Genomic DNA, 111849 nt, shown 5'->3' on the forward strand with positions numbered 1-111849 from the left:
GCTGCGTGGGGGGCGCGGAGTCCGCACGACTCAAGAGTCCATGCGAGTATGGGGGGGGGGTGGGGGGCTCAGCTGCGGGGCGTTGCGCGCGCGCCCCCCCCGCCCCCCCCCCTCCCGCCCCCCCCCGGGTCCGTCAAGGCTCGGCCTCGCGCTGATCGACGACACCGTGGTCGCCCTGTGGACGGCGAGCCGAAGTTGTCGTACCCCGGCCCTAATCTCACCCCACCCACTGAACGGGGTGGGGGTTCGGTAACGGCGCCGACGACATCTCGGGGGATTTCACGGATGTCCTGCCGGTCGCGGGGCGGCCATGATGCCCTCGTGAGCAACGTCAGCTGGGCGCAATTCGCGCGGCTCGCGGGTGCGCCGGTCACGGTGACGCTGCGCGGGCGGGTGTCCTCCGCCGATGACCCGGCCGAGCGGGTCGTCTTCGCGCCGCCCGATCGGTGGCGGGTCACCGACGACGACGATCACCTGCGCTACCTCGCCAACGACGAGGGTCACTACACCTATCCGCCGGGCTCCGGCCAGGCCTGCTTCCAGCCCCGCCAGGACGGCGCCTGGCACTCGGGCGGCACCGTCTGCTCGGCGCTGATCCACCCCCGGGACCTCGACGCGGACGACGACGACTTCACCCGGCCGCTGGGGGCGGTCGAGGAGGTCGCGTTCCTCGGCCGGGAGGCGTGGCGGGTGCTGCTCGCCCCGCCGGCGCGCAAGCCGCGGCCGGTGTGGGAGATCCTCGACGTCGCCAGCGGGGTGACGCTGGCCTATCAGGCGCCGGACGGCGGCGTGCTGGTGGCGTTCACGGCGCTGCAGACCGGGGTCGAGCTGCCGGACGGGACGTTCGCGTCATGAGGGCGGTGGTCTACGACCGGTACGGGCCGCCCGACGTGCTGCGGCTCGAGGAGGTGCCGCGGCCCACGCCGGGGGCCGGGCAGGTGCTCGTGCGCGTGGCGGCGACGTCGATCAACCTCAGCGACTGGGAGACGTTGCGCGGCACCCCGGCGTACTCCCGGATCGGCGGCCTGCGCACCCCGGCGCGGCCGACGCTCGGCTCCGACATCGCCGGCTGGGTGGCCGAGGCCGGGCCGGGCGTCACGAGATTCCGGCCGGGCGACGAGGTCTACGGCGACAACCTGCAGATCAAGGGCGGATTCGCCGAGTACGCGGTGACGCCCGCCTCGGTGCTGGCCCGGAAGCCGCCTTCGTTGTCGTTCGCCGAGGCGTCGACGATCCCGCAGGCGGGCGTGATCGCGTGGCAGGGCACGGCCGGCGCCGCGGCCGGGCGGCGAGTGCTGATCAACGGCGCCGGGGGCGGGTCGGGCTCGTTCGCGATCCCCCTGGCGAAGCGGCTCGGCGCGCACGTGACCGGCGTCGACAACGCGTCCAAGCTGGACTTCATGCGCAAGCTCGGCGCCGACGAGGTGATCGACTACCGGGCGGCCGACTTCACCCGCACCGGGCCCTACGACCTCATCCTCGACCTGGTCGCGCACCGGTCGGTCTTCGCCTACCACCGGGCGCTGGCGCCGGGCGGCCGCTACCGCTGCGTGGGCGGCTCGGTGCCGACCCTGCTGCGCCTGCTGACCGCGGGCACGGCCGTCGGCCTGGCCACCGGCCGGCGCATCGGCGTGCTCGCGGTGCGCCCCGGCCCGGCGCACTTCATCCCGGTGGCCGACCTCTGCGTCGCCGGCGACCTGGCCATCCACATCGACCGCACCTTCCCCCTGGAGGAGACTGCGCGGGCGCTGGCGGTCGTGGGCGAGGGGCGCGCGCTCGGCAAAATCGTGGTGACCGTGGCCGGGCCGGAGTGAGATCGTGGGCGGATGGCGGCTCCGCGTGACCCGGGGGCGAAGCGTGACCGGGGGAGAAGAAGGCCCTGAGCTATGCCCGCGATCGCCGGAACGACTACGGCGAGAACGACAAGAGCTCCCGCAAGAACATCCGCCGCAACAAGCGCCTGCCGGTCCGCGCCGACCGCCGCCGCGCGCACCAGCTGCTCGCCGCTCGGGGGCCCGAGGCCGACGTGCCGCCGGCCCGGACGCGGTGGCAGAAGTGGCCGGACGCCCCGCTGGCCGACGTCGTGGCCCGCAAGCTCCGGCGCCGGGCCCGGGAGGGCATGCTCGACCCGGCCGAGGCCGAGGCCCGCATCGAGCGCATCCTCAGCCGCAGGCGGTAGTCCCGCCGATGCCGATGCCGATGCCGATGCCGAAGTCCGCTGCCGCCGCTCGCCGCCCAGCGCCGCCGCTCGCCGCCCAGCGCCGCCGCTCGCCGCCCAGCGCCGCAGTCCGCTGCCGCCGCTCGCCGGCCGAAGTCCACTGCCGCAGCTCGTCAGCCGCGCAGCTCGTCAGCCGCACCTCGCGGGGCGCAGCTCGCCGGGCGCAGCTTGCCGGGCGGCCGCGGCTGGGGTCGGGCGGCCACAGCTGGAGCCCGCTTCCGGAGGCTGCCGGCCGCGGGCGGAAGCCCCGCCGGCCGCAAGCGGCAGCCCCACCCGGGGGCTGAGGTCGGGCAGGGCTTCCGCGGTCAGGCGGCCTCGCGGCCGTTGTTGCGCATGTCGTCATCCTGGCCATTCACCCGGCCGCGGGACAGGCACGCGGCAGGCAACCCACCGGCAATCGACCGGCAGACGATGCGCGTATCGGTAAGCAGAGCTGAGCAGAGCAGAGCTAAAGGGCAGCCGCAGGCGATGAGCCCCGCCCGGGGGCTGATGTCGGACGAGGCTCACCGCGGTCAGGACAACCAGATGAAGTCGAACTTCTCCCACGGGCCGATCGCGGTGCCGCGCGCTCGCAGGTAGCCGTTGAGGTCCGGGTCCTTCTCGCCGACCTCGGCGCTCAGCCAGCGGTCGGCCTCGACGCTGCGGATGGCGTAGCACTCGAGGCTGCACCCCGACGCGCGTACGGTGTAGAACTCCTCCCAGATGTCGATGATCGTGCCGTCCGGCCGCGCCCGGACGTAGTCGCCGTCCGCGCGCTCCGTTGTCCACCAGCCGTTGTTGCCGTCCAGCGTCGAGTCGAAGGCCTCGGACGAGCCGCTGCGCCCGCCACCGATGATCTGGCAGAGGTAGAACCTCTCCCACGGTCCGATGACCCGGGCGCGGGCCCGCAGCAGGCCGTCGATCTTGCCGGGGTAGTTGACCTCGGTGGACACGTACAGGCCGTTCGCGACCGAGCGGAGAGCCACCTCGTGGCAGTTGTTGGCGGTGTACGCGGCGGCCGGCGACGGGAACACGGTCAGGCCGGCCGCGACCGTGATGACGGACATCACGGTCGCGAGGAGGGTGCGTGATCTGCGCATGGCCGCCATCTTCGGCAGCGAACCGGGATTGGGCCAGGCTGTTGCGGTTTCCAGCAGCCGTCCTCGACGCGGAATTCGGTTACGTCCGGTTACTGGCCCAGGAGGTCGGGGAACCCTATAGTTCAGCCTCGTGCCCCCGGATCATGTGATCATCGAGGCTGACGAACCCCCCGCATCACGAACGGGGGTTCTCGTGTCCGCGCCCGGCAGCGCACGGCCGCGCGCCTGGTCCACGCAGGTTCGCGCGCGGGTGGGCGTGCGGTTCCGGCGGGAGGCGTTCGGCGGGCTGGCCTACGTTCCCGAGCTCGACCGGTTCACGGCGCTCGACCACCGGGCGGCCGATCTGCTCGAGGGCAATCGCGCGCCCGTCGATCACGAAGAGTGGTTGCTCGCCTCCGAGCTGACGGCGGCCGGGATCCTCGACGGGCCGCCGCCGGGGGACTGCCGGCCGCGGGCGGGGCGGTCGCTCATCGGTGACCTCGGCGACCTGCCGGCGATCGGCGATCCCCTGGTGGTCAACACGTTCGCGACGGCGCTCTGCCCGCTGCGGTGCCGGTACTGCCACGCCGACGATCTCATGCAGCCGTTCCGGGCGGGGGAGTCCGAGGACGACCTCGAGCGGGTGGCCACGACGGCGGCGGCGATTCCGGCCATGGTCGCGGTCATCACCGGCGGCGACCCGATCGTGAGCCCGGAGCGCAGCGCCCGGCTGATCGAGCGGCTCGCGCCGGGCAAGGCGATCGTCGTGGACACGTCCGGGGCGGGCGACATCACGCCGCTGATTCCGCTGCTCAAGGGCGTGCAGGGGCACCTGCGGGTCTCGCTCGACAGCGCCGGGCCTCAGCTGCACGACCGGCTGCGGCCGATCTCGCCGCGCCTGCTGCCGCGGGGGACCAGCTCGCACGCGGCGGCCTGGGCGACGATCCAGCGGGCGGTGGAGGCCGACGTCGCGGTCACCGTGCAGACCGTCGTCTCGCGGGCCAACGAGGACGACGAAGCTCTGGTCGCCCTGGCCGAGAAGCTGACCCGCGCGGGCGTACGCAATTGGGTCCTTCATGTCGCGGTGGCCGCCGGGAAAGCCGCCGAGCCGCGCAACCGTGGTCTGCTCCCGAGCGAAAGCGTCGCCGGGGTGCTGGAGCGGGTCGTCGAGCGCGTCGGCGACGAGCTGCGCGTGCGGGTGACGGCGACGTACGCCAACCCGAACGCGGTGCTGCTGGTGGGCAGCCGCGGCGACGTCTACGTCGAGACGGGACCGGCCGGGAAGGTGCGGATCGCGGAGGCCACGGGCGACCGTGACGCGTTGCTGCGGCTCTTCCGCGACCACGTCGACCTGCGGGCGCACGCCAACCGCTACCTGGGCGGGACGGCCCCGTTCAGGACCAGCGACGCCGAGAGGTGACGGCGGGCCGTGGCGTAGAGCAGCGAATGCACCTGCGGCACGGCCGAGCGGTGCAGGGCGTCGGCGGGGGAGATGCCGCCGAGCGCGGGGTCGGCGGTGCGGAACCAGGCGAGCGTGGCCGCCTCCCCGATCGCGGGCGTGAGCAGCACGGCGATCCGGCGGGCGGTCTCGAGCCGGCCGCGGGCGAGCCGGGCGGCCTCGCCGGGAGTGGAGATCCAGGCGTCCATCTCCGGCGTGTGGGCGGCGCCTCCGACGTACGCGGTGAAGGCCCGGCCCAGCAGTGAAGTGCACTCGAACGTGAGCTGACCCATCTCGTCGGCCCACTTCTCGGCGTCGGCCGTCAAGTACCCCATGCCCGCAAGGCTACGTCACTCCTGCTCGCCGAGGAACCATGCGGACATCCGCCGGGCCAGCAGGTCGGCCAGCGCGGGCGAGGTCTGCAGCTCGCCGAGCACGTCCTGCCAGGCGTCGAACGTCTTGTCGCCGAGCCGGGCGCCGCCGCCGGTGCGCAGGTACTCGGGTAGTAAAAAGGCATGCCGGACAAGCCACGGCATATACCGATTCTCCCGGCGCCAGTTCTCCTGGCCGACCGCCCGCTCGACGTACGCGCGCAGGTCGGTGTGATGCTCCCAGCGGATCAGTCCCGAATCCTGGCTGAGGTTGACGATCCGCGGGTGGTAGAGGTGCCGGGTCGGCTCCCCGGTGACGGCGTGCCGGTGCCGCCACAGCGGGCGCTCGTCCTCGCCGGCCAGGGTCATCACCTCGTTCGCCTCCCAGCCGAGCAGCAGGTCGTTGAAGAGCGACCAGACCGCCGGCGCGGTGAGCAGCCGCTGCGCGCCCTTGGTCTTGAGGCTTTCCAGGATCAGCGCCGCCGACTCCTCGTCGGGCTCGATGTCCGGCACGATCTTCGCGGCCCGCAGCGTCTCGTAGGCGCTGGGCTTGCGCTGCCCGTAGTACTCCTGCAGGACCGCCCACGGCCGGGTCGGGCGGGAGCGCAGCCGCGGCGGGCGCTGCTCCTGCTCCTCGATCCAGCTGCGCAGCGACACCACGTCCGGCGCCTGGGCCTCGGGGATGCGGGCGAACCACTCGTTGACCCGCTCCTCGAAGTCGGCCCGCACGGTCGGCGGCTGGTCGCCGATGTCGTCGAGGGCGAGCACGACCCGGACGCCGTGGGCCGAGAGCGCGGCGGCGGCCAGCGCCTGGACCATGTGGATGATCGAGGGCGGCCGGAGGCGTACGGGCCAGAACAGCAACGCCGGCGCCGGGTGCGCGGGCCGCTCGAGCCGCCAGTCGAAGCGCTCGCCGAGCTGCCGCAGCAGGTCGCTGGCGCCGTCGGCGGGCGTGCGCAGCGGCACCGAGCCGAGCCCCCGGGCCATGTCGAGCTGCTCGAACAGCCGGGGGACGGGCACCCGGGGCAGCGTCGGCGGCGCGTCCCCGGCCGGGATCAGCGCGAACCGCACGGCCAGCTTCTGCAGCAGCACGTCGCCGTCGACGCCGCTGTGCACGACCACGTTGGAGCCGCCGCCGATCCGGGCGGCCAGCCCGCGGATGCGGGAGTCGTGGTCGGCGTCCTCGCGAACGCCCCAGAGCACGTGCGCGTTCTCGGCGACGGCGGCCTGGAGCACGGACGTGATGATCGGGTCGCCGCCGCGGTAGCCGAGCACGCAGATGGTGGTGCCGGCGAGCAGCTCGGTGAGCCGGTCGGCGGCGTCCCGGGGCAGGCGCGGGTCGCGCAGGTCGGGCAGGGGAGCGGTGCGCTGCTCACGGGCCAGCGGGCGCCAGTAGCCGAGCAGGTGCAGCACGTCGAGCTCGCCGGGCCGGCGCGACAGGGTCAGCGACGGGTGCGTGAACGGGGTGATCGGGTTGGCGATCAGGCCGGCCCGGCCCAGCGCCACCTCGATGCCGGGCTCGGGCGTGGCGGCCAGGATGCGGTGGTCGAGCTGGTCGGGGAAGGCGGCCGCGATCCGGCCGAGGGCCAGCAGCCCGGGGTCGACCCGCCACGAGCCGGCGGCCAGCTCCAGGATGCGGGCCGAGTCGTAGTCGAGCGGCCGGGCCGGGATCGGGTCGGGCAGCCGCTCGTCCTCGGCCGGGTGGTAGCGCTCGAGCACCATCCGCTGCACGACGACGTCGAACTCCTCGGGGCCGAGCCAGTCGTCGAACGCCTTGCGGTAGCCGGCGTAGCGCGTGGCCGGGTCGGTGGCGGCGACCCGCCGCAGCTCGCGCCGGAGGTCGTCGTTCTGCCGGAGCTGGGCGTACTCGCCGGCGACCCGGACGAGTGACCCCGGCCAGCCGCCGTCGGAGTCGACCAGATCCGGTCCGATCAGGAAGATCAGCCGGCGGTCCTCTTCGCGCAGTTCCCGGGTGAGCCGGACCAGAAGATCGTCCTTGTCGGCGAACCGCGCCACGACACCTCCTCACCGGCGAGAGCGACCATTGTCACTCATAGCCCAATGTGCGCTCGGAGACGGGGCCCTCCGCCACGAGTCGACCTTCGGACAGTTCGGCCTCGAGCTGGCGCGGGCCCCAGCCGTAGTAGCCGACGAAAACCCGCAGCCGGACGTCGCTGAGCCGGGCCGGCCGCGGGTCGGCGTTGAGGTCGAGCAGCCCGACCCGGCCGGCCAGCGGGCTGAACGCGGGCAGCGCACCCGGCCCGTTGTGGACCACGGCCACCCCGAAGGCCCGGTACGGGTCGAGCGGCCCGCCGGTGTAGAGGACCGGCGGATCGGTGACGACCTCGGCCCACTCGCCGAGCACCGGGCGCACCGGGCGGGTGGTGCGGTCGTCGATGCGCACGGCCACCGCGCCCTGGTCGGGCCGGTGGTCGAGCACCAGCAGCCGGGCCGCGGCCGAGCCGAGCGAGCCGTCCGGGCAGCTCAGCACCTGCCCGACGAGCAGGTGCCCGGGCTGGCGGGCGGCGTTGCGCACCAGGTGCAGCCCGGGGTTGTGGTCGCGCAGCTCGGGCAGCGGGCGGCCCTTGGCGTGCAGGGCGTCGCGCACGGTGCGCCAGATGGTCGCGAGGTCGAGCAGCTCGGGACCGCCGGGCAGGCCCGCCTTCAGGGTGCGGATCAGCTCGCCGGTGAACGCCGTGTGCTCCTCGTCGGCCGGCGCGTAGGCCGTGCTGTTGCGGGCGGACGCGACCAGCACCGAGGCGCGGTCGATCTCGACGACGGGCTCGGCCCCCATCCGCTCGAGCGCCCGCCCCGCGTAGCAGCTGTCGAGGATGACGACGCGGTGCCGGGCGCGGCTGGTCAGGATCCGCTCGCGCAACCACTCGTACGGGAAGGAGGTCGAATTGAGCATCGGACGCTGGGTGATGCGCACCGACAGATGCAGGGCGCCGCTGTCGGCCACCACCCCGTGGCCCGCGTAGTAGACGAGGAAGAGCCCGCCCGGTCCGACCTGGTCGGCCGCCTCGACCAGGGCGAGCTCCATCTCGTTCGGCAGGCTGGGGTTGGCCAGCACCCGGCACCGCTCCGGCGGCAGTCCCCAGTAGAGGTCGTCGCAGAGCAGGTCACGCAGATCGGTGAGGTTGCGCTCGACCGTGGGCAGCGCGTCGAGGTGCTCGTAGTCGGCGGCCCCGATCAGGACCGCGATCGACTCCTGCGGATCCGCGAGGTGGGGCTCATCGACCATGCCGCCAGCGTAGGGCAGCGACGCCCATCAGTGTCGCCGGCCGAACTCGTGGCCGAGCACGTACCGGGCCACCCCGTTGCCGATCTTCACCCCCTGCTCGTCCGCGGTCCGGAAGTGCACGCCGCCCCAGATGCGCGCCTCGACCACCTCGTCGAGCGCGGCCGAGAAGCTGTCGAAGTGCCGGACCGTCCCCGAGTCGGCGCTGTAGGCGCTGAACGCCAGGTCGTCCCGGCCGAAGTAGGCCCGCAGGGCGGCCATCACCGTCGCGGTCGAGCAGGTGTGACCGGAGGTGTAGTCCGGGAACGGCGGCGTCACCAGCAGCGGCATCCAGGCGGGGTCGCCGGTCGTCGCCGGGTTGCCGTCGTTGTCCGCCTCCTGCACCGCGGTCACCGGCCGCCAGAAGCTCCAGAACTTCTTCTCGTTGAAGCAGGCGATCAGCGAGTCGGCGTTGGCCACGTCGGCCATCGCGAACATCCGGGCCGTCTGCAGCGTGCTCAGGTGCTGCGTCCCGGCCAGCTGCCGCTTGATCTCCCACTCGGTGAGCCGCCGGTCGTGCCACCACCTGGCCGCCTCGGTCTGGTCCGGGGTGCGAACCGTGCTGGTCGCTCCGCCGATCGCCTTCACCTCGTTGACGTCCCGCGCGTACTGCCGGCTGGTCAGGGCGGGCGGGCCGGCGGTGCGGAACATGTCGTTGCGCGGGATCACGAACGGGCGCATGCCGCCGACCCAGGCGCCGTCGGAGGCGTTGGTGGGTGGGGTGGGCCGCCAGACGCCGGGCGTCGTGCCGGTCGTCCAGGTGGCGTCGCCGAACGCGCCGTCGTTCACCCGCGCGGCGATCATCGCGTCGGCCGTCCGCGCGCCGACCTCGATGCCGCCGGTCTTGCCGCGGCCGTCCGGGACGGCGGCGAGCGAGGTCGCGTACATCGCGTCGAGCGACGCCGACTGCTCGGGGAACAGCGAGGTCAGGACCCGGTAGGCGGCGGTGGCGACGGCGGCGTCGGTGCTGTCGCCGCGGTGGGTCCTGGGCGCGATCAGGTACGGCTGGTAGGGCGTCCCGGCGATGGCGTTGACCGCGTCGTAGACCGCGCCCTGCACCATGGCGAAGCTGCGCGGCGCCACGTACGGGCCCTGGCGTGCGACCTCGTAGATGGCGGTCTGCGCGTTGGTGTTCCAGACGACGACCGGATTCGTTGTCTCGTGCGTGACGGGCGCCACGGGCGTGGCGGCCAGTACGACGGCAAGGAGCAGTTTCATCGATGTCCCCCGTTCGATGTGTCGACGGACATCGAAACTGCCGGATCGGGCCGAGGGCAAGCGGCTCTATCCGATTTGGACAAACGGGCTTCTAGTGCGGTTGCGCCATTGCGGTCGCGGTCTGGCTCCCGTACGCGGAGAAGAACTTGTCCCGGAACTGCGACATCTGCCAGACGGGGGTGTCCGCGCCCGGCTTGAGGCCGTCGGCCCAGTTCCAGCCGGAGAGCCGGTCGAGCACCTCGGGGTCGTGCGCGATGATCGTGATCGGGATGTCGTGGCTGGGGCCGTTGTAGCCGCTCACCAGGGGCATCGGCTGGTGGTCGCCGAACATGATGACGACCAGGTCCTTGTCGCCGTACTTCTGCGCCCAGGAGATCAGCGTGTCGACCGAGTAGGCGATCGACTTCGCGTACTGGACCTTGGTGCGCTCGGCCGACTTCCACAGCGTCGACCGCGGCTCGAAGCCCTGCGTCATCCCGTTGTAGACGCTGCCGTCGCCGACCTCGTCCCAGTCGAGCATGCGCGGGATCGGGGTCCACGGCTCGTGGCTGGACGTCATGGTGATCTCGGCCATCAGCGGGCCGGTCTTCTTCGCGTACACGTTGTCCTGGAAGCTCTTGAACGTGTACTGGTCCGGCATGCGCGACCAGCCGAAGCGCGGGCCCTGATAGCCCATGTTCCGCGAGTCCCAGACCTGGTCGTACTTGTAGAACGACGCCTCCGGCCAGGCCACCGTGTTGCCCGGTTCCATGCCGACCGTACGCCAGCCCGCGTCGTGGAACGCGCTGGTGATCGTGACCCGGTTGCTGGCGGTCAGCTGCCGGTACCGCTGGGTGCTGTCGATCCAGAGGCCGGACTGCAACGTGGCGTGGGCGAGCCAGCTGCCGCCGCTGAACGTCGACGAGGTGAGCCACCCGCTCCGCGCCCCGAAGCCGGCCGCCTCGAGCTTCTTGGTGTCGACGGCAAGCTGTGGGTCGACGATCGAGCTCATGGCCGGCTCGGTCAGCGACGACCGGCCGTAGCTCTCCACCACCCCGATCACCACGTCCTTGCCGCGCAGGCCGGTGAGCATGTCCTGCGGCGGGACCTTCCGGTACGGGTCGGCGGCCGCCTGGGCCGCGAACTGCCGCTGGTCGCGCAGCGCCGCCGGCACCTGCTTGACCGTGCTCTTGAGCAGGTCGGCCGCGGTGTCGGAGGCGACCGGGGCGCTCGGGAACCAGGTCAGGCCGCTGATCGCGAGCGCGACCCAGGCGGCGGTGAGGCCGACCACCGAGCGGCGGGCCGGCCCGGGGTACCGGAGGGTGAGCTTGGTGAGCCGCAGCACGGCGAGGGTGCAGACGGCGAGCACGATCGCCGACAGCGCGACCGCGCCGACCACCGCGGCGATCGCCTTGCCCCGCCCGTCGGTCTCGGTGAGCGCGTTGAAGCCGTCGTGGAACAGCGGCCAGTCGAGGACCGGGTTGAACCGCCGGGCGAGCACGATCCGGAAGCCCATGTTGACGATCTTGAGCACGACCACGACGCCGAGACCGAGGCCGAACAGCGCCGCCACCGGCCGCCGCCACCGCTTCGGCAGCGCCAGCAGGACCGCCGCCCCGATGATGACCTCGATCGGCAGCCGGAGGAACGCCGACTCGGTCGTGGTGCCCTTCGGCGGCCGGGCGACCGCGTCCGGCACGATCAGCGCGAGGTAGACCAGCACGGCCGCGACGGACGTCAGCACCCACCCGGCGACGCGTCGCCAACGGGGAGTAGCCGGTCGGCTTTCGAGCGTCAAGATCTGAATCCTTCGGAACGGCGAACATGGGCGGCCGGACGCCACCCACCTTCAGTCCATACGAGGAAACTTCCCCGAACGGTTCACCCCCGACGGTGTGACGATCGCGAGATTCGGGTGGATCTCGTCCAAAACGCCCAGCGGGTGCCCTTCGTCAGTGGTTTCCGAGCCGGTCGAGGACCCGGGCCGTCCCGGGTGGGGTGAGGTGGCGCCAGGGGCGGCCCGACGCCAGGCGCTCGCGGACCTGTGTCCCGGAGGTCAGCTTCTCGGACCGCTCCCAGAGGACGTGCACCCGGTATCCGGCCGCGCGCAGCAGGCTCACCCGTTCCCGACCCCAGTCGTCGTAGACGGTGGTCGCCACCTGGTCGCAGGGCCCGAGGCTGTCCCGCAGCAGCGCCGGGGACCGCAGGTCGCAGGGCCGGACCTCGAGGGGCAGGGCGAGCCGCCCGAGGCTGCCGGTGATCATCAGCGTCCGCTCGGCGAACGAGTACGGGTTGGCGCCCGGACCGTCGCGGTGCGGCGCCCGGGCCGAGGAGAAGGCCCGTTCCGGGAACGGGTTGGTGACCCCGACCACGAGCTCGTCGGCCATCTCGGCGGCCGCGAGCAGATAGTCGAAGTGTCCCCAGTGAAAGGGCTGGAACCGGCCGATCGTGGCGACGCGCATCAGCCGGCGGCCACGGCGGTCACGTGCAGCCAGGCGATCTTCCGGCCTCCCCGCGACTCGTCGATCGTCCGCGTGCTCGCGACCGCGAAACCGTGCCGGTTCAGCAGCCCGGTCAGGCTGCCCGGCGAGAACAGCTGGTAGAACCGGTCGCCGAGCCCTTCCTTCGTGTCGATCAACGAGACACCGTCCCCGCTCTTGGTCGATACGTACAGCACGCCGCCAGGGCACAGCACCCGCCGGAACTCCGCCACGGCCTGATCGGCGCCGAGCCCGTAGGGCAGGACCGGCAGGTGGTGCAGGACGGCGTGGCAGCGCAGGCAGTGGATCGAGCCGTCGGCGACCTTCGACAGGTCACGCATGTCGGCGTCGACCACGGGCACCGGCAGGCGACGCAGGATCTCCAGGAAACCGGCGGCGTTCTCCACCCCGGTGGCCTGGACATCCGGCTCGGCGCCGAGCCGGATGAGGTCACGGCCGTGCCCGGCGCCCACGTCGAGGAGCCGCCACGGCTCGCCCGCGGGCACGTCGAGCATCCCGGCCCGGATCCTCTCCCGGACGAAATCCAGCAGCTCGGCATCGAAGTCGGGCTGGCCGGTGGACTTCCCCGACCGCGCGCCGGCGTAGACGAGTGCCTTCCCGGAGTAGTCCTCGCTCGTCCACCGGACCAGCTCGTCGACGGCGGCCGCCAGCTCCCGCTCGCCGACCGCCGCGTCGTTCCGCTGGGCCCGGACGATGATCTCGATGGCCTCCCGCGCGCTCATCGGCCGCCTTCCCGGGCCTCGGCCAGCGTCGCCGCGCCGACCGCGGCGCACAGGTCGACGTCGGTGCGAGCGGGGCGGCACGGGATCCCGCGGCGTTCGACCGCCGCCGGCAGCAGCGCGCCGAACGGCGCGGGCTCCATGTTCTTGCCGGTGAGGGTGAGCCTCAGGCCCGGCCAGAACGCGCGCAGGAAGCCGGCCGCCTCGACCAGGCCCTGTGCCGCGAGGTCGATGGTCCCGATCGCGGCCGGATGCCCGGCGGCGGCGGCCGCGCAGAGGTCCGGGAACGTTTCGCCGCCACCGCCCAGCGCCCGGTACGTCCGCACCATGTGGCCCGCGCCGACCAGGCCGCGCAGCGTGCCCCGCATCCCCGTTCCGGGGTGGACGAACGGCACCGGCCCCGCCACCGAGGTCACGAACCGGGCGAGGTTCATCGGGAGGGCGACCACCCCGGCCGGGCTCGCCACTCCCGCCGCCATCGACGTGCCCAGCTTCAGCGCGAGCACCGGGCCCTCGCCGGGGACCGCCTCCGCCGCCGCGGTCGCCTCTGCCGCCGCGGTCGCCTCGCCGTCTGTCCAGAGGCTGGTGGCCGGCACCGGAAAGGCCGGGCCGGGCACCGCCCGCGACGCCTTGAAGGCGACGCCCAGCGTGTGCACGCCGTCCAGCAGCCCGTCGAGCAGGGTCGCGAGCGGGGGATCGTCGCCGGGCTCGATGGCGACGGTCCGGCTCGCGGCGAGCCGGCCCCCGTCCAGGACGACGGTCCGGGCGTACGAGCCGCCGACGTTGACGCCCGCGACCCGCCCGCCTCGCCACGCCGTGGGCAGCGGGTGGACCGGCAGCGCGGCCGGCGCGGGCGCGGCATCGTGGAGCCCGCCGCCGGCCGCCGACTGCCGGAGATGCCAGGACGCCCACTCCCGCACCTGCCGGACGTCGTCGCGCGACGACCCGCCGGCGCGGATCCGGACCGGCGCCGGCCCGAAGACGGCGGTCAGGTTCACGATCCCCCGGACCGCCTCGGCGACGCCGCCGGCGACCCGGACGCCGCCGAATGCGGTCGTGAGCTCCCACATCCGCTACCCCTTCGTCTCCGGGTGGCTCCAGAGATATTCGAAGGACGCCTCGATCACCCGATATCCGTGCGATCCCGCCCGGTAGACGATCATCGGGAGCCGGACCGGGACGTCGGGGGAAAGAATGTTCGGCGAGATGAAGGCGATCTTCGGGAAGATGACCGCCGTGCAGTACGGCGCCGGCATGAACTGGCGAATCGCGACGAGATTGCCGACGCTCGCGTTGAGCCGTCCGACCTCGGCGATGACGTTGTCGATGTCGCGTTCGCCCTGCGATTGCGCTCCGGGCGCGAGATTGGCCTGCTCGACGGCGATGCGATCGCGAATTGCCGGGCCGTCGGTGCGCTGCACCAGGGCCCGCACGGTCACCCGCCCGTGCGCCTCCTCGAGCATCTTCCTGATGTCCTCGTGAAACGGGCCGAGGGGATGGAAGAAGACCCGCAGTGACGGGCCCATCATCCGGACCTCGCCCGCGGTCGTCTGGCGGAATGTCTCGGATTGATGCGTCTGCGCATTCTCGCGACGGGGGACGTACTCCCGATCCGGGTAGATGCGGTCGATGCCGGCGTCGGCCAGCTCCCCGAAGATCCGCCAGACCGCGTCGCCGACCCAGCGCTCCCGGATGCGGTCATAGGCGAAGGACACCAGGATCGGGAAGACGATCGCCGACCCGAGCGTCTGCAGGATCACCGCGGTGGCGATCAGGGCCGGCTGCTTGGTCTGGAGGCCGAGCGCGACACCGGCGGCGAGGGTCACCATCCCGCATGCCAGGGCGAGGTACAGGACACGGTTCAACGGCGAGCGGAAGTTCATGTAGCTCCTTTTCCACACCGGACTCTTCCCGGAACCCCCCGCTCCAGTTCGCCGATCACGGTTCCGATCGGCAGCAGTTGTTCGGCCTGTGCCGCGGTGGCGGCCAGCAGCAGCCCGCCCGACGTCTGCGGATCGGCCATGAGAAGTCGCGTGGACATCGGCGTGCCGCCCCAGTCGACCTCGTCGTCCAGGGAGAAGAGCGTCGTCTCGGCGTTGCCCGGCACCAGGGCGTGCTCCTCGACCAGCCGCCGCGCGTCCGCGATGACCGGCACCGCCGCCACGTCGAGGCGCGCGGCGCACCCCGAGGCCTTGGCCAGCGCCTGCAGGTGCCCGATGAGCCCGTATCCGGTGACATCGGTCGCGGCCCGCACGCCGGCCCGCACCGCCCGCTCGGAAGCCACCCGGTTGGAGGCGGTCATCACCGCCTCGGCCGCCGCGAGGTCCGCGAATCCCGCTTTCGCCGCCGTCACCACGACCCCGGTCCCGATCGGTTTGGTGAGCACGAGCCGCTGCCCCGGCTCGCCGTTGCGCAGGAGCATGACCTCTCCGGCGGATGCGGTCCCGGTCACCGAAAGGCCGAACAGCGGGGTGGGGATCTGAATGGTGTGGCCACCGGTCAGCGTGATGCCCGCGTCGTCGAGCGCGTCCCGGGTTCCGGAGAGCACCGCGTGAATCGTCTGGTCGTCGAGCGCGGCCGGCCAGCCGAGGATGCTCATGGCCGACGTGGGGGTCGCGCCCTTGGCATAGAGGTCCGACAAGGCGTTGAGGCTGGCGATCTTTCCCCACAGGTACGGGTCCGATGTCACCGGCGTCCCGAAATCGAGCGACGTCACCAGACAGGTGCCGTCCGGCAGCATCTGGATCGTCGCGTCCTCGCGAAGGAAAGAGCCCGGCGCGGCCATGCCGTCGAGGGTGGCCAGCAGCCATTCCATGCGCGGAAGCGACACCTTGCACCCGCAGCCGGCCGCCGGCGACATCGACAGGATGTCCCGCCGCTCCGGGCCGTGGTCAGGCATGATCGGATGCTCTCACTGTTCCCGGCCGACCGAAAGCGCCCAGCCGGCTGGTCAGAACGGGAACGCGCGCGGCGTGTCGCGCATGGTGATCCACTGGAGCTCGGTGAAGTCCTCGCTCGCGAACTGCAGGCCGAAGCGGCCCCACCCGGAGTCCTTGAGGCCGCCGAACGGCATGTGCGGCTCGTCGTTGACCGTCTGGTCGTTGAGATGCACGATGCCCACCTCCAGGCGGCGGGCCAGGTCGAGGCCGCCGAGGATGTCGGCCGAGATGATGCCGGCGGTCAGGCCGAAGCGGGACGCGTTGGCCCGGGCCAGCGCCTCGCCCGCGCCGTCCACCACGTCCAGCAGCGCCACCGGCCCGAACGTCTCCTCGAACGCGATCTCGGCCTCGGCCGGCACGCCGGTCAGCACCGTGGGCGGGTAGCACGGCGGCGCGGCGACGCCGCCGGTGAGCAGCCGCGCGCCCATCGCGACCGCCTCGGACACCCGGCGCTCGACCAGGCTCAGCGCCCACTCGTTGATCAGCGGGCCGACGACCGTCGCCGGGTCGCGGGGGTCGCCCACCGGCAGCCGCGCGACCTTGGCGACGAAGCGGTCGATGAACACGGGAGCGACCGCGCGGTCGACGATGATCCGGCGTACGCACATGCAGATCTCGCCCTGATGGACGAACGCGCCGTAGGTGGCCGCGTCCACCGCGAGGGAGATGTCGGCGTCGGCCAGCACGATCAGCGGGTTGTGGCCGCTGAGCTGGAGCACGGGACGCTTGAGGTGGCGGGCCGCGAGCTCGGCCAGCCGGCGGCCGGTCACCGTCGAGCCGGTGAAGCTGATCCGGCGTACCAGCGGATGGGTGACCAGCTCCTCGGCGATCATGCCGGCGTCCCCGGGGGCGTGACACACCACGTTGACCGCGCCCGCCGGCAGGCCGGCCGCGGCGAAGACCTCGGCCCACAGCGTGCCGCCGGTGATCGGCGACTCCTCGCTGGGCTTGAGCACGACGGTGTTGCCGAGCGCGAGCGGGCCGACGATCGCCCGGCCGGCCAGGGTGAGCGCGGCGTTCCAGGGGGCGATCGCGGCGACCACGCCGACCGGGCGGCGCACGGCCAGGGCCCGCGAGCCGGGCAGGTCGGTGGGCAGGATCTGGCCGGTCGGGGCGTGCGCGAGCCCGGCGGCCTGGCGCAGCAGGGCGAGGCTGAAGTCGAATTGCACGTTGGCGAAGTACGACCCGCAGCCGGTCTCGCGGGCCAGCAGGTCGATCACCTCGGCCCGGCGCCGGTCGAGCTCGTCGGCGGCCCGGATGAAGATCAGCTGCCGTTCCGTCGGGGGCATCGCCGACCAGGCCGGGAACGCGGCGTGCGCGGCCTCGATGGCGAGCCGGGTGTCCTCGCCGTCGCCGGAGGCCACCTCGGCCAGGACGTCGCGGCTCCACGGATCGAGGTTGGGATGACGGCGTCCGCTGATCGAGGCGACGCGCCGGCCGCCGATGTGGTGCAGCACCGTCCCGATCATGTGCCGATGCTAGACGGCCGCAGCGTGTACCCGACGGGTAGCAGCCGGAACGGCAGGCGGTCGTCGGCCAGGCTCCACAGGCCGCGGGGCAGGAACAGGGCGAACGCGATGGCCACCGCGCCGAGCCCGATCAGGTACCAGGCGCCGTACTGCGCGAACCGGTCCTGGAGCAGGAAGAACAGCACCGCGCCGAGGATCGGGCCCTCGTACGTGCCGATCCCGCCGACCAGCACCATGAACAGCATGTACGCGGACCACTGCACCCCGAAGATCGACTGCGGCTGGATGAACAACGTGTTGGCCAGGGTGAGCGCGCCCGCCGCCCCGCAGCCGAAGCCGGCCAGCACGAACAGCATGAACTTCAGCGGCATGATCCGTACGCCGAGGGACGCCGCCGCCTGCTCGTCGTCGCGGATCGCCCGGATCGCGGCCCCGCTGCGCCGCCGCAGCAGCAGGAAGACCAGCACCAGGAGCAGAAGCGTGAAGGTCAAGGTCAACCAATAGGTGTACGCGCGGCGCCAGTCCGGCGGAAGAGTGTTCAGCCCCCGCAGCGAGACGCCGGTGCCGCCGCCGAGGTCGCCGTCCAGCGCCACGAGCAGGGCCAGCGCCTCGGCCACCACCCAGGTGCCGACCGCGAACTGGCCGCCGCGCAGCCGCAGCAGCAGCGGCGCCAGGGCGACGGCGAGCACGGCCGAGGCGAGGGCGGCGAGGACGACGGCCAGGTACGGGTGCACCTCGTGCCGGGTGAGGAAGATGGTCCCGTACGCGCCGAAGCCGATGAACGCCTGCTGACCCACCGAGACCAGCCCGCCGTAGCCGGCCAGCACGTTCCACATCACCGCCATCATCAGCAGCGTGAAGAGGGTGGTGAGCTGCTGGACCACGTCGGTGCGGAAGCCGAACGGGACCGCGAAGAGCGCCGCCGAGAAGACGATCAGGACGGCGGAGGAGATCGTCGTGCCCCGGACGGACCGGGTCACCGTCCACTGCTCACTCATGTCAACCGCCGGGCGAACGGGCCGGCCAGCACGACGAGGAACACCAGGTGGCCGGCGAGGATCGAGTACTGCGGGTCGATGGTGGCGCCGAGGGTCTGCGCGACGCCGAGGATCATGCCGCCCCAGAGCGTGCCCCACAGCGACCCGAGGCCGCCGATCACCACCGCCTCGAAGGCGAAGATCAGCTGGGTGGGGCCGCTGGACGCGTCGAAGGTGGAGCGCACCGCGAGGAACACCCCGGCCAGGGTCGCGGTCGCGACGGCGATGGCGGTCGCCCGCGCGTACACCGCGGAGGCCGGCACCCCGACCAGCGTGGCCGTGTCCGCGTCCTGCGCCGTCGCGCGCATCTCCCGCCCGAACGCCGTGCGGCGCAGCATGAGGTGCAGCGCGCCGAGCACCAGCACCGCGGTCGCCAGGATCAGGATGCCCAGGTACGAGACGGACAGCCGATCGGTGATCCGCCAGCTGCTCGTGGCGATGTCGCCGGCCGCGCCGCCGAGCGAGCGCACGTCCGGGTTGTAGGCCTGCAGCAGCGCGTTCTGGATGACGATGGCCAGGCCGAACGTGGTGAGCAGCGGGGTGAGCGGGCCGCCGCGCAGGCTGCGGGCCAGCACCGTGCGGTGCAGCAGGTAGCCGACGCCCAGCATGATCGGCAGCGCCGGGACGAGCGCCCAGAACGGGCCGATGCCGGTCTCCGTGCTCAAGGTCCAGACCAGGAACGCGCCGAGCACCGCGATGTCGCCGTGGGCCAGGTTGATGATCCGCATGACGCCGAACATCAGCGACAGGCCGCAGGCGAACAGCGCGTACAGGCCACCGAGCAGGACACCCTGGACGACCGCGTTGACGACGGTCATGCCCGGGCCCCGAAGTACTCGCGGACGACGGCGTCGCGGGTCAGGTCGCCGGCGTTCGCGTCGAGGACGACGCGGCCCTCGAGCAGGCAGATCACCCGGCCGGCGGTGGCCAGGGCACGACCCAGGTCCTGCTCGACGAGCAGCACCGTCGTGCCCGCCTCGCGCAGGACGGCCAGGCAGGCGTACACCTCGTCGACGGCCTTGGGGGAAAGGCCGAGCGAGACCTCGTCGATCAGCAGGAGCCGCGGGTTGGTCATCAGCGCCCGCGCGATGGCCGTCGCCTGCTGCTGGCCGCCGGAGAGCCGGCTCGCCGGGCGTTTCAGCAGCGGCCGCAGCGCCGGGAACGCGTCGAGGACGGCCGGCAGGTTCCAGCGTCCGGGCCGGGCGCGACGGCCGGCCACGAGCAGGTTCTCCTCGACGGTGAGCTCCGGGAAGAGGCGACGACCCTCCGGCACGTACGCGATCCCGCGCCGCACCCGCTGATGAGCGGGCACGCCGGCCAGATCGTTCCCCTCGTAGTGGATCGTCCCGGCGGCCGGCGGATGCGCCCCCGCGATCGTCCGCAGCAGCGTGGTCTTGCCGGCGCCGTTCGCCCCGATCAGGGCGACCACCTCGCCGTCCGTGATCTCGAACGTCACCCCGCGCACCGCGTGCAGCAAGCCGTGCCGGGCATCGAGTGCGTCCACCTTCAGCATCAGCCGGCCCGCCCCAGATAGGCGTCGATGACCACCGCGTCGCCCAGCACCGCGCCGGGCTCGCCGTCGGCGATGACCCGGCCGGTGTCCATGCAGACCAGCCGGTCGACCACCTGGACCAGGACGTGCACGATGTGCTCGATCCAGACGATCGCGGTGCCGTTCTCCTTGACCTGCCGCACCGCCTTGACCAGCTCGGCCGCCTCGGCGTCGGTGAGGCCGGCGCCGATCTCGTCGAGCAGCACCACGGTGGGGCCGGTGGCCAGGCAGCGGGCCAGCTCCAGGCGCTTGCGGTGCAGCAGGCCGAGGCTCTCGGCGCGGCGGTTGGCCAGCTCGGCGAGGCCGCACTCGTCGAGCACCCCGGCCGCCCGCCGGTACAGGTCGTGGCCGGCGAGCCCGGCACCGTAGCTCGCGGCGACCACGACGTTCTCGAGGACCGTCATCCCGCCGAACGGGCGGGGGACCTGGAAGGCGCGGCCCACGCCCATCCGGCAGCGCTGGTCGGGGCGGGTCCGGGTGACGTCGCGGCCGGCCAGGCTCACCGTGCCGGCCGTCGGGCGCACCGCCCCGGCCAGCACGTTGAGCAGCGTCGTCTTGCCGGCGCCGTTCGGGCCGACGATGCCGACCGCCTCGCCCTCGGCCACCGCGAAGTCGACGCCGGCCAGCGCCACCAGGTCGCCGTAGCGCATCGCCAGGCGGCGGCCCTCGAGCACCGCGGTCACGCCGTGTATTCCTGGAGCTTGGCGGCGGTCGGCACGTTGGGGTCGGAGGAGTTCTCGACCAGCACGAAGTCGACCTTGTACTTCGGGTCGGTCGACTTGATCCACTGGCCGCCCAGGATCGGGGTCGCCACCACGTTGGCGTTCGGGCCCGTGCCCCACGCGAGGGTGCCGATCGGGGTGTTCACCTTGAGCGCGCCGATGGCCTTGGCGACGCCCGGTTTGTCCTTGGGGTTGCCCGCTTTGAGAGCTGCCGCGGCCACGTCGAACAGGGCGAGGCTGGGGCCGAGCTGCTGGTTCCACTGTTTACCGGTGGCCTCGTAACCGGCGCCGAGGTCCTTGCTGGTCAGCCCGGTCAAATCCGATTTATACGGAAAGGTGGGCGTCCAGTAGGCGCCGCCCGCGATGCCGACGCCGATCGGGCCCAGCGCCTCGACCTGGGACGGGAACAGGCCGGTCTTCGCCACCTGGCAGATCTTCGGGTGGTAGCCCTGCTGGGCGGCCTGCCGCCAGAACGTCGCGAAGTCGGGCGGGATCGGGAAGGTATTGAAGATCTCGCAGTTCTCGGCCTTGAACCGGGCGATCTGCGCCGAGAAGTCGTTGGTGCCGTCGGTGTAGGCGCCGGGGTCGACGATGGTGTAGCCGGACTGCTTGAGCAGCGGGCCCAGCGCGGCCCGGATCGCGTTGCCGTCCGAGTCGTTCGGCCACATCACGCCGACCTTCTTGTTGGTCGGCACCTGTGGCCACTCGTGCGTGTACATGTTGTGGAACTGCTCGACGCCGAAGCAGAAGTGGTACGTGAACTTGTAGGCGCTCTTGTCCGCGGGCTTGGCGCCGCGGCCGAAGTACCAGGCCTCCCACGGCACCACGGTGGACACGCAGGGCACGCCGGCCGCCTCGCACGCGTCCGACACCGGGTTGACCGTCTCGGGCGTGCTGGTGGTGAGCATCAGGTCGACGGCGTCGCCGTTGATCAGGTCGTTGGCGACCTGGGCCGAGCGCTGCGGGTTGGACTGGCTGTCCCGGTCGAGGATCTGCACGGCGTACTTCGTCCCGCCGATCTCGAGGCCGCCGGCGAGGGCCTTGCGGGCGAGTTCCAGCACGTACGCGTCGGGCTCGCCGAACCCGGCGGCCGGGCCCGTGCGCGGGCTGACGAAACCGATCTTGAGTGTGGCATTGTTTCCGCTTTTTTCGCCGTTTTTGCTCCCGAGGCCGCCGCAGGCCGAGAGCAGCGGGGCGGTGGCGGCGATCGTGAGAAGGGCGCGTCGCGTGGTTCCCGTCTTACTGACGTCCATGGATGGCCTCCCGGCGAGGGACTGGTGCCGAGGAAGGTAGGAGTGCGCCAGGTCACACGTCAATCGATTGTTCGAATATCTGGAACACCGGCCGATAGAGTGCAACGGCATGACGGCACCGTCGTTCTCGCAGTCCCTGGAGCGCGGGCTGCGCATCCTGACCGAGTTCGCCGACCGCGGACCGGTTCTCGGCATCGCCGACCTCTCCCGCGCCGTCGGCCTCAACCGCAGCACCACCCACCGCTACGTGGCGACGCTGACCAGCCTCGGCTTCCTCCAGCAGGACCCGGAGACGAAGAAGTACTCGCTCGGCCCGCGCGCCGCCGACCTCGGCTTCGCCGCGATCAGCTCGATGGAGATCACCGGGGTCGCGGCCGGGCACCTGCAGGCGCTCTCCGACGAGACCGGGTGCGCGGCCAGCATGGCGGTCCTCGACGGCGCCGACATCGTGTACGTGGAACGGCGCCGCTCGCGCCGGGCGGTGGGCCTCGCCGTCGACCTCAACCTGCACGTCGGCTCGCGGCTGCCGGCGTACTGCACGTCGATGGGCAAGGTGCTGCTCGCCCACCGCGACCCGGCCGGGCTGCGGCCGCTGCTCGACCGGATGGACCTGGCCCGGCGCGGCCCGCGGACGATCACCGTGCGCGAGCAGCTGGTGGCGGCCCTGGCCAAGGTGCGCGAGGCCGGGATAGCGGTCAACGACGAGGAGCTCGCGCCCGGCCTGCGGTCGATCGCGGCGCCGATCCGGGACCGCTCCGGGCACGTGGTGGCGGCCATCAACGTCGCCGTGCACCTGACGACCTGGACGGCGTCGGTCGAGTCGGTGATCAACCGGCTGGGCGGGCCGCTGCTCCGTACTGCCGCGGACATTTCGCACCAGCTGGGTTACCGTTCGAATATCTGAAACACCGCGTTGTCTCGCGCCCGTTTCGGGCCTAGATTCGGCGAACCCCTCGCCTGTCTGGAGGCCCCCGATGGCTCTGCTCGACTCGTCCCGCTGGAACGACCAGATCTTCGAGGGCGGCTCGTGGCGCCCCGGCGGCGGCGCCACCACCGACGTGATCGAGCCGGCCACCGGCGAGGCGCTCGGCCAGGTCACCATGGCCACCCCCGACGACGTCGCGCGGGCGGCCAAGGTCGCCGCCGACGCCCAGCGCGAGTGGGCGGCGCTGCCCCACCCGGCCCGGTCCGCGGTGCTGCGCAAGGCGGCCCAGCTGTGGGCCGAGCACGCCGAGGAGATCACCTGGTGGAACGTGCGCGAGGTCGGCGCCATCCCCGGCATGGCCGGCTTCGCCGTGCACGTGGCCGAGCAGGAGTGCTGGGAGGCGGCGTCACTGCCCAGCCGCCCGTACGGCCAGCTGGTCCCGTCGGAGGAGCCGCGGCTGTCGATGACCCGGCGCTACCCGGTCGGCGTGGTCAGCGTGATCAGCCCGTTCAACGTGCCGATCATCCTCGGCATCCGCTCGGTCGCGCCCGCGCTCGCCCTCGGCAACGCCGTGCTGCTCAAGCCCGACCCGCGCACGGCGGTCACCGGCGGCCTGGTCCTCGCCCGCGTCTTCCAGGAGGCGGGCCTGCCCGACGGCCTGCTCCAGGTGCTGATCGGTGGCGCCGACGTCGGCGAGGCGATGATCACCGACCCGCAGGTCGGCGTGGTCTCGTTCACCGGCTCGACCGAGGCCGGCCGCCGCGTCGGCGCGCTGGCCGGCAGCCACCTCAAGCGCGCGCACCTGGAGCTGGGCGGCAACTCGGCGATGCTGGTGCTGGACGACGCCGACGTGGACGCCGCGGTCAACCTGGCCGCCTGGGGCAGCTGGTTCCACCAGGGCCAGATCTGCATGACGACGGGCCGGCACCTGGTGCACGAGCGCGTCTACGACGACTTCGTCGAGCGCCTGGCCGACAAGGCGGCCAAGCTGCCGGTCGGCGACCCGGCCCGCGAGCAGGTGGCGCTCGGCCCGGTCATCGACGCCGGCCAGCGCGACAAGATCCACGACCTGGTCACGTCCTCGGTCGGCGACGGTGTGCGGCTGGCCGCCGGCGGCACGTTCGACCGCCTCTTCTACCAGCCCACGGTGCTGGCCGGCGTCACCACGTCGACGCCCGCCTTCGCGCGCGAGATCTTCGGCCCGGTGGCCCCGGTGGCCCGCTTCGGCAGTCTCGAGGAGGCGATCGCCCTGGCCACCGCCACCGAGTACGGCCTGTCCCTGGGCATCGTCACCCGCGACGCCATGCGCGGCGTCGAGCTGGCCGACAAGATCCCGACCGGCATCGTCCACATCAACGACCAGACGGTCAACGACGAGGCCAACGCCCCCTTCGGCGGCACCGGCGCCTCCGGCACCGGTTCCCGCTTCGGCGGCGCCCAGGCCAACATCGACGCCTTCACCGACACCCGCTGGGTGACCGTCCGCAGCAAGCCGGCCGCGTTCCCGTTCTGAGCGCCCACCCGTACCTTCAGGCCGGCGCGGGCACGCCCTCGAGGACGATCACCGGAAACTCCCGGTCGGTGTTCCGTTCGTAGGCCGAGGCGCCGTCGGCGACCAGGCGGTAGAGGCGGTCGCGCTCGGCGCCGGCCGTCACCACCGCCCGGGCCCGGTAGGAACCGTCGCCGAGCTCGACCGTCACGGCCGGGTCGGCGCGCAGGTTGTGGAACCAGGCCGGGTGGGCGGGAGCGCCCGCCTTGGAGCCGATCACGAAGACGCGGCCGCGGTCGTCGACCCCGAAGCCGAGCGGCACGGTCGTGCGCCGGCCGGTGCGCGCCCCGGTCGTGGTCAGCAGCAGGACCGGGAACGGCGGTGGGGTGACCCGGCCGTGATTGGCCCGGAACTCGCTGATGACGCCCCGGTTGTAGGTCCGGAACTCCTCGTCGGACGGCACGGCAGGCATGGCTCTCCCCGGTTTCTCGACGAACTCCCGGTCGTACCGACCCGCGGCGCGCGCGAAAGGAATCGGTCCTCGCGGTGCGTGGCCGTACGCTGACGGCATGGATCCCGGCGAACCGGCCACCGTCACCCTGGTCTCCGTCGAGAACCTGCAGGGGTACGTGCCGGACCGGTACCTCGGTCTCGTGCAGGCCCTGGCGGCGTCGGCCGCCGAGGCGACCAAGGCCCTCGAGGAACGTGCGCTCACCCGCGCGCGCCGGGCCGCCGCCGAGGCCGTGCGCCACCGCTCGCCGGTCACCGGCATCTATGTGGTGCTCGGCCTGCGCCTCTCGGCCGGCATCAACGCCAGCGGCCAGCCGGTGTGGGTGGCGTACGGGACGCTCGTCCGCGGCCACCGCGGCGGCTAGCCGGCCACACCTTCTGCGCGACCGGGCAGCATCGCTTGACTTGACGGCAGTCAATTTTTAAGACTGTTGCGCATTAACCCTCTCCCCGGAGGAATCCCCCATGCGCAAGTCCCGATTTCTCATCGCGGCGGCCGCCGTCGTGGTGGCCCTGAGCGCCGGTCTCACCGTCGCCTCCCGCAGTGACACGGCCGAGGCGGCCGTCGTCTGGAACGAAGACTTCAACGGCGCGGCCGGCGCCGGCGTCGACACGTCGAAGTGGAACTTCGACACCGGCGGCAGCGGCTTCGGCAACCAGGAGCTGCAGTACTACACCAGCGGCACGAGCAACGTCGCGATGGACGGCCAGGGTCACCTGGTCATCACCGCCCGCAAGGGCAGCGGCGGCCACAACGACTGCTGGAACGGCACCTGCCAGTTCACCTCGGGCCGGATCCAGACCGCCGGCAAGTTCACCCAGCAGTACGGCCACATCGAGGCCCGCATCCAGGTCCCCAACGGTTCCGGCCTCTGGCCCGCGTTCTGGATGCTCGGCGGCGGCAACTGGCCGGCCGACGGCGAGATCGACATCATGGAGGTCGTCGGCCGGGACCCCAACCGGCTGTACGGCACGCTGCACGGCCCCGGCTACTCCGGCGGCAACGCGTTCGGCGGCCAGCTGCTCGCCGGCTCGCCCTGGTACCAGGCCTTCCACAACTACGCCGTGGACTGGTCCTCGAACCTGATCGTCTGGACCGTGGACGGCCAGGAGTACTTCCGCGCCACCCCGGCCTCGCTGCAGGCGGCCAAGGGCAACGTGAGCTGGGTCTACACCCACCCGTTCTTCGTCATCCTCAACCTCGCCGTCGGCGGCAACTTCGGCCAGGGCAACCCGGCCGGCCTGCCGGCCGAGAGCAAGATGCTGATCGACTACGTGCACGTCAGCACGTCGACGACCACGCCGCCGCCGAGCGGCGGCAACGCGCTCAAGTCCAGCCTCAGCGGCCGCTGCATCGACATCCCCGGCGCCAACCCGGTCGACGGGGCCCGGCTGCAGACCTACGACTGCAACGGCACGGCCGCCCAGCAGTGGACCGCCGGCGGCGACGGCACGCTGCGCGCCCTCGGCAAGTGCATGGACCCGGCCGGCGGCGCGCTCGCCAACGGCACGCCGATCCAGCTCGTCACCTGCAACGGCAACCCGGTGCAGCGCTTCACCCTGTCGGCCGCGGGCGACCTGGTGAACGTCTCCGCGAACCGCTGCGTCGACGTGAAGGACCGCAACACCGCCAACGGCGCCCAGCTCCAGCTGTGGGACTGCACCGGCGGCTCGAACCAGAAGTGGACGCGGGCCTGATCGGTTCTGATCGACCGGAACGCCGGCCGCCCGCTGGGCTGCCGGCGTTCCGTGTGCCCGGCTACGATCGACGCCGGCCAGTCGATCGATGGGAGGCCCGGTGAAGCTTCTGCTCACGTCCGGCGGCGTCACGAACCCGAGCATCCAGGCGGCGCTCGTGCGGCTTCTCGGCAAGCCGATCGCCGAGTGCCACGCCCTCTGCGTGCCGACCGCGCAGTGGGGTCACCCGGCGTGCGGTCCGGCCTCGGTGCGGGGCTTCGTCGCCGCCGGGCCCGGATTCGAGCACCTGTCCGGCCTGGGCTGGGCGTCGCTCGGTGTCCTCGAGCTCACCGCGCTGCCCTCGATCGGGGCGGAGCGCTGGGTGCCGTGGGTCCGCGAGGCGGACGTGCTGCTGGTCGACGGCGGCGACACGACGTACCTCTGCCACTGGATGCGGGAGTCGGGGCTGGCCGACCTGCTGCCCTCGCTGCCCGGCGCGGTCTGGGTGGGCGTCAGCGCCGGCAGCATGGTGATGACGCCGCGGGTCGGGGAGTACTTCGTCGAGTGGCCGTCGGCGCCGGACGACCGCGCGCTCGGCGTCGTCGACTTCGCGATCTTCCCGCACCTGAACGCGTTCCCCGGCAACGGTCCGGACGACGCCGAGCGGTGGGCCGCCGGGATCGGCGTCCCGGCCTACGCCATCGACGAACAGACGGCGATCGTGGTCGCCGACGGAGCGGTCGAGGTGGTCTCCGAGGGGCAGTGGACGAAGTTCGCCTAGAGCGTCAGTCGAGGCCGCGCCAGGTGTCGCGGAGCACCTGACGGGAGATGATGTCGGCCTGGCGGGTCGGCTCGGGGACCCGGAAGTTGGCGCTCAGGGCGACCGCCAGCTCGGTCGCGTCGGCCAGGCCGATGCGGTGGCCGACCGACACGTACACGGGATTGACCTCGGTCTGGGTGCGGACGCTGCGGCCCAGGATCTCGCCGTTCTCGTGGAACGGCGCCCAGTCGCCGCGGCGGGGGCCGGGCGGGGCGTAGGTGCCGATGAACTCGGTCTTGGCGACGCCGAACGCCGGCACGTCCAGCAGCACGCCCAGGTGGCAGGCGAGCCCGAAGCGGCGGGGATGCGCCACCCCGTAGCCGTCGCACACCACCAGCTCGGGACGGTTCTTCAGCTTGCCGACGGCCTCCAGCAGCAGGGGCAGCTCGCGGAAGGCGAGCAGGCCCGGCACGTACGGGAAGGTGATCGAACCCTCCGCGACCGCGACCTCCCGCACCCAGAGGTCGTCCACCGAGATCGTGACCGCGGCGGCCACCGCGCGCCGGCTGCCGACCGCGTAGGAGATGTCCAGGCCGGTGACCGTGGCCGGCCGGGGGATCGGCGACGCGGGCAGCACCAGGCGCTTGCGCAGCTCGTCCTGGATCCGTTCGCCGTGCGCGGCGTCGGCCGGTGTCTCGAACGGCACGGCCGTCCAGCTGAAGCTCATTGCTCGTTTACCTCGGAGCGGCGGAACCGAAAAGTGCGAGCATCCCACCACAGGGCGCAAAACTTCCGGCCGACGGGGCCCTCCCGGCGAGAATCTCACGGCCCGATGTCGGATTCCGGCTACCGTGCCCGGTGCGGGGCGCCGCCCGCGTAGCGTCCGGGGCGATGGACTGGGACAAGGTGGAGCAGCACCTCGACACGTCCACCGGCACCGCCGCCGAGGGCACCTGCCGGTGGCAGGTGACGCTGCGGCCGGGGCCGGAGGGCGCCATCCTCCGGGAGGTACGGGCGGGGGACGAGCCGTGGGACCCGGCCGAGGAGACCATCTGGCCGGCCTGGTCGCCCAGCTTCGGGCAGGACGCGGGCGCGGGCGCGCCGCTGGCGGGCGCGCACGACTACTGGAGCGCCGCCGGCGACCGGCTGCGCGACTCGGCGAAGTGGCTGTCCGCCGTCATCGGCGCGTCGCTGGGCGTGCTGGTCGGCACGTCGCCGCTGGCCGACCTCGGGCAGCACCGGCCCCCGGGCATCGCCCTGGCCGCGGGCGCGGCCGGCATCGTGCTGCTCGGCACCACGCTGTTCCTGGTGCTGATGGTGATCCGGCCGACCTCGGTCTCGCTCGCCGACCTGCAGAAGGCCGACGGCAACAGCGCGCTCGGCCGGTGGCGGGAGATCGTCGAGAGGCAGCAGGACCTCTACCTGCCGACGGCGATCACCACGCTGACCGCGCTGCGCCAGTCGATGATCGTCGAGGAGGTCACGCTGGCCGCGCTGGCGAGCGTGCCCAACCCCGACGCCCGGTCGGTGCGGGCGGCACGGCTCAAGGAGCTGCGGGACGCGGCGGCCCGGGTGGCGACCATCGGGGAGTTCTACCGGGTACGCCGCCGCAGCACCCTGGCGACGACGGTGGGCCTGGCCTGCGGGCTGCTCGGCACGATCCTGATCGTCGCCGTGTTCGCGTGGCCCCGCGCCTGAGAAGCACTCACGATCCGCGATACCTTGTCCGTCGTGGAGATCGTGACGCGGGGGGACCGGCCGGACCTGCACGAGATGGCGTCGGCCGTCTTCCGGGAGCGCTGGCCGGAGTTCATCTTCCACGACGACGTGCCCAAGAAGTACCTGAGCCGCGTCGAGGAGCACTTCGGACGCTACGACATCATGGTCCTCGACGACGGCGCCGTGGTGGCCGGCGGCTGGGGCGTGCCGCTCGCCTGGGACGGCGAGGTCGCCGATCTGCCGTCCGGCTACGACGAGGCGCTGGTCCGCGCCGTCGAGGGCCGCGAGGCGGGCGTCGCGCCGACCACGCTGAGCTTCATGGCCGCCGCCGTCGGCTCCGGGCACGACAAGCGCGGCCTGGCGACCGTGGTGCTCGGGGAGCTGACCCGCCGCGCCGCCGAGGACGGCCTCGGCCACGTGATCGCGCCGCTGCGGCCGACCTGGAAGCACCGCTACCCGATCGTCGGCATGGACGAGTACGCCGGCTGGACCCGCGACGACGGCCTCTCGATCGACCCGTGGATCCGCACCCACCAGCGGATGGGCGCCCGGGTGCTGACGACCGCCGCCCGCTCGATGGTGATCGAGGGCTCGGTCGCCGAGTGGGAGACCTGGACCGGCCTGGTCTTCCCGGCCACCCGCGACTACGTGGTGCCGGACGCCCTCAACCTCGTGCACATCGACCGCGAGCGCGACCGCGGCGTCTACGTCGAGGAGAACCTCTGGGTGCAGCACCGGTAGGACCGGCCCGGCCCTAGACGTGGCCGAAGCGCGCGAGCTCGTTGCGGCCGGCGTTGAGGTCGAGGGCCAGCGAGCCCGCCGAGAGCCCGACGAAGAGCAGGCCGGCGACCTCGAGGCAGACGACCACCGGGTAGTGCACCGGGATGGTCAGTGCCAGCGCCCGGGTCTCCAGGTCCCAGACGCGGACGGTCCGGTCCTGGCTGCCGGAGGCGAGCATGAGCCGGTCGCCGACCGTCACCGGGCACAGGGTGGTCACCCGGTCGACGTGCCCGGCCAGCACCGCCGAGGCGTCGGCGGCCCGGTCCCACAGCCGGATCGTCTGGTCCTCGCCGCCGGTGACCAGCAGCGGTTCCGGGCCGGCCGGCACGGTCGTCATCGCCAGCACGCCGCCCTGGTGCCCGCGCAGGAGCCGGGCCTGCCGGCCGCCCGCGGTCCACAGCCCCACCGCGCCGTCGTCGCCGGCGGTGGCCAGGATCGGCGCGCCGCCGCCCCCGATCGGGCGCATCAGGCGCATGGCGCGCAGGTGGTCGTACAGCTCGTCGGCGATCCGGAACCCGCCCATGCGCCGTGACGTGCTCTTCCCGGTGTCGGTCCGGAAGGTGTAGAGCTTCGTCGTGCTGTTGGCGGCGGCCGCGATCGCCGTGCGGCCGTCGGCGTCCGGATAGGAGCAGAGGGCCCGCACTGGCGGATCCATCCGGATGTGGTGGGTGAGCTTGCGGCCGTGCACCGGATCCCAAGTCTGGATCAGCCCGTAGCCGGCCACCGACACCAGCGCGTCGCCGCCGCCCGGCGCGCTCGCCGTGCACAGCCCGGTCACGGTCTCGTTGAGGGCCTTGACCGACGCCGTCTCGGCGCCGGTCTCGACGTCGACGATCCGGATCGATCGCCGGTCGTCGGCCATCGCGACCAGGTCCCGGCGGCGGACCCGGACCGGGCAGGCGGCGGTGACCCCGCCGCGCCCGCCACGTTCCACCTCCGCCGTCGTCAGGTCCCACAGCCGGGCCGTCCGGTCCTGGCTGACCGTCGCCAGGTACTCCCGGCCGTCGATCGTGACCGGGCAGAGGGCGTTGACCGCGGCGGTGTGCGCACTGAGCAGAATGCTGTTGCGGCCCTCGAAGTCCCAGATCCGCACGGAGCCGTTCGCCGCGCCGGCCGCGAGCAGCGTGCCGCCGTCCCCGTCGATCGTGGTCATCGCCCGGACGGTGTCCACGTGCCGGCCGAGCCGGTTCAGGTCGCGGTCCCGGGTCAGGGCGTCCTGGGGGCGGCCCAGCGGCCAGCCGAGCACCTCGTGGCTGTTCGCGGCGGCCACCAGCCGGCGGCCGCCGACCGTGATCGGGCAGGCGGCGCGGACCATGTCGAAGTGGTTGTCGTAGTTGCGGAGCAGGACGCTGGTCTCCGGGTTCCACACCCGGGCGGCGTGGTCGTCGCCGCCGGTGATCAGCAGGTCGTGGCCGCCGCTGCGGACCACCGACAGGGTGCGGACCGGGCCGGCGTGCGCCTGGAACGCCCGGGGCCGGGGATCGCTGAGCCGCCAGAGGCGGACCATGCCGTCGTCGCTGCCGGCCGCCACGCAGACGTGGCCGCCGACCGACAGCGCGCAGAGGGCGCGGACCGCCGAGACGGGTCCGGCCAGCGTGCCGACGTGGCTGCCGTCGGCCGGGTCGACGAACCAGATCCGCCCCAGGCGGCCGGCCGCGGCGATCAGGTCGCGCTCGCCGTCCGGGACCGCGCACACGGCCAGGAAGCGGTCCGGCTCCAGCGCCAGCTTCCGGTGGGTGGCGTTGGCCGGGTTCCACAGGCGCACGAACGGGAAGTCGCCGACGGTGGCCAGCTGCGGCCGGTGCTCGACGGTGATCGGGCAGACCGAGCGGATCGCGCCCGGATAGCCCTCGAGCGCGCCGTAGTCCGACCGGCGGGTCACGTCGGCCCAGCGGATGCGGTAGGGCAGGCCGCGCCGGGCGGCGAACGTGGTCGGCAGCGACTCGATCTCCGCGGTGACGCCGAACAGCGCCGCCCGCTCGGCCGGCCGGGCCACCACGGCGCGCGGCGTGAGGCGGAGCATGCGGGCGCGTGCCACCCCTTCGGGCGTCGTGGCCTGCCCGGCCAGCGCGGTGAGCCGGGGCAGGTCGGCGTGCAGGAGGAACCCGTCGTCGAGCAGCAGCGCGTCGACCATGCCGGCGCGCACCGCGTACGCGGGAAGCGCCCGCAGCAGATAGTCGTCCGCCCCGGCCCAGCCCCCGTCGCCCTCGCGGCCGTGGCCGATGAACGCGGCCGCCAGCGCCCGCTCGTCGCTGCGACCCCGCCGCAGCGCGTCGTTGAGCGCCTGGTGGAACAGGCGGTAGCGGGGGACGCCGGCGTCGTTGCTGGACTCGACCAGGAAGTTCGCGGCCGACGAGCCGGCGAACGCGGTCAGCGCCTCCCGCGGGACGTGCACGTCGAGCGCCTCGAGCGCCACCTGCCAGAGGTCGATCGAGAAACCCGGGGCCTGGGCGTACGCGAGGGCGGTCAGCACCGTGGTGGCCGGCACCCCGCCGATCTCCGGCAGCCGGCGCAGGTACTCGGCCAGCGCCTGGTCGACGGTGGCGGTGAAGGACAGGGCATCGGGGTCGACGGCCTCGGCGTCGTACATGCCGTGCGAGCGGGCGATCAGGCCGGCGATGAGGAAGTTCGGCTCGGCGAGCTCGGCTATCCGGCCGGCCACCGGGCCGGCGACGGCCGGGTCCGCGTACGGGTTGCCGGGCCGCTCGTCGCCGAGCAGCGCGAGGGTCGCCTGGGCGTAGTCGGTGAGGTCGCGCAGGGTGAAGTACTCCTGCCGGTCGAGGTCGACGACCGCCGCGTTCCCGAACGCCCGCAGCAGGTCGCCGCCGTCGTCGGTGCGGCGGCTGCCGACCACCACCTGGGCGCCGTAGCGGGCGCACTGCCGGACCATCGGCACCAGCAGCGACTTCACCACGACCCGGGCCTGGGCCGGGCTGACCGCCTCGTCGAGGGCGTCGACCACCAGGTTGAACCGGTGCCGCTCGCGGTCGTGGGACATCCGGTCGAGCAGCGCCGGCACCAGGTCGCCGACGGTCCGCGGGATCCGCACCGAGGCGGCCCGGGCGACCTCGACGGCCACGTCGAGGGCGGTCTTGCCCTTGGCGTGCACGGCGCAGGCGATCGACCCGAGCGGCGTGCGCACATTGTGGTCGTCGGCGGGCAGTTCCCCGGCCACCTCCCGGTCGGCGGTGGTCACGATCCGGCCGAGCACCGCCGACTTGCCGACCCCGGGCGAGCCGGTCACCACCAGGACGCGGGGATCGGGCCGGTCGCGGGTCAGCCAGCCGACGATCGTCGCCAGCGCCCGGCCGCGGCCGCGGAAGCGGTAGCCGCTCTCCGTGTTGATCGACACGCCGCGCGCCCGGGGCTGCCAGTGCCGCGCCGCCTCGACGTCCTCGCGCAGCGACCAGCCCCAGGCCGCGAGCGCCGTCTCGCCCGCCGCCGCGACCGTCCACGCGGTCAGCTCGCTCAGCTTCTCGTCGGGCAGCGCCCGCTCGATCCGGTGCAGCGTGATCGCCTGGGCGTCGCCCGGGTTGTTGCCGCCGGTGCGGGCCGTGCCGACCAGCGCGACGATCGCGCCGTAGTCGGCCGACCAGACGCCGGCGCCGCTGAAGCCGGGGGTCACCGGATAGCGGGACAGTCGCTCGAGCCCGACACTGCCGTAGGAGAGCGGGCCACCGACCCGGCCGTGCGCCTCCGAGCCGAGCGGCGAGTCCCGCGGGAACCCGAACGACCACCAATGGTTGCCTTTCAGCGCGCGCGGTTCGGGGGAGCGCAGCGGCGCCGGGTGGGCCTCGGCCGGCGCCGGCTCGGCGAGCTCGAGCATCGCGAGGTCCTCGCCGGGGTGGCCGCGCACCTCGGTCACCGCGCGGCGGGCCTCCCGGGGGCCGCCCGACTTGGGAAAGGCCACGGTCAGCGGCCGTTTCCCGTCGACCACGTGCCAGCAGGTGAGGACCCGCCGCCGGTCGACCAGAACGCCGGCGCCGATCGGCGCGTCGGGCTGGCCCGCGGCGTACAGTGCCACGGTCCAGGGATCGTGGTCCGGCCCGGCGTGCGGCATGTCAGCCATCGGCGGCTACCATGCGTCGATACTTCCAGTACGCAATGCAACCGTCTATGCGACGTGAGTGACGATTTTCATCGAGGGCCACACGCGAGCTCGAAGGTGGCCGTGTGATCATGCTCCGAACCAATCGGCCGAAGCGGTGGAGGAACCGGTGGGCATGACGTCGCTGGTGTCCGCGATGCGGACTCAGGTGCTGGGGCTCGTCGCGCGGCGTTTCGCCGGCGGGATCGGGCCGTACGCCGGGCTGTCCATGTTGCCCGACAAGATCTTGTGGCCGCTGCACCGGGACGGGCTCGACCCGGTCCCGCAGATGGCGCAGTGGCGCACCGAGCGGCCGGTCAGCCGGCTGTCGGTCCCGTTCGGCATCCGCGCGTGGCTGATCACCGGCTACGAGCCGGTCCGGGCCGTGCTGGGCAGCGTCGACGGCTACAGCAACGACTTCGGCAAGTTCGCCGACCGGGTCGGCATCGGCATCGGCCAGGACCCGGGCGGCCTCGGGTTCGCCGACCCGCCGGTGCACACCCGGCTGCGCAAGGTGCTGACGCCCGAGTTCACCATGCGGCGGCTCGCCCGTCTCCAGCCGCGGATCGAGGCGATCGTGGCCGGCCGGCTGGACGCGATGGCCGCCCTGCCGGGCCGCACGGCCGACCTCTGGCACGAGTTCGCGCTGCCGATCCCGGCGCTGACCATCTGCGAGCTGCTCGGCGTCCCGTACGCGGACCGCGAGTACTTCCAGAAGCTGAGCACCGCCCGGTTCGACCTGGCCGAGGGCACCGGCGCCTCGCTGGACGCGGTGGGGGAGTCGCTCGCCTACCTCGGCGGCCTGATCGAGCAGCAGCGCCGGGAGCCGGGGGAGGGCCTGCTCGGCTCGCTGATCCGCGCGCACGGCGACGAGATCGACGACAAGGAGCTGGCCGGGCTGGCCGACGGCGTGCTCACCGGCGGCCTCGAGACCTCGGCCAGCATGCTCGCGCTGGGCGCGCTCGTGCTGATGACCAACCCGGAGATGGCCGCGCGCATGCGCGAGGGCGTCGGCGTCGACGCGATGGTCGAGGAGCTGCTGCGCTATCTGACGGTGGTCCAGGTGGCGTTCCCCCGGGTGGCGATCCGGGACGTACGCGTCGGGGACGCCGACATCCGGGCCGGCGACGTGGTGATCTGCTCGCTGAGCGGCGCCGACCGGGACGACCTGATCGGTCCCGGCCCGCACCTCATCGACCCGACCCGGGCGCCGAGCCGCTCGCACATGGCGTTCGGCTTCGGCATCCACCGGTGCATCGGCGCCGAGCTGGCCCGGATGGAGCTGCGGATCGCGTACCCGGCCCTGGTTCGCCGTTTCCCGGCGATGGCGCCGGCCGTCCCGCCCGCCGAGCTGAAGTTCCGCAAGGCCTCGATCGTCTTCGGCCTCGACGAGCTGCCGGTGACGCTTTCAGCAAACTCTTAGGAGCACGCTGCGAGGCTCGGCCGCCATGAGCGACCCCACCCTGACCTACCCCGAGGCGATCGTGATCGGCCTCCTGCAGGGCGTCACCGAGCTGTTCCCGGTGTCGAGCCTCGGCCACAGCGTCCTGCTGCCGGCCCTGATCGGCGGCCGCTGGGCGCGCGACCTGAGCCTGACCGCCGACAAGTCGCCCTATCTGGCGTTCGTGGTGGCCGTGCACGTGGCGACGGCGGTGGCCCTGGCCTGGCATTTCCGAGCCGATTGGGTACGCGTGATCCGCGGCCTGATCTCGTCGGTGCGCACCCGCTCGATCACGACGGCCGACCAGCGGCTCGGCTGGTTGTTGGTGGCGGCGACCATCCCGGTCGGCCTGGCCGGGCTCGCGCTGGAACACGCGATCCGCACGGCGCTGGGCCGGCCCGTGCCCGCGGCCATCTTCCTGATCGTCAACGGGGTGATGCTGGCGGCCGTCGAGCGGGTGCGCGCCCGGCGCCGCGCGGCCGCGACGATCGCGCCGTCCTGGGCCCGCGTTGCCACTGATCCCGACCGCCGGACTGGCGTCGGGAGCTCTGCTTACCCATACGCGCCGGCGGGGCCGGATCGCTCTGCTCACCCAGACGCGCCGGCGGGGGCAGATCGCTCTGCTCACCCAGACGCGCCGGCGGGGGCCGACCGCTCTGCTTACCCATACGCGCCGGCGGGGGCGGATCGCTCTGCTTACCCATACGCGCCGGCGGGGGCGGATCGCTCTGCTCACCCAGACGCGCCGGCTGGGCCGTACCGCTCTGCTTACCCATACGCGCCGGCGGCGGCCGACCCTGACGCGCGGCTGGCGCGGCAGAGCTGGGCGCAGGCGCTGCTGATCGGCGCGGCCCAGATCCTCGCGCTGTTCCCGGGCATCAGCCGCTCGGGCGCCACGATCGGGGCCGGGCTGCTGCGCGGGCTGAACCACGAGGATTCGGCCCGGTTCGCGTTCCTGCTGGCCACGCCCGTGATCGCGGCGGCCGGGGTGCTGAAGCTGCCCGAGCTGGCGGCGCCCTCGGCCCGGGGGGTGCTCGGCCCGGTGCTGGTCGGCAGCGTGGTCGCGGGCGTCGCGGCGTACGTCTCGGTGAAGTTCTTGACCAGGTATTTCGAGACCCGGACCCTGAACCCGTTCGCCGTCTATTGCGTGGTGGCCGGGCTGTTCTCGCTGGCCTGGCTCTCGTTCTGAAACGGGACGAGCCGCCCGGCATGATCGCCGGGCGGCTCGTTCTCAGGTCATCGGACCTGGACGTTGAACAGCGGGCTCGCCGCCAGCGTCCGGAACGTGGCGAGGCTGCGGGCCGAGCTGTTGATGCTGATGTCGCGGTCGCCGAACGCGTCCTTCTTCGTGTCGAAGTAGACGATCGCCTTGATCGCGGGGCGCTTGGCCAGCTCCGGCAGCACGCTGTTGAACTGGGCCGACTTGTCGACGACCTTGCCCACCCGGTGGTAGGCGCCCCACTCGGCCACCATGATCGGCTTGCCCTTGTGGTTGCGGACGGCCCAGTCGTAGAAGCCGGCGCCGTTGGGCGCGCGACGGTCGAGGAGGTCGCCGAACATGCCGTGGTGGTAGTAGCCCTGCTCGGCGCTCACGTACGAGTCGAGGCCGACCCAGTCGACGACGTCGTCACCCGGGTAGAGGTCCTTCCACCAGGACTGCGCCATCCACTTCTCGTTGCCCATGTAGGCCACGACGCTCACCGCGTTGGTGACGCCCTTGGCCCGCAGCCGCTCGATGACGTGGCGGAACGAGTTGTGGAAGTCCTTGGCGGTCATGCCCGAGCCCGCGTTCGGGCGGACGTCGTCCTCGGGCTCGTGGTTGAGCACCAGGAAGAACTTCTGGTTGTAGGTCGCCTTGAGCCGGGCCGCGAACGCGTCGATCCGCTTGTCGAGCTTGCCGGCGGCCACGTTCGCCCAGGTCGAGCCGTACTCGACGCGCCAGTTCAGCAGCAGCACCCGCGGGTGCGCCGGGTCCTGCGTCATCTTGATCTCGGCGGCGGTCGGGAACTTCTCGTCACCCTTGTGGTACGTGTGGAAGATCGTCGAGGTGCGTCCGCTGAGCTTCTCCCAGGTCCGCAGCTCCTGGTCGCGCGGCGCCTTGGTGAAGCCGCCGGCGGCGGCGCCCCACAGCACGTTGCAGCTCGGCACCAGCTTCGCGTCGGTCACACAGCCGGTCTTCGGCGCGACGGTCGACGGCGTAGCGGCCTGGGCGGCGCTTGCGGCCCCACCGAGGACGGCGCCGAAACCGGCGAGCACGGCGGCCAGCGAGTGCACGGACTTGCGAAACATTCAATCTCCCCCGCGTTGTCCGGCCGTTGTCGGCCGGGCATGGGAAAGAGATTCCAGGGCGTGCGGTGCGCGCCAAGTGCCCGCGGGGGTGCCGATGAGTTGCTCTGCCGGCCCGCTCCCGAGGGGTCGACCGTGGTGATCGGCGGGCGGGGGTCGTGCTTGAGACTTCCTACGACGCCAGCCAGTCGCGGACGCCGAGCAGCGCGCCGGGGCCGGAGTCCTCGGTCACCTGGCCGGCCAGGCCGTCGATCGTGACCGCCCGCAGCGCCGCGCGCCACGCCTGGTCGGCGGCGGTCATCGCGCGGTTGATCGGGCACGGCCGCAGGCAGGCCTCGGGCGGGGTGGCCAGCGGTCCCCGCTGCCGGATCTCGGTGCAGACAAAAGCGGCAGACGGGCCGTCGACGGCCTCGACCACGTCGAGCACGGTGATCTCGGACGGCGGCCGGGACAGCACGTAACCGCCGGCGTGGCCCTGCACCGAGTGGATCAGGCCGGCCCGGGAGAGGGCCTGGAGCTGCTTCGCCAGGTACGACCCCGAGACGTCGTGGAGCTCGGCCAGCCGGGCGGCGGGCACCGGGCTCTCGGCGGCGGTGAGCACCACGGCGCAGTGCAGGGCCCACTCGACCCCGCCGGACATCTTCATGGTCACACCCTACTTGACTCGGACAGTCCTTGTCCGAGTAGAGTTCCGGACAAGAGATATCCGAGTTAGGAGCGGGGAAACATGAAGGTCGTCGTCATCGGGGGTACGGGGCTCGTCGGCACCAAGCTGCGCAAGCTGCTCACCGAGGCCGGTCACGAGGCGGTCGCGGCGTCGCCGAGCACGGGCGTCAACGCGGTCACCGGCGAAGGGCTGGCCGGCGCGCTGGCCGGGGCCGACGTGGTGGTCGACGTGACCAACGCGCCGGTCTGGGGCGACGACGAGGTGCTGCACTTCTTCACCACCTCGACGGCCAATCTGCTGGCCGCCGAGAAGGAGGCGGGCGTCGGCCACCACGTCGCGGTCACCATCGTCGGGGCGGACGGGCTGCCGGACAGCGGCTACCTGCGGGCCAAGGTCGCCCAGGAGTCGCTGATCAAGGACGGCGGCGTGCCGTACACGATCGTGCGGGCCACGCAGTTCTACGAGTTCCTCGAGATGATCGCGAACTTCGCGACCGTCGACGGCGTCGTGCACGGCGCGACGGCCCAGTTCCAGCCGATCGCCGCCGCCGACGTCGCCGCGATCCTGGCCGACGTGGTCGCGGGCGCGCCGCTCAACGGCACGATCGAGATCGCCGGGCCGGAGTCGGGGACGATGGCGTCGTTCCTGCGCCGGTTCCTCGACGCCACCTACGACCAGCGCAAGGTGGTCGACGACCCCGAGGCCGGCTACTTCGGCACCAAGCTGACCGAGAAGTCCCTGGTCCCGCGGGACGACAAGGCCCGCCTCGGCGCGATGACCTTCCCCGAGTGGCTCAGCCGCCCCGAGGGCGCCCTCTAGAGGCCGAAGACGTGGCCCAGACCGGTCACCTCGATGGCCTTGCGGACCGGCGGGGACGGCTCGGCCAGGGTCAGCGTCACGCCCTTGGCGGCGGCGCTGTTGCGGGCACTGACCAGGGCGCCCAGCCCGTACGAGTCGATGAAGGCCAGCTCGCTCACGTCGACCCGCAGGTAGCGGCACCCGGGCACGGCGGCCGCCGCGGCGAGGCTGTCCCGGACGTCGTCGGAACGGTCCAGGTCGAGCTCGCCGGCGAGGGCGGCAACCACCAGGCCGTCGGGATCGGCCGGTTCGTACCGGATGGTGGGGTCGTTCGGCATTCGCCAGATGCTACCCGCCCTCGGTCGATCAAGCGCGCGGGAGCATCGCCAGCGCCTGATGCACCGACCGGACGGCGCTGGCGCCCTCGCCGACCGCGGCCGCGACCCGCTTCATCGACTCCGAGCGCACGTCGCCGGCCGCGAACACCCCCGGGATGCTGGTCTCGAACGGCAGCGGCGCTCGTCCCGTACCGGCCCATCGCTCGCCCAGCTGCACATCGGTGAGCAGGAAGCCCTTGGCGTCGACCGCGATGCCCGGCAGCCAGTCGGTGGCCGGGGTCGCGCCGATGAAGCAGAACAGGCCGAAACAGCCGCACGGAACGGCGTCCCCCGACAGGGTGATCTCGTCCAGGCGGTGCGTCCCGTGCAGCGCGGTGACCTCGGTCGCCGTCCGCACCTCGATGCGCGGCTCGGCGAGGATCCGGTCCACGAGATAGCTCGACATCTTGCTGTACAGGTCGTCACCCCGTACCGCCAAAGTCACCTGGCCGGCCCGCCGGGCCAGATAGATCGCCGCCTGCCCGGCCGAGTTCGCCCCGCCCACGACGGTGACCGGCAGTCCCGCCACCGCCTGCGCCTCGAGGTCGGTCGCCGCGTAGTAGATGCCCGACCCCACGAAGTCGGCCCACCGATCGAGCGGCAGGTTGCGGTAGGCGGCGCCGGTCGCGATCAGCACCGTACGGGTGGCGATCTCGGTGCCGTCGACCAGCGTCACCACATGCCCGTCGGTTGCCGATCGCAGCGATCGGACCCCGCACGGGCTGCCGATGTGCGCGCCGAACTTCAGTGCCTGCACCGCCGCGCGCCCGGTCAGCGCCGCGCCGCTGAGCCCGAACGGGAAGCCCATGTAGTTCTCGATGCGCGACGACGCGGCCGCCTGCCCGCCGATCGCCACCGCGTCCAGCAGCTGCGTCTCCAGACCCTCCGACGCGCCGTAGACCGCCGCGGCCAGGCCGGCCGGTCCGGCGCCGACAATCGTCAGATCGGCGACCCCCTTGGGCGTACGGCGATAAGTCAGCCCCAGGTGCTGACTCAGGATGCCCGTGTTAACCGACCGCAGGGTGCCGCGCGGGGTGACGACGGCGGGCAGATCGGCGCCGGTGAGGCCCTCGTCCGCCATCGTGGCCCGGCCCTCGGCCGAGTCCGGCTCCAGCCACAGGTGCGGCACGGCCTGCCGGGACAGGAACGTCTCCAGCGCCATCCCCGCGCCGCTCGCGCCGTCGCCGATCACCTCGAGATTGCGGCCGGACCGCTCGGCCAGCAGCAGCCGCCGGGCCAGAAAGGCACGCAGCAGCAGGTCGCTCAGCTCGGTGTCACGGGCCATGAGCAGCCGGAACGCCTCCGGCCCGATCCGGTGCACGGCGCCGTCGGCGGCAACCCGCGCCGACAGGATGCGGGTCTGCCCGGTGAGCAGGTTCATCTCCCCGACGAACTGCCCCGCGTGCGCGGTGAGGAACAACTCCTCGGGCGCGGTCGCGGTCGGCGTCCGGACCACCTCGATGGCGCCGGCCTCGATCAGAATGAGGTCGCAGTCCTCGTCGCCGACGTCGAAGAGGATGTCGCCGGCCTTGACCTCGTGCCGCGTGCCGTAGTCGGCGGCCCGGCCGAACCGGTCCGCCTCGAGGATCGGAAAGGCGGAGGCGGTCAGCTCGTCGTCGGTCTCACCCAGCTCGGGGAAGTTGGTCACCACGGGGGAAGCTTGGCAGAGCCCGTGCACGAAGCTCAACGCGCATCCGGTATGGTTTTCCTCAACGCGGACGTAGCGCAGCTGGTAGCGCATCACCTTGCCAAGGTGAGGGTCGCGGGTTCGAATCCCGTCGTCCGCTCTCTGTTTCTCTCTCCCGCCCGGCCTCTTGTGCCGGGCATTTTCGTGTCTTCGCGTCGGTGTCGTTTTCGTGCCGCCTTTCGTGCCGCCTTTCGTGCCGCCTTTCGTGCCGTCGCGGCGGGACCAGTCGTCCGGGGGTTGCGCACCTGATCTGGGGGCGGGGTGGTCCGGGTGCCGGGCGATTGTGGTTGGTGAACGCCCGTCGGACACGTCGCGGCCGGGCGTCGGCTGCTGTGGTCCGGGGTTGGCCGTTTGATGTGCGGATGGCGGTCGTAGCCGTCCCTACCCGGCCATCGGGCGACGGATCTGGTGGTGCCGGCGGGTCTGCGCTCGCGGCTGGAGTTGGGGACGCGGCGGCCGTGCTTACCGGCGGATGTCGCCCTCGGCTAGCACAGTTGGCGTGGTGGTGGGTCGTTGTCCACAACGGCTGGTTATCCACACTCTCAACGGCCGTCCACGCAGGTTGTCGCCCGTTTCCGCCACAATGATCGGCGGGGGAACCCCCAGTGGAGGGCGGGGTCTGCCGTGACGCCATGATCGGTGGCTTCTGGCCTGATGCGGTCCTTTGCGGGGTCGATAGTGGGCCCGGGGTGGGACTGCCATGACACGGTCTATGCCTGACGGCGCTTGGCGGGCCGGCCGCGGTGGTGATTTGGGGCAATTATCCGTTCGGCGGTCGGTCCTCCTCGTAAGCAGTGAAGAGTTTGTGCGCGCTACGAGCAGAAACTCTTCATTCCTTAGTGCGGTGGGGCTTGGCTCGCCGGGGTGGCGCGGTTGTGCCTGCGTGGACTTGCGGGGCGGGCGGGGCTGGGCTGGGCGGGGCGGTCCCGTGGTGCTCGGTGGTGTCTGACGCTCAAGCGGTCATCTGACGGTGGGTTGTTGGGCTGGTCTGGGCCGCCAAGGCACGGGTGACGCGGCTACGCGGCGGGTTTGAGGCTGAAGGGTGCCCGGCCACGGGACGGCGCGGCCAGGCTCGTGCGCTGGGCCCGTCGGCTCGGCGTTGCGCCTGCGTGGCCCGTGGACCTGTAGCTCTGCTCACCGATACGCGCCCGCCGGGTCCGCGCCGCGCCCGACGTCCCCGCGCGACGCCAGAAGCAGCGGACGCCCGGCTATCGGCGCGCGAGAGGCATTCAGCCTAGCCTCCTAGGATGCCAGAAGCGGGTGTGTCGCACGTGACGGCGACGATCGAGAGCGCGACCCCCATAGCGGGGGCGCCCGGGCTCAGGCGGGAACGGTCGAGTCGCGGATGACCAGCTTTGCCGGGTGCGGGTGCACTCCCGGCGACGGGTTGCCCTCGATGGCCTTCAGCAGGAACTCGGCCGCCGTGCGGCCCAGGCCCTCCAGGTCCATGTCGATGCTCGTCAGCGGCGGCCGGCTGGCCAGCGCGATCACGTCCCAGTTGTCGAAGCCGGCCAGGGCCACGTCCTGGGGGACACGGCGGCCGGACTCGCGCAACGCGTCGGCCGCGCCGCGGGCGATCTGGTCGCTGCCGCAGATCAGGGCGTCCACGTCCACGGACTGGGCGAGCAGCAGACCTACCGCCTGGCGGCCCCACGCCTCGCTCCACTCGCCGTACAGCGGGGGGACCACCAACGCCGTGGCCAGGCGGTCGGCGGCGGCGGTGGCGCGGACGCGGGCGGAATGGTGGTGCTCGGGGCCGGTGATCACGGCCATCCGGCGGCGGCCGACCGTGAGCAGGTGGTCCGCGGCGAGGCGGGCGCCGCCGGTCTCGTCGGGGACCACCGAGCAGTCCTCGGGAGACGACGAGGCCAGGAAGGCGTAGACCACGGGCACGCCGGCGGTGGCGGCCAGCGGCGGGCGGGTGCCGGCGCGGCGGCCGGTGACGATGATCCCGTCCACGCGGCGGCCCAGCAGCGTACGCAGATGGTGTTGTTCTCGTATCGGGTCGTCGCGGGCGTCGCACAGCAGGACCGACATCTCGCCCGCGCCGAGGGTGTCCTCGGCGCCGATCAGCAACGGGATGCTGAAGCGGCCGATGGTGTCGGTGGTGATCATGCCGACCGTGTACGTGCGGCCGGCGTGCAGGCTGCGGGCGGCCGGGTTGGGGTGGAAGTCGAGTTGCTCGGCGGCCTGGCGGACGCGGGACACCGTGTCGGCGCGCAGGGAGCCGCGGCCGTTGAGCGCCTTGGAGGCCGTGCCGACCGAGACGCCCGCGAGCGCGGCGACGTCGCGGATGGTGGCGATGCGCGGCCGGTGCATCCCTGCAACGTACCGTGCGATCAAGGGCGTGGGGGGGGGGGGGGGGGGGGGGGGGGGGGAGAGAGGGGGGAGGGGGGGGGGGAGGGGGGGGAGGGGGGGGGGGTGGGCCCCCCCCCCCCCCCCCCCCCCACGACGTCAGGTCAGCTGGATGTAGTCGAGTTCGGCGTAGCCGGTGCCGCCGGCGAACGACGGCGCGCCCTTTGCCAGACGAATCACGTTATATCCGGCGCGGAGCGTCACGCTGACGGCCACGGTCGACCCGAAGACGCCCCATCCGGCCGTCGGCGGGTAACTGACCGTGCTCCAGGCGCCGCCGTTGTAGGCCAGCCCCTGGGTCGAGGTCGCCCCGGTGCCGTTGGCATAGCCGACGGTCATCGTGTACGCGCGGGCGGCCGGCACGTTGACGACGAAGTCCACGTAGGAGTCCGTCCGGGCGTCCCCGGTGTTGTCGATCCGCCCGACGTAGCCGCCGTTCGACGCGCTCGACGCCGAGAGCCGCGAGGCCCGGAAGACCGACGCGTTCTCAGCCTCGTAGCGCTGCTGGTACGCCGGCACCCCGCTGGCCGGCTGGACGACCAGGTGGTACGCGCGCCCGGCGTCCATGTTCGGGACGGTCACCGTGATCGCGCCGCCGCTCACCGCGTACGTCGAGGTCGAGATCGCCGTGGGCGCGGTGACCGCGGTGAACCGCCCCGAGTTGGCCGCCGATTCGAGCGTCACCGAGACCGAGCCGCCGAGCGCCGAGAGCCCGGTGACGCGCACGTAGTTCGTGCCGGACTCGTTGCCGACGACGGCGTTGACGATCTTGCGGGTGCCGTCGTAGGCCGCGAAGCCGTCGAGCCCGGTCTGCGTGGCCGGCGCCGTCTGGACCATGGTGCCGGCCATGTCGCCGTACCACTTGTAGGGCCACCAGGTGCCGGTCGGCTGGCTGTTGTTGACGACCAGCCCGTTCATGGTGCCGTACTCGTACCAGAACGCCCGTTGCGCCGACTGCACGCCGGCCCGTTCGAGCTTCGCGATGTAGCTGGTCACCGACCCGGGCACGTCCACTTCGGACGTCGTCGCGTACTCGTTGATCACGATGGGCCGGGCGCTGATGCCGAGCGAGCTCTCGAGCGCCCGGTACGCGGCGACGTGGGCCGCGATCCCGGACGGTCCCGACAGCTCGTGCCAGACCGTGATGTCCGGCAGCGCGTTGCCGGCCTTGGCGTTGGACAGGAACGAGCTCATCAGGCTCTGGTTCCAGCTCGAGAACCCGGGTCCGGCGATCGGGGTCACCGCGTCGAGGGTCTTGATCCGCTGGTACGTGCGGACCCAGCCCGCGTTCCAGGAGCCGGCGGCCGCGGTGTTCCACGTCCAGTCCGGCTCGTTCCAGATCTCCCAGGCCTGGATGTTGCTGACCGAGGTGGCGTTCAGCCGCGCCCGGACCATGGTGTCGACCTTGCCCAGCCAGTCGTCCCAGCTCACCCACTTGTACGGGAAGTCGGGGTAGATGTCGGGCATCCGGATGATCTCGGCGCCGCCGACCCGGTCGGCCTGCGGCGCCACCTTGAGCGCGTCGCCGCCGGGCGGCTGCCCGTTCGGCTTCTGCCCGACCCCGGGTGCGGGCTGGGTGAGGGTGTTCATCCTGATCGGGAGCAGGGTCGCGTCGGCCGGCCGGCTGTTCTCGGCGAGCCCGTAGAGCCCGCCCGACGCGACGTGGGTGACGGGCCGGATCGCCGTCCCGGCGTTGACGGTGAGGGTGGTGCCTGCCGCCTGTGCCGGGCTGGGGAGCGCACCGACGGAGATGAGCAGGGCGGTCAGGGTCGCAGCGGACGCGGCTCTTCGCTGATGCTTCACGGGCACCTCGGGGGATGTGGAGGGGAAGCGGTCATTCCTCCCGCGCGGCGAGCGGCACCCAGACCCGCATCGGGCCGGGCTCCCGGTTCGCCCACAGGAAGTAGGGGATGGCCGGGACGGTCGCGGTGACCGTGCCCGGGGTCTCCGGCGCGAGCGGCCGGTAGAGCTGGGCGGCCTCGGCGGGGCGGGCCCGCAGCGTGGCCAGGAGGGTGACCGGCGCGAACCCGTCACCGACGGCCAGCGGGGCGGCCGCGTCGAGCTCGAGGTCCTCGAAGGCGACGCCGTTCAGCGAGACCGGCAGGTCGGCGTGCTCGAGGCAGTAGACGACCGGGCCGCGGGCCAGGGCCGCGCTGCCGCGGACGGCGTCGACCCGGGGGTGGGCGGCGACCAGGCGGGGCGGCATGGCGAGCACCAGCGACACGACGTCGCCGGCGTGCCAGGTGCGGGTCACGCGCAGGTAGCCCTCCTGCACGCCGGCGCGGACCAGCGAGCCGTTCACCGACAGGCGGGCGTCGCGGCACCACGACGGGACGCGCAGCGCGAGCGTCCACGGCCCGTCCCCGGCGGCGCGCACGGTGATGTCGATGCTCTCGTCCCACGGGTAGGAGGTGCGGACGTCGAGCTCGTACGAGCCGGAGACGACAGTGCCGGCGGCGTACAGGTGGAACTGGATGCCGTTCGGCGCCGAGGTCGCCAGGTAGCCGTGCAGCGATGCCATCAGGCGGGCCAGGTTCGGCGGGCAGCAGGCGCACGAGTACCAGGTCAGCCGCTGCGACGGGGTGTCCTCGTGGGAGCCGTCGTGGCCGGTGCGCAGCTGCAGCGGGTTGGAGTAGAAGAACGACCGGCCGTCGAGCGCGGTCGAGCCGGCGATGCCGTTGTAGAGCAGCCGTTCCATCTCGTCGGCGTAGCGGGCGTCGCCGGTGGCCAGCAGCAGCCGCCACGCGAGCTGGAAGCTGCCGATCGCGGCGCAGGTCTCGGCGTACGCGCGGTCGGGCGGCAGCTCGTACGGGTCGCCGAAGCCCTCGTCCTTGTGCCGTGAGCCCTGCCCGCCGGTCAGGTAGGTCTTGCTGGCCAGGGCCGACTCCCACAGCCGTTCGGCCGCCGCGAGCAGGGCGGGGTCCCGCGTCTCGACGGCCACGTCGACGGCGCCGGCGAGCAGATACATCTGCCGTACGGCGTGCCCGGTCGCCTCGTCCGCGTCCAGCAGCGGCTTGTGGTCCTGCCAGTAGCGCGGCCCGAACCGGCCCGGACCGAGCAGGCCGTGGCCGCGGCGGTCGAGGAAGTGCTTGGCCAGCGCGAGGTACGGCTCGTGGCCGGTGAGCCGGTAGAGCTCGACGAGCGCGGTCTCCACCTCGGGATGGCCGTCGATCAGGTCCTCGCCGCCCGGCCCGAACCGGCGTACGAGCAGATCGGCGAACTTGCGGGCCACGCCCAGCAACTGCGGCGAGTCGCCGGTGCGGGCGGCGGCGACGGCGGCCTGGATGAGGTGCCCGGCGCTGTACATCTCGTGGCTGAAGCCGAGGTCCGACCACTGCTCGTCGCGGTGGTCGCCCTGGTAGTACGAGTTCAGGTACCCGTCCGCGTCCTGCGCCTTCTCCAGCAGCGAGACCGTGTCGGCGAAGAAGTCGGCGTACCGCCCGGACCAGGCCGCGGCCTCCAGCGTCTTGTAGACGTCGGTGTCGGCGAACCACATGCCGGCGAACGAGGCGTCCGCGTCGCCGGTCACCCGGCGCAGGTTGGCGAGATTGCCGTACGCGGTGAGCTGGTCGATGCAGTGCGGCAGGGTGGCCGTGGCATTGCGTTCCTGCCAGCCGCCGAGCAGCCCGTCCGGGTCGAGCCGGACGGCGTTCAGCGGCAGCGGGCGCAGGGCGGCTAGCGCCGACGGGGTGGGCGCGGCGGGGCCGTTCATGTGGATCCTCAATCTTTCACGGCGCCGGCGGTGACGCCGGCGGCCACGTAGCGCTGAGCCAGGATGAGCAGCAGCGTCGCGGGGATGGAGGCGATGACGGCGGTAGCCATGATCGCGTTCCATTGCTGGTTGTTGTTGCCGATGTAGTGGTAGATGCCGAGGGTGATGGGCTGTCGCGTGCCGCCGCCGTCGAGCGTGGTGGCGAAGACGAAGTCGGACCAGGCCCAGAGGAACGCGAACAGCGAGACGGTGACGACCGCGTTGCGGCTGACCGGCAGCACCACCGACCAGAACGTCCGGAACGAGCCGGCGCCGTCGATCTTGGCCGCGGCGGTCAGCTCCGACGGGATGCCCGACATGAACGCCGTGAAGATCAGGACGCCGAACGGGACCGCGATCGTGGAGTCGGCGAGGACCAGGCCGGCGGCGCTGTTGAGCACGCCCAGGCGCAGGTAGATGGCGTAGAAGCCCATCGCCATGATGATGCCGGGGATCATCTGGGCCATGAGCAGCACGAACGACAGCGCGCCGCCGCCGCGGGGGCGCAGCTTCGCCAGCGAGTAGCCGGCCGGGGCCGCCAGCGCCACGGTGAGCGCCACCGTCCCGAGCCCGATCAGCAGGCTGGTACCGAGGTACGGAAGCTGTTGATCGAGCACCGCCCGATAGCCTTCGAGGGTGCCGTGCCAGGGGAACAGATAGGGCGGATCGTGGCGCATGTCGGTGTCCTTGGTGAAGGACACGTTGATCATCCAGTAAACGGGGAAGAGCATGATCGCGACGAGGATGATCCCGACGCCCGTTTTAAGGCGGCTTTTCATGACATCGATCTCCGCTGCGTCCGGATGTAGAGAAGCCCGAAGATCAGCGCCATCACGATGAGCAGGTTGCCGACCGCGGCGCCCGGCCCGAACTGGGGCAGCAGGTTGCCGAAGCTGAGCTTGTAGGACCAGGTCGCGAACGTCGTCGAGGCGTCGGTCGGCCCGCCCCTCGTCATGATCCAGATGATGTCGAAGACCTTGAGCGTGTAGACCAGCCCGAGCAGCAGCGTGATCGCCGAGACCGGCCGCAGCAGCGGGAACGTGACCCGCCAGAACCGCTGCCAGCCGGTGGCGCCGTCGAGCGCGGCCGCCTCGTAGATGTCGGCCGGGATGGCCTGCAGTCCGCTGTAGAGCACGACCAGGTTGAACGGGATGCCGATCCAGACGTTCGCGATGATCACGCTGGTCAGCGCCCACTGCGGCGAGGTCAGCCAGTTGACCGGATCGACGTGCAGGACGCCGAGGAACGCGTTGACCACGCCCGAGTCGCTGTTGAGCATCCAGGACCAGGTCGACGAACTGACGATCAACGGCAGCAGCCACGGTACGAGGAACAGCGCGCGCAACGTCGCCGACAGTTTGAAGTTCTGGGCGAAGAAGACCGCGAGCGCCATGCCGATGGTGAACTGGAACAGCAGCGAGACGCCGGTGAACACCACCGTGTGCAGCAGGGCCGGCCAGAACGTCGGGTTGTCGATGACGGTCCGGTAGTTGTCGAGCCCGCTGAACGGCGCGTTGCCCTGCACGAACGACCGGACCGTGTAGTGGCGCAGGCTCAGGTCGAGGTTGCGGTAGAGCGGGTAGGCGTAGAACGCGACCAGGTAGATCACGACCGGGGCGAGGAAGCCCCACGCCGCCCACTGCCCCGAGCGTTTGCGGGCGGGCCGCCCCGGGGTGGCCGTGGTGGCCACCCCGGAGCGGCTCAGCACGTCGGTCACTTGACGGCCGAGGCGGCCGTCGACTGGGCCGCGGTCATCGCTTCCTGGGGCTGCTTGCTGCCGGAGAGCGCGGCCTGGAACGCCGTCCACATCGGCTCCGAGATCTTCGGGTACTTGGTGCCGAGGTTGTCGCTGGTGCGGCCCTTCGCGGCGCCGACCGCCTCGACCCAGACCTTCAGCTCCGGGTTCGCCGCGACCTGCTTCTCCTGGACCGCCTTGGTCGCCGCCACGTACGACAGGGTGGTGTCGGTCGTCAGGGCGTTGTCGGGGTTCGTCAGACACCCGATGATTTTCTCGCTGGTCGCGTACCGCTTGGTGTCGTTCTGCACGGGAGCGGTCACGAACTCGCCACCGGTGGGCGCCGGGGCCGTGCCGCCCGCCTGCGACGGGATCGGGATGATCCCGTACTCGAAACCGGTCTTCTTGGCGTTGGCCAGCTGCCAGGTGCCGTTCTCGCTGAACGCGAAGTCGCCGGTCGCGAACTCCTGCCAGCTGGTGGTCTGCGTGTTGTTGAGGACGGAGTTGGGTGCGAGGCCCTTCTTGACCCAGTCGGTCCAGAGGGTGACGGCCGCGACGCCCTGCGCCGAGTCGAGCTGGGTGAGGTTCGCGCCGGCGCCCCAGAACCAGGGCAGGAACTGGAACGAGCCCTCCTCGGTGCCGATCGCCGAGAACGTGATGCCCTTCTTGCCGGCCGCCTTCACCTTCTCGAGCGCGGCGGTCAGCGACGCCCAGTCCTTGACCGTGGCCGGGTCGACCTTGGCCGCGTCCAGCACCTTCTTGTTGTAGTAGAGCGCGAGCGTGTTCGCGCCGATCGGGATGCCGTAGGTCTTGCCGTCGAGCTGCCCGGCGGCGAGCAGGTTCGGCTCGACCGCCGACGTGTCGATCTTCGTGTCGTCGGTGGTGGTCAGCACGCCGGCCTCGGCCAGCGTCGAGACGACCGGGTTGTCGACGATCAGCACGTCGGGGGAGTTGCCCTGCTGGGCGGCGAGCAGGGCCTTGTTGGTGAGGTCGGTGGTGTCGAACCCGGTGCGCTTGACGGTGACGCCGGCGTCGGTGCCGCACTTGGTCAGCAGCTTCACCCAGTCGGACGAGTCGTCGAACTGCGGGTACGGATCCCAGATGTTGTACGTGCCGCCGCCGCTGCCGCCGCTCGCGGTGTCATCCGACTTGTCGTTGGAACACGCGGCGGTGACGCCGACCGCGAGCGTCAGGGCGGCGATGGCGCTCAGGCCGCGCCATTTCCGGCCGGAGAAGGTCATATCCGATACCCCTTGGTTTCCGAGGAGGAAGAAACAGAAGGAAAACGATTGCCCTGACGCTAGGGAGCCTCTTGCAGGGCTGTCAAGGGGACGTTACGGTTTGGTTGCCGAGGCCGGGAAACTGGGCCAGGAAACGGGGGAGGAAACACTGGGAACCATCGATCGCGCCGCCACCATCAGCGAGGTGGCGGCCCTTGCCGGAGTCTCGCCGGGCACCGCCTCCAAGGCCCTCAACGGCCGGGGAGCGTTGCGCCCGGAGACGCGCCGCCGGGTCCAGGAGGCCGCCTCGCAGCTGGGTTTCGTGGCCAACGCGGCGGCCCGCAGCCTGCAGGCCGGCCGCACCTACACGGTCGGGATGATCACGACCGACAGCATCGGCCGGTTCAGCATCCCGCTGCTGATCGGCGCCGAGGACGCGCTCGGCGCCGGGCAGGTGTCGGTCTTCCTCTGCGACGCCCGCGACGACCCGATCCGCGAGCAGTACTACCTGCGCACGCTGCTCGGCCGCCAGGTGGACGGCATCATCGTCACCGGCCGGCGCACCCAGGCCCGGCCGCCGATCGGCCGGTCCCTGCCGGTGCCGGTCGTCTACGCGTTCATCAGCTCGACCGATCCCGCCGACTGCTCGGTGGTCCCCGACGAGGCCGACGGCGCCCGCCGCGCGATCGAGCACCTGCTGGCGATCGGCCGGCGCCGGATCGCCCACGTGACCGGCCCCGAGCACCACCATTCGGCGACCATCCGCGCCGACGCCGCGATGCAGGCCCTTTCCGCGGCCGGCCTCGAGCCGGCGGCGCCGGTCCTGTTCGGCGAGTGGTCGGAGGCGTGGGGCCGCCAGGCCGCCGGCATCCTGCTCTCCACCGGCGCGTCGGTCGACGCCGTCTTCTGCGGCAGCGACCAGATAGCGCGCGGCCTGGCCGAGGCGTTGCAGGAGTCCGGCCGGCGCGTCCCCGGCGACGTCGCCCTGGTCGGCTTCGACAACTGGGACGTCATGGTCGACGGCTGCCGCCCCCCGCTGACCAGCATCGACATGGACCTCGAGGGCATCGGCCGCACCGCCGCCGAGCTGCTGCTGGCCGCCATCAACGGCGAGCCCGAGCACGGCCGGCGGGCGCTGCCCGGGCGGCTGGTGCCCCGCGCCTCGACGGCGGTGCACCCGAGCTAAGGTCTACTTGAACGCGTTCAAGTAGCCGGGGGAGCTCATGACCGTCATCGTCAACCTCGCCGTCACGGTGGGCATGCTCCTGGTGGTGCCGCTCGGCCTCCGCCTCACCGGTCCGCCGCGGTTCCCCGCGCGCTGGTGGCTGGTGCCGGCGATCCCGGCGGCAACCGCGTTGTGGCTTCCACGCGGTCCTCTCACGCTTCTTTTCACGATCCCGTACGCGTTGCCGGCCGCACTCCTGGCCTGGCAGGCGCTCACCGAGCTCCGCCGCCCCACCGCGGTCGGCGTAGCCGTAGCCACGGCGCGGGCGACCCCGTTCGTCGCCGCCACCGCGCTGGTCGCCGAGCGTTCCGGCCACCACCTGCTCGGCTTCCGCTTCGGCGTGCTGGCCCTGACCGTCGCCCACTTCCACTTCGCCGGCTTCGCGGCCGCCCTGATCGCCGCCCTGGCCGCCCGAGCCACCGGATCGCGGGTGGCCGCCCTGACCGTCCCCACCGGCACGGCGCTGGTCTTCGCCGGCTACTTCACGAGCGACTACGTAGAGCTGGCCGGCGCCCTGGTGCTGACCGCCGGCATGTGGCAGGTGGCGTGGCTGACCTGGCGGCACGTGGCGCCCGGGGTCCGCGACCGCACCACCCGGGCCTTGCTGCTGGTCTCGACCGCCACCCTGACCGCCACCATGCTGCTGGCGCTGAGCTGGGCCCTCGGCGAGGCGACCGGCCTGCCCCACCCGTCGCTGACGTGGATGGCCGCCACCCACGGCTTGGCCAACGCCTTGTGTTTCGCCCTGTGCGGCATCCTGGCCTGGCGCCGCCTCGACACCGCCGGCCCCGCCCACTCCGCGCCGCCGGTCGGTCCCGGTCGCGTGTCCCGCCCGCTTCACGCTCCGGGCTGATCCCGCTCGCGTGGGCGCATCGCCCTCGGCCCCGCTCATGGCGAACGACGTGGTCGCGGCCGGGACGGCGCCGGAGAGGCGCAGCAACGCGCGGGCGTGCGATCGCGGGCCGCCGGGCGGACGTGCCGCCACCTCAGCCACATGCCGGGGTCAGGGCCGGCTCTACGTCGTCGCTGGTGAACAACCGGCGAGGACCGGGGGCGTGGCGGTGGGGACGCTCAGGGCGGCGACCTGCGATCCGGTGACCCGAGCGACCGGGCCGGCGATCAGAGCGGCGGCGACGTCGAAGTGCGGAAGCCCAGCAGGTGGTGGACGGCGAAGGGGCGCGCGCCTGCAACGCCAGGGTGCGGCCGGCAACGCGTACGGAATCGTGGAAAGAAGGGTGAGAGGACCGCGCGGAAAGCCATCGTAGGGTGGCTATGTGTTCTCCCCGGAGGAGCTTCGGCTGCGCGGCGCGCTGGTGGACGAGCTGGCCTCGCTGCCGGCCATGGGCGATCCGCGGCAACGGCAGTTCCTGGTCGAGGTGACCGGCCACGGGCATCTGGCGACGCGGGTCGACTGGCATGGCAGCGCGGTGGTGTTCGCCGTGCGGTTTCTGCGGCTGCTTGACGGGGCGGAGCTGCTGGGCTTTCTCGGTGCGCTGGCCGAGACGGCGCCGGTCGGGGTGGAACGCCGGCGGGTGCTGGCGGGGCTGCGCGATGAGGTGGCGGCGCTGCCCGAGGGGCGGCGGGCGCTGCTGTTCGCGGCCGACCCGCGGGTCGAGGGGCTGGCCGCCGAGTTCCGGGCGGCCACCGAGCGCGAGATCGCCGAGCTCGGCCCGAAGTACCGGCCCGACCTCTACTTCGAACGCGACGATGTCGAGGATCGGCTCGCCGCGTTCCTGGCCGGCGACGCGACCTGCCACCTGGTGGTGTCGCGGCCGGGGCGGGGCAAGACGAGCCTGCTGTGTCACGCCGCCCAGCAGCTGGGGGCCGGGCGCCGGGTGCTGTTCCTGAGCGCGCGGGCGGTGCTGCGCGACGCCGACGGGCTGCTGGTGCTGGTCGCGTCGCGGCTCGGGTACGGCGCCGACTGGCGCGGCTGCCTCGGGGCGCTCGCCCAAGTTGGAGTCGCCGGCGGCGCGCCGGTGGTGCTGCTGGACGCGATCAACGAGTCGCCGGCGGCGCCCGAGCTGATGAAGGACGCACTGCGCACGCTGCTCCGGCAGTTCGAGCGGGCCGGCGTGAAACTGGTCGTCACCTGCCGCACCGACTTCTGGCAGTTCTACCGCGCGCCGTTCTGGGCCCTCTACACCGAAGCCCGCGGGCACGACCTGCCGCCGTTCCGGCCCGAGCAACTCGGCGGCATCCTGTCCGCCTACTTCGCGTCCTTCGAGGTCGGTGGCGAACTGCTGGGCGACGCCCGCGAGCGCTGCCGGCACCCGCTGATGCTGCGCCTGTTCTGCGAGGCCTACCGCGGCCGCCAGGTCGGCGAGGTGCGCGACCTGCGGCTGTACCGGCTGTTCAAGCTCTTCTGGCAGCGCAAGATCGACCAGGTCCGGGACGTGCGGAACCTGCGGCACGGCGACGCGGTCGCGCGGCTCGTGCTGGAGGTGGCCGCCTGCATGCGCCGCCGCGGCGCCATGTCGGTTCCCCGGGACGAGCTGGCCGGCGCGCTCGCGATCGGCACGGCCGAGATGGACGGCAGCGACTCCCTCTACAGCCGCGTCCTCGACGAGGAGATCCTCCTCGAGGAGAGCGTCGATCCGGACGCCGGCATCCGCAACGTCATCTTCGTCTACGACCGCTTCGCCGAGTACGTGCTCGCCCTGGACCTGTACGCCGAGCTGGGCTGGCAGACGCAGACCCGCGCCGGGATCGTCCGCGACGCCGAGCGGCTGATGACCGAGGAGCACGAGTTCGGCTCGCTGCGCGGGGCCATCGAGTTCCTGGTGCAGCGCCTGGAGGACCGGCGGCCGGGCGAGGGCCTCCAGTTCGCGGTGCTCCGCGCCATGATCGAGCGGGACTGGAAGTGGCGGCGCATCGGCGCGGTGCTGACGTTCCAGCTGGACCCGGCGCTGTCCGGGCCGGCGTTCTGGCGGTTCGCCGGCGAGCTGGCCGGCGGCGAGCGGGACCTGGTCCGCCGGGTGGTCGCCGACCAGGTCGGCCAGCACGCCCACCGCCACCCGGACGAGGTGGCCGGCCTTCTCGACCGGCTCGCGGACGACCAGGCCGAGTCGGTGCGCGCCGCCGCCCGCGACGCGATGCGCCGGCTGCCGCCCGATGTCGCGCTGCGGGACGTCGCCGGGCTCCTGCGCCGCCCGTGGGTGCTCTTCTGGCCGGTCGACGGCGCGTCGCCGGTGCTGCGGCACAAGCTCGAACGGGTCATCGAGGCCGGCGCGGATCCGGTGGCGGCGCTCGCGGCGTTCGAGGCCGCGCAGCCGGCGAACCTCGGCGCTCTGCTCGCCCTCGAGGAGCTGGCCGACGGCTTCGCCCGCCTCGGCACGCCGGAGGCGGGGGCATGGCGCGCGGCGGCGAGCACGCTGGCGGCGTCGGCCGAGCTGACCTTCGACCGCGACCTGGCCGCCCTCTACTGCCTGCGGCGGCTGTGCGCGGCGGCCGGGCCGCTGGTCGCGGGCCTGCGGCGGCAACGCCCGCGGGGGAACGTCCTGGAGACTCCGGTCCGGGAGCTGGCGCGCTTCGATCGGTTCCCGCGGGAGCTGGCCCGGGCGGCCGGCATGACCCGCCGGCCGCCCGCGGACTTCCGGTCGCGGTTCCATCCGCCGCTCGAGCTCCACACGGTGTTCGGCGTCATCCGCGAGCTGGTCCGGGTCGAGGCGCCCGAGGCCCGGTCGCCGCGCAGCGCGTCCCGGCCGATCTGGCAGAGCGACGAGCAGCGCGCCCTGACCGATGCGGAAGGCTTCTTCCGGGTCGTGGCGGCCGTCGAACATCGGACCGGGCTACCGGCCGGCGACGGCACGCGGCTGCTCGACACCGATGGCGCGGCGCGGCGGACCGTCCAGGACGACCTGCTGGCCCGGTTCGGCCTGACCGCCCCGGAACCGGAGCTCCGGCGGCTCACCACCGCGGGGCGGCTCGCGGTCTGGATCTGGGACCGGACCCACAGCCTGCGCCGGCGTCAGCTGCGGGCCGACCGGGCCCGGGAGTCGATCGCCCGGCTCACCCCGGCGCAGGTCGCCGAGCGGTTCGCGGCCTACCGGCTGACGCCGATGGACGCCGTGCAGCAGGACGACCTCGCCGACGACCTGCTCGCGGTCGGCGGGGAGGGCGCCGACGATCCCGCCCCGCTCGTCGCGCCGCTGGTCATCTGGCACGACGAGCACGACTCGGACCTGATCGACCGGCGCATCGACGAGCTGCACATGCGGGCCCCCGACGCGTTCTGGCGGCTCGTGCAGGCCATGCTCGCGCACCCGGACCAGCGGGTGGTCGACGCCGCCGGCCGGGCCGTCGACCGCGCCGAGAGCCTCGAGCGGGACGAGCCGCTCGAGGCCGAGGTGATGGCCGGGCTCGCCGGGATCGTGGCGGAGGTGGCCGGGGTCGACCCGGCCGACGTCCGGCCCGGCTCCCACGCGCTCGACGACCTGGACATCGACTCGCTCGCCATGGTCGAGGTGCTGGTGGCCGCGGAGGAGCGGTTCGGGATCGCGATCCCCGACGCCCGGGCCACCGACCCCGAGATGCTGATCGTCCGCAACGCCGTGCGCTACATCATCGGCGAGATGCGGCCGAAACCCTAGACGGTGGCCCGCTGGACGTCGGCCCGCTGGACGTCGGCCCGCTAGACGTTGGCCCGCTTGACCAGGTCGGCGAGGATCTCGGCGGTGAACGGGCTGCCCGGGAACATCGCCATCCGGCCGAGCGGGAAGTTCGCCAGCATCTCGATCATCGACGAGTCCATCGGCAGGGAGGCGGCGCCCGAGGTGGCCATCGTGGTGAAGACGTCGGCCAGCAGGTCGGCGCCGCGCGGGTCGGACAGCCACTCGGCGACCGTCGAGTCGGCGGTCAGCGGCACCCGTGCCTCGTCGCCGGGGACGTCGACGGTGAGCGTGGCGCGGATGTCGCGCGAGGAGGCGCCGATCTCGATGCGGTACGCGCCGCCCTCGACCACCCAGCGCGACAGCCGCACGTCCCAGTAGGCCAGGTCGGCGCGGTCGATGTGCAGCACGACCTCGGCGGTCTCGCCGGCGGCGATCGGCACGCTCGCGAACGCCTTCAACTCACGCGGGGCGCGGAGCACTCTCGAGGACGGCATTCCCGTGTACGCCTGGACGACCTCCCGCCCGTCGACCGGCCCCGCGTTGGTGACCGGCAGGCGGAGCTCGACGCCGTCCTCGCCAACGACGGCGCTCGCCTCGCCGTACGAGAACGTGGTGTACGAAAGCCCGAAGCCGAACGGGTAGGCCACCTCCTGCTCGCGCGCGTCGAAGCCGCGGTAGCCGACGTGGATGCCCTCGCCGTAGCGCACGTGGCCGGCCTCGCCCGGGAAGTCCAGGTAGGACGGGTGGTCGGCGAGCCGGAGCGGGATCGTCTCGGCGAGCCGGCCGGACGGGTTGACCCGGCCGAAGAGCACGTCGGCCACGGCGCTGCCGCCGGCCTGGCCGAGCAGCCAGCCTTCGATCAATCCGGCGACATCGGCATCCCACGGCTTGGTGATGACCACCGCTCCATTCGAGAGCACGACGACCGTACGCCGGTTGGCCGCGGCCACCCGGCCGATCAGCTCCCGGTGCGCGGCCGGCAGGTCGAGCGACTCGCGGTCGGCGCCCTCGCTCTCCTGCTCGGTGCCGGCGAAGACGACCGCCACGTCGGCCCCGCGCGCCGCCTCGACCGCCTCGTCGCCGCCGGCCGCGAACGTGACCCGGCCGGGCGCGGCCTCGGTGATCGCGGTGAGGGCGTCGTCGAGGCGGGTCGGGGTCATCTGCGAGCTGCCGCCGCCCTGGTAGCGCGGGGTGCGGGCGAGCTCGCCGATCACCGCGATGCGCTGCCCCTCGGCGCGCAGGGGGAGGACGCCGTCCTCGTTCTTGAGCAGCACGACGCCGCGGGCGGCGATCTCCCGGGCCAGGGCGTGGTGCGCGTCCTGGTGGTAGCCGTCCGATTTGTCCTTCACGGACCGTTCGACCAGGTCGCGCACGCGCGAGGCGGCCTTCGCCAGGGTCCCGGCCGGAAGGAGATTGTGGGTGACCGCGTCGATCAGGGCCTGGTCCCCGGCCGGGTCCGGACCCGGCATCGTCAGATCGAGACCCGCACGCACGGCCTCGACCCGGTCCACCACCGCACCCCAGTCCGACACGACGACGCCACGGAAGCCCCACTCGTCCCGCAGGACCTCGGTCAGCAGCCAGTGGTGCTGGCTGGCGTAGACGCCGTTCACCCGGTTGTAGGCGCACATCACGGTCCAGGGTTGCGCGGTCGTCACGACCCGCTGGAAGGCCCGCAGATAGAGCTCGCGCAGGGACCGCTCGTCCACGTCGGCGCTGATCCGCATGCGGTCGGTCTCCTGGCTGTTCACGGCGAAGTGCTTGAGCGACGCACCCACCCCGCGGGACTGGAGCCCCTGCACCCAGGCGGCCGCGAGCACGCCCGCCACCAGCGGGTCCTCGCTGAAGTACTCGAAGTTGCGGCCGCCCAGCGGCGTCCGCTTGAGGTTGATGCCCGGCCCGAGCAGCACCTGCACGCCCATCGCCCGGCACTCGTCGCCGAGCGCCTCGCCCATCCGGCGCAGCAGCTCGGGGTCCCACGTCGAACCGGACGCGACGGCCGGCGGGAAACACGTCGCCGGCCGGCCGGTCAGCAGATCGTCGCCGCTCTGGAGGCGTACGCCATGCGGTCCGTCGGTCAGGGTGATCGCCCGGACGTCGCCCGCGGCGGTGCTGGACCAGAAGTCGTTGCCGCTGGTGATGGCCGCTTGCTCGTGCAGTTCCATCTCGGGCTCCCTCGATGAGTTTCCGGTAGTTAGCAACTTAGGCGTCCCGCCGTTCGGCGGGTAAGTTCCGCCGCGTGGCGCTCGGCACCGCGGCCCACCGGTTTCATGCTGGTGACAGCGGTCACATCGCGTTCACCAGGAGGCCCGCCCGTGACGACCACCCTGCCGACCCCGCCACCGTTCGACCCGGAACTCGCGGCGGCGCTCGCCGTCAGCCCGTTCGTGCTGCCGGAGACGATCGACCCCGCGTTCATCGCCGTCATGCGCTCGGGCACGCTGCTGGCCATGCCGTCCGACGACGACCTGCGGCGCGGCGGCGCGTTCCGGTTCGAGGAGCGGGCGGTGCCCGGCCTCGGCGACGACCCCGACATCACCCTGCTGATCTGCGCCCCGGTCGCGCCGAAGGGCACGGTCGGCTGCGTCTACCACGTGCACGGCGGCGGCATGGTGATCGGCGACCGGCGGATGGGCGTCGTCGAGATGCTGGACTGGGCCGAGCGGTTCGACCTCATGGTGGTCTCGGTCGAGTACCGGCTGGCGCCCGAGACGCCGCACCCCGGCCCGGTCGACGACTGCTACGCCGGCCTGCTCTGGACCGCGGCCCACGCCGGCGAGCTGGGCTTCGACCCGTCCCGGCTGATCGTCGCCGGCGGCAGCGCGGGCGGTGGCCTGGCCGCGGCGCTCGCCCTGCGGGCCCGCGACGAGGGCGGTCCGGAGCTGGCCGGGCAGATGCTGATCTGCCCGATGCTCGACGACCGCAACGACACCCCGTCGGCGATCCAGATGGCCGGCCTCGGCGTGTGGGACCGGCGGGCCAACGAGTTCGGCTGGACGGCGCTGCTCGGCCCGCGCCGCGGCGGGGCGGACGTCTCGCCGTACGCCGCCCCCGCCCGTGCCACCGACCTGTCCGGCCTGCCGCCGGCGTTCATCGACGTCGGCTCGGCCGAGACGTTCCGCGACGAGGACGTGGCCTACGCGACCCGCATCTGGCAGGCGGGCGGCCGCGCCGAGCTGCACGTCTGGCCGGGCGGCTTCCACGGCTTCGACAGCCTGGTGCCGCAGGCGCAACTCAGCCGGGAGGCGCGCGAGGCACGGGTACGCTGGCTCGACCGCCTCTTCAACGGCTAGCCGGGGAGCGAAGCGTGAAGGACCTCGCAGTGCGGCTGGCGGCGCTCGACGCGGACGCCGGCGCCGCGCTGCGGGTGATCGCCTACTTCGACAACCTCACCGAGAACAAGGCCGGAATCCAGGCGATCGTACGCGGCGCCGCCGTCCTGGCCGGTTGCCCCGCCCGCCTGGACGACGCCGCCCGCCGCGTCCACGTCCGCGTCGTCCCCGACGGCACCGCCGCCCCCGACCCGACCCCACCCGACCCGCGCTGGATGTGCGTCCCGGTGGCCCCAGACGGCTCGGCCGCCCTGCGCCTGGAACGCCGCGGCGCCCCCGGCCCGGTGGAAGCCATGATCCTCGAGCGAGCCGCCGGCGCGGCCCGCGCCGTGCTGGACCGCACCCGAGGCCGGGCCCCCACCCCCGACCCGGCGTCGATCGAGCTGATCGTCGACGCGTCGGCTGCTCCGGACGTACGCCATCAGGCCCTGCGCCTTTTGAATGTGGCCGCCGCACCGAGGTTGCACGCGATCGCCCTGCCCGGCGGCCCGCTGATTCTGCCGCCCGGCGCGTCCCCGCCGCCGCCGGGCCGCGCCGGAATCGGGCCGGCGGTGGCGCCGCTCGACCTTCCGTCGTCGTACGCCGCCGCCCGGGTGGCCCTGCGGTTCGCGGCGGACGGGTCGCCGGAGGACCCGGGCGCGGCCGTGGTCCGGTACGAGGAACTGGGCGCCCTCGCCCTGCTGGCGGCGGTGCCGGTCGACGCCGAGGTGCCCGATCTGCGCGCGGTGGACCATGCTGTCGCCGCGGCGCCTTGGGTGCTCGAGACGTTGCATGCCTTCGCGGAGGCGCCGAGCCTGCGGGCTGCGGCGTCCGTCCTGCGGCTGCACCATTCGACGTTGCAGGACCGGGTCGCTCAGGCCGAGCATCTGCTGGGGTGGGCGGTGCGGTTGCCACCGGGGCGATTGCGGTTGCAGCTCGCTTTGGCGTTGCGCCGGTTGCGCCGTCATCCCGGCTGAGGTGCTTCGGCTCTGCTTACCTATGCGCGCCGGGCTCGTTCTTTGTGCTGGGCTTGTTCTCTGTGCTGGGCTTGTTCTCTGTGCTGGGCTTGTTCTTTGTGCTGGGCTTGTTCTTTGTGCTGGGCTCGTTCTTTGTGCTGGGCTCGTTCTCTGCGCTGGGCTCGTTCTTTGCTCTTGGCTTGGTTGGCGCTGGGCCGATTGCGCCGCCGTCCTGGCTGGAACGCGGCCGTCCAGCTCTGCTTACCTATATGCGCGGCTCGCCGTCGGGATTGGTCGGGCTCGGCATCGCTCTGCTTACTCATGCGCTCCGCGCTGTGGATAGTTCCCGGAAATTGTCGTAGCTGCCTGCTGTACTCCATCCCACCCAGTAACGGGTGGGGTGGAGTAGGGCTGTGGCTGTGGCTGTGGCTGGGGCGGGCAGTGCGAGGTGGGTGAGAAGCACGAGGTGGGTGGGAAGCAGCGCCTCGGTGAAGCCACGCGCCCCGGCGCGACGCGGGCGGCCTGCGGCGGCGTGTGAGGCGGCGCGGGCGGCGCGGCGAGGTTGGTTGCGGCGGCGTGTGAGGCGTCGCGGGGGCGACGCGGCGCGGTCGGGTTGCGGCGGCGTGTGAGGCGGCGCGGGAGCGACGCGGCGCGGGTGGGTTGCGGTGGCCTGTGAGGCGGCGCGGCAGCGTGTGAGGCGGCGCGGTCGGCGTGGCGCGGTGGGCTGCGGAGGCGCGGCGGGGTGGCGCGGCGCGGGTGGGTTGCGGTGGCCGTGTGAGGCGGGGCAAGGCGGCGCGGGCGGGGGCAAGGCGGTGCGGGCGGGGTGAAGCGGCGAGCAAACGACAACGGCGGCCGCTGGGTGAGTCTTGGGCGGGCTTGACATCTCGATGCTCTTGACATTGGGACGTGATTGACTGCATCTAGGCATATGCACGCAACGCGGCGTGGCTGCCCCTTACCGGACGGCCCGCCCGGCGGCTTCCGCGGATCGGACGAGATGGGGAGCAAGATGCGTATCAGCGACATTCTCCGCGTCAAGGGCAGCAAGGTTGTCACCGTGACGCCGGACTCGGACGTCAGCCGGCTGCTGGCCCTTCTCGCCGAGCACAAGATCGGCGCGGTGATCGTGTCGGGGGACGGCAGCCGGGTCGACGGGATCGTCAGCGAGCGGGACGTGGTGCGGGCGCTCGCGGCTCGGGGGGCGGCGGTTCTGGGGGAGCCGGTGAGCCGGATCCATACGGTCAGCGTTCGGTCGGTGTCGCCCGAAGCGGCGATCGAGGACGTGGCGCGGCTCATGACCGATCATCGGTTCCGGCACGTTCCGGTGCTCGAGGACGGCGGGCTGGTCGGGGTGGTCAGCATCGGCGACGTGGTGAAGAACCGCATCGACGAGCTGGAGACCGAGCGCAGCAACCTCGAGGGATACATCACCGGCGAGCGGCGCTAGCGGCGGGCGAGCGGCACCAAAGGCCGGCAAGCGGCGCCCAAGCGGCCGGGCGGCCCAAGCGCCGGGCGGCCCAAGCGCCGGGCGGCCCAAGCGCCGGGCGGCCCAAGCGCCGGGCGGCCCAAGCGCCGGGCGGCGCCAGCAGCGGGCGGGCGGCGCGAGCGGCCGATGAGCGGCGAGAGCTAGCGGCGATCGAGCGGGATCTGCTCCCCGGCCTCGATCGCCACCGGCAGGCGGTTCTCCGGCGGCGCCAGGCTGCAGGTGGCGAAATCCGTGTAGGCGCACGGCAGGTTCGTCGCGCGATTGAAATCCAGCAGCACGGTGCCGTCGGCGGCGGGCTGGGGGATCGGCAAACGGCGGCTTGCGGGGTACGTGGTGACGCCCGCCGTGGTGTCCGAGAACAGCGTGGTGAGCGCGCCCGGGCCGCCGGCGAAGGTGAGCAGGCTCAGCGGCACGCCGGCGATCTCGAAGTCGACCCGGCCGGCGGCCTCGTCCGCGTCGGTGAGGCCGTCGACGACCGTGGCCAGCGTGACCGTCTCCGGCGCGGCGAACGCGGTCCAGCGGCCTGGAACGATCCACCGCTCGTCGGGCGGGAATGCGGGCGTCCCCGCGTACGTCAGCCGTCTCTTGTTGTCCGGATGGCGCGGCCGGAGGACGTAGCCGGACCCGCGCCGGGCTATCTCGGCGACGGCATCGCCGAACGCGGCGTCGACGCCCTCCTCGTCGACCGCGCCGAAGTCGTGCGAACCGGCGAGCGGCACCCCACCCACGGTGAGCATCTCGCCCGAGCTCAGCGTGACGGTTACGCCGTTCGATGTCACCGACCATGCGCCCGGCACGTCGTCGAAGCGCTGCGGCGACGCGGTCAGCCAGTACATCCCGGTGATCGAGAGGAACCCGTGCGGCGCCGACCGGCGGCCTTCGACCGCGGCGTGCCACTCGGCCCACTCCTGCGCATACATGGCGACCACCTTATTTGGTACGTTGTCGGGCAGGTCATGAGTGTCAGCGCACAGCCCCGGCTTGCTGACCGGCAACCCTTCCATCCGCGATGGGGTGCCCCGGGTGAGGACCGGGCCTTCGCCGACCGGCGCGGGCAAGCGCGGACCCGCGAGAGGGTCCCCTTTTGCGGAGGTATGTCCGTGTCCCTCGCCGTGCAAACAGCCGACCTCGATGTCATCGGCGCCGGATTTGTCCACCTCGACTACGCCGCGACGGCGCCCTGTGTACGAGTGGCCGCCGACGCCGTGAACGACCTGCTCCCCACCTACGGCAGCGTCCACCGCGGCGCCGGCCCGCGGTCGCGGACGTCCACCCTGGAGTACGAGCGGGCGCGCGCCGTCGTCGCCACGTTCCTCGGCTGCCGGCCCGCTGACCAGGTCGTCTTCACCCGCAACACCACCGACGCGCTCAACCTGCTGGCCCGCGCCCTGCCGCCGGGCACGACCACGGTCGTCTTCGACGGCGAGCACCACGCGAACCTGCTGCCCTGGCCGTCGGTGCTCCGGCTGCCCGCGCCCTCGTCGCCGGCCGAGGCGGTGACGGCGGCCGACCGTGCGCTGCGTGACCTGCGCGGACCGGCGTTGCTAACGGTCACGGGAGCGAGCAATTTGACCGGTGAGGTGTGGCCGGTGCGGGCCCTGGCCGAGGTCGCCCACCGGCACGGCGCCCGGATCGCGGTCGACGCCGCCCAGCTCGCCCCGCACGCGCCGGTGTCGCTGGCCGAACTGGACGCCGACTACGTCGCGCTCTCCGGGCACAAGCTGTACGCACCGTTCGGGGCCGGGGTGCTCGCCGGCCGCGCGGACTGGCTCGATCGCGCCGAGCCGTATCTGGCCGGCGGCGGGGCGAGCGCGTGGGTCGGTGATCGGGCCGGCGACGTGCGCTGGGCGACCGGCCCGGCGAGGCACGAGGGCGGCACTCCGAACCTGCTGGGCGCGGTCGCGCTGGGCGCGGTGTGCGCGGCGCTGTTGGAGACCGACCGCGCCGCGCTGCACACGCACGAGCAGCAGCTGCTCGCCCGCCTGCGGGAGGGCTTGCGGCACCTGCCCGGCGCGGTCGAGGTGAGTTTGTTCGGTACGGCCGCAGAGGAAGTCGAGCGCGTGGGCATCGTCTCCATCGCGCTGCCCGGCCGCGACCCCGTAGCCGTCGCGGAGAAGCTGGCCGACACGTTCGGGATCGGGGTGCGAGCGGGCCAGTTCTGCGCCCACCCCCTGGTCCGGCGTCTGGCCGGCCTTCCCGGGAACGCCGGCTGTGGCGAAGCGGGCCTGTTGCGGGCAAGCTTCGGCCTGGGCACGACGACCGACGACATCGACAGCCTTCTCGGGGCGCTGGGGGTTCTGCTGGCATGAGCACGGACGGACTGCTGCTGGCCGCGATCGTCGAGATGGCGCCGGGACGGGCCGCGGCGGGGCGGCGCTACGAGGACGAGGTGCTCGAGCTGCTGCCGCGGCACGGCGGCGTCCTCGAGCGGCGCACCCGCGGCGTCGACGGCGCGGCCGAGGTGCATCTGATCCGGTTCCGCGACCGGGCCGGCTACGAGTCCTTCATGGCCGACCCCGACCGGGCCGAGTTGCGGCGGCGCGCCGGCGATGCCGCCCCGGCGACGCGGGTGATCGAGGTCGGGGATGTCTGACGGCGGGCTGCGGGTCACGGGCGGCGGCCGGGGCGAGCCGCTGCTGCTGTTGCTGCACGGGCTGGGTGCGACCGCCGACGTCTGGTCCGGGTGGCGGCCACTGCTCGCCGAGCGCTGGCCGGGACGCTGGCTGGCCCCGGACCTGCCCGGCCACGGCGGCTCGGCGCCGCTGCCGGAGTACACGTTCGACGCCCTCGCCGCGGCGGTCAGCCCGCTCGCCGGGAGACAGACCGTCGTGTTCGGGCACTCGCTCGGCGGCGTCGTCGCCCTCGCCCTGGCCGCCCGCACCGAGGTGGCCGCCGTCGTCGGGCTCGGCATCAAGGTGGCCTGGACCGACGACGAGCTGGCCCGGGCCCGGGCCCTGGCCGGGCGCCCGGTCCAGTGGTTCGGCTCGCGCGACGAGGCCGCCGCCCGCTACCTGCGCGTGTCGGGCCTGGCGGGGCTGACGGAGCCGGCGGCGAACGGCATCCACGAGCGGGACGGCCGGTGGCGGCTCGCGCTGGACCCGCGAGCCTTCGGGGTGGGCGCCCCGGACATGGCGGCCCTGCTGGCCGGATCGTCCGCGCCGGTGACGCTGGCCCGGGGCGAGCACGACCCGATGAACAGCGACGACGAGCGGACGGTCACGCTGGCGGGGCTGGGACACAACGCGCACGTCGAGAGCCCGGGGCGGTGCTACCCGTTGATCTCGTCCCGCCAGGCGAGCCACTGACGCAGCGAGGACAGGTCGTAGTCGGGGCCGCCGGCCTCGACGGTGAACAGGGTGACGCCGCGGTCGAGCAGGGCCGGGCCCTGGTCGGCCGGCTTGCCGGACACCGCCGCCGAGATCTCGATCTCGGACGGGTCGCGGCCCACGTCGGCGCAGTGCCGGTGGAGGATCTCGGTCTTGCGGGCGATCGTCGCCGCGTCGCCGAAGCTGTGCCAGATGTCGGCGTGGGCGGCGACCAGGCGCAGCGTCTTCTTCTCGCCGCCGCCGCCGATCAGGACGGGGATGTCGCGGGTCGGCGGCGGGTTCAGCTTCGACCAGCGGGACTCGATGCGGGGGAGGGCGACGGCCAGGTCGTCCAGCCGGCCGCCGGCGGTGCCGAACTCGTACCCGTACTCCTGATAGTCGCGTTCGAACCAGCCGGAACCGATGCCCAGGATCAGCCGGCCGTCGCTCACGTGGTCGACGGTGCGGGCCATGTCGGCCAGCAGCTCCGGGTTGCGGTAGCTGTTGCAGGTGACCAGCGCGCCGATCTGCACGCGCGAGGTCTGCTCGGCCCACGCGGCGAGCATCGTCCAGCACTCGAAGTGCAGGCCGTCCGGCTCGCCGTACAGCGGGAAGAAGTGGTCCCAGTTGAACAGGATGTCCGTGCCCAGGTCCTCGGCCTCGGCGACGGCACGGCGGATGGCGCGGTAGTCGGCATGCTGCGGCTGGATCTGGACACCGATCCGGACGGCCCTCGAATTCATGATCACAGCCTAGGCGGCCCTTCTCTTCGCGGCGGAAGTGGACCACGATTACGCCCGGGGGAAGTGGTGGGGGGCGAGGGCCACGAAACGCGGGACGCAGCTGCTCGGACGGCGCCGCGAGTGCGCCGCGATCGATCGGATGGTCGCGGCCGTACGGGCGGGGGAGAGCCGTGTCCTGGTCGTGCACGGTGCGCCGGGCGTCGGCAAGACGGCGCTGCTCGACTATGCCCGGCGGGGCGCGGCCGGGATGCGGGTGCTGCGCGCGGCCGGCGTCGAGTCGGAGATGGAGCTGGCGTTCGCGGCCCTGCACCAGTTGTGCGCGCCGCTGCTCGACCTGCTGCCCCGGCTGCCCGAGCCGCAGCGGGCCGCTCTCGGGACGGTGCTCGGGATGCGTACCGGAAATCCGCCCGACCGCTTTCTCGTCGGTCTCGCCGTGCTCAGCCTGCTCTCCGAGGCCTCCGAAAGCGTCCCGATCCTCTGCGTGGTCGACGACGTGCAGTGGATGGACCGCGCCTCGGCCGAGACCCTGACCTTCGTCGCCCGGCGCCTGCTGGCCGAGTCGGTCGCGCTGCTGTTCGGCACCCGTGACCGCGAGACGACGCTGCTCACCCTGCCCGGGCTCGAGGTCACCGGGCTGCGCGACGCCGACGCGCACGCGCTGCTGAACTCGCTCACCCACGCCGGCCTCGACCGGCCCATCCGCGACCGGATCGTCGCCGAGACCCGCGGCAACCCGCTCGCCCTGGTCGAGCTGCCGCGCGGGCTGACCCCGACGCAGATCGCCGGCGGCCTCGGCCTGCTGCGCACCGGCGGCACGCTGCCGGGCCGGATCGAGGAGAGCTTCCTCAACCGGATCGCCGAGCTGCCCGGCGACACCCGGATGCTGCTGCTGATCGCCGCGGCCGAGCCGCTCGGCGACCCGGCGCTGGTGTGGGCGGCCGCGGAACAGCTCGGGATCAGCCCGGCCACCGCGCTCGCCGAGGGCACCGACGGGCTGCTCGCGGTCCGCGAGCAGGTGACGTTCCGGCATCCGCTGGTGCGGTCGGCGGTCTACCAGACGGCCGAGCCCCGCCACCGCCGCGCCGCGCACCTCGCCCTGGCCGAGGTCACCGACGAGACGACCGACCCGGATCGGCGGGCCTGGCACCGGGCGGCGGCCGCGGCCGGGCCGGACGAGGACGTGGCGGCCGAGCTCGAGCGGTCGGCGGCGCGGGCCCAGGCCCGGGGCGGCCGGGCCGCGGCGGCGGCGTTCCTGCAACGGGCGGTGGCGCTGACCCTGGACGCCCCGCGCCGGATCGGGCGGGCCCTGGCGGCGGCCGAGGCCACCCTCCAGGCCGGCGACATCGAGGGCGCGCGCCGCTTCGTCGACCTCGCCCGCAGCGACGGCGGCGACGAGTTCCCGCGGGCCCGGGCCGAGCTGATCCGCGGCCACATCGCGTTCGCGGCCGGCCGCACCGGCGAGGCGCCCGGGGCGTTGCTCGCCGCCGCCCAGCGGCTGGAACCGTACGACATGGACCTGGCCCGGGAGACGTACCTGCTGGCCTGGGGCGCGGCCCTGATGGCCGGCGACCGCGCGACCATGGTCGCCATCGCCCGCGCGACCGCCGCGCTGCCGCCGCGCGCGGGCCCGCCGCACGCCCTCGACCTGGTCCTCGAGGGCTACGGCGCGATGGTGATCGGCGAGCGCGCCGACGCCGCCCGGGTGCTGCGCCGGGCCGCCGGCCTGATCACCGGCCTGCCGGTCGGCGACGCGCTCGTCTGGGGCTGGGTGGCCAACGGCGTGCCGCCGTCGATCTGGGACGACGAGATCATGCGGGCCCAGGTCGACCGGCAGGTCACGGCCGCGCGGTCGGCCGGCGCGCTCGCCCACCTGCCACTGGACCTGACCGCCTCGGGCATGTCGACCTCGTTCACCGGCGACCTGGCCGCGGTCGCGTCGATCGCCGCCGAGGCCGAGACCATGGCGACGGCGCTGGGCCTGCCGATCTCGCCCTACGTCCGGCTGCGGCTGGCCGCCCTGCGCGGCCGGGAGCCGGAGGCGTCGGCGCTGCTCGCCCGCACGATCGAGCAGGCCGAGGCGGCCGGCGAGGCGCTCGGCGTGACGATCTCGCACTGGTCGGCGGCCGTGCTCAACAACGGGCTGGCCCGGTTCGAGCAGGCGATGACCGCCGCCCGCCGGTCCGCCGCCATCGACGTGCTGTGGGTCGCCGACTGGGCGCTGCCCGAGCTGGTCGAGGCGGCCGCCCGGGCGGGCGAGCCGGAGGTGGCCCGGGCGGCGCTGGACCGGCTCACCGCGTCGGCCGGGCCGTGCGACACCGACTGGGCCCAGGGCACGCTGGCCCGCTGCCGGGCCCTGCTCAGCGACGAACGGGACGCGCCGGACCTCTACCGTACGGCGATAGATCGTCTCGCCCGCACCCGGTTGCGCCCCGAGCTCGCCCGCGCCCACCTGCTCTTCGGCGAGTGGCTGCGCCGCCACCAGCGCCGGGCCGAGGCGCGCGAGCACCTGCGCGGCGCCCACGAGATGTTCGCCGGGATGGGCATGGAGGCGTTCGCCGAACGCGCCCGGCGCGAGCTGCAGGCCACCGGCGAGGTCGCCCGCCGCCGCACGGCCGACGCCGCCGCCCGCGACGAGCTCACCCCGCAGGAACGGCAGATCGCCTCGCTCGTGCGCGACGGATTCTCCAACCACGAGGTCGGCGAGCGGCTGTTCCTGAGCCCGCGGACGGTCGAATGGCACCTGCGCAAGGTCTTCACCAAGCTCGGCGTGACGTCGCGCCGGCAGTTGCGGGAGGCGCTGCCGCTTCTGTCGGATCAGGGGAAAACCGTGGCCGGGCCGGGACCTGTGACCGACAGTTAGGGAGTGACCGGTCGACCACCCGCGCCGCTCAACCCGCTGCTCGCGGCGCTGCTGGCGTGCGGCGCGGTGGCCGTCCTGTTCGTGGCCGGCATGCTGGCGTCGCGGCACGGCATCGGCGACGAGCCGGCCGCGGCCACCGTCCCGCCCTCGTCCCGGGCGGCGACAAAGCCGCTCTCGTCCCGGCCGGCGACAAAGCCGCCTCCGCCCGGCATCGGCGACCCGGTCCGGGACGGCAAGTTCGAGTTCGTGATCTCCCGGGTCGACTGCTCGCGCGCCACCGTCGGCGTCGAGCACCTCACCCGTACGGCGAAAGGGAAGTTCTGCGTCGTGAGCCTGTCGGTGCGCAACATCGCCGGTGGGTCGCAGTACTTCGTCGGCCACGCGCAGAAGGTGTTCGACTCGGCCGGCGCCTCCCACCGCGACGACGAGATCGCCGGCGTCTACGCCAACCACGACACCCAGACGTTCCTCGAGAAGGTGTCGCCGGGCGAGAAGGTGACCGGCAAGCTCGTCTTCGACGTGCCCCGGACGGTCACCCTCACGAGCGTCGACCTGCACGACTCGCTGTTGTCGGGCGGCGTCACCGTGACGCTCCGTCACTTCTCCCGGTAGTCCGAGACCACCGACGACAGGATGCTCGGCGACGCGTTCCACTTCTGCAGGTTCGTGCCGTCGCAGGCGGCCAGCACCAGCTTGCTGATCTTCATGGCGGTGAACTGGTCCCAGTAGTCGGTCGGGGAGGGCAACAGGCAGAAGGGGTTGGCCGCCGTCGTGCCGAAGATCGATTCGATCCGGTACGAGGTCTGGTTGATCCCGGTGAAGACGCTGCGCGTCCACAGCTGGTTGGCCGGGACCGCCGCGCTCAGCGTGCACGGGGTGATCCGCACGTACTGGCCGGCCGCCGTCGACCCCGGGCTGTACAGGCAGTAGGTCGTCACGCCGTCGCTGCCCTTGAGATAGACGCGGCCCTGGGCCGAGACGGCGCCGGTGGCGAGCGTGGGCAGGAACCACACCTGGTTCCACTGGATGACCTTGTTGGGCGACTGCTTGCACGGGAAGATCACCAGGAACGCCGAGCCCACGTTGTTGCCCGTGACGTCCAGGCAGCGGCCGAACTCGTCGTAGTTGACCAGCTGCTTGGTGACGTCGCCGGCCGCGCCCGTCCCGGCGCTGGCGTCCGGGAAGAACGTCTTGTACTTCGTGTAGTCGCCGGACACGCCGCTGCAGGGCGTGCCGTCGGTGCCGTCGCCCTGCGTCCCGGCCACCTTGTTGGTGTTGCCGGCGATGACGTTGTTGATGACCACCGAGGGCGGCAGCGTCGTCCAGTCGACGTTGAAGCACTTGCCGTCCGGGTTCTGCCCGTCAGTGGTGCCCTCGAAGTTGTCGCGGTTGTTGAGGCTCCAGATCTGCGGCAGCTTGGTCGCGTCGCAGTCGACGAAGGTCACCTTGGTGTGGTCGACGCTGGCCGCCGACAGGCAGGCGCCGTTCGGGAAGTTGGTCGAGCCCTCGCTGTTCTTCAGCTGCACCTGCAGGGTCGGGTTGTAGGTGAAGACCTGCTTGGGGTCGGAGGCGGCGCAGGTCGCCAGCACCAGCGACGCGCCGGCGGCGAGCGGGATCGAGTCGGTCACCGCCCGCGGCGCGGTCAGGCACTGATCGCTGTTGTAGACCTTGATCGTGCCGCCCGGGACGTTGGGCTTGGTGCGGCTCTGGAACAGGTAGGTGGCCGTGACCGTGCGGGATCCGCCGCCGTACGTGCCGGTGGAGACCAGCAACGCGTACATCGGTGCGATCAGCGGGCCGCCGCCGGCCGCGCAGCCGATCCGCTTCGATGCCGCCCACGGCTCGGGATCGACGCCGGCCGGCGGCGCCGCGCTGAGGTAGTACACGTTGACGCTGTACGCGGCGGTGCTCGCGGCGCCGACCGGGCCGGCGATCTTGACGTCCGGGCCGCCGGCGATGGCCGAGCACGGCAGGCTGCTCAGCGGCGCGTCGCCGGTCGCGTTCACCGGCAGCGCCCGCAGCTGGCCGAGCCCCGACTCGATGCCGCTGTTGGCGGCGTCCATGGCGACCGCGTGGTTGGAGTCGTAGCGCGCGGTGCCGAGCTGGAGGGTCACCGTGCTGCCGAGCATGCCGATCGCGCCGACCGCGATGATCGACAGCAGCATCACCAGCGGCAGCGAGCCGCCGTCGTCGCGCCGGATCGCCATCATGACCGGGCCGCCGCGTTGTAGCAGGGCTCGGCCGTCGCCGCGATCGGGTTGCCGGCGGTGTCCAGGGCCGTCGCCGCGTACGTGTTGAGGGCCGTGTAGGTCACCGCGCTGGTCTTGGTCATGTCGCCCGAGGTGGCGCTGAGCCGGACGGTGAGCAACTGGTGGTTGACCGCCTGCGTCGGCTGGGCGCGTGTGAACGGCGTGGCCCCCTTGACCAGGTTCGAGGCCAGCGGCAGCCAGGTGCCCGGCCCGGCACTCGACCCGATCGTCCACGAGCGGCTCTGCAACTGCATGTTCCGCGGGTCGGTGCCGGTCAACCGCAACTGCAGACACCTCTTCGCGTACGTCGTGTCGGCCGGCTGCTCCTTTTCCACGATCATGATTTCGACGTACGGGGAACCCGGTGTCCCCTCGTTGTGCACGGTCCCGATCGAGTAGGCGTACCGGATCGATTTGTCCAGCCGCAGGAGGGCGACGCTGAGCTGGCTCTCCACCGCCGAGTCCGCCTCCGCCGTGATGTTGGCCCGGTAGACCTGGAGGATGCCGGTGGTGGCGACCGCGCCGACCACGGAGATGATCCCGAGCACCACCAGCATCTCGATGAGGCTGTAGCCGCGGTCCTGCTGTCTCATCCGCCCACGTCTCATCCGCCGACCAGGAAGGGGTCGGTGACGGCGGTGCTGAAGAGTCCCGCCTGGGCGTAGGAGCAGAACCCGCCGGCGCAGCTCGACTGGTCCCAGCCGACCGCGACGACCAGCCGCACGAGGGGCGCCGCGGCGGTGGCGGCCCCGCAGGCGAGGTTCGTGGTCGAGCCGGTGACGGCCGGTTGCCAGCAGCTGCCGAGGTAGTAGTAGCGCTCGAACGACACCCCGTCGAGCTGCACGATCTGCGGGTCGTCCGGGGCGGCGACGGTCGAGCCGTCGGACTGCGGGCCCGGCTGGGGGAGGCTGAGCGCGCCCGTGCCGCCGGCATCCCACCGGGCGACGCCGGCGCCGAGCATCGCGGTGACCTGGGCCGAGACGACGGGCGTGCAGGCGCCGCACGGGGCGCGCCCGCCGAGCAGCGCCGAGCCCCGGACCCCGCGGGCCCGTTCCATCCCCTCCACCGCGAGCTGCACGGCGGTGTCCCGGAGCGACGCGTACCGCCCGGCCCGCCGCGAGTTGACCATGAAGACGGTCATCGACGTCATGATCAGCGTGAGAATCCCCAGGGAGACGATGACCTCGACGAGCGTGAACCCCTCGTCGGCGTCGCGGCCGGGACCTCTCCGCACATCGTCCCGATCGGCGGCCGATGGCAAGATCTGAGGGATGCAGAGGATGTCCTGGCGGAACGAGCCGCCGCGGTGGTCCGACGAGGATGGCGTGATCCGGGTCCGGACCGGGCTGAAGACCGACTTCTGGCGGCGCACGTTCTACGGCTACGTCACCGACAACGGGCACTTCTACCACCGCCCGGTGACCGGTGACTTCAGCGCCTCGGTGGTGGTGTCGGCCGGGCATGCGGCGCTGTTCGACCAGGCCGGCCTGATGCTGCGGGCGGGCGAGGGCACCTGGCTGAAGACGGGCCTCGAGGTGACCTCCGGCGCGGTGCAGCTCAGCACGGTGCTGACGCGCAACGAATCCGATTTGTCGGTCGTGCCGGTGCCTTCTTACCGGGGCGAGCTGCTGCTGCGGCTGACCCGGTTCGGCTCGGCGGTGTGCGTGCACCGCGGCGACAGGGACGGGGCGTGGCAGCTGGTGCGGCTGGGGTACCTGGATCTGCCCGAGACCGTGGACGTCGGGGTCATGTGCTGCTCGCCGCAGCGCGAAGGACTCGAGGTCACCTTCCGTGATTTCCGGGTCGGCGAGCCGATCTCCCGCGAAGGCCTGGAATAGCTAGCCGAACGCGGCCGGGTGGGCCAGGAAGAAGTCGTTGAGGGTGGTGCGGTCGGCCTCGGCCAGGGCCCTGCGGGGCACGCTGAGGCTGCGGCCGGCGCCGAGCCGCACGATCCAGGTGGACGGCCAGCGGTCGACCCGGGTGACCTTGTCCCACGGCACGTCGGTGCGGCCGGCGGCGGTCAGCTGCGTCATGCCGGTGGCGGTGAACTCGTAGTGGTACGGCTGCGCGAACGCCTTGCGGCGCACCGCCCAGGCGGCCAGCACGAGCAGCTCGAAGGCCAGCGGGACGAGCAGCAGGAACACCCCCGCGGGCAGGACGGTGGCGCTGGGATGCCCGGCGACCAGCGACTGCCCGGCCCCGACGGCGATCAGCGCCAGCGGCACCGCGCGGCCGATGGTGGCGCGCACGCCGTAACCGATCAGCGCCATCTTCCGGTACACGGCGTACGTGATCCGGATCTCCCCCGTCAGAACCATGCGCGGCAGTATGCCAGCCGTCTACTTCGGAAGGTCGCTCAGGATGTCGTCGGCCGGGCAGCGCGCACGCAGGACGTAGCGCTCGGTGAAGGCGGCCACCGCGTCGCGCAGGGTGCGGTCGGCGCCGTGGCGGGACAGCGCCGCGTAGGCGGCCAGGAAGCACTCGCGGGCGGCGGCGGCCAGGACCGGGTCGGTGAGGGCGTCGCGGGCGGCGCGTTCCCAGAGGCGGGGCTCGTGCTCCAGGTGGGCGGTCGCGCGCTCGGCCTCGGCGGCGGCCCGCGGGTCGTCCATCAGCGTGGTGAGGACGGCGATCGGGATCGGCCAGCCGCCGGCCGGCTGATGGTCGGCGACGTCGATCTCGAGGTGGCCGCGGGCGGCGACCGGCGGGTGCGGCGACGCGGCGTGGGGGAGGACCGCCAGGTCGCGGTGGGCGGACTGGCGAACGCTGCGCCAGCCGGGCGACGGGGTGTTGGCGAAGGCGGCGGCCAGCACCGGCGCCAGCAGGTAGGCCCGGCGCCGGCGGCTCGCCCGGCCGAGGACGCCGCCGCCCGCCAGGCCGGCCTCGAGACCGACCAGGATGCCGGCGTCGTCCGACTCCGCCGGGAGGCGGCCGGCCAGCGCCAGGTCGTCGGCCATGCGGGACAGGCAGACGGCCAGGCCGGGGGAGGGCGGGCCGCTGACCACGGCCACGGTGGCGGTGCGGGCCTTCAGGAAGCCGTGCCGCAGCAGGGTGCGCGCGGCCGGGCCGGCCACGTCGACCGCGGCCCCGACGAAGCCGGGCGGGGAAGGGACGAACGACGGTGTGGTCACGATGCGCCTCGCCGGGTGCGTGGTGGGCCGGGCGAGGCTGACCATAGCATTCCCATATGCGCGATAGGAATGGACCGCATCGTCAGATCGAGAAGCGGTCCACCGTCTGGCGCAACCGGGCCGCCAGGGCGTGCACGTCGCCGGCCGCGCGGGTCGCCTCGGCGACGGCGTTGCGGCTGGTGGCGGTGCTCTGGGCGACCGACGAGATGCCGTGCGCGATCTCGCTGGCCCCGTCCGCGGCCTCGGTGACGCCCCGGTTCATCTCGGTCGTCGTGGCGCTCTGCTCCTCGACCGCCGACGCGATCGTCGTCTGGTAGTCGCTGATCTGCTCGATGATCTGGCTGATCCCGTCGATCGCGGTGACCGCCTCGCCGGTGTCCTGCTGGATCGCCTGGATCCGCTGGGCGATCTCCTCGGTCGCCCGGGCCGTCTCCTGGGCCAGGTCCTTCACCTCGGACGCCACCACCGCGAAGCCCTTGCCGAGCTCGCCGGCCCGGGCCGCCTCGATCGTCGCGTTCAGCGCCAGCAGGTTGGTCTGGGCGGCGATCGCCTGGATCGTGGTGACGACGGTGCCGATCTGCGCCGACGACTCGCCGAGCCGGTTGATCGTGGCGCTGGTGTCGCGGGCCGCGGTCACCGCGCCCGCCGCCACGCCGGCCGCGTCGGCCGCGTTGCGGGAGATCTCCGAGATCGAGGCGCCCATCTGCTCGGCGCCGGCGGCCACCGTCTGCACGTTGCCGGAGACGCCGCCGGCCGTGCCGGCGACGCTTTCCGCCTGCTCGTACGCGCTGTTCACGGCCCCGTCGATCTGCCCGCTGACCCGGTACATCGTGTCCGCCGCCGCGGCCAGCGCGCGCGCGTCGTCGCTGATCTGGCCGATGGTCGCCGCCACCCCGGTCGCGGCGTCGTCGGCGGCCCGCGCCATGTCGGCCAGCTCGTCCGTCCCGCTGTCGTGCAGCCGTACGCCCAGATCACCGCCGGCCACGCTCCGGAGCGCGCCGATCACGCGGTTCGCCGGCCGCGAGATGCTGCGGCTGACCAGCACCGTGAGCACCACCGCGGCGACCACCGCGAGCGCGAACGTGATCAGCATCCAGTCCCGGGCGGTCGCCGCCGAGTCCTGCGCTTCGCGGGTGGTTTTCTCGGCCCGGCCCGCCACCGAGTCGACCAGCTTCTGGGTCTGCTGGACGATCGCGTAGTAGATCTCGTAGCCGGGACCGAGGATCATCTTGTTGCCGCCGGCGATGTCGCTCTTCGCGAACAGCGCGACGATCTGGTCGTCGGCCTGGAAGTACGCCGTCCACTGCTGCTGGAGCCCGGCGAACAGGTCCTTCTCGGTCGAGGTCATCAGGTCCGTACGGGTCTCCGCCAGCAACGCCTTGAGCAGCTTCGCGTCGTTGAGGAAGCCGGCCCGGTTGTCCGACGCCGGATCGACGGCCTTCTGCGGCGAGAGGCGGTAGACGTCCCACGCGTACGCGATCTGCCAGCCCGAGATGTCGCCGTCGTAGTACTTCTGCTCGTCGACCTGGCGCCGCAGCACCTGGAGGTCGCGCACCGCCCCGGCCGAGTCCGACTGCCGTTGCAGCGCGATCACACCGATCGCGACCACGATGCCCAGCAGGACCAGGATGAGGGCGAAACAGGCGCCCAGGCGCGCGCCGAGGCGCAAACGTCGAACTAGCGTCACTTCCTCCGTTTCGGCATGGTTGAGCCGGGACTGAGCGGGTTGACGGAGACGGTCCCGGGCTGTCACGCTCGGAACACAATCGAAGATCGCGCCGTATGAACCGCGGCGGGAGAGTCCCCGGGCCGTCACCGGGGCGCCGAAGGAGCAAGCCCTCCCCGGGAATCTCTCAGGCACCCGTTACCGCCGCATGGCAGGCGACTCTGGAAAGCCGGGACGACGTGGTCCCGCACCCACGGTGCAAACCGCCCGCGCGGCGGCGAAGCTCTCAGGTATCCATGACAGAGCGGGGAGGCCACCCTCCGAGGGGAGCCTTTCGTGCCGGTCAGCGCCTTCGACCTCTACTCCATCGGGATCGGCCCGTCGTCCTCCCACACCGTGGGACCGATGCGGGCCGCCCGCCGTTTCGCCGCCGAGGTGCCCAAGGCCGCCCGCCTGCGCGCCGAGCTGTTCGGCTCGCTCGGCGCCACCGGCCGCGGCCACCACTCCGACGCCGCCGTGCTGCTCGGCCTCGAGGGCGAGGACCCGGCCACCGTCGACACCGCCACGGTCGCGGCCCGGGTCGTCGCCATCCAGGAGGCCGGCGCCGTCTCGCTCGCGGGTGATCCGGTGCCGGTCGAGCTGATCCTGCACCGCCGCCGCAGCCTGCCCTTCCACCCCAACGGCATGACGTTCACCGCGTGGGCCCAGGACGGCTCGGTGCTGGCCGAGCGCACGTTCTACTCGGTCGGCGGCGGCTTCATCCTCGAGGAGGGCGAGGAGCGGGCCACCGACGACGCCGAGCTGCGGCACCCGTTCGTCTCCGGTGACACCCTGCTCGCGACCTGTGCCGCCGAGCGGACCAGCATCTCGGGCGTGATGCTGGCCAACGAGCGGGCCTGGCGCGACGACGCCGCGATCCGCGACGGCCTGCTGTCGATCTGGCGGGTGATGCACGCCTGCGTCGAGCGCGGCCTGATGGCCGAGGAGGGCGTTCTCCCCGGTGGGCTCGGCGTGCGTCGCCGGGCGCCGGGTCTCTGGCGCGATCTGGTCGTACGCCCGGACGCCGACGACCCGCTGCACGTGATCGACTGGGTGAACCTCTACGCGCTGGCCGTCAACGAGGAGAACGCGGCCGGCGGGCGGGTCGTCACCGCGCCCACCAACGGCGCCGCCGGCATCATCCCCGCGGTCCTGCACTACTACCGCCGGTTCGTGCCCGGCTCGGGCGACGACGGCGTGGTCCGCTTCCTGCTCACCGCCGCCGCCGTCGGCATCCTGATCAAGGGGGCCGCGTCGATCTCCGGCGCCGAGGTCGGCTGCCAGGGCGAGGTCGGGTCGGCGGCGGCGATGGCGGCCGCCGGTTTGTGCGAGGTTCTCGGGGGTACGCCCGAGCAGGTGGAGAACGCCGCGGAGATCGCGCTCGAGCACAGCCTCGGGCTCACCTGCGATCCGGTCGGTGGCCTGGTGCAGGTGCCGTGCATCGAGCGGAACGCGATCGCGAGCGTCAAGGCGATCAACGCGGCCCGGCTCGCGCTGCGCGGCGACGGCAGTCACCGGGTCAGCCTCGACACCGCCATCCGCACCATGCGCGACACCGGCCGGGACATGTCGACGAAGTACAAGGAGACGTCGCTCGGCGGGCTCGCCGTCACCGTCGTCGAGTGCTGAGCGAAGGATTCGGGCTGAGAGGAGGAAATGCCTGACCCTTGGAGGGTCAAGTCCGCGCCGCCGCTGCCGATGTGAGGTTTCGAATCGAGAGCAGCGGAGTGATGTCCCAGTGAGTGACACGGCCGGATGGACGCCCGACGGGCGCGGCGCGGCGCACCTGACCGGCCTGGCCGTCGGGGACGAGCTCGGACGGGGCGCCTTCACGACGGTGCACCGGGTCCGGCGCGGCGACGCGACGTACGCCCTCAAACGCCCCAACGGTGACAGCGGCGCCGATGCCGGCATCCTGTTCACCTTCCAGCGCGAGGCCGCCCTGCTGGCCTGTGTCGACGACCCGTCGGTGCCGGCCATCCACGCGGCCGGCCTCTTCGACGGCGCGCCCGCCCTGGTCCTGGAGTACATCCCGGGCGGCTCGCTGGCCGATCGTCTCGCCCAGGGCCCGCTCGCCCCCGAGGCGGTCGTCGAGCTCGCCGCCCAGCTCGGCCGCGGCCTCGCCGCCGCGCACCGGGTCGGCCTCGTGCACCGCGACGTCAAGCCCGGCAACATCATGCTGTCGCCCGGCCGCCCGGCCAAGCTCATCGACTTCGGCCTGGCCCTGCTCGGCGCCGAGCCGGAGGACGACGGCGACCGGGCCGTCGGCACGTTCCTCTACACCTCGCCCGAGCAGTCCGGCATGCTCAAGCGGCCGGTCGACGGCCGATCCGACCTCTACTCGCTCGGCGTCGTGCTCTTCGAGTGCCTCACCGGCACCATGCCGTTCGAGGCGAACGACGTCGGCCAGCTGCTGCGGCTGCACCTGACCGCGCCGGTCCCCGACCTCGCCGCGCTCTGCCCGGGCCTCGACCCGGCCCTGGCCGCGGTCGTCACCCGGCTGCTGGCCAAGGACCCCGACGATCGCTACCCGGACGCGGCGGCCCTGCTCACCGCCCTGCGCGCCGGTCCCGGCGGCGAGGCGGCGGCGGCCGAGCCGGCCGCCGTGCGCTGGCCGCTGTGCGGCCGCGAGGGCGAGCGCGAGGGCCTCGCCGACCGCTGGCGCCGCGCCCGCACCGGCCGCGGCGGCGTCGCCGTCATCCGCGGGCCCGGCGGCTCCGGCCGTACCCGGCTCGCCGAGGAGGCGGCCTCGCTGGTCACCGACGTGCCCGTGCTGCGCGCCGACTGCCAGGAGGACGAGGCCCTGCCGTTGGCCGCGCTGCGCGCCGCCGCCGAGGGACACCTCCAGGCCGTCGCGCTGCTCGCCGACCGGGACCGGGCCGCCGCCGAGCGGCACGTCCGCGACGCCGCCGAGGTGGCCGGCCCGGCGCTGGTCGCCCGGCTCGGCGGCCGCCTCGAGGCGCTGCTCGCCACCGACGTCGTGGAGGCCCGCGACGACCACCTCTTCGCCGCCGTCGCGACCTTCGTCGGCGAGCTGGCCAAGCGGCACGGCGGTCTCATGCTGCTGCTCGACGACGCGCAGTGGCTCGACCCGGGCAGCCGCGCGGTGCTGGCCCGGCTCGCCCCCGACCTGCCCCGGCTGCCGTTGCTGGTGCTGCTCACCGAGCGCGACGACCTGCGCGGCGAGCACCCCGACGCCGACCTCGAGCTCGACTGCGCGCCGCTGGACCCGGCCGCGGTGGCCCGGCTGATCGCCACCCGGCTGCCCGGCGCCACGGTGCCGGCCGAGCTCGTCGAGCACGTGGCCGGCCGCACCGACGGCTCGCCCCTCGCGGTCGTCACCTATCTGCTGCGGCTGCTCGACGCCGGTCTGCTCACCCCGCTGTGGGGCACCTGGCACTTCGACGACGCGGGCGCCGACGCGCTGCCGGCGGCCGAGGACGTACGCGCGCTGCTCGCCTCCCGCCTGGCGACGCTGACCGACGGCGACCGGCACTTCCTGGTCACCGCGGCGGTGGCCGGCCCCCGCTTCCGGACCGAGACGCTGGTGGCCGCCGGCGGCTCGGCCGACCAGGTCGTGGCCGCGGTCGGCGCCGCCGTGGAACGCCGGGTCGTCGAGGCCCGCCCCGGCGGCTGGTACGTCTTCCTGCACCCGCTGCTGCGCGAGGCCCTGCTCGACGGCGTCGGCGAGGACCGCCTGCGCGGCCTGCACGCGGCGCTGGCCGACGCCCTGGAGGGACTGCCCGAGGCACTGCGCGACGCCGACCACGTCTACGCGATCGCCCGTCACCACCGCCGGGCCGGCGCGGCCGTCGACGCGGATCGTCGCCGGCGGAGCGCGTTCGCGGCCGGCCTGCGTGCGCTCGAGGACACCGCCCCGGTCGAGGCCATCGGCTATCTCGAGGACGCGCTCGACGGCGACCCCGCGCCCGGCAGCGAGCTGCTGCATCCGCTCGCCCTGGCCTACCTGCGCGCGGCCCGGTTCGCCGACGCCGCCGCCACCATCGCGCGGGCGCTGGCGACCGAGACCGACCGGCGCGAGCGCGCGCACCTGCTGATCACCGAGATCGAGCTGCACCACACCCTCTGGGACGACGAGAAGGCCCTGGCCGCGACCGCCGCCGCCCTCACCGAGCTGCGCCGGCCGCTGCCCGCCAACGGCCTCGCCCTGCTCGCCTCCACGATCGGCATCGGGCTGGCGGGTGGCGCGGTCCGGCGTACGGGATGGGGATTCGGCAAGGCCGCCGGACGCCGCCGCGACGAGCTCGCCGCCCAGGCCGCCGTCCTCGACGCCGGTGGCTATGCCGCCGGGATCGGGTTGCGCCTGCGCGAGGCCGGCGTGCTCGCCATGCGCGCGATGTACGCCGTGAACCGCCTCGGACCCTGCCCCGAGTACGTCCGCGTCTACGCCCTGGTCGGCTACGTCTGCGCCGTGGTCAAGCTGCGCGGCACCGCCGAGCGCTGCCTCGACCGGGCCGCCGGGGTGGCCACCGAACTCGGCGACCCGGCGCTGGTCGCCTACGTGGAGTGGATGCGCGGCGTGTCGTGGCTGTTCGGCGGCTACGACGACGGCAGCCGGTGGCAGGAGACGATCGGCAGGAACGCGCGCTGGTTCGGCCCGGCCCAGCTCATCCCCGGCTTCGCCACCGTCGGCCTGCGGCAGCTGCTGCGCGGCTACACCGCCGAGGCCCAGGCCGAGTACGAGCGCGGCCTGCGCCGCCTCAACGACCTCGAGCTGGTCCGCGGCACCTCGTTCGGCATGCTGTCGGTGATGATCCCGGCCGTGCAGGGCCGGCACGGCGACGCCGCCGCGGCGCTGGCCGCCATGCGCGCCAAGCTGCCGGCCGGCGCCGGCACCACGGTGCAGCGGATGAACATGATCGTCGCCGCCGCCTGCGCCACCATCGAGCAGGGCGAGTTCGGCGAGCCGTTCGAGGCGATCCTGGCCGAGTTCCACGCGCTCGGCCTGCGCCGGCGCGACCTGATGCTCCAGCACAAGTACATCTACTCCTACCAGTCGCACGCCCGGATGGCGCAGCTGCGGATGGCCACCGACGAGCAGCGGCCGGCCCGCATCGCCGCCGCCCGCGCCGCCATCGCCGACCTGCGCCGGGTGCGCAAGGCGTCGCCGCTGCTCAACGCCTCCTACCTGATCGGGCAGGCGGCGCTGGCGCAGATGCTCGGCGACCCGCGCAAGGCGATCGAGTGGAGCGACAAGGCCGAGCAGGTCGCCCGGATGGCCGACGCGCCGCTCGTGCACTTCGAGGTGGCCCGGTTCCGCGCCCGCTCGTTCCGGGCGCTGGGCCTGGTCAACGAGTCCGACCGGCAGGCCCGCATCGCGCTGTCGCTGGCCACCACGCACGGCTGGGAGTCGCGGCGGCGGCAGGCCCGCACCGAGTTCGGCGCCGAGGAGGGCGCGGCCACCAACCGCCGCACGGTCGTGGACCGGCGCGGCGACGGCGGCCGCAGCCGGCGGCTGGAGGCGTTGCAGCAGGTCGGCGCGGCCGCCGCGACCGTCCTCGACCCGCAGGAGCTGGCCCGGGTCGCGCTCGACGAGATGCTGCGCATCCTGGGCGCCGAGCGGGCGCTGTTCTTCCTGCTCGACGAGGCGGGGGAGCCGGTGCCGTTCGCCGGGCGCGGCGCCGACGGCGCCGACCTCGCCGAGACCACCGCGTACGGGGCGACGCTGGTGCGCCGGGTGGCCGAGAGCGGCGAGCCGCTGGTGCTCACCGGCACCGAGCAGGGCGCGGCGCTCGGCTCGCGCAGCGCGGTCGTGCACGGGCTGCGCAGCATCATGATCGTGCCGGTGCAGTTCAAGGGCACCACGCTGGGCGTGGTCTACCTGGACAGCCGGATGGCGCGCGGCATCTTCACCGAGGACGACGTCGAGGTGCTCATCGGCGTGACCAGCCATGTCGCGGTCTCGCTGGAGACGGCCCGGGCCGCGCAGCTGCACCTCGCGGTGGCAGCGGCCCAGCAGCAGCAGGCGTTCGCCGAGATGCTGCGGGCCTCGCTGGCCGAGCTCAGCTCGATCCACGAGCCGTCGCGACTGCTCAGCACCCTGTTCGCGATGCTCGCCGCGCAGGTCTCGGCTCATGGCGGCGCCCTGCTCAGCGCCGAGGGCGACGTGGTCCTCGAGGTCACCGGCAAGGCCGCGCCCTCGCTGCTGGGCGGATCGCTGCCGGTCACCGCGGGCGACTCACCATCCGTCATCTCCGATTTGTCGCCCGAGATCGGCGATGTCGCGCTGGTGATCCCGCTCCAAACGCGCGAAGGCCGGGTCGGCGTCGTAGTGCTCGGGGCGGAGAGCTTCGACGACTCCGCGATCCAGGTCGTGAGCGCGCTGGCCACCCAGGGCATGAGCGCCTACCTCAACGCGTGCCTGTTCAGCCGCGTCCAGGAGCTGGCCACCACCGACGAGCTCACCGGGCAGCACAACCGGCGCCACTTCTACGCCATCGCCACCGCCCTGGTCGCCACGGCCGCCCGCGGCGATCGCGAGCTCGCCGCCGTCATGCTCGACATCGACAAGTTCAAGAGCGTCAATGACACGTACGGCCACGGCGTCGGCGACGAGGTGATCCGTACCGTGGCCGCCCGGGTCCGCGCCAGCATCCGGCATTCCGACGTGCTCGGACGCTACGGCGGCGAGGAGTTCGCGGTGGTCCTGCCCGACCACGACGGCGACGCGCCGGAGCTGGCCGAGCGGATGCGGCGGGCGGTGGCCGACGAGCCGATCCCCACCGCGGCCGGCCCGCTCTCGGTCACGATCAGCGTCGGGCTCGCCCATCGGGACTCCGCCGACAGCACCCTCGACCAGATGCTGGCCAGCGCCGACCACGCCCTCTACCGGGCCAAGGAGAGCGGGCGGAACCGGGTCGTGGTTTCCTGAGGTGCATGACCGGATTCCCGACCTTGCGACAGGTCGTCCTCGACGGCCCCGACGCGCGGAAGCTAGCTGAGTTCTACCGCAAGCTGTTCGGCCTGGCGTACCGGCCGGGCGACGAGCCGCCGGCGGCCGGTGAGCCGGACGAGCGCGGACAAGATTGGCTGGTGCTGCAGAACCCGTCCGGCGGCATGCAGCTGGCGTTCCAGCAGAACCCCTCGCTGACCCGTACGACGTGGCCGGACGACGCCGTGCCGATGCAGCTGCACCTGGACACGACCGTCGCGTCGACGGCCGAGCTCGACGCCCAGCACGAGCGGGCTCTCGCCCTCGGGGCGAGCATGCTCTACGACCGCAGCAGCGACCCGGACGAGCCACTACGCGTGTACGCCGACCCGGCCGGCCACCCGTTCTGCATATTCGTGGCCTGAGGGGCCTGGCCCTCAGTCGCGCAGACGCCAGCGCCAGCCCAGCTCCTCGGCGGTGGGCGGCGGCCCGGGCAGCTCGCCGCCCGCGCGCAGGCCGTCGAGCAGCACCGTGACGTAGCGGCGGCGCAGCTCCTTGGTGCGCGTGGCATCGGGCACCCGGACGGCCGCGCACATCTCCAGCAGCATCGTGATGTCGTCCGGCACCGCGCCCGCCCGCATCCGCGGCCGGGCCCGCTCGAACAGGGCCGTGGCCAGCTCGTTGGCCCGGGCCGCGTCGGCGTTCATCTCGGGGCTGGGCGGGAACGTGCCGGCCAGGTGCACGGTCAGCGAGTGCACGTCGGCGTCGACCACGCCGCGCAGGAACGTCTCGAACGCCGCCCAGTCGTCCTTCTCCGCGGTCGCGCGCTCGGCCTCGGCGATGAACCACTGGAGACCGTCGTGGCAGAGCGTCCGCAGCAGGTCCTCCTTGCCCGCGTACCGCCGGTAGAGCGCGCTGATGCCGACGCCCGCCCGCTCGGCCACCGCGGAGATCGGCGCCCGCTTGTCGGCCAGGAACACCTCCCGCGCCGCGGTCAGGATCGCCTCGTTGTTGCGCTCGGCCTGCCGGGCCCGTCCCGCCGTCGTCATGTTTTCCAGATTAGCAGTGGAACGGATCGTTCCGCTCTGCTACTCTAGAACGGAACGAAACATTCCGTTCCAGGGTTCTGAGGGAGCCGACATGTCCGAGATCCGCCCCTTCCGCATCGACATCCCGCAGGCCGACGTCGACGACCTGCGCGACCGCCTGGCCCGTACGCGCTGGGGCAGCGAGATCCCCGGCCAGGGCTGGAGCCGCGGCGTCCCGGTCGGGTACCTGCGCGAGCTGGCCCGCCACTGGGAGCGGGAGTACGACTGGCGCGCCGCCGAGGCCCGGCTCAACGAGCTGCCGCAGTTCGTGACCACGGTCGACGGTCAGGACATCCACTTCGCCCACGTCCGGTCGGACAACCCCGCGGCCGTCCCGCTGCTGGTCAGCCACGACTGGCCGGGCTCGTTCGCCCTCTATCTGCCGGTCGTCGCCGCCCTGCGGCCCGACTTCCACCTGGTGCTGGTCAGCAACCCGGGCGTGGCGTTCTCCGGCCCGCTGACCTCGGCCGGCTGGAACACCTCCCGCAGCGCGGCCGCGCTCAACGAGGTGATGGCGCGGCTCGGCTACGACCGGTACGGCGTGCAGGGCACCGGCGGTGGCGCGGCGATCGCCGTCGAGATGGGCCGCCAGCAGCCGTCGAAGGTGATCGGCGTGCATGTCAACGGCCACATCACGTTCCCGTCCGGCGACCCGTCCGACTTCGAGGGGCTGACCGAGGCCGAGCAGGCGCGTCTCGGGCGCCTTCAGGAGTTCCGCGACGACAAGATGGGCTTCAACGTCATCCAGTCGACCCGGCCGCAGACGCTCGCCTTCGGCCTGAACGACTCGCCGGCCGGCCAGCTCGCCTGGATCGTCGAGAAGTTCCAGGAGTGGACCGACCCGTCGGCGGCGCTGCCCGAGGACGCCGTCGACCGCGACCTGCTGCTCACCAACGTGAGCCTCTACTGGTTCACCGGCACCGCGGGCTCGTCGGCCAACCTCTACTGGGAGGCCGCGCACGACCCGGCGGCGTGGGCGCCGAAGGAGAAGTCGCCGGTCCCACTGGGCGTCGCGCTCGGCGTCACCGACATCACGATCCGCCGCTTCGCGGAGCGGGACACGACGGTCACCCATTGGACCGAGCTTCCGGCCGGCGGCAACTTCCTCTCCGCCGAGGAGCCCAAGTTGTACGCCGACGACGTGCGGGCGTTCTTCAGCTAGTTCTTGTTCGACCGATGCAATTCGCGGGCGTTCCCGGTCTGTGTAGGTGTGGAACGCATTCGTCTCGCCGCCCGGGCCGCCGCCGCTCTCGGGGTGGCCGGCTCGGCCGGCCACCTCGCGTCGGCGGTTTCGCATGCCCGGCACGCCCCCGCGCTGACCGCCGGCCTGCTCCTGCTGGCGCTGGTGTGCCTGCGCTGCAGCGCCCGCCTCTGGCGCCACCCGGCCGACCCGATCGCCTGGCGCGACCTGCTGGTGCTGGCCGCGGTGATGACCGCGATGCACCTCGCCGCCGGCGCCGGGCTCTCGATCGCCGAGCTCGCCGTGCCGGTCGCCCAGCTCGCGCTCGCGGCGGTGGCCCTCAGAATCGGCAGCGTCCCGGCGCGGCGCAGAGGAAATAGCTCGACTCGATGGCGTGCAGCGGAAATCGGCCGTATCCGTCGACCGTGAAAGTGCCGTTCACGGCGTTGTAGTAGGGGCCGCCGGTGGGGGCGCTCTCCCAGCGCCAGCCCGGGGCCGAGAGCCGGGGCACGCCCGGGTCGCACGACCCGCCGGGCCGGCAGACCGTGGCCTCGTCGTCGAGGGCGATCGGCGGGCCGGACTGCCGGATGGTGGCGGTGCGCCATTGGGAGCCGAGGCCGCCGAGGTTGGTGCGCAGCACGACGTCGAAGGCCCCGATCACCTCCCGGCCGTGGCCGTAGGCGACGCTGCCGCGCGCGACGTCCACATAGGTGCTGAGCGGCCGGTGGCCGTTGCCGGGCGCGGCGATCGCGGTGAACGACGTGCGGCCCCGGATGTCCATCGTGGTCAGGCCGGTGGCGGTGCAGACCCACCGGCGGGCCTGCCGGTCGGTGGCCTCGCCGACGCAGGCCGCCAGCGTGTGGCCGCCGCCGGTGTCGCCGGCGTCGTCGGCCGAGCGTGCCGGGCCGGCGGCGAACGGCAATGCGAGGAGGCCGCACGAGGCGGCCCCCACGATATGACGAATCCTCATCTATTTCCCCCGCGAAATAGAATGCGCTTGCGTCCGGATCCGACTTTATGGGTTCGGGCAATGCGGAATTGTCAGTGATTTTGCAGCGGGGCTGTCGGAATGGTGTGCGCGAGCGAAGCGGCGGCCGCGGCCCGGTGCACGGCACGGGTCTTGGCGGCCTGGTGGCGGCCCAGCAGCACGGCCAGCAGGACGCCGGCGCCGGCCATGATGGCCATCAGGATCGCCGAGCGGGAGAGGCCGGCGGCCAGCGCCTCGGCCGGGGAGGAGCCGCTCGCCCGGTGCGAGGCGGTCGCGGCGGCGTAGACGGTGGCGGTCGCGGCGGTGGCCAGCGAGCCGCCCACGTACCGGGCCATGTTCGAGATGCCGCTGGCCTGGCCGACCTCCGCGGGCGCCACGCACGAGGTCGACGCCGAGGACGCCGGGCCGTTGGCGAGGCCGAGGCCGATCGCCATCACGACCAGGGGGACGACGAACATCCCGTACGCCCAGTCGGCCTTGGCGAAACCCAGGGCGCCGAAGCCGATCGCCGAGAGCAGGAAGCCCAGCGCGACCGCCTGGCGTGAGCCGATCTTGACGGCGATCGGGGTGATGATCGGGGTGATGGCGATCATGACGGCGACCGCGGGCAGGGTGGCGAGACCGGCCTGGAGGGCGCTGTAGCCGAAGGCCGCCGGGTCCTGGAAGTAGAGGCTCAGCACGTACATCAGGCCGTTGATCGTCCCGGCCACGATGAGGATCGCGAGGGTGGCGCCGACCAGCACCATGTTGCGGAAGAGGGCGAGGTCGACCAGCGGCGCCGAGACGCGCTTCTCGGCCAGCACGAAGCCGGCCACGCCGAGCGCCGCGATCACGAAGCAGGAGATGGTCGCGAGGGACGCCCAGCCCCAGTCGCTGCCCTCGCTGAGCGCGAGCACCAGCGGCACCAGGATCACGGCGATGAGCACCGTACCGGCCCAGTCGATCGAGCGCGGCCGGTTCGGGTCGCGCGACTCCTTGACCATGAGCAGCGTGATCGGGATGCAGGCGGCCGCGATCACCGCGTCGATCCAGAACAGGCCCTGCCAGCCGGTCGCTTCGACCAGCACGCCGCCGATCAGCGGACCGGCCGCGCCGCCCGCGGCCGAGGCGGCGCCCCACACCGTGACCGCCTTCATCTGCCCGGCGCCGGCCGAGTCGACCGAGAGAAGGCTCATGCCGCAGGCCAGGATCGTCGAGCCGGCGGCGCCCTGGATCATCCGGCCGGCGATCACCCCGAATCCCTGCTGCGACAGCGCGATCAGCACGCAGGAGGCGACGAACAGCAGCAGGCCGCCGAGGAACACCTTGCGGCGGCCGAAGACGTCGCCGAGCGCGCCCGAGGTCACGATCACCGCGGCGCCGACCAGCATGTAGCCGGTCACCGCCCATTGCAGCGTGTCGACCGGCGTCCCGACGTCCTTGCTGATCGCCGGCAGCAGGATCGTGACGGCGGAGGTGTTCGCGTTCACGACCAGCGTGGACACGCACGCCGCCAGCAGCACGCCGAGGCCGGCGGACCTGCTCTCCACGACTTGGACAACGCGGCCGTTCTGCGAGGTCATGTCCCTGCCTCCATCGAGCACGTCGATTCCCGGTGATCGCCAGTCTCGGCATCGAGGCCGGTGGACACATCGCCCGGCGCGGATGATGACCGGGCCGGAGCCGGGCCGAACACTGATCCACGTGACCGACGCCGCCGTGACGACCCGGAACCGCTGGGTCTCGCTGGCCGCCATCTGCACGGCGGCCGGCCTGGTCTGGCTGGCGTTCGCCGACCTGGGCGTGGCCATCCCGACCATGGCCGGGAAGCTCGACGCCGACCTCTCCGCCCTGCAGTGGGCGAACAACGCGTTCAGCCTGGTCACCGGCGCGCTGGTGATCGCCGCCGGGAAGTTCGGGGACATCTTCGGCCGCCGCCGCATGCTGTCGCTCGGCGTCGTGCTCTTCGCCGCCTTCTCGGTGGTGGCCGCGCTCGCCCCGAACGTCGAGCTGCTGATCACCGGGCGCGCGCTGATGGGCATCGGCGCCGCGCTGATCCTGCCGGCCACCCTCGCGCTGATCCCGGCCGAGTTCACCGGCCCGGCCGAGCTCACCGCGTTCGGCGTCTGGCAGGCGGTCGCCTGGGGCGGGCAGGCCGTCGGCCCGGCGATCGGCGGCGTGCTCACCGACACGCTCGGCTGGCAGTGGCTGTTCTGGATCAACATCCCGCTCGGTATCGGGTGCCTTCTGGTCCTGCGCACCAGCACGCCCGAGTCGCGCGACGAGACCGTGTCCCGCCGCATCGACTGGCTCGGCCTGGTCACGATCGGGCTGGCCATCTTCGCGCTGCTGTTCGCGCTGACCGACGGGCCGGCCGTGGGCTGGGGCGACCCGCTCGTCGTCGGCCTGCTCGTCGCGTTCGTGGTGCTGGTGCCGGCGTGGTGGGCGATCGAGCGCCGCAGCGCCGACCCGCTGGTCAACCTCGGCCTGTTCAAGCTGCGCGCCTACGACGGGGCGCTCACCGCCAACCTGGTGATGAACCTGGCCTTCGCCGGCCTGAGCTACCTGCTCGTCCTGTGGCTGCAGAACGTCCGCGGTTACGGCGCCGTCGAGGCCGGCCTGCTGATGCTGCCGTCGACGCTGGGCATCTTCGTCTTCATCCCGCTGGGGTCGCGGCTGGGGTCGCGGCGGGGCGGCCGGATGCCCGTACTCCTGGGCCTGTTCGTCCTCGCTCTCGGTTTCGGTGTTCTCGGGTTCCTCACCGTCGGGTCGTCGCTGTGGCTGATCGGCGCCGCGCTGCTGGTGATCGGCATCGGGCTCGGCGTGCTCTCCACCCCGATCTCCGACACCGCCGTCGGCGAGGTGCCGATCGACCTGGCCGGCTCGGCCGCCGGCGTGTTCAAGATGTCGAGCATGGTCGGCGGCGCCCTCGGCGTGGCCGTGCTCAGCGCCCTCACCCGCGGTTTCGCCGGCGGCCCGACCGGCGAAGCGCTGCACGGGGCCGGGCTGTCCGCCGCCGACATCGAGACCGCGAAGAACGCGCTCGTCGGCTCCGCCTCGTTCGACGAGGCCATCGCGTCGCTGCCGCCCGACCTGGGCCGCACGGTGACCACCGCGGTCGCGGCCGGCTTCACCGGCGGCATCGCCGACGCCCTGCTCGTGACCGGCGGGATCGTCCTCGCCGCCCTGATCGTCGTCCGGCTGGTGTGGCCGGGCGGCCGGCAACCGAAGGGAGACCCCGGTGCTTGACGACGAAGTGCTCCGCGGCCGGATCAAGTCGCTGATGCCCAAGGCCAGGGACGACCTGGCCGCCATGGTCGCGTACAAGTCGGTGCACGACGCCAAGCAGTTCCCGGCGAGCGAGTGCGACGGCATGGTCGACTGGCTGCTCGGCGCGTTCCGCGGGCTCGGGTTCGCCGACACGGAGGCGTACGAGACCCCGGACGGCAGCAAGGCGGTCTGCGGCTCCCGCTCCGGTCCCCCCGGCGCGCCGACCGTGCTGCTCTACTTCCATCACGACGTGCAGCCGCCGCTCGACGACGCGGCGTGGCGGACGCCGGTCTGGGAGCTCACCGACCGCGACGGACGCTGGTACGGCCGCGGCGCCGCCGACTGCAAGGGCAACATCGCCGCCCACCTGACCGCCTTGCGTGCCCTCGGCGACGACCTGCCGGTGACCGTGAAGATCGTCGGGGAGGGCTCGGAGGAGCAGGGCACGGGCGGGCTCGAGGCCTTCGTGCCGGCGCACGCCGACCTGCTGCGGGCCGACGCGATCCTGGTCTGCGACGCCGGCAACTTCGCGGTCGGGCAGCCGGCGGTCACCAGCACGCTGCGTGGACTCGCCAACGTCGTGGTCACCGTGGACACGATGGCGGGGCCGATGCACTCGGGCATGTTCGGGGGCGCGGCGCCTGATGCCTTAGCGGCCCTAATCACGATATTGGCGACTTTGAGGGACAAATCAGGCAATACAACGGTACGGGGGCTGGACGCCACCCAGTCCTGGCCCGGCGCCGACTACCCGGCCGACCAGTTCCGCGCCGACGCGAGCGTGCTGGAGGGCGTCGACCTGCTCGGCGACGGCCGGGTGTCGGACCTGGTCTGGGCCCGGCCCGCGGTGACCGTCCTCGGCATCGACTGCCCGCCGGTGGTCGGCTCCTCGGCGGCGATCCAGCCGCACGCCCGGGCCCGGCTCAACCTGCGCGTCCCGCCCGGGATGAACGCCCGGCGCGCGCAGGACGCCCTCATCGCGCACCTCGAGTCGGTCGCGCCGTGGCACGCCCGGGTCACCGTCGAGCGCGAGGCCGACGGCGAGCCGTTCAGCGGTTCCACGAGCGGGCCGGCGTACGACACCCTCACCCGGGCGATGCAACTGGCGTACGGGCGGAACGCGCTCGTGGAGGGGCAGGGCGGCTCGATTCCGCTCTGCAACGTCTTCCAGGACACGTTCCCGTCGGCCGAGATCATGCTGATGGGCGTCGAGGAGCCGCGTTGCCTGATCCACGCGCCGAACGAGAGCGTGGACCCGTCCGAGATCGAGCACATGGCGCTCGTGGAGGCGCTGTTCCTGCGGGACTATGCGGGAAGCCGGCGCTGAGCCCTCCCCGGCCGGCGGCCCGTCGTCCGTCGCCGGGACTCCCGACGAACAGGCGCTGCTGAGGTTCCTCCTCTTCCTCGGCAGCGGGATGACGGCCGCGGGGGAGGCCGTCAACGAGATCCAGGACCACCTGATCGAGGTCTCGGCGGCCTACGGGCAGCCGCATGCCCGCGTGGCGGTGCTCCCGACGTACCTGGAAATCGCTCTGGAACCGGGACGCGCGGCAACGCTCGAACCCACCCGTCAGCTCCGCGGTCTGTTGCGGCTGGACCAGACCGCGGCGCTGTACGAGCTGCTGCGGGAGGCCAAGAAGGGCACGCTGCCGCCGGCGGAGGGCAGCCGGCGGATTCTGGAGATCGTCGACATGCGGCCGCGCTTCGGCCGGTGGGTGACGGTGGGTGGGCACGCGGTGCTCACGGCCGGTATCTGCCTGGTGCTGCAGCCCACGTGGGGTGACATGGTGCTGGCGTTCCTGTTCGGACTGCTGGTGGGCGCGCTCAAGCTGGTCGGCGGGCGATGGCCGAGCGTCCAGCTGATCCTGCCGGTGACGGTCGCGTTCGTGGTGGCGTCGGTGACGTTCCTGCTGGCCGGTCCCGGCTGGGCGGACGCCGACCTGCGCGCCATGATCGCGCCGCTGGTGACGTTCCTGCCCGGCGCGGCGCTGACCATGTCGGTGGTCGAGCTGTCGGCCGGTGAGATGATCACCGGGGCCAGCCGCCTGGTCTCCGGGACGTTGCAGCTGATGTTGCTGGCGTTCGGCATCACGGCCGCCACCCAGGTGGTGCGGGTGCCGGCCGCCGACCAGCTGATCGACAGTCCGCAGAACTTGATCGGCTGGTGGGCGCCGTGGCTGGGCGTCCTGGTCGTCGGCGCCGGCACGTACCTCTACTACTCCGCCCCGCACCGGTCGTTGCCGTGGTTGCTGCTCGTGCTGGCCGCCGCGTGGATCGGCCAGTTCGCCGGCAACCAGATCTTCGGCGGCTACCTGAGCGGCTTCTTCGGCGCCCTGGCGATGACACCGGTGGCCTACTTCGTGGAGCGGCGGCCGTCCGGCCCACCCGCCCTGGTGTCCTTCCTGCCCGCGTTCTGGCTGCTGGTGCCCGGGGCGCTGGGCTTGATCGGCGTGACCGAGTACTTGGACCAGGACACGCTGGCCGCGGCCGAGGACCTGCTGGGCACGGTCTGGTCGATGATCGCCATCGCGTTGGGGGTTTTGTGCGGGTACCCGCTGTACCGCTCCCTGGCGCGGTCGCTGGGGTGGATCCGGTGGCCGTTGACCGAGCGGGCGGTCCGGTAGAGGCGCCGGGTTTCGCCGTTCCGCCGGCGGAGTGTTTCTGGTCGTTCCGCGGGCGGCGCACGTCTTGCCGTTCCGGTGGTGGCGCGGACTCGTCGATCCGGCAGCGGCATCGCGCGACAATTGCCGCGATCCACGCGGGAAAGTGGTACTTCTGTCGGATATTCCCTGACATTCATCTATTGGTTCCAGACGCCGGAATCGTTGGACAAATCCGGTCGATGCGGGCGGGCATGGCCGATATGAGCGTGCCGACGTTGCGGTCTGAGAATTCGGGTCGGCGTCCTGTGGATAGCCGGCGAAAAATGTCATAGCCAGGCCATACGATCGGCCCCACCCAGTTGAGGGTGGGTCGCGGCGGGCGGTGCAAGAGCAGGGCGGGCGGTGCAGGAGCAGGGCGGGCGGTGCAGGAGCAGGGCGGCCGCGGCAGGGGCGGTACCGGCACGACACGCCCACCCCACCCCACCCCACCTCAGAACAACGGCACTCCCTCCGAAACGACCACCCCCGCACACAGTGGGATGATCTAGGCGTGGAAAGCCTCCGCCTACGGCCCCTGACCCTCGACGACTGGCCGGCCGTCCATGACTGGGCCCGCCTCCTGGATTCCTGCCGCTACCAGTCCTGGGGTCCCAACTCCGAGGCCGAGACGCAGTCGTACGTACGGGAAGCCTCTCGCCTCTGGCACCAGCAACCGCAGAGCAGCTTCCCCCACGCGGTCGTCGAGAACGACGACCGACCAGCGAGCGAGGACACGGGAGCGAGCGGCGGAACCGTCGTCGGCGTGGCCGATCTGCATCTGCGGGGCGGCGGCCAAGGCGAGATCGGCTACGGCATCCACCCGCGCCGGTGGGGGCGGGGCTATGCGACCGCCGCGGCGACCTTGCTGCTCGAGCTCGCGTTCGGGGAGCATGGGCTGCACCGGGTCTACGCGACCTGCGATCCCCGGAACACGGCGTCGGCCCGGGTGCTGCGCAAGGTCGGCATGACCTATGAGGGGCGCATGCGGGAGACGGTGCTGATCCGGGACGGGTGGCGCGACTCGGAGCTGTACGCGATCCTCGACCGGGAGTTCAGAGCATCGGGGAGCTGAGCGCCCGCGTCATCCGATCGGCGTAGCTCTCCGCGATCGTGATGCTGTCCAGCGCGATCGTGCGGCGGTCGCCGGGGCTTACCCGGCCCGACGTTCGAAGCCTCTCCCGGATCTCCCGCATCGCTGCCAGGTGGTCGTCCAGCAGCGTCAACACGTAGGCGGAGAGGTCGGCCTCGGCGAGCGGACCGGCTTCGAGCGTCATGATCGGTGGCTCCCGGTAGGAAATCACGAGCGGCGGCTTTCCCATCCTCGTGCAAGACTGCGGTTGAGGAGGCGAACTCAGCCTTCTTGAGGAACGAAGAACACACCTCCTTCCCCGGGGGTGAATCCGCGACGTAGGGTGGTCCGGCGGCTGAACGCTCGGTAACGAGGGGTGATCCGATGCGCGGCTCTGTGCTGGAAGTGCGGACGAGTGCCGACGGGAGCGTGGTGATCGCTCCGCACGGTGTGGTGGGCCTCGACAAGGCGGTCGAGCTCCGGCAGGTTCTGGTGCACACCGTGCGCCGGGTTCGGCCGTTGCGCCTGATCCTCGACCTGACCGACGTCCCCGAACTGGATCCGATCAATGTCGGCTCGGTGGTGGCCGCGTGCGATCTCGGCGACGATCTTCAGGTGGCTGTGTTCGTGCACAATCCGCAGCCGATCCTGGCCGAGCAGCTGACCGCGGCCGGCGTTCCGCATCAGCGGCTGCGCCATTCGATGTCCTGATTATTAACGCCGGGTGAACGGCAGGGAATGAGCGAGAATAGCGAACTCCCACCCATTCCAGAATTGCCGCGGTGCATTACCGTGACGGCGTGCCCGCAGTTATCGAGGCCACGCGCACCATGGCAATCCGGGCCGTCCGCCCGGAAACTCCCGCCCGGCTGCGCCTGTGGGTCGCCCTCGCCGTCCTGACCGCCGTCGCCCTGCTCGTCTCGCTGAGTCTGCTCATGGCCCGCGTCCAGGAACAGGTGCGGATCATCGGGGACGAGGCCGCGCCGCAGGCCGCCACCGCCGCCGACCTCTACTTCGCGCTGAGCGACATGGACGCGCAGGTCGCCCGCATGGTGCTGACCGGCGACAACGACGCGCTCGCCGGCACCCAGATCGACGCGCTCGGCACCTATCAGCAGCGCAGCCGCCAGGTCGACGCCGATCTCCAGCGCTCGATGACCTTCTCGGCCGACCGCGCCACCGTCCTCGAGATCCTCAACCACCTGGCCGTCTACCGGGAGCGGGTCTGGCAGACGCTCACCGCGGGCGCGGCGGCGCCGGGCTACTACACCCAGGCGACCAACGTGCTGCATCTCGATCTGCTGCCGGCGGCGCAGGCGTTGCGCGAAGCCAGTCACAATCAACTCACCCGGGCGTACGAACGGAAGCGCGCGACCGAGCTCTGGGCGGTGACCCTCGCGGTGGCCCTCGGCGCCGCGCTGCTGGTGCTGTTGATCGTGTTGCAGGTGTGGCTGGCCCGGCGGTTCCGCCGCACGTTCAACCCGGCCCTGGTGGCGGCCTCGATCCTGACCGTGGCGCTGGTGATCCCCGCCGTCGCGGTGCTGTCCGCCCAGGGCTCGCGGCTGACGGCGGCCCGCGACGACAGCCTCGTGCCGTTCCTCGCGCTGTCCCAGGCGCGGTCGATCGGCTACGACGCGGCCGCCGACACCAGCCGCTACCTGATCAGCGACAACCTGACCTACTACGACGAGGACTTCCGGCGGAAGGCGCAGTGGCTGACGTCGCCGGGTGGCCTGCCGTCGGCGGCCGGTGGCTCGGACGTCAGCCCGTACCTCTCCGGTCAGGTTCTTGATCGTTGGAAGGCCTACCAGGCCGACCACCGGAAGATCGTCGGGCTCGCGAAGGCCGGCGACGACGACGCGGCCGTGACCGCCCTGACCGGGATCCGGCGCGGCGACGCGGCGTTCGACTTCACCTACTTCGACGCGGCGGTGGACGAGATCGCCGCGGCGCGCAAGGAGGCGTTCGACCGGGCGATGGACGACACCGAGACGCTGCTGACCGGCTGGTCGATCATTCCGCTGGTGGCGATGGCGCTGGTGATCCTGCTGATGGTGCTGTCCGTGCGGCGGCGGTTTGCGGAGTATCGATGAGACTTCGGGTGCTGGGGTTCGTCCCGCTGCTGCTGGCGCCGCCGGCCCTGGCGGCCTGTGCCGGCGAGCCGGTCGCGTCGGCGGCGTCGATCGCGTGCGCGTCCGGCGAGGTCGCGGGGCAGGGGTCGTCGGCCCAGGCCAACGCCGTCAGCGCCTGGATCAAGAACTATCAGGTGAGCTGCGCGGACGCGACCGTGTCGTACGACAGCGTCGGCTCGGGGGCCGGGGTCGGCGCGTTCCTCGGCGGGACCGGGGATTTCGCCGGCAGCGACTCGCCGCTGAAGGCCGCCGACGAGCCCCGGGCCGCCGCGCGGTGCAAGGGGCCGGTCGTGCACCTGCCGATGGTGGTGGGGCCGATCGCGCTGGCGTTCAACGTGGCCGGGGTGTCGGGGTTGCGGCTCTCCCCGGCGACGATCGGCGGCATCTTCGGCGGCCGGATCACGGCCTGGAACGATCCAGCGGTCAAGAAGGACAATCCCGGCGTGGCGCTGCCGGCCACCGTGGTCCGGCCCGTGCACCGCTCCGACAGTTCCGGCACCACCGACAATTTCACGAAATTTCTGGCGGCGACCGCCGGAGCCGGCTGGTCGTTCGGCTCGGGAAGCGCCTGGCCGGCGCCCGGCGGCGTGGCGGCGAAGGGCAGCAACCGTGTGGTGTCCACGATCGAGCGCACCGACGGCGCGATCGGCTACGTCGAGGCGTCGTACGCGCGCTTCCACGACCTGCCGACCGCCAGCGTAGGAACCGGCCCGAACACCTTCACCGCCCTGACCGACGAGGCCGCGGCCAGCACGATCTCGAGCGCCCGCATCACCGGCGCCGGCGGCGATCTCCAGCTGTCGATCGACTACAAGGCGGCGCCGGCGGACGCCTATCCGATCGTCCTGGTCACCTACGAGATCGTGTGCAGACAGGGTTCGCCGGCTTTGGTCAAGAGCTTCCTGTCTTACGCGTCAAGCCCCGCCGGCCAGAACGCGGCGACCAGCCTCGGATATGCGCCGTTGCCGGAGTCCCTACGCGCCAAGGTGGCCTCGGCGGTGGCCGCCCTCTGAGACCGAACGCCACCTTCTACCGATAAATCACCCTTCCGGGGCACCGTCCACCACTCGAACGGGGTAACGCCTCGGGCGGGAAGGGTTGATGCGTCCGGCCGTCGAAGGGTCGCTGTCGCCGGAGTCGCAGGGCGGGGCATCGAAGGGCCGTTGTCGCCGGATTCGGTTGGCGCAGGGCGGGGCATCGAATGGCCGTTGTCGCCGGATTCGGTGGCGCAGGGCGGCGCGGGCAGCTGGGCGCGGGGAGCGGGCGGAGCCGGATGGGAAAGCGCGATGCCCGGCACGTTGTGTCCGTGCCGGGCATCGGTGGGGCTCGGTTCTCAGCTCGCGGTGTCGAGGAGCTGCTTGGCGCGCTCCGGCCAGGCGGCGACGCCGGGGGCCGAGCGGACGCCGGCCGAGGCGAGCGCGGCGCGCAGGCCGGCCTCGTCGGAGTCGGCGAGCTTGCGGTAGGTGGTGATGCCCGCGGTGGTCAGCGCCGCGGCCATCTTCGGGCCGATGCCGGGGATCTTGGTGAGGTTGTCGACCTGGTTGATCGCTACCGGGGAGCCGTCGGCGACGGGGGCGGTGGCGGCCGCTACGGCGACCGGCTCGGGGTCGGCTACCGGCTTGGTCTCGAACTCCGGCTCGGCGGCGGCGATGGGCTCGTCGACGGCGGTGGTCTCGTCGACGGCGGTGGGTTCGGCGGCAGCGACGGGCTCGGCGGCCGCGACGGGCTCCGCGACAGCGTCGGGCTCGGCGACAGCGGCAGCGTCAGCGGCAGCGGCAGCGGCGGGCTCGGCGGCAGCGACCGGCTCAGCCGAGGCGACCGGCTCGGGCTCGGCGGCGGCGGCGATCGGGTCCGGCTCGGCGACGATGACCGGCTCGGGATCGGTGGCGGCGACGGCCTCGGCCGCGGCGACCTTCTCGGTCTCGGTGGCCTCGACGACGGGCTCGGCCTCAGCCTCGGCGACCGGCTCGGCCACGACCGCGACCGGCTCGGCCTCGGTGACGACGACCGACTCGGCGACGGGCGACGCGACGGGCGAGGCGACGGGCGAGGCGACGGGCGAGGCGACGGGCGCCGAAGTGGACTCCGCGGCGGTCTCGGTCGGGGTGGGCTGGGTCTCGGAGACGGTGGCCGGTGGCTCGGTGGTGCGGCGTCCCCGCAACAGCCACCCGCCGATCAGGCCGATCACGACCCCGAGAACAAGAAAAAGGAACGAAGCCATTGAAGGGCCTCCGGACAATGAGAGCTGCGGATGTAGCGCGCAGCTTTGCACATCGTCGAAGCAGTGCGCTATCAGGGTGGGGCGGCGCGGCTACGAACAGTGTCGATGCGGGGACCATCCGCAACGTGAATCGATTCTGATCGGGCCGGCCGGAAAATCCACGGTGGAGGTCCGGGCAGCTCGCCGGACCCCCACCTGGCGGTTATCGCGTCGAGCGGTTGGCGAAGCCCGCGACCAGGGCCACCCCGCCGGCCGCCAGCGCGATCTGGAGGATGAGCTCGATCCAGTCGATGCCGGGCGTCTTGGCGACCCCGAACGCCGCGGCGATGAACGTGCCGATGAACGACGCCACGATGCCGACGAGCAGCGTGAGCCAGAACCCGATCTTCTGCTTGCCGGGCAGCGCGAGCCGCCCGAGCGCGCCGATGATCAGGCCGACGATGATCGCGCTGAAGATGCCGCTGATTTCCATGACGGTGCCTCCTGCCGGGGAAAGAGCCAGGGAAGGAATTGCCGGGAGAGCCTCAGTCGAGGTCCACGATCTCGCGGCCCAGTGGCCAGAACGCCACCGGAACCAGCTTGAAGTTGGCGACGCCGAACGGGATGCCGATGATCGTGATGCATTGGGCGATGCCGGCCACGATGTGGGTGAGCGCGAGCCACCAGCCGGCCACGATCACCCAGATGATGTTGCCGACGCCCGAGGCGATCCCCGCGCCGGGCTTGCTGACCACGGTACGGCCGAACGGCCACAGCGAATAGACCGCGAGCCGTAGCGCTGCGATCCCGAACGGGATGGTGACGATCAGCGCGAAACAGATCAGTGCGGCGATCCCGTAGCCGATGGCCAGGAGCAGGCCGCTGCCGAAGATGAACCAGAGCACGTTCAGAATCAGCCTCACCTTTCCATCATGACCCGCCGCCGCCACCGGGCTCACAACCGGCGGGAGCGTGCGGTGAGACTCGGGTAACCCCGCGCACACCGGGGATGTGACCGCGGCGAAACGGCCCCCACCTACCGTCGAGCCCGTGATCGAAGAGCTCACGCAGGTCCGGACGGTCTGCGGATATTGCGGCGTGGGCTGCGGAATGGTGCTCGACGTCGGGCGCGGTCCGGGCGGACGGCGCGTCGCGCTCAAGGTGCGTGGTGACCGGGAACACCCGGCGAACGCCGGGCGGCTCTGCACGAAGGGCGCGACCAGCGCCGATCTGCTGGCGGCGCCGGGGCGGCTGGCGACGGCGCTGCTGCGCGACGAGCGCGAGGGCGCGCCGCGACCGGTGCCGGTCTCCGAGGCGATCGGCGAGGCCGGGCGGCGGCTCAAGGGCATCATCGACACGTACGGGCCGGATGCCGTTGCCCTTTATGTGTCCGGTCAGATGACGCTCGAGGCCCAGTACCTGGCGAACAAGCTGGCGAAGGGTTTCATCGGCACCAACCAGATCGAGTCGAACTCGCGCCTGTGCATGGCCAGCGCCGGCACCGGATACAAGCTGTCGCTCGGCGCCGACGGCCCGCCCGGCTCCTACGACGATCTCGACCGCGCCGACGTCTTCCTGGTCATCGGCGCGAACATGGCCGACTGCCACCCCATCCTGTTCCTGCGCATGATGGACCGGGTCAAGGCCGGCGCCAAGCTGATCGTCGTCGACCCCCGGCGCAGCGCCACCGCCGACAAGGCCGACCTGTTCCTGCCGATCCGCCCGGGCACCGATCTGGCGCTGCTCAACGGCCTGCTGCACCTGCTCGTGGAGCAGCAGGACATCGACGAGGAGTTCATCGACGCGTACACGGAAGGCTGGGAGGCGATGCCGTCGCTCCTGGCCGAATATCCGCCGGAGCACGTCGCCGAGGTCACCGGCCTGCCCGAGGAGGGCATCCGGCAGGCGGCCGCGTGGATCGGCGGCGCCGGGAACTGGGTCACCCTCTGGACGATGGGCCTCAACCAGAGCACCCACGGCACGTGGAACACCAACGCGATCTGCAACCTCCATCTCGCGACCGGGGCCATCTGCCGTACGGGTAGTGGCCCGTTCTCCCTCACCGGCCAGCCGAACGCGATGGGCGGCCGGGAGATGGGCTACATGGGTCCGGGGCTGCCCGGCCAGCGTTCGGTGCTGGCCCCGGCCGACCGCGTCTTCGTCGAGAACGCGTGGGGGCTGCCCGCCGGGACGCTGCGCACCGAGGTCGGCAAGGGCACCGTGGAGATGTTCGAGCGGATGGCGGCCGGCCACATCAAGGCGTGCTGGATCATCTGCACGAACCCGGTCGCGTCGGTCGGCAACCGGCGGACCGTGATCGAGGGGCTCGAGGCGGCGGAGCTGGTCATCACGCAGGACGCGTTCGCCGAGACGGAGACCAACGCGTACGCGGACATCGCCCTGCCCGCCGCGATGTGGTCCGAGACCGACGGCATCATGATCAATTCCGAGCGGAACCTGACGCTCGTGCACCCGGCCGTCGACGCGCCGGGGGAGGCCTTGCCGGACTGGAAGCTGATCGCGATGGTCGCCGCCGAGCTGGGGCACGGCGAGCAGTTCGCGTACGAGTCGGCGGCCGAGATCCTCGAGGAGATCAAGCAGTTCGCGAACCCGCAGACGGGCTACGACCTGCGCGGCGTCAGCTACGAGCGACTGGCGGAAGGTCCGCTGCAGTGGCCGGTGGCGCCGTCCGCTCCGGCGCGCAACCCGATCCGCTACCGCAACGACGGCGTGAGTCAGCCGCTGCGGTCGAACCCGGACGGCACCCGCCCGGCACTGACGTTCGCGACGCCGAACGGGCGCGCGGTGTTCCACGCCCGGCCGCACCTGCCGGCCGCCGAGATGCCGGACGACGACTTCCCTTTCGTGCTCAACACCGGCCGGGTGCAGCACCAGTGGCACACGCTGACCAAGACCGGCAAGGTGGCGAAGCTGACGAAGCTCAACCCGGGCCCGTTCGTCGAGGTGGCGCCCGCCGACGCCGCCCGCCTGGGGATCGCCGAGGGCACGCCGGTCGAGATCGCGTCGCGCCGGGGGAGGGCCGTGCTGCCGGCCGTCGTCACCGACCGGGTGATGCCGGGCAACTGTTTCGCGCCGTTCCACTGGAACGATTTGTTCGGCGAGTACGTGAGCGTCAACGCCGTCACGAACGACGCCGTGGATCCGTTGTCGTTCCAGCCCGAGCTGAAGGTGTGCGCCGTGTCGCTGACGCCGGTGCGCGAGGCGGCCGGTGGATATCCCGCGGAAAATGTCGTAGGGGTGGCGTATCCCGACCCCCACCCAGAACGGGTGGGGGAGGCACCCGCGGCGAACGCGGCGATCACAACCGGCGAAACCGTGCTGCACGGCATGCTCGGCCTGCCCCCGCAACCGGTCCTCGATGACGAGCAGCGGCACTACTTCGCCGGCTTTCTGGCCGGCGCGGCCCGCGGCCCCCTGCCGCCCATGCTCCCGGCCAACGCGCCGTTCACTCCGGCGACCCGATCCTGGTTGAACGGTCTGCTCGCGGGGGCGCTCCCCGGCGTACCGGAACGGGAAACAAAGTCCCAAACCCGTGCCCTGCAGGTGCTCTGGGCCTCGCAGACCGGCAACGCCGAGGATTTCGCCCGGGCCGTCGGCCGCCGTCTCTCCGCCGCCGGCCGGGCCGCCACCCTGCGTGGCATGGACGGCGCCGCCGCCGAGCTGCTCGAGACCGACGCCGACCTGCTGATCGTGACCAGCACGTTCGGCGACGGCGAGGCCCCGGACAACGGCGCCGGGTTCTGGGAGTCGCTGACCGGAGAGGACGCGCCGCGGCTCGACGGCCGCCGCTATGCGGTGCTCGCTCTCGGCGACTCGAGCTACGACGACTTCTGCGGGCACGGCCGCCGCCTGGACGACCGGCTGGCCGAGCTCGGCGCCGTCCGGCTCGCCCCGCGCGTCGACTGCGAGCCCGACTTCGAGGAGGCCGCGAACGGCTGGCTGGAAAGCGTCGTCGTCGCCCTGACCGCGCCCGCCCCTCCGGCGCCCCGGCCGCAACCGACCCGGTCGTCCCCGCTGAGCGTCGTGCTCTGCGGCAACGAGCTGCTCAGCGGCCCGGGTTCGGCCAAGGAGGTGCGGCAGTTCACGTTCGACACCGGCGGCCTGCTCGACTACGAAGCCGGTGACGCGCTCGGCGTCTGGCCGACCAACTGCCCCGATCTGGTGGGCGAATGGCTCGCGGTGACCGGCCTGCGCGCGGACCAGACGGTGGAGATCGACAAGCTCGGCGCCCGTACGCTCACCGACGCCCTCCGCGGGGACCTGGACATCACCCGGATCACCCCCGACCTGTTGCGGTTCCTGGCCGAGCGGACCGGCGACCCGTTCCTGCGTACGCTGCTGCGCCCCGACAACAAGGGCGAGCTGGCCAAGTGGTCCTGGGGCCGGCAGGCCGCCGACGTCATCGCCGAGTACCCGGTGCGCGCCGCCGCCCAGGAGTGGGCCGACGTCCTGAAGCGTCTCCAGCCCCGGCTGTACTCGATCTCGTCGACCCCGCTGACCGACCCCTCGCGGGTGAGCCTGACCGTCTCCGTGGTCCGGTTCGACAATCCGCGTGGGTCGTCCCGCAAGGGCGTCTGCTCGACGTTCCTGGCCGACACCGCCGCCGAGGTGCCGGTCTTCGTGCAGCGCTCGCCGCATTTCCGGCCGCCGGCCGACCCGGCCACTCCGATGATCATGGTCGGGCCGGGAACCGGGGTCGCGCCGTTCGTCGGCTTTCTCCGCGAGCGGCAGGCCCGGGGCGCGACCGGGTCGCACTGGCTGTTCTTCGGCGAGCAGCGCCGCGACACCGACTTCTACTACGCCGACGAGCTGGCGGCGTTGCGGACCTCCGGCGTGCTGACCCGGCTCGACCTCGCCTTCTCCCGGGACCAGCGCAGCAAGGTGTACGTCCAGGACCGCATGCGCGAGCACGGCGCCCAGCTGTGGAGCTGGCTGCAGGACGGCGCCCACCTCTACGTGTGCGGCGACGCGAGCCGGATGGCCCGGGACGTGGATCGCGCCCTGCGGGACATCGCCGCCACCCACGGCCGGGTCGACCCCGACGAGTACGTGAAGCGCCTGGCCACCGAGAAGCGCTACGTCCGCGACGTCTACTGAAGGCGCCAAGAGACAACTATCCGACGCGGTGATAGTCAGCTTCGCCACTCCGGGGTTCAAGATCGAAAGTGGGTCTGGCATCCTACGGCGGCTGTGCTGGGGGGCGAATGCGGGGGGAAGGGCTGGTCATGCCGGCTAGAAAGATCGTGAACGTCGACGAGGCGCGCGGGTGGATCGTCGAGGGCAAGAGCTATCAGTGGATCATCGAGCAGTACCGGGAGCGCTACGAGGTCGAGACCACGGTGGCCATGTGGTCGAACTTCCGGCGGCGGCAGGGGGTCTCGACCCGGAACGTACGGGATGAGAGCCTGATCCCGTGGCGGGTCGAGGCGCCGCATCGCCGGGCGTACCTGGCCGAGATGCTGCGCCTGGAGGCCCGGGCCCGGGCGGAGGCGAAGCTCAGCGACCGCGAGCGGCACCGGCTCTCGCTGTTCCGGGCCAACCTGGCCGAGAACGACGCGGTCATCCATTACGACCCGGAGTCCGAGAACGGCTTCCACTACGTGCCGCGGCGGGCGGGCGTCGACCTCGACCTGATCCGGGTCCCGGAGCGCACGACGAAATGGACCCGGCGTTAAAAGCAGACGGTGGGCGGTCCTGGCGGCCGGCCTGCTCGCGACCACGGCCGGGTGCGCGTTCCAGTTCGGCCTGCCGTTCCTCATCCCGGCGTTCCGGGCCGAGGGCATGACGCTGGCCCGGGCCGGCCTGCTCGCCGGCGCACCCCAGGCCGGCCTGCTGATCACCCTGGTCGCGTGGGGCGCCGCCGCCGACCGCTGGGGTGAGCGCCGGGTGATGACCGCCGGGCTGGGCGTGGCCGGCGCCGTCCTGCTGGCCGTTCCCCGGCCGTCGGTGGCCGGGCTCGTCGTGGCGGGCGCCGCGAGCGCGGCGGTCAACGCCTCCAGCGGCCGGCTGATCCTGGGCTGGTTCGCCGCCCACGAGCGCGGCCTGGCCATGGGCATCCGGCAGGCCTCGGTGCCGCTCGGCGTGGCCTTCGCCGCTCTCGTGCTGCCCTCGTCGCCGGCCCGCGCCGGGCTCCTGATCCTCGGCCTGTTCTGCCTCTCGGCCGCCGTGGTCGCCGTGCTGGTCGTCCGCGATCCGGCGGCCCGGCCGGGCGCCGGCCCGCGGGCCGGAAACCCTTACCGCGTCCCGGTCCTGTGGCGGATCCACGCCGCCAGCGCCCTGCTCGTCGTGCCGCAGGCGACGGTGGCCACGTTCGCCCTGGTGTTCCTGGTCGAGGCGCAGGGCTGGCGCCCGTCGGCGGCCGGCGTCGTGCTGGCCGCCGGTCAGGCGGCCGGGGCCGCGGCGCGCCTCGCCGCCGGCTGGTGGTCGGACCGGGCCGGCTCGCGGCTGCGCCCGATGCGCGTGGTCACGGTGGCGATCGCGGCCGCCGTCGCCGTCCTGGCCGCGACCGGTCACGTCGCTGCCCTGCTGGTGGCCGGGGTGCTCACGGTCAGCCCCAACGGCCTCGCCTACACCGCCGTCGCCGAGCAGGCCGGCCACGCCTGGGCGGGCCGCGCGCTCGGCATCCAGAACACCGCCCAGAACCTGGTCGGCGCGGCCACGGCGCCGCTCATGGCGGTGCTCGCCGGGAGCGCCGGGTACGGCGCCGCGTTCGGGGCCGCCGCCGTCTTCCCCGTAGTGGCCGCCGTCGTCATCCCTAGGGGGCGGGGCAGGGACTTCACCGATGTCGGCTCGGGTAAGCCCGTTCCTAGGCTCACGACATGAGATTGATGGCCTTCGCCGCGCCGGGCCTCCTGCTGGCGTACGGCGTCCTGCGCTGGATCGACGGCCTCGACGGGCACCGCAAGGGCGGTCCCGCCTGGGACGTCGGACACGTCTGCTTCCTCGCCTCCATGCTGCTGTTCGTGGCGCTCGCCGTGGCCCTCTACCGCCGCGCCACCCGCACCCGCCGCATCGCCCTGGTCGCGGCGACCGCCGCCATCGCCGGCGAGGCCGGCATGATCTGGGTGATCATCGGCGACCTGAACGCCGGCTTCCCGGATCTGCCCGGCCCGCTCCAGGTGGCCGGCCCGATCCTCTTCGTCCTCGGCACGATCGCCCTGCTGAGCATCCAGGTCGCGGCCGGCCGGCTGCCGGTCTGGAGCCCGATGCTGTTCTTCCTGGGCTACACGGCGATCAGCGTCAACCTCGACCTGCTCCCGGCCGCGGCCCTGCTCATCCTGGGATCGCTGGCGCCGCTCGCACGCCTCGGCGCCACCCGCCCACTGCCATCGCGGCGAGCAGGAACCCCGTCGCGCACAGCGTGATCGCCGCGCCCGCGGCCACGTTCCACCGCGTCGAGACGGCCAGGCCCAGCACGCCGCTCGCCATCCCGATCGCCATGGCGAGCGGCGTCAGCAGCCCCAGCCGCGACGTCAGGGTCCGGGCCGCCGCCGCGGGCGCGACGAGCAGGGCCACAGCCTGGATGGTTCCCACCGCCGGCACGACCGTCACCACGACCACCTCGATCACGAGCAGCAAAGCAAGATCAACGGCTTTCGTCCGTACGCCGGAAGCTTGTGCCCCTTCGGGATCGAATCCGCCGAAGAGCAGCGGCCGGCCCAGCACCGCGAGGACGACGGCGACCGCCACGAGCACCGCCGCGGTCGTCGCCACGTCCCGGCCGGTGACCGTCACGATCGAGCCGACCAGGAACTCCGACAGGTCGATCGCGAACCCGTCGCGGGTGGCGACCAGTCCCACCCCGAGCGCGAACCCGCCCGCCAGCAGCACCCCGGTGGCCGCCGCCGAGCCCTGGCCCCGCCGCCGGCCGAGCGCCGCGACGCCGACCGCCACGATCGCGCCGGCCACCGCCCCGCCGAGATAGATGTTGATCCCGAGGATGGCCGCGGCCACCACCCCGGGAAACGAGGCGTGGGTCAGCGCCATCGTGAAGAACGACAGCCGCCGCAGCACGACCTGCACGCCGACCAGCCCACCGAGCGCCCCGACGAGCACCGCCTCGGCCCACCAGATCATCGAGCCCCCCAGATCATCGGGCCCACCGGCCGATCGGCAACGCCACCAGGTAGGCGCCCACCAGCAGCAGGACCACGGTGGACGCCGACGTCAGCCGCCAGCCGTGGTCGACCGACGCCGTCCAGCTCAGCCACAGCCCGAGCCAGCCCGCCCCGGCGATCAGGCCGGTCCCGATCAGCATGATCGGCACGAAGCGGGCCGTGAGCAGCCGGGCCGCCGCGGCCGGCACCACCAGCAGCGCCACCACCAGCACGGTCCCGACCGCGCGCATCGCCGCGACCACCACCAGCGCGACGATCAGGTTGAGCCACAGGTCGAGCCGCGCCACCCGGAACCCGGCCGCGGCCGCCGCGTCCGGATCGAACGCCCGGAACAGGAACTGGCGGCCGCCGGCGGCGAGCATCCCGAGCACCACCACCCCGAGCACGGCCGTCTCCGCGAGCTGCCGCGGGGTGACGGTCAGGATCCGGCCGAACAGGAAGGCGGTGAGATCCGACGCGTACGAGGAACGCCGCGACACCAGCACGACGCCGACCGCGAACATGCCCGTCAGCAGCACCGCCGTGGCCGCGTCCGCGCTCAGCCCGCCCGACCCGAGCGCCGTCAGCGCCACCGCCGTGAGCACCCCGGCCACCAGCGCCCCGAGGAACACCCCGTCGGCGCCGCCGGCGAGGAACCCGACGACCACGCCGGGAAAGACCGTGTGCGTCAGCGCGTCGGTCACGAACGACAGCCGCCGCACCAGCACGAACGCCCCGACCGGGCCGCACAGCGCGGCCAGCAGCAGCAGCTCGCCCAGCGCCCGCAGCATGAACGGCGTGGTCACAGCGTCACGAGCCCGCCGTACGCGGACCGCAGCAGCGGCTCGGTCAGCGTCGCCGACGGCGAGCCCACGGCGTGCACCTGCCCGTTCAGCAGACAGACCTGGTCGGCGTGCGCGCGGGCGAGATCGAGGTCGTGGGTGCTGATCACGACCGCGCACCCGGCCGCGGTCAGCTCGGCCAGGACGTCCAGGATCGCGTCCCGGCTCACGGCGTCGACCCCGTTGAACGGCTCGTCCAGCAGCAACAGCCGCGGCGCCGCGACCAAGGCCCGGGCGACCAGCACCCGCTGCCGCTGGCCGCCCGAGAGCAACCCGAACCGGTGGCCGGCCCGATCGGCGAGCCCGACCCGGTCCAGGGCGGCGAGCGCGGCGCGGCGGTCGGCGCGGCGGGTCGGGCGCCACCACCCCAGGCGGTGGTAGGCGCCCATCAGGGCCACCTGCGACGCGGTCACCGGGAAATCGGGCTCGACCACGGCCGCCTGAGGCACGTACGCGATCGGCTTGATGACCTCCAGCGACCCGGCGGCGACCGACGCGAGGCCGGCCACCGCCTTGATCAGAGTGGACTTCCCGGCGCCGTTGGGGCCGACCAGCGCGAGGGTCTCGCCGGCCCGCACCCCCAGCGACACGTCGCGGAGCACGATCTGCGCGCCGTAGCCGAGATCGCAGCCCTCGAGCCGCAAGGCCATCCCCATCTCAGCCGGCCAGCGCGGCGACGATGGTCTGCGTGTTGTGCCGCTCGGCGCCCAGGTAGGTCGCGCCGGGGGAGCCCGCCGGTCCGAGGCTGTCGCCGTAGAGGGCGTCGTCCCCGCCGATGACCTGCACGCCGGCCCGCGCGGCGATCGCGTCGGCGGTCTTCGGCGGCAGCGAGCTCTCGGTGAAGACGGCCTTCACCCCGGTCTCCTTGATCTTGGCGACCAGGTCGGTGAGCTGCTTGGCCGAGAGCTCGGCCGACGTGTCCATGCTCGGGATCACCGAGCCGACGAACTCCAGCCGGTAGCGATCCACGTAGTACCCGAAGGCGTCGTGGTTGGTGACGAGCTTGCGCCGGGCGGGCGGGATCTTCCCGTACGCGGCCAGATTGCCGGCGTCCAGCTGGTCCAGCTCGGCGTCGTAGGCCGCCAGGTTCGTCGCGAACGCGGCCGCGCGCGACGGGTCGGCGGCCGCCAGGCCCTTCTCGATGTCCGCGACCATGATCTTGGCGTTCAGCGGGTTGTGCCAGATGTGCGGGTCCTGCTCGCCGCCGTCCTCGACGCGCAGCGTCACGCCCCGGCCGGCGTCGACCACCGGCCCGTCGTAACCGGCCGACGAGATCGTCCGGTCGAGCCACTTCTCGAGGCCGACGCCGTTCTTGACGACCAGCCGGGCGGTCGCGATCGCCTGCATGTCGGCGGGGGTGGGCTCGTAGTCGTGCGGGTCGACGCCGGGCTTGACGATCTGGGTGACCTTGACGTCGCCGCCGCCGATGGTGCGCACGAAGTCGGCGACCTGGGGCGTGGTGGCCACGACCGGTACCGGGGCGCCGGCGCTCTCGGCGGCGCTCTCGGCGGCGCTCTCGGCGGCGGCCGAGCTCGTCGAGTCGCAGCCGGCGGCGAGGAGCAGGGCGGCGAGAGCCACCGCGAGGGGCAGGCGGCGCCTGGCGTACCCGTGCTTGGCGTCCATGGCGTTCACAGCGTTCTTGGCCTTCATGGCCGAAACGGTAATCGTTTTCAATAAAAATGGTCTAATCGCAATATGTGTTCGCACTGAAACGAATCAGTTCACGTCTCCGAAACTTCCGGAGATCGCGGCGCATCGTTATGTCCGGCTTAGTGTGCGATATGCGGACAGACCGGCAATATGGGAGCGCGCCCACGGACGAGTGCCAGAAAGCAAGAGGTTGTGATTACCGGTACATGCCGTTAATGTTTCGATCGATCCGGATCACTTTCTGCTGTATCGGTTTCACCGTCCCCCTGCACAGCTGGAAGGAATCATGAACCGTTCCCCCCGGCGGCGCGTCCTCGCCGCTTCGATCTCCGCCACCGCGGCCGTCCTGGCCGCCGCCGGCTCCGTGCTGCTGGCGGCGGGCAACGCCGATGCGGCCACCACGCTCGGCGCCTCGGCGGCCGCCACCGGCCGCTACTTCGGCACCGCCGTCGCCGCCTACAAGCTGAGCGACAGCGTCTACTCGACGATCCTCGACCGCGAGTTCAACATGGTCACCCCCGAGAACGAGATGAAGTGGGACGCCACCGAGCCCTCGCAGAACTCGTTCTCGTACTCCAGCGCCGACCAGATCGTCAGCCACGCCCAGGCGCACAACATGCGTATCCGCGGCCACGCGCTGGCCTGGCACTCGCAGCAGCCGGGCTGGGTGCAGAGCCTCTCCGGCACCGCGCTGCGCAACGCCATGGTCAACCACATCACCAACGTCGCCACCCACTACAAGGGCAAGATCTTCTCGTGGGACGTGGTGAACGAGGCGTTCTCCGACAACGGCGACGGCTCGCGCCGCTCGTCGAACCTGCAGAACACCGGCAACGACTGGATCGAGGTCGCGTTCAAGACCGCGCGAGCCGCCGATTCGACCGCCAAGCTCTGCTACAACGACTACAACACCGACGGCGTCAACGCGAAGTCGACCGCGGTCTACAACATGGTCAAGGACTTCAAGGCCCGCGGCGTGCCGATCGACTGCGTCGGCTTCCAGTCGCACATCAACTCGGCGTCCCCGCTGCCCGGTGACTACCAGGCGAACCTGCAGCGCTTCGCCGATCTGGGCGTCGACGTGCAGATCACCGAGCTGGACATCGCCGGGTCGGGCACGGCGCAGGCCAACACGTACGCCAATGTGGTCAAGGCCTGCCTCGCGGTGACCCGCTGCAACGGCATCACCGTGTGGGGCATCCGCGACTCGGACTCGTGGCGCTCGGGCGACACGCCGCTGCTGTTCGACAACAGCGGCAACAAGAAGGCCGCGTACACCTCCGCCTTGAACGCCTTGAACGCCGGCGGCCCGACCACCCCGCCCACCTCGCCGCCCACGTCGCCCACCACCCCGCCGACCTCGCCCACCACGCCGCCGACGTCGCCCACCTCCAGCCCGCCGCCGTCGAGCGCCGGCTGCAGTGCCACGGTCTCCCTCAACCAGTGGAACGGCGGGTTCGTGGCGACGATCCGGGTGACCGCCGGGTCGAGCGGGCTCAAGGGCTGGACCGTCGGGCTCACCCTGCCCGGCGGCGCCGCGATCACCAACTCGTGGAACGCCACCGCGAGCGGCAGCAGCGGCGCGGTGAGCTTCACCAACGTCAGCTACAACGGCTCGGTCGCGGCCGGGCAGTACACGGAGTTCGGGTTCCAGGGCACGGGCACCGGCCCGTCCGGAACGCCTACCTGCACCGCCCGATGAAGGGTCGCGGCCGCGGAACCTCCCCCGTCCGGTGTTCCGCGGCCGCACCCACCCCTTCTGTCTAAGGACCCGCCATGAAGAAACTGCTCGCCGGCCTCGCCGCCGCGGCGACGGTCGCCCTCGGGCTGGTGACCCTCCAGGCCTCGCCGGCCGCCGCCGCTTCCCTTCAGCAGATCACCAACTTCGGCACCAACCCGACCGGCCTCGGCATGTACCTGTACGTGCCGGACCGCCTCGCCGCCAACCCGGGCCTGCTGGTCGCCGTCCACTACTGCACCGGCAACGGCCCCGCGTTCTACTCCGGCACCGAGTTCCACACCCTCGCCGACCAGTACGGCTTCATCGTCATCTACCCGTCCGCCACCCGGTCCGGGAACTGCTTCGACAACTCCTCGGCCGGCGCGCTCACGCACAACGGCAACAGCGACCCGGCCGGCATCGTGTCGATGGTCCGGTACGTGCAGCAGCGCTACGGCACCGACGTGAACCGCACCTTCGTCAGCGGCGCGTCCTCGGGCGGCATGATGACGAACGTCCTGCTCGGCGACTATCCCGACGTGTTCGCGGCGGGCGCCGCCTTCATGGGCGTGCCGTTCGCGTGTTTCGCGGCCTCGGCCGGCGATCCCACCAACCCGGCGAACCAGGCGGGCTGGAACAGCACCTGCTCGGCCGGTCAGTCGATCAAAACCCCGCAGGCCTGGGGCGATCTCGTACGCGGCGCGTACCCCGGTTACTCGGGCCGGCGGCCGCGGATGCAGCTCTTCCACGGGACGACCGACACCACGCTGGCGTACCCGAACTTCGGTGAAGAGATCAAGCAGTGGACGAACGTGCTAGGCGTGAGCCAGACGCCGGTCGCCACCGACACGCCGCAGTCGGGCTGGACCCGTACCCGCTACGGCTCGAACACGACGCAGGCGCCGGTCGAGGGCATCAGCGTCGCCGGCGTCGGCCACTCGCTGCCGCTCTCCGGCCAGGCCCGCCTCGCGATCGCGTTCTTCGGCCTCGACGGCAGCACGCCCACGTCGCCGCCGCCCACGACGACCTCCCCGGTGCCGCCCACCACGTCGATGAGCCCGCCGCCCCCGGCCGGCTGCAAGATCACCCCGCAGATCAGCGCCTGGAACACCGGCCTGACCGCGAACATCACGATCACCAACACCAGCTCGTCCGCGATCAACGGCTGGAGCCTGGCGTTCACGCTGCCGTCCGGCCAGACCATCACGAACGGCTGGAACGCCTCGTACAACCCGAAGAGCGGCCAGGTGACGGCCACCAACGTGTCCTACAACGGCGCCCTGCCGGCCGGCGGCTCGACCACGATCGGCTACCAGGCCACGCACACCGGCAACGCCGCCGCCCCCACCGGCTACACCCTGAACGGCGCGGCCTGCACCACCTGACCGGGAGCCACCACCCGGTCAAGGGCCGCCGCGGTTTGACGCCGCGGCGGCCCTGCGCCGTACCCAGATCCAGCACATGCCAGGCGATGTCAACGCCGGCGGCGCCACCAGCAGCAGCCCGAGCACCGGCAGAATCAGCAGCCCTCCCACCCGCGGCTCGTGATGCCCGTGGCCATGCCCGTCGTCGTCGGCCTCCGCGGAATCGGAGCCCTGTTCCGTTTCCGCCGCCGGATGCGGAGCACCGCTCCGGAGCGAGTCCCAGAGCGTCATCACGGCGGCGACGAGCAACATCCCGGCGGCGACGAGGAACGGCCGCAGCCCCTCCTTCACGTAGCGCAGGTAGAGGTCGGTGGGCGAGGCCCGCAGGATCGCGCCGCCGACCAGAAGCAGGACCACCGCCTGCGTGAGCCGGCTCATCTACGCCCCGCCCCGAAAGCGCCGGGGATCGCACAAGCGCCGCCGCGGCTGGGCACGCCGCCGCGGCTGGGCACGCCGCCGCGGCTGGGCACGCCGCCGCGGCTGGGCACGCCGCCGCGGCTGGGCACGGCGCCGGGGATCACAGCAGGACCGCCCCGGTTGCGGCGCCGGCCAGCCCATCTCCATGGCCACGACCAGGCCGGCCGCACCCCGCGCCACCACCATCCCGGGACGGCCGGGGAAGGCCACCGCCGTCGCGGTCAGCACGATCGGGTTGATCGCGGGGCGGCCAGCAGGAAGGCCAGGGCCGCGGCCGGCGTCACGCCCCGGCGAATCAGCGAACCGGCGATCGGCACGCTGCCGCACTCGCACCCGGGCAGCACCACCCCGGCCAGTCCCGCCGCCGGCACCGCCGGCGCCGGGTGCCGGTCACCACCGCGCTGGCGGTTCTGGTGACGACTAAAACCCGATCGGCAGCCCCGCGTAGTTCTCGGCGAGACCGGTCGCCCCGGCATTCGAGGACGTGACCCACCGCAGCTGCGAGAGTTGCAGCTGCGCGTCGAACGGGTCGTCGCCGATGTGCAGCATGGTCGTCATCCACCAGGAGAAGTGCGTGCACCGCCAGACGCGGCGCAGGGCGTCGTCGGAGTACGAGTCCGTGAGCCCGTCGAAATGGTCCTTG

General features: G+C 72.6%; 97 protein-coding genes, 1 tRNA gene, 1 pseudogene and 2 riboswitches (1 of these 101 only partly in view). Of the genes and pseudogenes, 46 read left to right on the forward strand and 53 right to left on the reverse strand.

Translation table 11 applies throughout. The annotated features are described in order from the left end of the window. The first annotated feature begins 321 nt into the window (after window positions 1-321). The 3 genes from ACZ6TB_RS44180 (at window position 322) to ACZ6TB_RS44190 (ending at window position 2179) form a co-directional block, all read left to right on the forward strand. A complete protein-coding gene (locus ACZ6TB_RS44180) occupies window positions 322-855 on the forward strand; it encodes a hypothetical protein (RefSeq protein ID WP_465566381.1) in 534 nt (177 codons plus the stop codon). Then, the gene (locus ACZ6TB_RS44185) at window positions 852-1814 is read left to right on the forward strand and encodes an NAD(P)-dependent alcohol dehydrogenase (protein WP_465566384.1); all 963 of its coding nucleotides are present in this window, start codon (window positions 852-854) and stop codon (window positions 1812-1814) included. Before ACZ6TB_RS44180 ends, ACZ6TB_RS44185 begins: the two co-directional genes overlap by 4 nt. A 212-nt stretch (window positions 1815-2026) precedes the next feature. Beyond that, complete coding sequence (locus ACZ6TB_RS44190; protein ID WP_465566387.1) at window positions 2027-2179, forward strand: hypothetical protein; 153 nt, start codon at window positions 2027-2029, stop codon at window positions 2177-2179. A gap of 551 nt (window positions 2180-2730) precedes the next feature. On the opposite strand, the gene ACZ6TB_RS44195 is transcribed toward ACZ6TB_RS44190, so the two are convergent. Then, window positions 2731-3297: a fascin domain-containing protein gene (locus ACZ6TB_RS44195; RefSeq protein WP_465566390.1), complete on the reverse strand. Its 567-nt coding sequence runs from the start codon at window positions 3295-3297 to the stop codon at window positions 2731-2733. Between the two features lie 250 nt (window positions 3298-3547). Here ACZ6TB_RS44195 and ACZ6TB_RS44200 point away from each other — a divergent pair, with 250 nt between their 5' ends. After that, the gene (locus ACZ6TB_RS44200) at window positions 3548-4696 is read left to right on the forward strand and encodes a radical SAM protein (RefSeq protein ID WP_465566393.1); all 1149 of its coding nucleotides are present in this window, start codon (window positions 3548-3550) and stop codon (window positions 4694-4696) included. Here the strand turns inward: ACZ6TB_RS44200 and ACZ6TB_RS44205 are convergent. The 16 genes from ACZ6TB_RS44205 to ACZ6TB_RS44280 form a co-directional block, all read right to left on the reverse strand. Next, window positions 4648-5049 (reverse strand): hypothetical protein, encoded by a 402-nt coding sequence (locus ACZ6TB_RS44205; protein WP_465566395.1) that lies wholly within the window; start codon window positions 5047-5049, stop codon window positions 4648-4650. The genes ACZ6TB_RS44200 and ACZ6TB_RS44205 overlap by 49 nt on opposite strands. Window positions 5050-5064: 15 nt before the next feature. After that, window positions 5065-7101 (reverse strand): hypothetical protein, encoded by a 2037-nt coding sequence (locus tag ACZ6TB_RS44210; protein ID WP_465566398.1) that lies wholly within the window; start codon window positions 7099-7101, stop codon window positions 5065-5067. A 31-nt stretch (window positions 7102-7132) separates the two neighbouring features. Then, entirely contained in the window at window positions 7133-8329 is a 1197-nt protein-coding gene (locus ACZ6TB_RS44215) for a YqgE/AlgH family protein (RefSeq protein WP_465566400.1), read from the reverse strand. Between the two features lie 27 nt (window positions 8330-8356). After that, window positions 8357-9583 (reverse strand): vanadium-dependent haloperoxidase, encoded by a 1227-nt coding sequence (locus tag ACZ6TB_RS44220; protein WP_465566403.1) that lies wholly within the window; start codon window positions 9581-9583, stop codon window positions 8357-8359. 91 nt (window positions 9584-9674) lie between these two features. After that, window positions 9675-11360 carry a sulfatase-like hydrolase/transferase gene (locus tag ACZ6TB_RS44225; protein WP_465566406.1) on the reverse strand — a complete coding sequence of 562 codons (1686 nt, stop codon included), beginning with the start codon at window positions 11358-11360 and terminating at the stop codon, window positions 9675-9677. Window positions 11361-11514: 154 nt separating this feature from the next. Further along, entirely contained in the window at window positions 11515-12024 is a 510-nt protein-coding gene (locus ACZ6TB_RS44230) for an adenylyltransferase/cytidyltransferase family protein (protein ID WP_465566408.1), read from the reverse strand. Continuing rightward, window positions 12024-12785, reverse strand: coding sequence for a class I SAM-dependent methyltransferase (locus tag ACZ6TB_RS44235; RefSeq protein WP_465566411.1), 762 nt, complete (start codon window positions 12783-12785; stop codon window positions 12024-12026). The genes ACZ6TB_RS44230 and ACZ6TB_RS44235 overlap by 1 nt, the downstream gene beginning before the upstream one ends. Beyond that, window positions 12782-13852, reverse strand: a complete 1071-nt coding sequence (locus ACZ6TB_RS44240) for a hypothetical protein (RefSeq protein ID WP_465566414.1) — start codon at window positions 13850-13852, stop codon at window positions 12782-12784. Before ACZ6TB_RS44240 ends, ACZ6TB_RS44235 begins: the two co-directional genes overlap by 4 nt. Before the next feature lie 3 nt (window positions 13853-13855). After that, the gene (locus tag ACZ6TB_RS44245) at window positions 13856-14665 is read right to left on the reverse strand and encodes a hypothetical protein (RefSeq protein ID WP_465566416.1); all 810 of its coding nucleotides are present in this window, start codon (window positions 14663-14665) and stop codon (window positions 13856-13858) included. Beyond that, window positions 14662-15681, reverse strand: a complete 1020-nt coding sequence (gene selD, locus ACZ6TB_RS44250; protein WP_465566419.1) for a selenide, water dikinase SelD — start codon at window positions 15679-15681, stop codon at window positions 14662-14664. Before selD ends, ACZ6TB_RS44245 begins: the two co-directional genes overlap by 4 nt. A gap of 51 nt (window positions 15682-15732) precedes the next feature. Continuing rightward, window positions 15733-17190, reverse strand: a complete 1458-nt coding sequence (locus ACZ6TB_RS44255; RefSeq protein ID WP_465566422.1) for an aldehyde dehydrogenase family protein — start codon at window positions 17188-17190, stop codon at window positions 15733-15735. Then, the gene (locus ACZ6TB_RS44260) at window positions 17187-18188 is read right to left on the reverse strand and encodes a branched-chain amino acid ABC transporter permease (protein WP_465566424.1); all 1002 of its coding nucleotides are present in this window, start codon (window positions 18186-18188) and stop codon (window positions 17187-17189) included. The genes ACZ6TB_RS44255 and ACZ6TB_RS44260 overlap by 4 nt, the downstream gene beginning before the upstream one ends. Further along, window positions 18185-19045, reverse strand: coding sequence for a branched-chain amino acid ABC transporter permease (locus ACZ6TB_RS44265; protein WP_465566426.1), 861 nt, complete (start codon window positions 19043-19045; stop codon window positions 18185-18187). Before ACZ6TB_RS44265 ends, ACZ6TB_RS44260 begins: the two co-directional genes overlap by 4 nt. Beyond that, entirely contained in the window at window positions 19042-19731 is a 690-nt protein-coding gene (locus ACZ6TB_RS44270) for an ABC transporter ATP-binding protein (RefSeq protein ID WP_465566429.1), read from the reverse strand. Before ACZ6TB_RS44270 ends, ACZ6TB_RS44265 begins: the two co-directional genes overlap by 4 nt. A gap of 8 nt (window positions 19732-19739) precedes the next feature. After that, window positions 19740-20462 carry an ABC transporter ATP-binding protein gene (locus ACZ6TB_RS44275; RefSeq protein WP_465566432.1) on the reverse strand — a complete coding sequence of 241 codons (723 nt, stop codon included), beginning with the start codon at window positions 20460-20462 and terminating at the stop codon, window positions 19740-19742. Next, window positions 20459-21754: an ABC transporter substrate-binding protein gene (locus ACZ6TB_RS44280; protein ID WP_465566434.1), complete on the reverse strand. Its 1296-nt coding sequence runs from the start codon at window positions 21752-21754 to the stop codon at window positions 20459-20461. The genes ACZ6TB_RS44275 and ACZ6TB_RS44280 overlap by 4 nt, the downstream gene beginning before the upstream one ends. A 109-nt stretch (window positions 21755-21863) precedes the next feature. On the opposite strand from ACZ6TB_RS44280, the gene ACZ6TB_RS44285 reads away from it, so the two are divergent. Together ACZ6TB_RS44285 and ACZ6TB_RS44290 are read left to right on the forward strand one after the other, a co-directional pair. Next, on the forward strand, window positions 21864-22658 hold the full coding sequence (locus ACZ6TB_RS44285; protein ID WP_465566436.1) for an IclR family transcriptional regulator: 795 nt from the start codon (window positions 21864-21866) through the stop codon (window positions 22656-22658). A gap of 70 nt (window positions 22659-22728) precedes the next feature. Then, entirely contained in the window at window positions 22729-24192 is a 1464-nt protein-coding gene (locus tag ACZ6TB_RS44290) for a benzaldehyde dehydrogenase (protein ID WP_465566438.1), read from the forward strand. 16 nt (window positions 24193-24208) lie between these two features. On the opposite strand, the gene ACZ6TB_RS44295 is transcribed toward ACZ6TB_RS44290, so the two are convergent. After that, entirely contained in the window at window positions 24209-24640 is a 432-nt protein-coding gene (locus ACZ6TB_RS44295; protein WP_465566441.1) for a nitroreductase/quinone reductase family protein, read from the reverse strand. Window positions 24641-24737: 97 nt separating this feature from the next. Between ACZ6TB_RS44295 and ACZ6TB_RS44300 the strand changes: the two genes are divergently transcribed. The 3 genes from ACZ6TB_RS44300 to ACZ6TB_RS44310 all read left to right on the forward strand — a co-directional run bounded on the left by ACZ6TB_RS44300 (window position 24738) and on the right by ACZ6TB_RS44310 (window position 27136). Continuing rightward, on the forward strand, window positions 24738-25043 hold the full coding sequence (locus ACZ6TB_RS44300) for a hypothetical protein (protein WP_465566444.1): 306 nt from the start codon (window positions 24738-24740) through the stop codon (window positions 25041-25043). Between the two features lie 100 nt (window positions 25044-25143). After that, the gene (locus ACZ6TB_RS44305) at window positions 25144-26376 is read left to right on the forward strand and encodes a ricin-type beta-trefoil lectin domain protein (RefSeq protein ID WP_465566447.1); all 1233 of its coding nucleotides are present in this window, start codon (window positions 25144-25146) and stop codon (window positions 26374-26376) included. 100 nt (window positions 26377-26476) lie between these two features. Beyond that, window positions 26477-27136, forward strand: a complete 660-nt coding sequence (locus tag ACZ6TB_RS44310) for a Type 1 glutamine amidotransferase-like domain-containing protein (protein WP_465566449.1) — start codon at window positions 26477-26479, stop codon at window positions 27134-27136. A 4-nt stretch (window positions 27137-27140) separates the two neighbouring features. Here ACZ6TB_RS44310 and ACZ6TB_RS44315 read toward each other — a convergent pair whose 3' ends face one another. After that, window positions 27141-27842 carry an endonuclease V gene (locus ACZ6TB_RS44315; protein WP_465566452.1) on the reverse strand — a complete coding sequence of 234 codons (702 nt, stop codon included), beginning with the start codon at window positions 27840-27842 and terminating at the stop codon, window positions 27141-27143. A 164-nt stretch (window positions 27843-28006) separates the two neighbouring features. Between ACZ6TB_RS44315 and ACZ6TB_RS44320 the strand changes: the two genes are divergently transcribed. Continuing rightward, entirely contained in the window at window positions 28007-28813 is an 807-nt protein-coding gene (locus tag ACZ6TB_RS44320; RefSeq protein ID WP_465566454.1) for a hypothetical protein, read from the forward strand. A 33-nt stretch (window positions 28814-28846) separates the two neighbouring features. Further along, on the forward strand, window positions 28847-29575 hold the full coding sequence (locus ACZ6TB_RS44325; protein ID WP_465566457.1) for a hypothetical protein: 729 nt from the start codon (window positions 28847-28849) through the stop codon (window positions 29573-29575). Window positions 29576-29588: 13 nt separating this feature from the next. On the opposite strand, the gene ACZ6TB_RS44330 is transcribed toward ACZ6TB_RS44325, so the two are convergent. Then, complete coding sequence (locus ACZ6TB_RS44330; RefSeq protein WP_465566459.1) at window positions 29589-33683, reverse strand: trypsin-like peptidase domain-containing protein; 4095 nt, start codon at window positions 33681-33683, stop codon at window positions 29589-29591. Window positions 33684-33837: 154 nt separating this feature from the next. On the opposite strand from ACZ6TB_RS44330, the gene ACZ6TB_RS44335 reads away from it, so the two are divergent. Next, complete coding sequence (locus tag ACZ6TB_RS44335; RefSeq protein ID WP_465566462.1) at window positions 33838-35124, forward strand: cytochrome P450; 1287 nt, start codon at window positions 33838-33840, stop codon at window positions 35122-35124. A gap of 25 nt (window positions 35125-35149) precedes the next feature. After that, window positions 35150-36331, forward strand: coding sequence for an undecaprenyl-diphosphate phosphatase (locus ACZ6TB_RS44340; protein ID WP_465566464.1), 1182 nt, complete (start codon window positions 35150-35152; stop codon window positions 36329-36331). A 47-nt stretch (window positions 36332-36378) separates the two neighbouring features. Here ACZ6TB_RS44340 and ACZ6TB_RS44345 read toward each other — a convergent pair whose 3' ends face one another. Further along, complete coding sequence (locus ACZ6TB_RS44345) at window positions 36379-37431, reverse strand: glycoside hydrolase family 26 protein (RefSeq protein WP_465566467.1); 1053 nt, start codon at window positions 37429-37431, stop codon at window positions 36379-36381. A gap of 169 nt (window positions 37432-37600) precedes the next feature. Continuing rightward, window positions 37601-38074, reverse strand: coding sequence for an RrF2 family transcriptional regulator (locus ACZ6TB_RS44350; protein ID WP_465566470.1), 474 nt, complete (start codon window positions 38072-38074; stop codon window positions 37601-37603). Between the two features lie 81 nt (window positions 38075-38155). Between ACZ6TB_RS44350 and ACZ6TB_RS44355 the strand changes: the two genes are divergently transcribed. After that, entirely contained in the window at window positions 38156-38914 is a 759-nt protein-coding gene (locus ACZ6TB_RS44355) for an SDR family oxidoreductase (protein WP_465566473.1), read from the forward strand. Here the strand turns inward: ACZ6TB_RS44355 and ACZ6TB_RS44360 are convergent. Together ACZ6TB_RS44360 and ACZ6TB_RS44365 are read right to left on the reverse strand one after the other, a co-directional pair. After that, window positions 38911-39231, reverse strand: coding sequence for an STAS domain-containing protein (locus tag ACZ6TB_RS44360; RefSeq protein ID WP_465566475.1), 321 nt, complete (start codon window positions 39229-39231; stop codon window positions 38911-38913). The two genes, ACZ6TB_RS44355 and ACZ6TB_RS44360, sit on opposite strands and share 4 nt — an antisense overlap. A gap of 28 nt (window positions 39232-39259) precedes the next feature. Continuing rightward, window positions 39260-40921, reverse strand: a complete 1662-nt coding sequence (locus tag ACZ6TB_RS44365; RefSeq protein ID WP_465566478.1) for an FAD-dependent oxidoreductase — start codon at window positions 40919-40921, stop codon at window positions 39260-39262. 63 nt (window positions 40922-40984) lie between these two features. Here ACZ6TB_RS44365 and ACZ6TB_RS44370 point away from each other — a divergent pair. After that, window positions 40985-41057: transfer RNA gene (locus ACZ6TB_RS44370), tRNA-Gly, on the forward strand. A 1220-nt stretch (window positions 41058-42277) separates the two neighbouring features. On the opposite strand, the gene ACZ6TB_RS44375 is transcribed toward ACZ6TB_RS44370, so the two are convergent. The 6 genes from ACZ6TB_RS44375 to ACZ6TB_RS44400 all read right to left on the reverse strand — a co-directional run bounded on the left by ACZ6TB_RS44375 (window position 42278) and on the right by ACZ6TB_RS44400 (window position 50039). Then, window positions 42278-43276 (reverse strand): LacI family DNA-binding transcriptional regulator, encoded by a 999-nt coding sequence (locus ACZ6TB_RS44375; RefSeq protein ID WP_465566480.1) that lies wholly within the window; start codon window positions 43274-43276, stop codon window positions 42278-42280. 135 nt (window positions 43277-43411) lie between these two features. Beyond that, complete coding sequence (locus tag ACZ6TB_RS44380) at window positions 43412-45115, reverse strand: carbohydrate-binding protein (RefSeq protein WP_465566483.1); 1704 nt, start codon at window positions 45113-45115, stop codon at window positions 43412-43414. Window positions 45116-45146: 31 nt separating this feature from the next. Further along, window positions 45147-47024: a glycoside hydrolase family 127 protein gene (locus tag ACZ6TB_RS44385; RefSeq protein ID WP_465566486.1), complete on the reverse strand. Its 1878-nt coding sequence runs from the start codon at window positions 47022-47024 to the stop codon at window positions 45147-45149. A gap of 8 nt (window positions 47025-47032) precedes the next feature. Beyond that, the gene (locus tag ACZ6TB_RS44390; protein WP_465566489.1) at window positions 47033-47794 is read right to left on the reverse strand and encodes a carbohydrate ABC transporter permease; all 762 of its coding nucleotides are present in this window, start codon (window positions 47792-47794) and stop codon (window positions 47033-47035) included. A 44-nt stretch (window positions 47795-47838) separates the two neighbouring features. Continuing rightward, window positions 47839-48780 carry a carbohydrate ABC transporter permease gene (locus tag ACZ6TB_RS44395; RefSeq protein WP_465566491.1) on the reverse strand — a complete coding sequence of 314 codons (942 nt, stop codon included), beginning with the start codon at window positions 48778-48780 and terminating at the stop codon, window positions 47839-47841. Next, entirely contained in the window at window positions 48777-50039 is a 1263-nt protein-coding gene (locus ACZ6TB_RS44400) for a sugar ABC transporter substrate-binding protein (protein WP_465566494.1), read from the reverse strand. The genes ACZ6TB_RS44395 and ACZ6TB_RS44400 overlap by 4 nt, the downstream gene beginning before the upstream one ends. Before the next feature lie 184 nt (window positions 50040-50223). Here ACZ6TB_RS44400 and ACZ6TB_RS44405 point away from each other — a divergent pair, with 184 nt between their 5' ends. The 3 genes from ACZ6TB_RS44405 (at window position 50224) to ACZ6TB_RS44415 (ending at window position 55832) form a co-directional block, all read left to right on the forward strand. Continuing rightward, window positions 50224-51204 (forward strand): LacI family DNA-binding transcriptional regulator, encoded by a 981-nt coding sequence (locus ACZ6TB_RS44405; protein ID WP_465566496.1) that lies wholly within the window; start codon window positions 50224-50226, stop codon window positions 51202-51204. A 37-nt stretch (window positions 51205-51241) separates the two neighbouring features. Then, a complete protein-coding gene (locus ACZ6TB_RS44410) occupies window positions 51242-52096 on the forward strand; it encodes a YndJ family protein (RefSeq protein ID WP_465566498.1) in 855 nt (284 codons plus the stop codon). Between the two features lie 3496 nt (window positions 52097-55592). Beyond that, window positions 55593-55832 carry an acyl carrier protein gene (locus tag ACZ6TB_RS44415; protein ID WP_465566654.1) on the forward strand — a complete coding sequence of 80 codons (240 nt, stop codon included), beginning with the start codon at window positions 55593-55595 and terminating at the stop codon, window positions 55830-55832. Window positions 55833-55873: 41 nt separating this feature from the next. Here the strand turns inward: ACZ6TB_RS44415 and ACZ6TB_RS44420 are convergent, their stop codons facing one another. Then, entirely contained in the window at window positions 55874-58018 is a 2145-nt protein-coding gene (locus ACZ6TB_RS44420; protein ID WP_465566500.1) for a glycoside hydrolase family 3 C-terminal domain-containing protein, read from the reverse strand. Window positions 58019-58168: 150 nt separating this feature from the next. Between ACZ6TB_RS44420 and ACZ6TB_RS44425 the strand changes: the two genes are divergently transcribed. The 4 genes from ACZ6TB_RS44425 (at window position 58169) to ACZ6TB_RS44440 (ending at window position 61567) form a co-directional block, all read left to right on the forward strand. Next, a complete protein-coding gene (locus ACZ6TB_RS44425) occupies window positions 58169-59146 on the forward strand; it encodes an alpha/beta hydrolase (RefSeq protein ID WP_465566503.1) in 978 nt (325 codons plus the stop codon). A gap of 14 nt (window positions 59147-59160) precedes the next feature. Beyond that, window positions 59161-60141 carry a helix-turn-helix domain-containing protein gene (locus ACZ6TB_RS44430; protein ID WP_465566505.1) on the forward strand — a complete coding sequence of 327 codons (981 nt, stop codon included), beginning with the start codon at window positions 59161-59163 and terminating at the stop codon, window positions 60139-60141. Between the two features lie 53 nt (window positions 60142-60194). Beyond that, on the forward strand, window positions 60195-60482 hold the full coding sequence (locus ACZ6TB_RS44435) for a hypothetical protein (RefSeq protein ID WP_465566506.1): 288 nt from the start codon (window positions 60195-60197) through the stop codon (window positions 60480-60482). 647 nt (window positions 60483-61129) lie between these two features. Next, window positions 61130-61567: a CBS domain-containing protein gene (locus tag ACZ6TB_RS44440; protein WP_465566509.1), complete on the forward strand. Its 438-nt coding sequence runs from the start codon at window positions 61130-61132 to the stop codon at window positions 61565-61567. Between the two features lie 179 nt (window positions 61568-61746). Here the strand turns inward: ACZ6TB_RS44440 and ACZ6TB_RS44445 are convergent, their stop codons facing one another. Next, window positions 61747-62526: a DUF1684 domain-containing protein gene (locus ACZ6TB_RS44445; protein WP_465566512.1), complete on the reverse strand. Its 780-nt coding sequence runs from the start codon at window positions 62524-62526 to the stop codon at window positions 61747-61749. 32 nt (window positions 62527-62558) lie between these two features. Continuing rightward, window positions 62559-62673: riboswitch (SAM riboswitch) on the forward strand. Window positions 62674-62700: 27 nt separating this feature from the next. Between ACZ6TB_RS44445 and ACZ6TB_RS44450 the strand changes: the two genes are divergently transcribed. The 3 genes from ACZ6TB_RS44450 to ACZ6TB_RS44460 are packed head-to-tail and all read left to right on the forward strand — an operon-like array spanning window position 62701 to window position 64911. Continuing rightward, on the forward strand, window positions 62701-63915 hold the full coding sequence (locus ACZ6TB_RS44450) for an aminotransferase class V-fold PLP-dependent enzyme (RefSeq protein WP_465566514.1): 1215 nt from the start codon (window positions 62701-62703) through the stop codon (window positions 63913-63915). Next, the gene (locus tag ACZ6TB_RS44455; RefSeq protein WP_465566516.1) at window positions 63912-64199 is read left to right on the forward strand and encodes a hypothetical protein; all 288 of its coding nucleotides are present in this window, start codon (window positions 63912-63914) and stop codon (window positions 64197-64199) included. Before ACZ6TB_RS44450 ends, ACZ6TB_RS44455 begins: the two co-directional genes overlap by 4 nt. Next, window positions 64192-64911, forward strand: coding sequence for an alpha/beta fold hydrolase (locus tag ACZ6TB_RS44460; RefSeq protein ID WP_465566519.1), 720 nt, complete (start codon window positions 64192-64194; stop codon window positions 64909-64911). The genes ACZ6TB_RS44455 and ACZ6TB_RS44460 overlap by 8 nt, the downstream gene beginning before the upstream one ends. On the opposite strand, the gene ACZ6TB_RS44465 is transcribed toward ACZ6TB_RS44460, so the two are convergent. Continuing rightward, window positions 64875-65654 (reverse strand): LLM class F420-dependent oxidoreductase, encoded by a 780-nt coding sequence (locus tag ACZ6TB_RS44465; RefSeq protein ID WP_465566522.1) that lies wholly within the window; start codon window positions 65652-65654, stop codon window positions 64875-64877. The two genes, ACZ6TB_RS44460 and ACZ6TB_RS44465, sit on opposite strands and share 37 nt — an antisense overlap. A gap of 37 nt (window positions 65655-65691) precedes the next feature. Between ACZ6TB_RS44465 and ACZ6TB_RS44470 the strand changes: the two genes are divergently transcribed. Both ACZ6TB_RS44470 and ACZ6TB_RS44475 read left to right on the forward strand, forming a co-directional pair. Beyond that, the gene (locus ACZ6TB_RS44470) at window positions 65692-68514 is read left to right on the forward strand and encodes an ATP-binding protein (protein ID WP_465566523.1); all 2823 of its coding nucleotides are present in this window, start codon (window positions 65692-65694) and stop codon (window positions 68512-68514) included. A 3-nt stretch (window positions 68515-68517) separates the two neighbouring features. Continuing rightward, entirely contained in the window at window positions 68518-69126 is a 609-nt protein-coding gene (locus ACZ6TB_RS44475; RefSeq protein ID WP_465566525.1) for a DUF4352 domain-containing protein, read from the forward strand. On the opposite strand, the gene ACZ6TB_RS44480 is transcribed toward ACZ6TB_RS44475, so the two are convergent. The 3 genes from ACZ6TB_RS44480 to ACZ6TB_RS44490 are packed head-to-tail and all read right to left on the reverse strand — an operon-like array spanning window position 69111 to window position 71997. Further along, window positions 69111-70724 (reverse strand): RICIN domain-containing protein, encoded by a 1614-nt coding sequence (locus ACZ6TB_RS44480; protein WP_465566526.1) that lies wholly within the window; start codon window positions 70722-70724, stop codon window positions 69111-69113. The genes ACZ6TB_RS44475 and ACZ6TB_RS44480 overlap by 16 nt on opposite strands. Then, a complete protein-coding gene (locus tag ACZ6TB_RS44485) occupies window positions 70721-71356 on the reverse strand; it encodes a PulJ/GspJ family protein (protein WP_465566529.1) in 636 nt (211 codons plus the stop codon). Before ACZ6TB_RS44485 ends, ACZ6TB_RS44480 begins: the two co-directional genes overlap by 4 nt. 11 nt (window positions 71357-71367) lie before the next feature. Next, entirely contained in the window at window positions 71368-71997 is a 630-nt protein-coding gene (locus ACZ6TB_RS44490; RefSeq protein WP_465566531.1) for a type IV pilus modification PilV family protein, read from the reverse strand. 46 nt (window positions 71998-72043) lie between these two features. Between ACZ6TB_RS44490 and ACZ6TB_RS44495 the strand changes: the two genes are divergently transcribed. Further along, window positions 72044-72601, forward strand: coding sequence for a DUF1349 domain-containing protein (locus ACZ6TB_RS44495; RefSeq protein WP_465566534.1), 558 nt, complete (start codon window positions 72044-72046; stop codon window positions 72599-72601). On the opposite strand, the gene ACZ6TB_RS44500 is transcribed toward ACZ6TB_RS44495, so the two are convergent. From ACZ6TB_RS44500 to ACZ6TB_RS44510, 3 genes are all read right to left on the reverse strand, one after another. Continuing rightward, window positions 72602-73081 (reverse strand): YcxB family protein, encoded by a 480-nt coding sequence (locus ACZ6TB_RS44500; RefSeq protein WP_465566537.1) that lies wholly within the window; start codon window positions 73079-73081, stop codon window positions 72602-72604. A 21-nt stretch (window positions 73082-73102) separates the two neighbouring features. Next, on the reverse strand, window positions 73103-73891 hold the full coding sequence (locus ACZ6TB_RS44505) for a glutamate-cysteine ligase family protein (RefSeq protein ID WP_465566539.1): 789 nt from the start codon (window positions 73889-73891) through the stop codon (window positions 73103-73105). Between the two features lie 82 nt (window positions 73892-73973). Further along, entirely contained in the window at window positions 73974-75578 is a 1605-nt protein-coding gene (locus ACZ6TB_RS44510; protein ID WP_465566541.1) for a methyl-accepting chemotaxis protein, read from the reverse strand. Window positions 75579-75674: 96 nt separating this feature from the next. Then, a riboswitch (glycine riboswitch) is annotated at window positions 75675-75771 on the forward strand. A gap of 122 nt (window positions 75772-75893) precedes the next feature. Here ACZ6TB_RS44510 and ACZ6TB_RS44515 point away from each other — a divergent pair. From ACZ6TB_RS44515 to ACZ6TB_RS44525, 3 genes are all read left to right on the forward strand, one after another. Continuing rightward, the gene (locus tag ACZ6TB_RS44515; protein ID WP_465566544.1) at window positions 75894-77225 is read left to right on the forward strand and encodes an L-serine ammonia-lyase; all 1332 of its coding nucleotides are present in this window, start codon (window positions 75894-75896) and stop codon (window positions 77223-77225) included. A 109-nt stretch (window positions 77226-77334) separates the two neighbouring features. Continuing rightward, a complete protein-coding gene (locus tag ACZ6TB_RS44520; protein WP_465566547.1) occupies window positions 77335-82488 on the forward strand; it encodes a diguanylate cyclase in 5154 nt (1717 codons plus the stop codon). A gap of 5 nt (window positions 82489-82493) precedes the next feature. Beyond that, window positions 82494-82913 (forward strand): VOC family protein, encoded by a 420-nt coding sequence (locus ACZ6TB_RS44525; RefSeq protein WP_465566550.1) that lies wholly within the window; start codon window positions 82494-82496, stop codon window positions 82911-82913. A 12-nt stretch (window positions 82914-82925) separates the two neighbouring features. On the opposite strand, the gene ACZ6TB_RS44530 is transcribed toward ACZ6TB_RS44525, so the two are convergent. After that, window positions 82926-83537, reverse strand: a complete 612-nt coding sequence (locus ACZ6TB_RS44530) for a TetR/AcrR family transcriptional regulator (RefSeq protein ID WP_465566553.1) — start codon at window positions 83535-83537, stop codon at window positions 82926-82928. 91 nt (window positions 83538-83628) lie between these two features. On the opposite strand from ACZ6TB_RS44530, the gene ACZ6TB_RS44535 reads away from it, so the two are divergent. Together ACZ6TB_RS44535 and ACZ6TB_RS44540 are read left to right on the forward strand one after the other, a co-directional pair. Further along, window positions 83629-84738, forward strand: a complete 1110-nt coding sequence (locus tag ACZ6TB_RS44535) for an epoxide hydrolase family protein (protein WP_465566556.1) — start codon at window positions 83629-83631, stop codon at window positions 84736-84738. Between the two features lie 48 nt (window positions 84739-84786). Continuing rightward, complete coding sequence (locus ACZ6TB_RS44540) at window positions 84787-85185, forward strand: hypothetical protein (protein WP_465566559.1); 399 nt, start codon at window positions 84787-84789, stop codon at window positions 85183-85185. On the opposite strand, the gene ACZ6TB_RS44545 is transcribed toward ACZ6TB_RS44540, so the two are convergent. Then, entirely contained in the window at window positions 85097-85726 is a 630-nt protein-coding gene (locus ACZ6TB_RS44545) for a hypothetical protein (RefSeq protein ID WP_465566561.1), read from the reverse strand. The genes ACZ6TB_RS44540 and ACZ6TB_RS44545 overlap by 89 nt on opposite strands. A 71-nt stretch (window positions 85727-85797) precedes the next feature. Next, window positions 85798-87306 (reverse strand): MFS transporter, encoded by a 1509-nt coding sequence (locus ACZ6TB_RS44550; protein ID WP_465566564.1) that lies wholly within the window; start codon window positions 87304-87306, stop codon window positions 85798-85800. A 121-nt stretch (window positions 87307-87427) separates the two neighbouring features. Here ACZ6TB_RS44550 and ACZ6TB_RS44555 point away from each other — a divergent pair, with 121 nt between their 5' ends. From ACZ6TB_RS44555 to ACZ6TB_RS44570, 4 genes are all read left to right on the forward strand, one after another. Beyond that, window positions 87428-88972 carry an MFS transporter gene (locus ACZ6TB_RS44555; protein ID WP_465566566.1) on the forward strand — a complete coding sequence of 515 codons (1545 nt, stop codon included), beginning with the start codon at window positions 87428-87430 and terminating at the stop codon, window positions 88970-88972. Continuing rightward, the gene (locus ACZ6TB_RS44560; protein ID WP_465566569.1) at window positions 88965-90320 is read left to right on the forward strand and encodes a M20/M25/M40 family metallo-hydrolase; all 1356 of its coding nucleotides are present in this window, start codon (window positions 88965-88967) and stop codon (window positions 90318-90320) included. The genes ACZ6TB_RS44555 and ACZ6TB_RS44560 overlap by 8 nt, the downstream gene beginning before the upstream one ends. Further along, a complete protein-coding gene (locus ACZ6TB_RS44565; protein WP_465566572.1) occupies window positions 90301-91617 on the forward strand; it encodes a threonine/serine exporter family protein in 1317 nt (438 codons plus the stop codon). Before ACZ6TB_RS44560 ends, ACZ6TB_RS44565 begins: the two co-directional genes overlap by 20 nt. Window positions 91618-92146: 529 nt before the next feature. Continuing rightward, window positions 92147-92707, forward strand: a complete 561-nt coding sequence (locus tag ACZ6TB_RS44570; RefSeq protein ID WP_465566574.1) for a GNAT family N-acetyltransferase — start codon at window positions 92147-92149, stop codon at window positions 92705-92707. On the opposite strand, the gene ACZ6TB_RS44575 is transcribed toward ACZ6TB_RS44570, so the two are convergent. Continuing rightward, window positions 92688-92909, reverse strand: coding sequence for a hypothetical protein (locus tag ACZ6TB_RS44575; RefSeq protein ID WP_465566577.1), 222 nt, complete (start codon window positions 92907-92909; stop codon window positions 92688-92690). The genes ACZ6TB_RS44570 and ACZ6TB_RS44575 overlap by 20 nt on opposite strands. A gap of 179 nt (window positions 92910-93088) precedes the next feature. Between ACZ6TB_RS44575 and ACZ6TB_RS44580 the strand changes: the two genes are divergently transcribed. From ACZ6TB_RS44580 to pstS, 3 genes are all read left to right on the forward strand, one after another. Then, complete coding sequence (locus tag ACZ6TB_RS44580) at window positions 93089-93415, forward strand: STAS domain-containing protein (protein WP_465566579.1); 327 nt, start codon at window positions 93089-93091, stop codon at window positions 93413-93415. A gap of 89 nt (window positions 93416-93504) precedes the next feature. After that, window positions 93505-94797 (forward strand): hypothetical protein, encoded by a 1293-nt coding sequence (locus ACZ6TB_RS44585; RefSeq protein WP_465566582.1) that lies wholly within the window; start codon window positions 93505-93507, stop codon window positions 94795-94797. Further along, window positions 94794-95849, forward strand: a complete 1056-nt coding sequence (gene pstS, locus ACZ6TB_RS44590; RefSeq protein WP_465566584.1) for a phosphate ABC transporter substrate-binding protein PstS — start codon at window positions 94794-94796, stop codon at window positions 95847-95849. The genes ACZ6TB_RS44585 and pstS overlap by 4 nt, the downstream gene beginning before the upstream one ends. 320 nt (window positions 95850-96169) lie before the next feature. On the opposite strand, the gene ACZ6TB_RS44595 is transcribed toward pstS, so the two are convergent. The 3 genes from ACZ6TB_RS44595 to ACZ6TB_RS44605 form a co-directional block, all read right to left on the reverse strand. Further along, the gene (locus tag ACZ6TB_RS44595) at window positions 96170-97057 is read right to left on the reverse strand and encodes a helix-hairpin-helix domain-containing protein (protein WP_465566587.1); all 888 of its coding nucleotides are present in this window, start codon (window positions 97055-97057) and stop codon (window positions 96170-96172) included. Window positions 97058-97259: 202 nt separating this feature from the next. Then, window positions 97260-97529: a GlsB/YeaQ/YmgE family stress response membrane protein gene (locus ACZ6TB_RS44600; RefSeq protein ID WP_465566590.1), complete on the reverse strand. Its 270-nt coding sequence runs from the start codon at window positions 97527-97529 to the stop codon at window positions 97260-97262. Between the two features lie 52 nt (window positions 97530-97581). Then, entirely contained in the window at window positions 97582-97959 is a 378-nt protein-coding gene (locus tag ACZ6TB_RS44605; protein WP_465566593.1) for a YccF domain-containing protein, read from the reverse strand. A gap of 127 nt (window positions 97960-98086) precedes the next feature. On the opposite strand from ACZ6TB_RS44605, the gene ACZ6TB_RS44610 reads away from it, so the two are divergent. From ACZ6TB_RS44610 to ACZ6TB_RS44625, 4 genes are all read left to right on the forward strand, one after another. Further along, window positions 98087-102154, forward strand: coding sequence for a molybdopterin-dependent oxidoreductase (locus tag ACZ6TB_RS44610; protein ID WP_465566596.1), 4068 nt, complete (start codon window positions 98087-98089; stop codon window positions 102152-102154). A gap of 128 nt (window positions 102155-102282) precedes the next feature. Beyond that, entirely contained in the window at window positions 102283-102732 is a 450-nt protein-coding gene (locus ACZ6TB_RS44615; protein WP_465566599.1) for a hypothetical protein, read from the forward strand. A gap of 31 nt (window positions 102733-102763) precedes the next feature. Beyond that, the gene (locus ACZ6TB_RS44620; RefSeq protein WP_465566655.1) at window positions 102764-103879 is read left to right on the forward strand and encodes an MFS transporter; all 1116 of its coding nucleotides are present in this window, start codon (window positions 102764-102766) and stop codon (window positions 103877-103879) included. Further along, window positions 103876-104421 (forward strand): hypothetical protein, encoded by a 546-nt coding sequence (locus tag ACZ6TB_RS44625; RefSeq protein WP_465566602.1) that lies wholly within the window; start codon window positions 103876-103878, stop codon window positions 104419-104421. The genes ACZ6TB_RS44620 and ACZ6TB_RS44625 overlap by 4 nt, the downstream gene beginning before the upstream one ends. Here ACZ6TB_RS44625 and ACZ6TB_RS44630 read toward each other — a convergent pair. Genes ACZ6TB_RS44630 through ACZ6TB_RS44645 form a run of 4 tightly spaced genes read right to left on the reverse strand, consistent with a single transcriptional unit; the run spans window position 104330 to window position 107645 of the window. After that, window positions 104330-105133: a metal ABC transporter permease gene (locus ACZ6TB_RS44630; RefSeq protein ID WP_465566605.1), complete on the reverse strand. Its 804-nt coding sequence runs from the start codon at window positions 105131-105133 to the stop codon at window positions 104330-104332. The genes ACZ6TB_RS44625 and ACZ6TB_RS44630 overlap by 92 nt on opposite strands. 13 nt (window positions 105134-105146) lie before the next feature. Further along, the gene (locus ACZ6TB_RS44635) at window positions 105147-105959 is read right to left on the reverse strand and encodes a metal ABC transporter permease (protein ID WP_465566608.1); all 813 of its coding nucleotides are present in this window, start codon (window positions 105957-105959) and stop codon (window positions 105147-105149) included. Continuing rightward, entirely contained in the window at window positions 105956-106645 is a 690-nt protein-coding gene (locus ACZ6TB_RS44640) for a metal ABC transporter ATP-binding protein (protein ID WP_465566609.1), read from the reverse strand. Before ACZ6TB_RS44640 ends, ACZ6TB_RS44635 begins: the two co-directional genes overlap by 4 nt. A gap of 7 nt (window positions 106646-106652) precedes the next feature. Continuing rightward, window positions 106653-107645 carry a metal ABC transporter substrate-binding protein gene (locus ACZ6TB_RS44645; protein ID WP_465566612.1) on the reverse strand — a complete coding sequence of 331 codons (993 nt, stop codon included), beginning with the start codon at window positions 107643-107645 and terminating at the stop codon, window positions 106653-106655. Between the two features lie 286 nt (window positions 107646-107931). Here ACZ6TB_RS44645 and ACZ6TB_RS44650 point away from each other — a divergent pair, with 286 nt between their 5' ends. Then, window positions 107932-109347, forward strand: coding sequence for a glycoside hydrolase family 10 protein (locus tag ACZ6TB_RS44650; protein ID WP_465566615.1), 1416 nt, complete (start codon window positions 107932-107934; stop codon window positions 109345-109347). A 74-nt stretch (window positions 109348-109421) separates the two neighbouring features. Next, on the forward strand, window positions 109422-110750 hold the full coding sequence (locus tag ACZ6TB_RS44655) for an extracellular catalytic domain type 1 short-chain-length polyhydroxyalkanoate depolymerase (protein ID WP_465566617.1): 1329 nt from the start codon (window positions 109422-109424) through the stop codon (window positions 110748-110750). 18 nt (window positions 110751-110768) lie between these two features. Here the strand turns inward: ACZ6TB_RS44655 and ACZ6TB_RS44660 are convergent, their stop codons facing one another. The 3 genes and pseudogenes from ACZ6TB_RS44660 to ACZ6TB_RS44670 all read right to left on the reverse strand — a co-directional run. Beyond that, window positions 110769-111167 (reverse strand): hypothetical protein, encoded by a 399-nt coding sequence (locus ACZ6TB_RS44660; RefSeq protein ID WP_465566620.1) that lies wholly within the window; start codon window positions 111165-111167, stop codon window positions 110769-110771. 147 nt (window positions 111168-111314) lie between these two features. Then, a pseudogene (locus tag ACZ6TB_RS44665) lies at window positions 111315-111595 on the reverse strand (permease); the annotation flags it as partial. A gap of 31 nt (window positions 111596-111626) precedes the next feature. Then, a protein-coding gene (locus ACZ6TB_RS44670) for a 4-hydroxybenzoate 3-monooxygenase (RefSeq protein ID WP_465566622.1) crosses the window boundary here: on the reverse strand, window positions 111627-111849 show its 3' portion. 935 nt of this gene lie beyond the right edge of the window; only the last 223 of its 1158 coding nucleotides appear in the window; its start codon lies off the right edge, out of view; the stop codon is at window positions 111627-111629.

It is taken from the genome of Actinoplanes sp. NPDC051537, from assembly GCF_055586105.1.

What these genes read in the sequence shown, in the direction of transcription:
- ACZ6TB_RS44445 (WP_465566512.1), bottom strand. Translation starts at nt 62,526, where the DNA reads ATGTATGCGCAGGAGTGGGCCGAGTGGCACGCCGCGGTCGAAGGCCGC.
- ACZ6TB_RS44185 (WP_465566384.1), top strand. Translation starts at nt 852, where the DNA reads ATGAGGGCGGTGGTCTACGACCGGTACGGGCCGCCCGACGTGCTGCGG.
- ACZ6TB_RS44280 (WP_465566434.1), bottom strand. Translation starts at nt 21,754, where the DNA reads ATGGACGTCAGTAAGACGGGAACCACGCGACGCGCCCTTCTCACGATC.
- ACZ6TB_RS44345 (WP_465566467.1), bottom strand. Translation starts at nt 37,431, where the DNA reads ATGTTTCGCAAGTCCGTGCACTCGCTGGCCGCCGTGCTCGCCGGTTTC.
- ACZ6TB_RS44230 (WP_465566408.1), bottom strand. Translation starts at nt 12,024, where the DNA reads ATGCGCGTCGCCACGATCGGCCGGTTCCAGCCCTTTCACTGGGGACAC.
- ACZ6TB_RS44295 (WP_465566441.1), bottom strand. Translation starts at nt 24,640, where the DNA reads ATGCCTGCCGTGCCGTCCGACGAGGAGTTCCGGACCTACAACCGGGGC.
- ACZ6TB_RS44240 (WP_465566414.1), bottom strand. Translation starts at nt 13,852, where the DNA reads ATGTGGGAGCTCACGACCGCATTCGGCGGCGTCCGGGTCGCCGGCGGC.
- ACZ6TB_RS44220 (WP_465566403.1), bottom strand. Translation starts at nt 9,583, where the DNA reads ATGAAACTGCTCCTTGCCGTCGTACTGGCCGCCACGCCCGTGGCGCCC.
- ACZ6TB_RS44315 (WP_465566452.1), bottom strand. Translation starts at nt 27,842, where the DNA reads ATGAGCTTCAGCTGGACGGCCGTGCCGTTCGAGACACCGGCCGACGCC.
- ACZ6TB_RS44285 (WP_465566436.1), top strand. Translation starts at nt 21,864, where the DNA reads ATGACGGCACCGTCGTTCTCGCAGTCCCTGGAGCGCGGGCTGCGCATC.
- ACZ6TB_RS44335 (WP_465566462.1), top strand. Translation starts at nt 33,838, where the DNA reads ATGACGTCGCTGGTGTCCGCGATGCGGACTCAGGTGCTGGGGCTCGTC.
- ACZ6TB_RS44420 (WP_465566500.1), bottom strand. Translation starts at nt 58,018, where the DNA reads ATGGAACTGCACGAGCAAGCGGCCATCACCAGCGGCAACGACTTCTGG.
- ACZ6TB_RS44440 (WP_465566509.1), top strand. Translation starts at nt 61,130, where the DNA reads ATGCGTATCAGCGACATTCTCCGCGTCAAGGGCAGCAAGGTTGTCACC.
- pstS (WP_465566584.1), top strand. Translation starts at nt 94,794, where the DNA reads ATGAGACTTCGGGTGCTGGGGTTCGTCCCGCTGCTGCTGGCGCCGCCG.
- ACZ6TB_RS44300 (WP_465566444.1), top strand. Translation starts at nt 24,738, where the DNA reads ATGGATCCCGGCGAACCGGCCACCGTCACCCTGGTCTCCGTCGAGAAC.
- ACZ6TB_RS44390 (WP_465566489.1), bottom strand. Translation starts at nt 47,794, where the DNA reads ATGCTCTTCCCCGTTTACTGGATGATCAACGTGTCCTTCACCAAGGAC.
- ACZ6TB_RS44265 (WP_465566426.1), bottom strand. Translation starts at nt 19,045, where the DNA reads ATGACCGTCGTCAACGCGGTCGTCCAGGGTGTCCTGCTCGGTGGCCTG.
- ACZ6TB_RS44595 (WP_465566587.1), bottom strand. Translation starts at nt 97,057, where the DNA reads ATGGCTTCGTTCCTTTTTCTTGTTCTCGGGGTCGTGATCGGCCTGATC.
- ACZ6TB_RS44215 (WP_465566400.1), bottom strand. Translation starts at nt 8,329, where the DNA reads ATGGTCGATGAGCCCCACCTCGCGGATCCGCAGGAGTCGATCGCGGTC.
- ACZ6TB_RS44575 (WP_465566577.1), bottom strand. Translation starts at nt 92,909, where the DNA reads ATGACGCTCGAAGCCGGTCCGCTCGCCGAGGCCGACCTCTCCGCCTAC.
- ACZ6TB_RS44530 (WP_465566553.1), bottom strand. Translation starts at nt 83,537, where the DNA reads ATGACGACGGCGGGACGGGCCCGGCAGGCCGAGCGCAACAACGAGGCG.
- ACZ6TB_RS44640 (WP_465566609.1), bottom strand. Translation starts at nt 106,645, where the DNA reads ATGGCCTTGCGGCTCGAGGGCTGCGATCTCGGCTACGGCGCGCAGATC.
- ACZ6TB_RS44615 (WP_465566599.1), top strand. Translation starts at nt 102,283, where the DNA reads ATGCCGGCTAGAAAGATCGTGAACGTCGACGAGGCGCGCGGGTGGATC.
- ACZ6TB_RS44600 (WP_465566590.1), bottom strand. Translation starts at nt 97,529, where the DNA reads ATGGAAATCAGCGGCATCTTCAGCGCGATCATCGTCGGCCTGATCATC.
- ACZ6TB_RS44320 (WP_465566454.1), top strand. Translation starts at nt 28,007, where the DNA reads ATGGACTGGGACAAGGTGGAGCAGCACCTCGACACGTCCACCGGCACC.
- ACZ6TB_RS44415 (WP_465566654.1), top strand. Translation starts at nt 55,593, where the DNA reads ATGGCCGGGCTCGCCGGGATCGTGGCGGAGGTGGCCGGGGTCGACCCG.
- ACZ6TB_RS44565 (WP_465566572.1), top strand. Translation starts at nt 90,301, where the DNA reads ATGCGGGAAGCCGGCGCTGAGCCCTCCCCGGCCGGCGGCCCGTCGTCC.
- ACZ6TB_RS44400 (WP_465566494.1), bottom strand. Translation starts at nt 50,039, where the DNA reads ATGACCTTCTCCGGCCGGAAATGGCGCGGCCTGAGCGCCATCGCCGCC.
- ACZ6TB_RS44465 (WP_465566522.1), bottom strand. Translation starts at nt 65,654, where the DNA reads ATGAATTCGAGGGCCGTCCGGATCGGTGTCCAGATCCAGCCGCAGCAT.
- ACZ6TB_RS44645 (WP_465566612.1), bottom strand. Translation starts at nt 107,645, where the DNA reads ATGAAGGCCAAGAACGCTGTGAACGCCATGGACGCCAAGCACGGGTAC.
- ACZ6TB_RS44580 (WP_465566579.1), top strand. Translation starts at nt 93,089, where the DNA reads ATGCGCGGCTCTGTGCTGGAAGTGCGGACGAGTGCCGACGGGAGCGTG.
- ACZ6TB_RS44235 (WP_465566411.1), bottom strand. Translation starts at nt 12,785, where the DNA reads ATGAGCGCGCGGGAGGCCATCGAGATCATCGTCCGGGCCCAGCGGAAC.
- ACZ6TB_RS44355 (WP_465566473.1), top strand. Translation starts at nt 38,156, where the DNA reads ATGAAGGTCGTCGTCATCGGGGGTACGGGGCTCGTCGGCACCAAGCTG.
- ACZ6TB_RS44655 (WP_465566617.1), top strand. Translation starts at nt 109,422, where the DNA reads ATGAAGAAACTGCTCGCCGGCCTCGCCGCCGCGGCGACGGTCGCCCTC.
- ACZ6TB_RS44450 (WP_465566514.1), top strand. Translation starts at nt 62,701, where the DNA reads ATGTCCGTGTCCCTCGCCGTGCAAACAGCCGACCTCGATGTCATCGGC.
- ACZ6TB_RS44340 (WP_465566464.1), top strand. Translation starts at nt 35,150, where the DNA reads ATGAGCGACCCCACCCTGACCTACCCCGAGGCGATCGTGATCGGCCTC.
- ACZ6TB_RS44330 (WP_465566459.1), bottom strand. Translation starts at nt 33,683, where the DNA reads ATGGCTGACATGCCGCACGCCGGGCCGGACCACGATCCCTGGACCGTG.
- ACZ6TB_RS44625 (WP_465566602.1), top strand. Translation starts at nt 103,876, where the DNA reads ATGAGATTGATGGCCTTCGCCGCGCCGGGCCTCCTGCTGGCGTACGGC.
- ACZ6TB_RS44260 (WP_465566424.1), bottom strand. Translation starts at nt 18,188, where the DNA reads ATGAGTGAGCAGTGGACGGTGACCCGGTCCGTCCGGGGCACGACGATC.
- ACZ6TB_RS44660 (WP_465566620.1), bottom strand. Translation starts at nt 111,167, where the DNA reads ATGAGCCGGCTCACGCAGGCGGTGGTCCTGCTTCTGGTCGGCGGCGCG.
- ACZ6TB_RS44375 (WP_465566480.1), bottom strand. Translation starts at nt 43,276, where the DNA reads ATGCACCGGCCGCGCATCGCCACCATCCGCGACGTCGCCGCGCTCGCG.
- ACZ6TB_RS44460 (WP_465566519.1), top strand. Translation starts at nt 64,192, where the DNA reads ATGTCTGACGGCGGGCTGCGGGTCACGGGCGGCGGCCGGGGCGAGCCG.
- ACZ6TB_RS44630 (WP_465566605.1), bottom strand. Translation starts at nt 105,133, where the DNA reads ATGATCTGGTGGGCCGAGGCGGTGCTCGTCGGGGCGCTCGGTGGGCTG.
- ACZ6TB_RS44495 (WP_465566534.1), top strand. Translation starts at nt 72,044, where the DNA reads ATGTCCTGGCGGAACGAGCCGCCGCGGTGGTCCGACGAGGATGGCGTG.
- ACZ6TB_RS44205 (WP_465566395.1), bottom strand. Translation starts at nt 5,049, where the DNA reads ATGGGGTACTTGACGGCCGACGCCGAGAAGTGGGCCGACGAGATGGGT.
- ACZ6TB_RS44525 (WP_465566550.1), top strand. Translation starts at nt 82,494, where the DNA reads ATGACCGGATTCCCGACCTTGCGACAGGTCGTCCTCGACGGCCCCGAC.
- ACZ6TB_RS44545 (WP_465566561.1), bottom strand. Translation starts at nt 85,726, where the DNA reads ATGAGGATTCGTCATATCGTGGGGGCCGCCTCGTGCGGCCTCCTCGCA.
- ACZ6TB_RS44480 (WP_465566526.1), bottom strand. Translation starts at nt 70,724, where the DNA reads ATGATGGCGATCCGGCGCGACGACGGCGGCTCGCTGCCGCTGGTGATG.
- ACZ6TB_RS44245 (WP_465566416.1), bottom strand. Translation starts at nt 14,665, where the DNA reads ATGAACTTCCGCTCGCCGTTGAACCGTGTCCTGTACCTCGCCCTGGCA.
- ACZ6TB_RS44500 (WP_465566537.1), bottom strand. Translation starts at nt 73,081, where the DNA reads ATGGTTCTGACGGGGGAGATCCGGATCACGTACGCCGTGTACCGGAAG.
- ACZ6TB_RS44305 (WP_465566447.1), top strand. Translation starts at nt 25,144, where the DNA reads ATGCGCAAGTCCCGATTTCTCATCGCGGCGGCCGCCGTCGTGGTGGCC.
- ACZ6TB_RS44535 (WP_465566556.1), top strand. Translation starts at nt 83,629, where the DNA reads ATGTCCGAGATCCGCCCCTTCCGCATCGACATCCCGCAGGCCGACGTC.
- ACZ6TB_RS44410 (WP_465566498.1), top strand. Translation starts at nt 51,242, where the DNA reads ATGACCGTCATCGTCAACCTCGCCGTCACGGTGGGCATGCTCCTGGTG.
- ACZ6TB_RS44485 (WP_465566529.1), bottom strand. Translation starts at nt 71,356, where the DNA reads ATGAGACAGCAGGACCGCGGCTACAGCCTCATCGAGATGCTGGTGGTG.
- ACZ6TB_RS44385 (WP_465566486.1), bottom strand. Translation starts at nt 47,024, where the DNA reads ATGAACGGCCCCGCCGCGCCCACCCCGTCGGCGCTAGCCGCCCTGCGC.
- ACZ6TB_RS44255 (WP_465566422.1), bottom strand. Translation starts at nt 17,190, where the DNA reads ATGATCGGGACGGTGCTGCACCACATCGGCGGCCGGCGCGTCGCCTCG.
- ACZ6TB_RS44455 (WP_465566516.1), top strand. Translation starts at nt 63,912, where the DNA reads ATGAGCACGGACGGACTGCTGCTGGCCGCGATCGTCGAGATGGCGCCG.
- ACZ6TB_RS44360 (WP_465566475.1), bottom strand. Translation starts at nt 39,231, where the DNA reads ATGCCGAACGACCCCACCATCCGGTACGAACCGGCCGATCCCGACGGC.
- ACZ6TB_RS44290 (WP_465566438.1), top strand. Translation starts at nt 22,729, where the DNA reads ATGGCTCTGCTCGACTCGTCCCGCTGGAACGACCAGATCTTCGAGGGC.
- selD (WP_465566419.1), bottom strand. Translation starts at nt 15,681, where the DNA reads ATGCCTGACCACGGCCCGGAGCGGCGGGACATCCTGTCGATGTCGCCG.
- ACZ6TB_RS44195 (WP_465566390.1), bottom strand. Translation starts at nt 3,297, where the DNA reads ATGCGCAGATCACGCACCCTCCTCGCGACCGTGATGTCCGTCATCACG.
- ACZ6TB_RS44650 (WP_465566615.1), top strand. Translation starts at nt 107,932, where the DNA reads ATGAACCGTTCCCCCCGGCGGCGCGTCCTCGCCGCTTCGATCTCCGCC.
- ACZ6TB_RS44550 (WP_465566564.1), bottom strand. Translation starts at nt 87,306, where the DNA reads ATGACCTCGCAGAACGGCCGCGTTGTCCAAGTCGTGGAGAGCAGGTCC.
- ACZ6TB_RS44350 (WP_465566470.1), bottom strand. Translation starts at nt 38,074, where the DNA reads ATGAAGATGTCCGGCGGGGTCGAGTGGGCCCTGCACTGCGCCGTGGTG.